Annotated in this window: 105 protein-coding genes, 3 tRNA genes, 2 pseudogenes and 1 riboswitch (2 of these 111 running past the window's edge); of the genes and pseudogenes, 57 read left to right on the forward strand and 53 right to left on the reverse strand. The window is 64.8% G+C overall.

Going from position 1 to position 112,876, the window contains the following annotated elements:
* Positions 1-39, reverse strand: the start of a protein-coding gene (locus HNE04_RS01630) for an RraA family protein (RefSeq protein WP_172216131.1). It extends 648 nt beyond the left edge of the window; the window shows 39 of its 687 coding nt (coding positions 1-39); its start codon is at positions 37-39; its stop codon lies beyond the left edge, outside the window.
* 11 nt (positions 40-50) lie between these two features.
* Positions 51-1,022 carry a Bug family tripartite tricarboxylate transporter substrate binding protein gene (locus tag HNE04_RS01635; protein WP_172216133.1) on the reverse strand — a complete coding sequence of 324 codons (972 nt, stop codon included), beginning with the start codon at positions 1,020-1,022 and terminating at the stop codon, positions 51-53.
* A 104-nt stretch (positions 1,023-1,126) separates the two neighbouring features.
* Here HNE04_RS01635 and HNE04_RS01640 point away from each other — a divergent pair, with 104 nt between their 5' ends.
* Together HNE04_RS01640 and HNE04_RS01645 are read left to right on the forward strand one after the other, a co-directional pair.
* Positions 1,127-1,903 carry an IclR family transcriptional regulator gene (locus HNE04_RS01640; RefSeq protein ID WP_172216135.1) on the forward strand — a complete coding sequence of 259 codons (777 nt, stop codon included), beginning with the start codon at positions 1,127-1,129 and terminating at the stop codon, positions 1,901-1,903.
* 120 nt (positions 1,904-2,023) lie between these two features.
* Positions 2,024-2,845, forward strand: coding sequence for a hypothetical protein (locus HNE04_RS01645; RefSeq protein WP_172216137.1), 822 nt, complete (start codon positions 2,024-2,026; stop codon positions 2,843-2,845).
* A gap of 36 nt (positions 2,846-2,881) precedes the next feature.
* Here the strand turns inward: HNE04_RS01645 and HNE04_RS01650 are convergent.
* Positions 2,882-2,958: transfer RNA gene (locus HNE04_RS01650), tRNA-Arg, on the reverse strand.
* Between the two features lie 12 nt (positions 2,959-2,970).
* Positions 2,971-3,047: transfer RNA gene (locus HNE04_RS01655), tRNA-Pro, on the reverse strand.
* A 49-nt stretch (positions 3,048-3,096) separates the two neighbouring features.
* On the opposite strand from HNE04_RS01655, the gene HNE04_RS01660 reads away from it, so the two are divergent.
* The gene (locus tag HNE04_RS01660) at positions 3,097-3,486 is read left to right on the forward strand and encodes a DUF488 domain-containing protein (protein WP_172216139.1); all 390 of its coding nucleotides are present in this window, start codon (positions 3,097-3,099) and stop codon (positions 3,484-3,486) included.
* Here the strand turns inward: HNE04_RS01660 and boxB are convergent.
* From boxB to HNE04_RS01675, 3 genes are read right to left on the reverse strand one after another with little or no spacing between them, the layout of a single operon-like run.
* Entirely contained in the window at positions 3,483-4,907 is a 1,425-nt protein-coding gene (gene boxB / locus HNE04_RS01665; protein ID WP_172216141.1) for a benzoyl-CoA 2,3-epoxidase subunit BoxB, read from the reverse strand. The two genes, HNE04_RS01660 and boxB, sit on opposite strands and share 4 nt — an antisense overlap.
* Positions 4,904-6,595, reverse strand: coding sequence for a 2,3-epoxybenzoyl-CoA dihydrolase (boxC, locus tag HNE04_RS01670; protein ID WP_172216143.1), 1,692 nt, complete (start codon positions 6,593-6,595; stop codon positions 4,904-4,906). Before boxC ends, boxB begins: the two co-directional genes overlap by 4 nt.
* The gene (locus HNE04_RS01675) at positions 6,592-7,476 is read right to left on the reverse strand and encodes a helix-turn-helix transcriptional regulator (RefSeq protein WP_172216145.1); all 885 of its coding nucleotides are present in this window, start codon (positions 7,474-7,476) and stop codon (positions 6,592-6,594) included. The genes boxC and HNE04_RS01675 overlap by 4 nt, the downstream gene beginning before the upstream one ends.
* Before the next feature lie 101 nt (positions 7,477-7,577).
* Here HNE04_RS01675 and HNE04_RS01680 point away from each other — a divergent pair, with 101 nt between their 5' ends.
* From HNE04_RS01680 to glgA, 14 genes are all read left to right on the forward strand, one after another.
* Positions 7,578-8,048: a flavodoxin domain-containing protein gene (locus HNE04_RS01680; RefSeq protein WP_172216147.1), complete on the forward strand. Its 471-nt coding sequence runs from the start codon at positions 7,578-7,580 to the stop codon at positions 8,046-8,048.
* Positions 8,049-8,055: 7 nt separating this feature from the next.
* Positions 8,056-9,624 (forward strand): benzoate-CoA ligase family protein, encoded by a 1,569-nt coding sequence (locus HNE04_RS01685; RefSeq protein WP_172216149.1) that lies wholly within the window; start codon positions 8,056-8,058, stop codon positions 9,622-9,624.
* A 90-nt stretch (positions 9,625-9,714) separates the two neighbouring features.
* Positions 9,715-10,905, forward strand: coding sequence for an ABC transporter substrate-binding protein (locus HNE04_RS01690; RefSeq protein ID WP_172216151.1), 1,191 nt, complete (start codon positions 9,715-9,717; stop codon positions 10,903-10,905).
* Between the two features lie 105 nt (positions 10,906-11,010).
* The gene (locus HNE04_RS01695; protein WP_172216153.1) at positions 11,011-11,634 is read left to right on the forward strand and encodes a LysE family translocator; all 624 of its coding nucleotides are present in this window, start codon (positions 11,011-11,013) and stop codon (positions 11,632-11,634) included.
* 10 nt (positions 11,635-11,644) lie between these two features.
* Entirely contained in the window at positions 11,645-12,508 is an 864-nt protein-coding gene (locus tag HNE04_RS01700; RefSeq protein WP_172216155.1) for a branched-chain amino acid ABC transporter permease, read from the forward strand.
* Positions 12,505-13,503: a branched-chain amino acid ABC transporter permease gene (locus tag HNE04_RS01705; RefSeq protein WP_172216157.1), complete on the forward strand. Its 999-nt coding sequence runs from the start codon at positions 12,505-12,507 to the stop codon at positions 13,501-13,503. The genes HNE04_RS01700 and HNE04_RS01705 overlap by 4 nt, the downstream gene beginning before the upstream one ends.
* Positions 13,496-14,248: an ABC transporter ATP-binding protein gene (locus HNE04_RS01710; protein ID WP_172216159.1), complete on the forward strand. Its 753-nt coding sequence runs from the start codon at positions 13,496-13,498 to the stop codon at positions 14,246-14,248. The genes HNE04_RS01705 and HNE04_RS01710 overlap by 8 nt, the downstream gene beginning before the upstream one ends.
* The gene (locus tag HNE04_RS01715) at positions 14,249-14,962 is read left to right on the forward strand and encodes an ABC transporter ATP-binding protein (protein WP_172216161.1); all 714 of its coding nucleotides are present in this window, start codon (positions 14,249-14,251) and stop codon (positions 14,960-14,962) included.
* Positions 14,963-15,115: 153 nt separating this feature from the next.
* Positions 15,116-17,053 carry a 1,4-alpha-glucan branching protein GlgB gene (gene glgB / locus HNE04_RS01720; protein WP_172216163.1) on the forward strand — a complete coding sequence of 646 codons (1,938 nt, stop codon included), beginning with the start codon at positions 15,116-15,118 and terminating at the stop codon, positions 17,051-17,053.
* Positions 17,037-18,329: a glucose-1-phosphate adenylyltransferase gene (locus tag HNE04_RS01725; protein ID WP_172216165.1), complete on the forward strand. Its 1,293-nt coding sequence runs from the start codon at positions 17,037-17,039 to the stop codon at positions 18,327-18,329. Before glgB ends, HNE04_RS01725 begins: the two co-directional genes overlap by 17 nt.
* Positions 18,326-20,509: a glycogen debranching protein GlgX gene (glgX, locus tag HNE04_RS01730; RefSeq protein WP_172216167.1), complete on the forward strand. Its 2,184-nt coding sequence runs from the start codon at positions 18,326-18,328 to the stop codon at positions 20,507-20,509. Before HNE04_RS01725 ends, glgX begins: the two co-directional genes overlap by 4 nt.
* Entirely contained in the window at positions 20,493-22,310 is a 1,818-nt protein-coding gene (gene treZ, locus HNE04_RS01735) for a malto-oligosyltrehalose trehalohydrolase (RefSeq protein ID WP_172216169.1), read from the forward strand. The genes glgX and treZ overlap by 17 nt, the downstream gene beginning before the upstream one ends.
* Entirely contained in the window at positions 22,307-27,397 is a 5,091-nt protein-coding gene (locus tag HNE04_RS01740) for a malto-oligosyltrehalose synthase (RefSeq protein WP_172216171.1), read from the forward strand. Before treZ ends, HNE04_RS01740 begins: the two co-directional genes overlap by 4 nt.
* Positions 27,394-28,857 carry a glycogen synthase GlgA gene (gene glgA, locus HNE04_RS01745; RefSeq protein ID WP_172216173.1) on the forward strand — a complete coding sequence of 488 codons (1,464 nt, stop codon included), beginning with the start codon at positions 27,394-27,396 and terminating at the stop codon, positions 28,855-28,857. Before HNE04_RS01740 ends, glgA begins: the two co-directional genes overlap by 4 nt.
* Here glgA and HNE04_RS01750 read toward each other — a convergent pair.
* Entirely contained in the window at positions 28,854-29,768 is a 915-nt protein-coding gene (locus HNE04_RS01750) for a LysR substrate-binding domain-containing protein (RefSeq protein ID WP_172216175.1), read from the reverse strand. The genes glgA and HNE04_RS01750 overlap by 4 nt on opposite strands.
* Before the next feature lie 130 nt (positions 29,769-29,898).
* Between HNE04_RS01750 and HNE04_RS01755 the strand changes: the two genes are divergently transcribed.
* Positions 29,899-30,549, forward strand: coding sequence for an FMN-dependent NADH-azoreductase (locus HNE04_RS01755; protein ID WP_172216177.1), 651 nt, complete (start codon positions 29,899-29,901; stop codon positions 30,547-30,549).
* Here the strand turns inward: HNE04_RS01755 and HNE04_RS01760 are convergent.
* From HNE04_RS01760 to HNE04_RS01800, 9 genes and pseudogenes are all read right to left on the reverse strand, one after another.
* Positions 30,522-31,235 (reverse strand): GNAT family N-acetyltransferase, encoded by a 714-nt coding sequence (locus tag HNE04_RS01760; RefSeq protein ID WP_172216179.1) that lies wholly within the window; start codon positions 31,233-31,235, stop codon positions 30,522-30,524. The two genes, HNE04_RS01755 and HNE04_RS01760, sit on opposite strands and share 28 nt — an antisense overlap.
* 15 nt (positions 31,236-31,250) lie before the next feature.
* Positions 31,251-31,466: a TOBE domain-containing protein gene (locus tag HNE04_RS01765; protein ID WP_172216181.1), complete on the reverse strand. Its 216-nt coding sequence runs from the start codon at positions 31,464-31,466 to the stop codon at positions 31,251-31,253.
* Positions 31,467-31,490: 24 nt separating this feature from the next.
* Positions 31,491-32,186, reverse strand: a pseudogene (locus HNE04_RS01770) (ATP-binding cassette domain-containing protein); the annotation flags it as partial.
* Between the two features lie 122 nt (positions 32,187-32,308).
* A complete protein-coding gene (gene ssuC / locus HNE04_RS01775) occupies positions 32,309-33,172 on the reverse strand; it encodes an aliphatic sulfonate ABC transporter permease SsuC (protein WP_172216185.1) in 864 nt (287 codons plus the stop codon).
* 7 nt (positions 33,173-33,179) lie between these two features.
* Positions 33,180-34,343, reverse strand: a complete 1,164-nt coding sequence (gene ssuD, locus HNE04_RS01780; RefSeq protein ID WP_172216187.1) for an FMNH2-dependent alkanesulfonate monooxygenase — start codon at positions 34,341-34,343, stop codon at positions 33,180-33,182.
* A 1-nt stretch (position 34,344) separates the two neighbouring features.
* Positions 34,345-35,310, reverse strand: a complete 966-nt coding sequence (locus HNE04_RS01785) for a sulfonate ABC transporter substrate-binding protein (RefSeq protein ID WP_172216189.1) — start codon at positions 35,308-35,310, stop codon at positions 34,345-34,347.
* The gene (locus HNE04_RS01790) at positions 35,307-36,263 is read right to left on the reverse strand and encodes a sulfonate ABC transporter substrate-binding protein (protein WP_172216191.1); all 957 of its coding nucleotides are present in this window, start codon (positions 36,261-36,263) and stop codon (positions 35,307-35,309) included. Before HNE04_RS01790 ends, HNE04_RS01785 begins: the two co-directional genes overlap by 4 nt.
* Positions 36,264-36,367: 104 nt before the next feature.
* Positions 36,368-36,952: an NADPH-dependent FMN reductase gene (gene ssuE, locus HNE04_RS01795; RefSeq protein ID WP_172216193.1), complete on the reverse strand. Its 585-nt coding sequence runs from the start codon at positions 36,950-36,952 to the stop codon at positions 36,368-36,370.
* Between the two features lie 124 nt (positions 36,953-37,076).
* Positions 37,077-38,102 (reverse strand): sulfate ABC transporter substrate-binding protein, encoded by a 1,026-nt coding sequence (locus tag HNE04_RS01800; protein WP_172216195.1) that lies wholly within the window; start codon positions 38,100-38,102, stop codon positions 37,077-37,079.
* 129 nt (positions 38,103-38,231) lie between these two features.
* Between HNE04_RS01800 and HNE04_RS01805 the strand changes: the two genes are divergently transcribed.
* Genes HNE04_RS01805 through HNE04_RS01815 form a run of 3 tightly spaced genes read left to right on the forward strand, consistent with a single transcriptional unit; the run spans position 38,232 to position 41,326 of the window.
* The gene (locus HNE04_RS01805; RefSeq protein ID WP_172216197.1) at positions 38,232-38,504 is read left to right on the forward strand and encodes an oxidative damage protection protein; all 273 of its coding nucleotides are present in this window, start codon (positions 38,232-38,234) and stop codon (positions 38,502-38,504) included.
* Entirely contained in the window at positions 38,501-40,105 is a 1,605-nt protein-coding gene (locus tag HNE04_RS01810; protein ID WP_172216199.1) for an FAD-dependent oxidoreductase, read from the forward strand. Before HNE04_RS01805 ends, HNE04_RS01810 begins: the two co-directional genes overlap by 4 nt.
* Before the next feature lie 18 nt (positions 40,106-40,123).
* Positions 40,124-41,326: an FAD-dependent oxidoreductase gene (locus HNE04_RS01815; protein ID WP_172216201.1), complete on the forward strand. Its 1,203-nt coding sequence runs from the start codon at positions 40,124-40,126 to the stop codon at positions 41,324-41,326.
* Positions 41,327-41,332: 6 nt separating this feature from the next.
* Here HNE04_RS01815 and HNE04_RS01820 read toward each other — a convergent pair whose 3' ends face one another.
* Positions 41,333-42,076 (reverse strand): response regulator, encoded by a 744-nt coding sequence (locus HNE04_RS01820; RefSeq protein ID WP_172216203.1) that lies wholly within the window; start codon positions 42,074-42,076, stop codon positions 41,333-41,335.
* 195 nt (positions 42,077-42,271) lie between these two features.
* Here HNE04_RS01820 and HNE04_RS01825 point away from each other — a divergent pair, with 195 nt between their 5' ends.
* From HNE04_RS01825 to HNE04_RS01875, 11 genes are all read left to right on the forward strand, one after another.
* The gene (locus HNE04_RS01825; RefSeq protein ID WP_172216205.1) at positions 42,272-43,063 is read left to right on the forward strand and encodes a sulfite exporter TauE/SafE family protein; all 792 of its coding nucleotides are present in this window, start codon (positions 42,272-42,274) and stop codon (positions 43,061-43,063) included.
* Positions 43,064-43,073: 10 nt separating this feature from the next.
* Complete coding sequence (locus HNE04_RS01830; protein WP_172216207.1) at positions 43,074-44,894, forward strand: nitrite/sulfite reductase; 1,821 nt, start codon at positions 43,074-43,076, stop codon at positions 44,892-44,894.
* On the forward strand, positions 44,895-45,281 hold the full coding sequence (locus HNE04_RS01835; protein ID WP_172216209.1) for a DUF934 domain-containing protein: 387 nt from the start codon (positions 44,895-44,897) through the stop codon (positions 45,279-45,281). It begins immediately after the preceding gene.
* Positions 45,278-46,111, forward strand: coding sequence for a phosphoadenylyl-sulfate reductase (locus tag HNE04_RS01840; protein WP_172216211.1), 834 nt, complete (start codon positions 45,278-45,280; stop codon positions 46,109-46,111). Before HNE04_RS01835 ends, HNE04_RS01840 begins: the two co-directional genes overlap by 4 nt.
* Positions 46,108-47,040, forward strand: coding sequence for a sulfate adenylyltransferase subunit CysD (gene cysD, locus HNE04_RS01845; RefSeq protein ID WP_172216213.1), 933 nt, complete (start codon positions 46,108-46,110; stop codon positions 47,038-47,040). Before HNE04_RS01840 ends, cysD begins: the two co-directional genes overlap by 4 nt.
* Positions 47,040-48,335, forward strand: coding sequence for a sulfate adenylyltransferase subunit 1 (locus HNE04_RS01850; RefSeq protein ID WP_172216215.1), 1,296 nt, complete (start codon positions 47,040-47,042; stop codon positions 48,333-48,335). The genes cysD and HNE04_RS01850 overlap by 1 nt, the downstream gene beginning before the upstream one ends.
* 58 nt (positions 48,336-48,393) lie before the next feature.
* Positions 48,394-48,723: a ferredoxin FdxA gene (gene fdxA, locus HNE04_RS01855; RefSeq protein ID WP_172216217.1), complete on the forward strand. Its 330-nt coding sequence runs from the start codon at positions 48,394-48,396 to the stop codon at positions 48,721-48,723.
* Positions 48,724-48,728: 5 nt separating this feature from the next.
* Entirely contained in the window at positions 48,729-49,829 is a 1,101-nt protein-coding gene (locus tag HNE04_RS01860) for an NAD(P)/FAD-dependent oxidoreductase (protein ID WP_172216219.1), read from the forward strand.
* 5 nt (positions 49,830-49,834) lie between these two features.
* Positions 49,835-49,933: riboswitch (TPP riboswitch) on the forward strand.
* Positions 49,934-50,001: 68 nt separating this feature from the next.
* A complete protein-coding gene (locus HNE04_RS01865) occupies positions 50,002-52,095 on the forward strand; it encodes a TonB-dependent siderophore receptor (RefSeq protein ID WP_172216221.1) in 2,094 nt (697 codons plus the stop codon).
* A 38-nt stretch (positions 52,096-52,133) separates the two neighbouring features.
* Positions 52,134-52,209 (forward strand) — tRNA-Asn (locus HNE04_RS01870).
* 308 nt (positions 52,210-52,517) lie between these two features.
* Positions 52,518-52,796, forward strand: coding sequence for a substrate-binding domain-containing protein (locus HNE04_RS01875; RefSeq protein ID WP_328700244.1), 279 nt, complete (start codon positions 52,518-52,520; stop codon positions 52,794-52,796).
* A gap of 22 nt (positions 52,797-52,818) precedes the next feature.
* On the opposite strand, the gene HNE04_RS01880 is transcribed toward HNE04_RS01875, so the two are convergent.
* Positions 52,819-53,190, reverse strand: coding sequence for a hypothetical protein (locus tag HNE04_RS01880; RefSeq protein ID WP_172216225.1), 372 nt, complete (start codon positions 53,188-53,190; stop codon positions 52,819-52,821).
* Positions 53,191-53,498: 308 nt separating this feature from the next.
* On the opposite strand from HNE04_RS01880, the gene aat reads away from it, so the two are divergent.
* Genes aat through HNE04_RS01895 form a run of 3 tightly spaced genes read left to right on the forward strand, consistent with a single transcriptional unit; the run spans position 53,499 to position 55,801 of the window.
* Entirely contained in the window at positions 53,499-54,245 is a 747-nt protein-coding gene (aat, locus tag HNE04_RS01885) for a leucyl/phenylalanyl-tRNA--protein transferase (protein WP_172216227.1), read from the forward strand.
* Positions 54,242-54,982, forward strand: a complete 741-nt coding sequence (locus HNE04_RS01890; protein ID WP_172216229.1) for an arginyltransferase — start codon at positions 54,242-54,244, stop codon at positions 54,980-54,982. Before aat ends, HNE04_RS01890 begins: the two co-directional genes overlap by 4 nt.
* Before the next feature lie 24 nt (positions 54,983-55,006).
* Complete coding sequence (locus tag HNE04_RS01895; RefSeq protein WP_172216231.1) at positions 55,007-55,801, forward strand: IclR family transcriptional regulator; 795 nt, start codon at positions 55,007-55,009, stop codon at positions 55,799-55,801.
* 4 nt (positions 55,802-55,805) lie between these two features.
* Here HNE04_RS01895 and pbpG read toward each other — a convergent pair whose 3' ends face one another.
* From pbpG to HNE04_RS01930, 7 genes are all read right to left on the reverse strand, one after another.
* Positions 55,806-56,855 carry a D-alanyl-D-alanine endopeptidase gene (gene pbpG / locus HNE04_RS01900; protein WP_407926579.1) on the reverse strand — a complete coding sequence of 350 codons (1,050 nt, stop codon included), beginning with the start codon at positions 56,853-56,855 and terminating at the stop codon, positions 55,806-55,808.
* 119 nt (positions 56,856-56,974) lie between these two features.
* Positions 56,975-58,513 (reverse strand): 2-isopropylmalate synthase, encoded by a 1,539-nt coding sequence (locus HNE04_RS01905; protein ID WP_172216233.1) that lies wholly within the window; start codon positions 58,511-58,513, stop codon positions 56,975-56,977.
* Positions 58,498-60,192, reverse strand: a complete 1,695-nt coding sequence (leuA, locus tag HNE04_RS01910; protein WP_172216234.1) for a 2-isopropylmalate synthase — start codon at positions 60,190-60,192, stop codon at positions 58,498-58,500. Before leuA ends, HNE04_RS01905 begins: the two co-directional genes overlap by 16 nt.
* Before the next feature lie 213 nt (positions 60,193-60,405).
* On the reverse strand, positions 60,406-61,224 hold the full coding sequence (gene pssA / locus HNE04_RS01915; protein WP_172216236.1) for a CDP-diacylglycerol--serine O-phosphatidyltransferase: 819 nt from the start codon (positions 61,222-61,224) through the stop codon (positions 60,406-60,408).
* A gap of 126 nt (positions 61,225-61,350) precedes the next feature.
* The gene (gene ilvC / locus HNE04_RS01920) at positions 61,351-62,367 is read right to left on the reverse strand and encodes a ketol-acid reductoisomerase (RefSeq protein WP_172216238.1); all 1,017 of its coding nucleotides are present in this window, start codon (positions 62,365-62,367) and stop codon (positions 61,351-61,353) included.
* Between the two features lie 35 nt (positions 62,368-62,402).
* Entirely contained in the window at positions 62,403-62,894 is a 492-nt protein-coding gene (ilvN, locus tag HNE04_RS01925) for an acetolactate synthase small subunit (RefSeq protein WP_172216240.1), read from the reverse strand.
* Positions 62,895-63,006: 112 nt separating this feature from the next.
* Complete coding sequence (locus tag HNE04_RS01930) at positions 63,007-64,785, reverse strand: acetolactate synthase 3 catalytic subunit (protein ID WP_172216242.1); 1,779 nt, start codon at positions 64,783-64,785, stop codon at positions 63,007-63,009.
* A gap of 281 nt (positions 64,786-65,066) precedes the next feature.
* On the opposite strand from HNE04_RS01930, the gene HNE04_RS01935 reads away from it, so the two are divergent.
* From HNE04_RS01935 to HNE04_RS01960, 6 genes are read left to right on the forward strand one after another with little or no spacing between them, the layout of a single operon-like run.
* Positions 65,067-65,633, forward strand: coding sequence for an RNA polymerase sigma factor (locus tag HNE04_RS01935; protein ID WP_172216244.1), 567 nt, complete (start codon positions 65,067-65,069; stop codon positions 65,631-65,633).
* Positions 65,630-66,052, forward strand: coding sequence for a DUF3619 family protein (locus HNE04_RS01940; RefSeq protein ID WP_172216246.1), 423 nt, complete (start codon positions 65,630-65,632; stop codon positions 66,050-66,052). Before HNE04_RS01935 ends, HNE04_RS01940 begins: the two co-directional genes overlap by 4 nt.
* 43 nt (positions 66,053-66,095) lie before the next feature.
* Entirely contained in the window at positions 66,096-66,806 is a 711-nt protein-coding gene (locus tag HNE04_RS01945; protein ID WP_172216247.1) for a DUF3106 domain-containing protein, read from the forward strand.
* An 11-nt stretch (positions 66,807-66,817) separates the two neighbouring features.
* Entirely contained in the window at positions 66,818-67,342 is a 525-nt protein-coding gene (locus HNE04_RS01950; RefSeq protein WP_172216248.1) for an RDD family protein, read from the forward strand.
* A 37-nt stretch (positions 67,343-67,379) separates the two neighbouring features.
* Entirely contained in the window at positions 67,380-67,964 is a 585-nt protein-coding gene (locus tag HNE04_RS01955; protein ID WP_172216249.1) for an LOG family protein, read from the forward strand.
* Between the two features lie 50 nt (positions 67,965-68,014).
* Positions 68,015-70,438 (forward strand): PAS domain-containing protein, encoded by a 2,424-nt coding sequence (locus HNE04_RS01960; RefSeq protein ID WP_172216250.1) that lies wholly within the window; start codon positions 68,015-68,017, stop codon positions 70,436-70,438.
* 16 nt (positions 70,439-70,454) lie between these two features.
* Here the strand turns inward: HNE04_RS01960 and HNE04_RS01965 are convergent, their stop codons facing one another.
* A complete protein-coding gene (locus HNE04_RS01965; RefSeq protein WP_172216251.1) occupies positions 70,455-70,793 on the reverse strand; it encodes a P-II family nitrogen regulator in 339 nt (112 codons plus the stop codon).
* 15 nt (positions 70,794-70,808) lie between these two features.
* Entirely contained in the window at positions 70,809-72,473 is a 1,665-nt protein-coding gene (locus HNE04_RS01970) for an NAD+ synthase (RefSeq protein WP_172216252.1), read from the reverse strand.
* 7 nt (positions 72,474-72,480) lie between these two features.
* Here HNE04_RS01970 and HNE04_RS01975 point away from each other — a divergent pair, with 7 nt between their 5' ends.
* From HNE04_RS01975 to HNE04_RS01990, 4 genes are all read left to right on the forward strand, one after another.
* Positions 72,481-73,647, forward strand: coding sequence for a GNAT family N-acetyltransferase (locus tag HNE04_RS01975; RefSeq protein ID WP_328700245.1), 1,167 nt, complete (start codon positions 72,481-72,483; stop codon positions 73,645-73,647).
* A gap of 81 nt (positions 73,648-73,728) precedes the next feature.
* On the forward strand, positions 73,729-75,264 hold the full coding sequence (locus HNE04_RS01980; protein WP_172216255.1) for a wax ester/triacylglycerol synthase family O-acyltransferase: 1,536 nt from the start codon (positions 73,729-73,731) through the stop codon (positions 75,262-75,264).
* Between the two features lie 178 nt (positions 75,265-75,442).
* Complete coding sequence (locus tag HNE04_RS01985) at positions 75,443-76,240, forward strand: alpha/beta hydrolase (protein WP_207717397.1); 798 nt, start codon at positions 75,443-75,445, stop codon at positions 76,238-76,240.
* A gap of 78 nt (positions 76,241-76,318) precedes the next feature.
* Positions 76,319-76,582 (forward strand): KTSC domain-containing protein, encoded by a 264-nt coding sequence (locus tag HNE04_RS01990; RefSeq protein WP_207717398.1) that lies wholly within the window; start codon positions 76,319-76,321, stop codon positions 76,580-76,582.
* Positions 76,583-76,589: 7 nt separating this feature from the next.
* Here the strand turns inward: HNE04_RS01990 and ppa are convergent, their stop codons facing one another.
* Positions 76,590-77,126 carry an inorganic diphosphatase gene (ppa, locus tag HNE04_RS01995; RefSeq protein WP_172216259.1) on the reverse strand — a complete coding sequence of 179 codons (537 nt, stop codon included), beginning with the start codon at positions 77,124-77,126 and terminating at the stop codon, positions 76,590-76,592.
* A gap of 230 nt (positions 77,127-77,356) precedes the next feature.
* On the opposite strand from ppa, the gene HNE04_RS02000 reads away from it, so the two are divergent.
* Positions 77,357-79,495: a sodium-translocating pyrophosphatase gene (locus HNE04_RS02000; RefSeq protein ID WP_172216261.1), complete on the forward strand. Its 2,139-nt coding sequence runs from the start codon at positions 77,357-77,359 to the stop codon at positions 79,493-79,495.
* A 55-nt stretch (positions 79,496-79,550) separates the two neighbouring features.
* Here the strand turns inward: HNE04_RS02000 and HNE04_RS02005 are convergent, their stop codons facing one another.
* On the reverse strand, positions 79,551-80,153 hold the full coding sequence (locus HNE04_RS02005; protein ID WP_172216263.1) for a TetR/AcrR family transcriptional regulator: 603 nt from the start codon (positions 80,151-80,153) through the stop codon (positions 79,551-79,553).
* A 105-nt stretch (positions 80,154-80,258) separates the two neighbouring features.
* Here HNE04_RS02005 and HNE04_RS02010 point away from each other — a divergent pair, with 105 nt between their 5' ends.
* Together HNE04_RS02010 and HNE04_RS02015 are read left to right on the forward strand one after the other, a co-directional pair.
* Positions 80,259-81,083 (forward strand): metal-dependent hydrolase, encoded by an 825-nt coding sequence (locus HNE04_RS02010; protein ID WP_172216265.1) that lies wholly within the window; start codon positions 80,259-80,261, stop codon positions 81,081-81,083.
* Positions 81,084-81,128: 45 nt separating this feature from the next.
* A complete protein-coding gene (locus tag HNE04_RS02015; protein ID WP_172216267.1) occupies positions 81,129-82,562 on the forward strand; it encodes an aldehyde dehydrogenase family protein in 1,434 nt (477 codons plus the stop codon).
* A 16-nt stretch (positions 82,563-82,578) separates the two neighbouring features.
* Here HNE04_RS02015 and HNE04_RS02020 read toward each other — a convergent pair whose 3' ends face one another.
* The 6 genes from HNE04_RS02020 to HNE04_RS02045 all read right to left on the reverse strand — a co-directional run bounded on the left by HNE04_RS02020 (position 82,579) and on the right by HNE04_RS02045 (position 87,644).
* A complete protein-coding gene (locus tag HNE04_RS02020; protein ID WP_172216269.1) occupies positions 82,579-83,175 on the reverse strand; it encodes a hypothetical protein in 597 nt (198 codons plus the stop codon).
* On the reverse strand, positions 83,172-84,299 hold the full coding sequence (locus tag HNE04_RS02025; RefSeq protein ID WP_172216271.1) for a M48 family metallopeptidase: 1,128 nt from the start codon (positions 84,297-84,299) through the stop codon (positions 83,172-83,174). Before HNE04_RS02025 ends, HNE04_RS02020 begins: the two co-directional genes overlap by 4 nt.
* A 68-nt stretch (positions 84,300-84,367) precedes the next feature.
* Positions 84,368-85,081 carry a hypothetical protein gene (locus HNE04_RS02030; RefSeq protein WP_172216273.1) on the reverse strand — a complete coding sequence of 238 codons (714 nt, stop codon included), beginning with the start codon at positions 85,079-85,081 and terminating at the stop codon, positions 84,368-84,370.
* Between the two features lie 84 nt (positions 85,082-85,165).
* Positions 85,166-85,759: a hypothetical protein gene (locus tag HNE04_RS02035; protein ID WP_172216275.1), complete on the reverse strand. Its 594-nt coding sequence runs from the start codon at positions 85,757-85,759 to the stop codon at positions 85,166-85,168.
* The gene (locus tag HNE04_RS02040) at positions 85,756-86,949 is read right to left on the reverse strand and encodes a M48 family metallopeptidase (RefSeq protein WP_172216277.1); all 1,194 of its coding nucleotides are present in this window, start codon (positions 86,947-86,949) and stop codon (positions 85,756-85,758) included. The genes HNE04_RS02035 and HNE04_RS02040 overlap by 4 nt, the downstream gene beginning before the upstream one ends.
* Positions 86,946-87,644 (reverse strand): hypothetical protein, encoded by a 699-nt coding sequence (locus tag HNE04_RS02045; RefSeq protein WP_172216279.1) that lies wholly within the window; start codon positions 87,642-87,644, stop codon positions 86,946-86,948. The genes HNE04_RS02040 and HNE04_RS02045 overlap by 4 nt, the downstream gene beginning before the upstream one ends.
* A 250-nt stretch (positions 87,645-87,894) precedes the next feature.
* Here HNE04_RS02045 and moaA point away from each other — a divergent pair, with 250 nt between their 5' ends.
* Genes moaA through HNE04_RS02070 form a run of 5 tightly spaced genes read left to right on the forward strand, consistent with a single transcriptional unit; the run spans position 87,895 to position 92,470 of the window.
* Entirely contained in the window at positions 87,895-89,010 is a 1,116-nt protein-coding gene (moaA, locus tag HNE04_RS02050) for a GTP 3',8-cyclase MoaA (RefSeq protein WP_172216281.1), read from the forward strand.
* Positions 89,011-89,622: a molybdenum cofactor guanylyltransferase MobA gene (gene mobA, locus HNE04_RS02055; RefSeq protein WP_172216283.1), complete on the forward strand. Its 612-nt coding sequence runs from the start codon at positions 89,011-89,013 to the stop codon at positions 89,620-89,622.
* A complete protein-coding gene (gene moeA, locus HNE04_RS02060; protein WP_172216285.1) occupies positions 89,619-90,887 on the forward strand; it encodes a molybdopterin molybdotransferase MoeA in 1,269 nt (422 codons plus the stop codon). Before mobA ends, moeA begins: the two co-directional genes overlap by 4 nt.
* Before the next feature lie 24 nt (positions 90,888-90,911).
* Positions 90,912-91,865, forward strand: coding sequence for an MlaD family protein (locus HNE04_RS02065; RefSeq protein ID WP_172216287.1), 954 nt, complete (start codon positions 90,912-90,914; stop codon positions 91,863-91,865).
* Positions 91,862-92,470: an ABC-type transport auxiliary lipoprotein family protein gene (locus HNE04_RS02070; RefSeq protein WP_172216289.1), complete on the forward strand. Its 609-nt coding sequence runs from the start codon at positions 91,862-91,864 to the stop codon at positions 92,468-92,470. Before HNE04_RS02065 ends, HNE04_RS02070 begins: the two co-directional genes overlap by 4 nt.
* 264 nt (positions 92,471-92,734) lie before the next feature.
* Here the strand turns inward: HNE04_RS02070 and HNE04_RS02075 are convergent, their stop codons facing one another.
* From HNE04_RS02075 to HNE04_RS02095, 5 genes are all read right to left on the reverse strand, one after another.
* Positions 92,735-93,286, reverse strand: coding sequence for a cytochrome b (locus HNE04_RS02075; protein WP_172216291.1), 552 nt, complete (start codon positions 93,284-93,286; stop codon positions 92,735-92,737).
* Positions 93,287-93,298: 12 nt separating this feature from the next.
* Complete coding sequence (locus HNE04_RS02080; RefSeq protein WP_172216293.1) at positions 93,299-96,445, reverse strand: efflux RND transporter permease subunit; 3,147 nt, start codon at positions 96,443-96,445, stop codon at positions 93,299-93,301.
* Positions 96,446-96,458: 13 nt separating this feature from the next.
* Positions 96,459-97,694 (reverse strand): efflux RND transporter periplasmic adaptor subunit, encoded by a 1,236-nt coding sequence (locus HNE04_RS02085; RefSeq protein ID WP_172216294.1) that lies wholly within the window; start codon positions 97,692-97,694, stop codon positions 96,459-96,461.
* Between the two features lie 147 nt (positions 97,695-97,841).
* Entirely contained in the window at positions 97,842-98,303 is a 462-nt protein-coding gene (gene rnhA, locus HNE04_RS02090; protein WP_172216295.1) for a ribonuclease HI, read from the reverse strand.
* Complete coding sequence (locus HNE04_RS02095; protein ID WP_235964709.1) at positions 98,300-99,088, reverse strand: class I SAM-dependent methyltransferase; 789 nt, start codon at positions 99,086-99,088, stop codon at positions 98,300-98,302. Before HNE04_RS02095 ends, rnhA begins: the two co-directional genes overlap by 4 nt.
* On the opposite strand from HNE04_RS02095, the pseudogene HNE04_RS02100 reads away from it, so the two are divergent.
* The 3 genes and pseudogenes from HNE04_RS02100 to HNE04_RS02110 form a co-directional block, all read left to right on the forward strand.
* A pseudogene (locus HNE04_RS02100) lies at positions 99,087-99,492 on the forward strand (MBL fold metallo-hydrolase); the annotation flags it as partial. The gene HNE04_RS02095 and the pseudogene HNE04_RS02100 sit on opposite strands and share 2 nt — an antisense overlap.
* 14 nt (positions 99,493-99,506) lie before the next feature.
* Positions 99,507-101,009 carry a transglycosylase SLT domain-containing protein gene (locus HNE04_RS02105; protein ID WP_172216296.1) on the forward strand — a complete coding sequence of 501 codons (1,503 nt, stop codon included), beginning with the start codon at positions 99,507-99,509 and terminating at the stop codon, positions 101,007-101,009.
* A gap of 120 nt (positions 101,010-101,129) precedes the next feature.
* On the forward strand, positions 101,130-101,645 hold the full coding sequence (locus tag HNE04_RS02110) for a YXWGXW repeat-containing protein (RefSeq protein ID WP_172216297.1): 516 nt from the start codon (positions 101,130-101,132) through the stop codon (positions 101,643-101,645).
* 41 nt (positions 101,646-101,686) lie between these two features.
* Here HNE04_RS02110 and HNE04_RS02115 read toward each other — a convergent pair whose 3' ends face one another.
* The 7 genes from HNE04_RS02115 to HNE04_RS02145 all read right to left on the reverse strand — a co-directional run bounded on the left by HNE04_RS02115 (position 101,687) and on the right by HNE04_RS02145 (position 108,359).
* Positions 101,687-102,526 carry an ABC transporter permease gene (locus tag HNE04_RS02115; RefSeq protein WP_172216298.1) on the reverse strand — a complete coding sequence of 280 codons (840 nt, stop codon included), beginning with the start codon at positions 102,524-102,526 and terminating at the stop codon, positions 101,687-101,689.
* Positions 102,526-103,341: an ABC transporter ATP-binding protein gene (locus tag HNE04_RS02120; RefSeq protein WP_172216299.1), complete on the reverse strand. Its 816-nt coding sequence runs from the start codon at positions 103,339-103,341 to the stop codon at positions 102,526-102,528. Before HNE04_RS02120 ends, HNE04_RS02115 begins: the two co-directional genes overlap by 1 nt.
* Positions 103,342-103,411: 70 nt before the next feature.
* The gene (locus HNE04_RS02125; RefSeq protein WP_172216300.1) at positions 103,412-104,425 is read right to left on the reverse strand and encodes a proline racemase family protein; all 1,014 of its coding nucleotides are present in this window, start codon (positions 104,423-104,425) and stop codon (positions 103,412-103,414) included.
* A 37-nt stretch (positions 104,426-104,462) separates the two neighbouring features.
* On the reverse strand, positions 104,463-105,251 hold the full coding sequence (locus HNE04_RS02130) for an ABC transporter permease (RefSeq protein WP_172216301.1): 789 nt from the start codon (positions 105,249-105,251) through the stop codon (positions 104,463-104,465).
* Positions 105,248-106,081: an ABC transporter permease gene (locus HNE04_RS02135; protein WP_172216303.1), complete on the reverse strand. Its 834-nt coding sequence runs from the start codon at positions 106,079-106,081 to the stop codon at positions 105,248-105,250. The genes HNE04_RS02130 and HNE04_RS02135 overlap by 4 nt, the downstream gene beginning before the upstream one ends.
* A gap of 11 nt (positions 106,082-106,092) precedes the next feature.
* The gene (locus HNE04_RS02140) at positions 106,093-107,178 is read right to left on the reverse strand and encodes an ABC transporter ATP-binding protein (RefSeq protein ID WP_172216305.1); all 1,086 of its coding nucleotides are present in this window, start codon (positions 107,176-107,178) and stop codon (positions 106,093-106,095) included.
* Positions 107,179-107,192: 14 nt separating this feature from the next.
* Complete coding sequence (locus HNE04_RS02145) at positions 107,193-108,359, reverse strand: ABC transporter substrate-binding protein (RefSeq protein WP_235964710.1); 1,167 nt, start codon at positions 108,357-108,359, stop codon at positions 107,193-107,195.
* Here HNE04_RS02145 and HNE04_RS02150 point away from each other — a divergent pair.
* A complete protein-coding gene (locus HNE04_RS02150) occupies positions 108,358-109,416 on the forward strand; it encodes a GlxA family transcriptional regulator (RefSeq protein ID WP_172216307.1) in 1,059 nt (352 codons plus the stop codon). The two genes, HNE04_RS02145 and HNE04_RS02150, sit on opposite strands and share 2 nt — an antisense overlap.
* Here the strand turns inward: HNE04_RS02150 and HNE04_RS02155 are convergent.
* The 5 genes from HNE04_RS02155 to dnaX all read right to left on the reverse strand — a co-directional run.
* On the reverse strand, positions 109,406-110,440 hold the full coding sequence (locus HNE04_RS02155) for an ABC transporter substrate-binding protein (RefSeq protein ID WP_328700251.1): 1,035 nt from the start codon (positions 110,438-110,440) through the stop codon (positions 109,406-109,408). The genes HNE04_RS02150 and HNE04_RS02155 overlap by 11 nt on opposite strands.
* 115 nt (positions 110,441-110,555) lie before the next feature.
* Complete coding sequence (locus HNE04_RS02160; protein ID WP_172216311.1) at positions 110,556-110,969, reverse strand: MAPEG family protein; 414 nt, start codon at positions 110,967-110,969, stop codon at positions 110,556-110,558.
* A 16-nt stretch (positions 110,970-110,985) separates the two neighbouring features.
* Positions 110,986-111,576: a recombination mediator RecR gene (gene recR / locus HNE04_RS02165; protein ID WP_172216313.1), complete on the reverse strand. Its 591-nt coding sequence runs from the start codon at positions 111,574-111,576 to the stop codon at positions 110,986-110,988.
* A gap of 8 nt (positions 111,577-111,584) precedes the next feature.
* Positions 111,585-111,917 (reverse strand): YbaB/EbfC family nucleoid-associated protein, encoded by a 333-nt coding sequence (locus HNE04_RS02170; RefSeq protein WP_172216315.1) that lies wholly within the window; start codon positions 111,915-111,917, stop codon positions 111,585-111,587.
* Between the two features lie 13 nt (positions 111,918-111,930).
* On the reverse strand, positions 111,931-112,876 hold the 3' portion of the coding sequence (gene dnaX, locus HNE04_RS02175; protein WP_172216317.1) for a DNA polymerase III subunit gamma/tau. 836 nt of this gene lie beyond the right edge of the window; 946 of the gene's 1,782 nt are visible here — the last part of the coding sequence; its start codon lies off the right edge, out of view; its stop codon occupies positions 111,931-111,933.

Consider the following 112,876-nt stretch of genomic DNA (forward strand, 5'->3'; position numbering starts at 1 on the left):
GCGCGGGAATTCTTGAACGATGTCGGAAGAGGTGTTCATCTGTTTGCTCCTCAATCGACCTTGGCGCCGGATTCCTTGACCACTTTGCCCCAGCGGGCAATGTCGTCATGGATCAGCTTGCCGAATTGCTCGGGCGTGCTGCCTGCAACATCGGCACCCTGGTCGCTGAGCTTCTTGAGAAGGTCGGGCGCTTGCAAGGCCTTGTTGATTTCGGCGTTCAGCTTGGCCACCACTTCCTTGGGCAGCTTGGCGGGGCCGGCGATGCCGAACCAGGTCACGGCTTCAAAGCCCTTGTAGCCGGATTCGGCCACGGTCGGCACCTGCGGCAGGTCGTCGGCTCGCTTGGCGGAGGTGACCGCGAGCGCGCGCATCTTCCCGCCCTTGATGTGGCCAATCAGCGTGGGCACCGAGGAGACATAGATCTGAACCTGGCCCCCGATCAAGTCGGTTGCGCCCTGCGCCGCGCCCTTGTAGGGGACATGCGTCAGCTTGACGTTGGCGGTGCGCTGGAACAGCTCTGTTGCCAGGTGCGCAACGGTGCCGTTGCCGGAAGTTGCATAGTTCAGCTCCAAAGGCTTGCTGCGTGCGGCAGCAACCAGGTCGGCCAACGTCTTGTACGGGGAATCGGCAGCCACGACCAACACCAGGGGAGCGCTGGCGACCATGCTCACCGGCGCCAGGTCCTTGACGGGGTCATAGGGCAGCTTGCTGTAGAGCGTGGGGTTGATCGCGAGGTTGCTGGTCTGCCCCAAGACCACGGTGTAGCCGTCCGGCGCGGACTTGGCTGCAGCGTCCACGCCCAGGTTGCCACCCGAGCCCGGCTTGTTGTCGACGATCACGGTCCACCCGGTATTGGCTGCCAGCTTCTGGCCGAGTTCGCGGCCAATGATGTCCGTACCGCCACCAGCTGGGAACGGAACGATCAACTTGATGGGCTTGGCAGGCCATGCCTGGGCAAAGGCGGCGGTAGCAAATGCGCTGACCAGGACCAGGCCAAGCGCTGCTCGACGGGGGAATTGCATGTTGTCTCCTGTGATGTGCGGACTGGAAATGCCGCCATGGACAGACTGTACTTGCGCGTTTCACGCCATACAATGGTGTTCCACACTACAGACCATGTTGCACCATGCGAAACGCATCCATTGCTCGTAACCCTGAGCCCGAAGCGGACGACCCAGGCGCGGGCGGCGTGACTGCCGTGACTCGCGCCTTGGCACTGATGGAGGCGTTCAACGTCGGAGAGCCCAGCCTGTCGCTGGCCGAGTTAAGCCGCCGTTCGCGGATGCACAAGACCACGGTGCTGCGACTTGTCCGCACCCTTGCGATGTCAGGCTACATGGTCCAGCGAGAGGATGGCGAGTGGCGACTCGGCCCCGCAACCGGGTGGCTGGGCGCGCGCTACCAGGCGGGCTTCGACGTCAACAATGTCGTGGAGCCTGTCCTGCGCCAACTAAGCAGTGCAACCGGAGAAAGCGCCTCGTTCTATGCGCGCGAAGGTGATATTCGAGCGTGCATCTCCCGCGTCGAGGGCCCGCAGGCAGTGCGTCACCACGTGCGCATCGGGGAACGGCTGCCGTTGGACAAGGGTGCGCCCGGCCGCGTTATCCTCGCCTTCATGGGCGAGAAGGGCAAGGTCTATGAGCAGATCCGCCAACGCGGCTACCACATCTCGATCGGCGAGCGCGAGCCAGAAGTGTCGAGCATCGCCGCACCCGTATTCGGCCTCAACTGGAAGCTGCTCGGGTCCATTTGCATCTCGGGCCCCAGCGCGCGGCTTTCCCTTAAGAAGCTGGAAGCCCACGCCAAGATCGTGATCAAGGCGTCGAATCAGCTTTCTTATGCGTTGGCGGGCAGCCGGTCTGCGCAGACGCCCGGGGTCGTGTCCGCCTGGCATCCGTCCTGATGGATGAGCTGGCTGGTACTAGTCCGGGACATTTATCCCGTGCAAGTTGCCGCTTTGTCCCACCCGCCGAGTGAGGTGCGAGCCTAAGCTGAATGTCACCAACAATCAGGGAGTGCATTGGTGAGCACAAAAACGGCGCATCGCATTTTTACCACCTGGATCTTCGCATCGTTGATGGCGGCCTGCGGCGGCAGTGGTCCGCCGGCTGAATGCCCTCCCAACGTACACCCAGCTTTTTGCACCGCGCGCCCTGGCGACGGCGGTGGCGGTGGGCCGGTCAACGATCCGGCGGCCTCGGCTGGCCTGTGGGAAGGCAGCACGTCCAGCGGCCGCCAGACCTTCGGCGCCGTGCTGAGCGATGGCACCTACTGGTTCTTCTACACGTTGATTGGGGACTTCTCGCGCATCGCAGGCCTGGCCCAGGGGACTGCCACGAGTGCCGGCGGCACGCTGACGTCTACCAACGGGCTGGATTTCAGCCTCGAAGGAATGGGCGCGACTACCGCGAACATCCTGGGGACCTTCGTGCCGCAGACCTCGCTCAGCGGCACGATTCGCTATCCCGACGAAAGCGTGTCGTTCACCACCAGCTTTACCACCCTCCCGTCGGCCACGCTTTCGCAGATTGCAGGCAACTACCGCGGCGAGGCGGCTGTCGTTAGCGCCCCCACGGCGGAGTCGCTCAGCGTTACCGTAAATGCCAGCGGCGTCATCGGCGGCACCACCGCGAATGGCTGCAACTTCGCAGGGACCGCCACTCCGCGCACCGACGTTGCGGCAGTGTTCGATATCACACTGACTTTCAGTAGCCGCGTCTGCGCTCTTGGGATTACCACGGTGCGTGGTATCGCGATCTATGACACGAACACGGGACAACTCTTGAGCGCGGCCGTCAATCCCGGCCGGACGGATGGCTTCCTGGCCCTTGTCACGAAGCAATAGCAGCGGGGGACGGGCGCGGTCGTGCAGGGTATTGCGTGGCCTGCCCGGAGGGAATCGAACCCCCGACAACCGGCTTAGAAGGCCGGTGCTCTATCCAACTGAGCTACGGGCAGATTCTGATTGATTGGTCGGAGCGATAGGATTCGAACCTACGACCCTCTGGTCCCAAACCAGATGCGCTACCAGACTGCGCTACGCTCCGAAGCCGCCATTCTAGCTGGCGCAGCCGTCGCTTTCCTCGGGAGATGAACATGACGATCAGAATAGTGAGACTGGGCACGGCCCGCGCCAAGGGCGAGGGACTGCGCATCGGCACCGTCCGGCGCCCCCCGCGCGGCGTGCCCAAGGCTGAGTTCGCGTCGGGCAATTGGTACGACGTCTGGTACCCCAACCTGGCGCCCAGCGCCGAAACCATGGCGTTGGGGCAATCGGCCGAATCGGACAAGGACTGGGCCGCCTTCAGCAAGAAATACCGGCACGAGATGGCCCAGCCCGACGCGGGCCGCAGCCTGGACTTGCTGGCCGCGCTGTCGCACACGGCCGATTTTTCGATGGGTTGCTACTGCGAGAACGAAGCGCGCTGCCACCGCTCGCTGTTGCGTGACCTGCTCAGCGAGCGCGGCGCGAAGATCGCGGCTTAGAGCTTCACGTACTGGTATTCGATCGCCTGGGCATTGATGCCGCGGTCGGGCGGAGCGATCCAGCCGGCCATCTTGCCTGGCTCGGTCACGCGCTGCATCAGGCTCTTGACGAAGCTGTTGTCGGCATCGCTGGGCAACCACTCTTCCTTGCGGGCGTCGAATTCTGCCTGGCTGATCGGCTGGCCCAGGGGATCCGTGGGGATACTTGCCCAGGCGCCGACTTGCCGCCGGAACCGCGTCGAGGGCAGCTTCAATTCGAAGTTCACGCCGGCGCGCTTGATGCCCATGTTCCAGCGCGTCACGCCGACATTGCAGTCCTTCACGTACTCCAGTCGCGTGATCTCGTTCATGCCATTGCGCACGGACACTGTTTCGTTCTTCATACCGCCCTGTCCGTCCGGCACCTGGATGGTCATTTCAGTGTCGGCTTCCACGTGGTCGGCGAACTTGGCCTCGTCCGGTCGGCCCTTGATGCCATTGCTGAAGTAGTTGGCGGCATTGGACGACGCCTCCGATCCGAACAGGTCCAGCGAACTGGTGAACCAGAAGTTCATGAACCGCTGCACCGTGGGCAGATCGACCACGCCGGCCTTGCGCAGGGTGGCGACATCGTCGGTGTCCAGCTCCTTCATCACTTCCAGGGTGCGCTTGATGACGCGGCCGACGCCCGTTTCGCCCACGAACATGTGGTGAGCCTCTTCGGTCAGCATGAAGCGGGTAGTGCGGGCCAGCGGGTCGAATGCCGACTCGGCGAACGACTTGAGCTGGAACTTGCCGTCCCGGTCGGTGAAGTACGTGAACATGAAGAACGACAGCCAGTTGTCCATGGGCTCGTTGAAGGTGCCCAGGATGCGCGGCTTGTTCACGTCGCCGCTGTGGCGCTCGAGCAGTTCTTCGGCCTCTTCGCGGCCGTCGCGCCCGAAGTGCGCGTGCAGCAGGTAAACCATGGCCCAAAGATGGCGGCCCTCCTCCACATTCACCTGGAACAGGTTGCGCAGGTCGTAGAGCGAAGGCGCCGTGTGGCCCAGCAGGCGTTGCTGCTCCACGGAGGCCGGCTCGGTGTCACCCTGCGTCACGATCAGGCGTCGGAAGGTGGAGCGGTATTCGCCGGGCACGTCCTGCCAGACGTCCTGGCCCATGAAATCGCCGAAGCCGATCTTGCGGCCCTCTTCCTTGTCCGCCAGGAAAATGCCCCAGCGGTAGTCGGGCATGGGGGTGTAGCCGTAGCTGGCCCAGCCCTGCGCGTCGACGCCCACGGCGGTGCGCAGATACACCTCCTTGGCCTTGAAGTCGCTCGGGCCCATTTCGTCCCACCAGCTGAGGAAAGCCGGCTGCCAATGCTCCAGCGCGCGCTGCAACTGGCGGTTCTCGCCCAGCGCGACGTTGTTGGGGATCAGGGCTTGCAGGTCGATGCTGCTCATATGCGCTTCCAATCAAACTTGGCCTTCTTGCCGGTGCCGAAGAGCTTCAAGGCGCCCTCCTCACCCACGGCGTTGGGGCGAATGAAAATCCAGTTCTGCCAGGCGGAGAGGCGGCCGAATATCCGCGTCTCCATGGTTTCCTTGCCGGGGAAGCGCAGCGATGCCTCCATGCCGGTCAAGGCGTCGGGCGACAGCGAGGCGCGCTCTTCCAGCATGATGCGGATCTCGTCGTCCCAGTCGATGTCGTCGGGGGTCAGCGTCACCAGGCCCAGGGCCAGGGCCTGGTCGGCGCGCAGCTTGCTGTCCTGCAGGCCCTGCAATTGGGCGATGGTTTCGCCGTCCTCGTTGAAGCGGGTCTGCAAGCGGGTCAGGCCGTTCACTTCGGGGTAACGCCCGAAGTTGGCTGCGTTCAGTTGCAGCGCGGGGGCGGCATCGGGCGAATCGGGCAGGTCCAGCATGTAGGTGCGGTCACAGGCCAGGGCCAGTTCGAAGAAAGTGCCGGCGAAGCAGGAGCCCTGGTCCACCAGCGCGATCAGCGAGCGGCTGGTGACATCGATGCGTGCCAGCGTGCGGCGCAGAGCGCCCAGGGTTTCGCGCACCAGCCAATGGCTCTTGTGCTGCTCCAGCACGGCGTCGGCCTGCATCACCAGGTTGGCGTCGCCGCGGGTCTTGATCACCCAGGTGCCGATCTCGAGTTCGTTGGTGCGCAGGTTGAGGATCAGGTCATCCAGCTCGCGCGCCAGCCTGAGCGGCCACCAGTTCGCGCCGGCCGCCTGGATAGCGTCGGGGCTGGATTCGATCGCGGCCTTGGGGGCATTCACCGTGATGGTCGCGATGCGGGCAGCCCGATCGATCTGCGCATGCACCGTCGTGTAGCGGTAGCCGGTCTCGTCGATGCGCGGCTCCAACGGCGTCAGCTCGATTCCCTGCGCCGCGCCAGTGCGTGTCGATTGGCCGCGCAGTGCTTCGATCTCGGCCTCGACCAGTTGCGGGAACTGCTGGGGCTTGGCATGCGCGTCGATCAGCTTCCAGTCCTTGGCACGGTCGGCGCGAACGCCCTCGCTAGTGGTGCAGAAGATATCGGCAAGGTCGCGGCGCACCTTGCGCTTGTCGGTCACGCGCGTCAGGCCGCCGGTGCCGGGCAGCACACCCAGCAGCGGCACTTCGGGCAGGCTCACCGTGCTGGCGCGATCGTCGATCATCACGATGCGATCGCAGGCCAGGGCCAGTTCATAGCCGCCGCCGGCGCACGCGCCCGTGACTGCAGCCAGGGACTTCAGGCCCTCGTTGCGGGATGAGTCCTCAAGCCCATTACGAGTCTCATTGGTGAACTTGCAGAAGTTCACCTTCCAGGCATGGGTGGACAGGCCCAGCATGTAGATGTTGGCGCCCGAGCACCAGATCTTTTCCTTGGCGCTCTCGAACACCACCACCTTCACGGCGGGATGCTCGAAGCGCACGCGGTTGATGGCGTCGTGCAACTCGATATCGACGCCCAGGTCATAGCTATTGAGCTTGAGCTTGTAGCCGGGCTTGATGCCGCCGTCCTCGTTGATGTCCAGCTTGAGGCGCGCGACGTCGCCCTCCACGGACAAAGTCCAGTGCTGGTATTTGGACGGGTGAGTGGCAAAGCTCACCAGCTCGCGGTCGCCCTGCTTGAACAAGAGCGGTTCTGTCATCGCGTTCATTCGATCTCCTTGGGAACGGCTCGTTCCAGGTCTTTGAGGGATTGCTTGACCGTCCGCGCAGCGGTATCCACCACTGCATCGGCTCGGGCGTAAAGGGCTTCGCGGCTGGCCAGGATGCGGCGGATGTCTTCCATCGCCTCTCCCGTCGCGCCACGCGTGGAGTCGAAGGGCCGCATATCGCCTTGAGCGACGACGCGGCTCATGTGCTCCTCCGGGTTGGCCTTGAGCCAGACACAGTAGAAGCGGCTCTGCAGCAAGTCGAAGGTCTCGCGCTCGCTCACGATGCTGCCGCCGGTGGTCATCACCACGCCGTCGGCATGATCCTCGGCGATGCGAAACAGGGCCCGGCGCTCGTAGCGCCGGTAGCCGGCCTGGCCGTGCAGCAGCAATATCTCGTTCATGCTGGTGCCGGCCTCGCGCTCGATCTCGCGGTCCAGTTCGACAAAAGGCACGCCGCGCTGTGTAGCCAGTTGCGCGCCCAACGTGGACTTGCCGGCGCCGCGCAAACCGATGAGGGCGATGCGCTTCTCGCGGCCCTGCTCGTCGCCCAGCCCGAACGCGCCGGCCAGCAGCGAATACGCCTGGTCGAGCTGGCTATCGTCCAGCTGCGCCAGGAGGCCATAGATGCGTGCGGTGGCTGGCCGGGGTGCGTCCTGCAGCAGCTCAAGAATTGTGATGTTCAATGCGCGGGCCGCCGCTTCCAATGAATTGATGGAAACATTGCCCTTGCCGCTTTCCACGTCGGCCAGGAAGCGCTCCGACAGTCCCGAATCGTTGGCCAACTGCTTGCGGGTCATGCCGCGCCGCGCCCGCCAGGCACGCACGCGCGCACCCAGCTCAGCCAGAGTGGCCCGGGCTTCGTTGTCGGTGATGATCTGCATGGATGGGGTGTTTTCAGAAAAGAGGGCTTGCACTGCGAATGGATTGCAGTATACTTCCTGTCAACACCATGTCAAGCAGTTTAGTGCATATGGAGAATCAGATGAAGTTGAAAATCCTTGTCGGCACCATGACCAGCACCGCCGACTATGTAGCCCAAGCCATTCAGATGGATTGCGCGGACCTTGTGGAAGAGATCGAGGTCTGCCTGATGGACGGCCTGGACATCGGCACCTTCGATGAAGATGCGCTTTATCTCATCTGCACCTCCACCTACGGATCGGGCGACGTGCCGGACAACGCACGCATGCTCTATGACTCGCTCGATGCGCAGCCCAAATACCTGGGGCATGTGCGCTATGGCGTGATCGCGCTGGGCGACCGCACCTACCTCAACACCTTCGCCTTCGGCGGCAAAAAGTTCGACGAGCGACTGCAAGGCCTGGGCGCACAGCGCATCGGCGAAGTCTGGTGCCATGACGCCAGCGCCGGCACCATGCCCGAGGAACTTGGCACCGCCTGGTGCCGCGAGTGGCTGGCGCAGGCTTTGACTCCCGTAGCTGCAGTCGCCTGAGGCAAACATGAATCTCAGCCGCGCCGACCACAGAATCAACCCGCCGCGCATCGAGATTCCCAGGGACTACAACGCCGCACACGACCTGCTGGCGCGCAATGCCGCGCGGCCGGGCAAGGCGGCGTTTATCGACGCATCGACCGGCGCGCAACTCACCTACGGCGAGTTGACGGACCAGGCTCATCGCTTCGCCAACACGCTGCGTTCGCAAGGCTTCACGCCCGAAACGCGGGTGATGATCGCCATGCTGGACACGCTGGAATGGCCGGTCGTCTTTCTGGGCTGCATCCTGGCCGGCGTCGTGCCCATCGCGGCCAACACGCTGCTGACCACCAAGGATTTCGACTTCATGCTGCGCGACTCCAGGGCGCAGGCTTTGTTCGTCTCCAAGCCTTTGCTGGCGACGTTCGAACCGCTGCTTGGCAAGATCGCGACGCTCAAGACAGTCATCGTCGCCGGCGACACCTCGGCCAACTCGGTCGCGGCAATGATCGAGTCAGGCGCCAGGGCGCCGCATGTGGCAGATACCTGTGCCGACGACGCCTGCTTCTGGCTCTATTCCAGCGGCTCCACAGGCACGCCCAAAGGCACCGTCCACCTGCACAGCCACATGATCCAGACGGCGGAACTGTATGGCCGCGCGGTGCTGGGCATCCGTGAGTCCGACGTCGTGTTCTCGGCCGCCAAGCTGTTCTTCGCTTACGGGCTGGGCAACAGCCTCACGTTTCCCATGAGCGTGGGCGCGACGGCCGTGCTGCTGCCCACGCGTCCGGCCCCTGCCGATGTGTTCGGCGCGTTGAAGAAATTCCGCCCCACGATCTTCTACGGCGTTCCCACGCTGTATGCGGCGCTGCTGGCCGACCCGGCGCGGCCGAAGCGCCAGGAGCTGAATCTGCGCGTGGCCACGAGTGCCGGCGAGGCCCTGCCGGCGGAGATCGGCAAGCGATGGACCGAAGCCTACGGCTGCGAAATCCTCGACGGCATAGGCTCGACCGAGATGCTGCACATCTTCCTGTCCAACCGGCCGGGTGAAGTGCGCTACGGCACGACCGGCAAAGCCGTTCCAGGGTACGAGCTGCGCATCGTGGGCGATGACGGGCGCGAGTGCGGCCCGGGCGAGATCGGCGAACTGCAGATCAACGGCCCCAGCGCCGCCCTCATGTACTGGAACAACCGCGCCAAGACCAAGGCAACGTTTGCCGGCGAATGGACGCGCAGCGGCGACAAGTACACACGCGACGCCGACGGCTACTACACCTATGGCGGGCGCAGCGACGACATGCTCAAGGTCGGCGGCATCTACGTTTCGCCCTTCGAGGTCGAGGCCTGCCTGATGACGCACGCCGCCGTGCTCGAGGCCGCAGTCATCGGGGTGGCCGACACCGACGAGTTGGTCAAGCCCAAGGCTTACGTCGTCCTGAAGTCCGGACAAGCCGCCACGGCCGAGGACCTGCGGCTTCATGTGAAGAGCCTGCTCGCGCCGTACAAGTACCCGCGCTGGATCGAATTCGTGCCGGAGCTCCCCAAGACAGCCACCGGCAAGATCCAGCGTTTCAAGCTCAGAAATGTCGCGTGACGCCGCGGCGAATCCGGGTAAGCCCAGGGTACGGGACCTTGCCCCATCGGGTAAAAATGCTTTAAGCTTAAATTAATAAGGAGACTACCCATGACCACTCGCCGCCTCGTCCTCACCCGCAGCGCCGCCATTGTCGGCGCCGCCTCCACCGGATTGCTGTTGCCCGAAATCGTCCGGGCGCAGGGCAATAAGGTGCGTGTGGGCCTGATGCTGCCGTACACGGGCACCTTCGCCCAACTCGGCGTTGCCATCGAAAACGGCGTGCGCATGGCCATCGACGAAAAAGGCGGCAAGCTGGGCGGCCGCGACATCGAGTGGTTCAAAGTGGACGACGAGTCCGAGCCTTCCAAGGGCGTGGAAAACGCCAGCCGCCTGGTCCAGCGCGACAAGGTCGATGTGCTCATCGGCACCGTGCACTCGGGTGTCCAGATGGGCATCCAGAAGGTCGCTCGCGACAGCGGCGTCCTCACCCTGATTCCCAACGCCGGCGTCCATGCCGCCACCCGTGCCCTTTGCGCACCCAACGTGTTCCGCGCCTCGTTCACCAACTCGCAGCCCACGCTGGCCCTGGGTAAGGCCATGGTGGACAAGGGCCACAAGAAGGCCGTGTGGATCACCTGGAAATACGCGGCCGGCGACGAGGCCTTCGAGGGCTTCAAGGAAAGCTACACCAAGGCGGGCGGCACCATCGTCAAGGAGCTGGGCCTGCCCTTCCCCAACGTCGAATTCCAGGCGCTGCTGACCGAGATCGCATCGCTGCGCCCCGATGCGGTGGCCTGCTTCTTCGCCGGCGGTGGCGCGGCCAAGTTCATCCGCGACTACGCGGCGGCGGGCCTGAAGGGCCGCATCCCGCTGTATGGCTCGGGCTTCCTGACTGAAGGCGTGCTCGACGCTGCAGGCCCGGCAGCGGACGGCATCATCACCACCATGCACTACAGCGACTCGCTGGACACGCCGCGCAACAAGCAGTTCCGCCTGGCCTACGCCAAGATGTTCCGCAGCCAGCCGGATGTCTACGCGGTCCAGGGCTATGACACCGGCCAGCTGCTGGTGCAAGGCGCCGCCGCGGTCAAGGGCGACCTGAACAACAAGCAGGCTCTGTACAAGGCCATGGAATCCGCAGTCATCGACAGCCCGCGCGGCAAGTGGACGATGAGCAAAGCGCACAACCCGGTGCAGGACATGTACCTGCGCGTCGTGGAAAACAAAGAGAACAAGGTGATCGGCGTGGCCGCCAAGGCGCTGGCCGATTCGGGCGCCGGCTGCAAGATGGCCGCCTGAAGCCTGCCACCCGATAGACTGTCATGCCGGGCCTGACCCGGCATCCATTTGTGCGCGCCACATGGATGCCGGATCGCGAGTCCGGCATGACAACTTTTACGCCCCATGACCTTGTCAACTTACCTCCTCTACGTCGCCGCCGTGGCCCTGTTGATCGTCACGCCGGGCCCGACCATGCTGATGTGCATGACCAACTCCATCAACCACGGCCCGCGCCGGGCCATGACTTCCGTCTCCGGGGCGGTGACCGCCGTGCTGTGCGTGATGGTCCTGTCCGCGATGGGGTTGGGCGCCCTGCTCGCCACATCGGAAACCGCTTTCATGGTGGCCAAAGTGGCCGGCGCCGCCTACCTGATCTGGCTGGGCATCAAGACCTTTCGCAGTGATGCCGTGCTGCCAGTAAATGGCGAAGCCACCGCTGCGCCCCGCCGCTCGTTCTATCTGCAAGGCCTGCTGGTGGGGGCCAGCAACCCCAAGGCGGTGCTGTTCTTCGCGGCCTTCTTCCCGCAGTTTCTCAACCCGGCCGAAGCCATCGCGCCGCAGTTCGCGATCCTTGCCTTGACCTTCATGGCTTTCGAATTCGCGGTGCTGACGCTGTGCGCGCTCGGCGTGGCGCGCCTGATGCCGCTGTTGCGCTCAAGCGGTCCCGTTCGCTGGATCAACCGCATCTGCGGGGGCCTGTTCACCCTGATGGGTGGCCTGCTGCTGCTCACGCGGCGCAGCGCCTGATCGCGACGACATGGATTTCGCGAACTTCCTGATCCAGCTTTTGAACAGCGTGCAGTACGGACTGCTGCTGTTCATGTTGGCGGCGGGCCTGACGCTGATCTTCGGCATCATGGGTGTGGTCAATCTCGCCCATGGCAGCTTCTACATGCTGGGCGCCTACCTCGCCTGGTCGATTTCCAGCATGACCGGCAGCTTCACGGTCGCGATCATCGGCGGGGCCGTGCTGTCGGTGCTGTTCGGCCTGGTGCTGGAGCGCCTGCTGTTTCGCCATTTCTACCAGCGCGATCATCTGGATCAGGTGCTGCTGACCTTCGGGCTCATCTACATCTTCGAGGAAATGCGCTCGATCCTGTGGGGCGACGATGTGCACGGAGTGAAGATACCCGAGCTGTTGTCGGCGTCGGTTCCCCTCACCGACAACCTCTCCTACCCGGTGTACCGGCTGTTCATGTCGGGCGTTTGCGTGGCGCTGGCGATCGGCCTCTATCTCTTGATCTCCAAGACGCGCCTGGGCATGAAGATCCGCGCGGGTGCGTTCAACCGCGACATGACCGAGGCGCTGGGCGTCAACATCAAGTTCATCCACGCCATCGTCTTTGCCATCGGCGTTGCCCTGGCAACCGTGGCGGGCATGATCGCCTCGCCGATTTCCAGCGTCTATCCCAATATGGGCTCGCAGGTCCTCATCATGTGCTTCGTGGTGGTGGTCATCGGCGGCATCGGTTCCGTGCGCGGCGCGCTGATCTCCGCCCTGCTCGTCGGCCTGGTCGATACCTTCGGCAAGGTGCTGCTGCCGCAGGTGGCGGGAATGCTGGTGTACATGCTGATGGCCGCCGTTCTGCTGTGGAAGCCCGAAGGGCTGTTCAAGCAATGAGCACTACAAGGGCCAATCTCGAAACCTTACCGCGCAGCCTGCAGCTGCTGCTCGTGCTGGGCTTCCTCGCGCTTGCGCTGTTCCCCGCCGTCGGCACCGAGTTCTACGCACAGATGGTCGCGCGCATGATGATCCTGGCGATCTTTGCCATGAGCCTGGACCTGCTGCTGGGCGTCACGGGCCTGGTCTCCCTGGGCCATGCGGCGTTCTTCGGATTGGCAGGCTACGCGCTGGCCTTCCTCACGCCGGCGGGCGAGCCGGTCAGCCTGTGGTGGACCTTGCCCGCAGCCGTTGCGGCTTCGGGCCTGGCGGCGCTGGTGATCGGCTTCTTCGTGGTCCGCACCCACGGCATCTACTTCATCATGGTCACCATGGCGTTCGCCCAGATGGTGTTCTTCCTGTTCTTCGACAACAAGGTGCTGGGCGGCTCGGACGGCATCTACGTCAACTTCAAGCCGGATGCGAAGCTCTTCGATTTGGACAACAAGCTCGTTTTCTACTATTTCACGCTGGCCTTGCTGCTGTTGGTTTATGGCTTCCTGCGCCGCCTGTTGTGGAGCCCGTTCGGCCGGGTGCTGGCGGGCATCCGCGTCAATGAGCACCGCATGCGGGCCATGGGTTACGGCACCTTCGGCTACAAGCTCGCAGCCTTCACCCTGGCCGGTGCGCTGGCCGGGCTGGCGGGCTACCTGTGGGGCGCGCAGACCGGCTACGTCAACCCGGAGCTGATGGGCTTTCACATGAGCGCGCACGCGATCATGATGGTGATCCTGGGCGGCATGGGCAACTTCGCCGGCGCCATCGTCGGCGCCTTCGCGTTCGAATACCTGCTGCACTCGTTCAAGGATCTTCCCACCCTGGGCCGCTTCCACCTGGGCAAGCACTGGCAGCTGTGGATGGGCCTGTTCATCGTACTGGTCGTCGTCGTGGCGCCGCGCGGGCTGCTGGGCCTGTTCGAGCGGGTGTCACGCCGCAAGGAGAACGCCGGTGACTAGCGCCCTCCTCTCGGCGAAGAACCTCACCAAGCGTTTCGGTGGCCTTGCAGCCGTCAACGAAGTCTCGGTGGACCTGTGGCAAGGCCGCATCCATGCCGTGATCGGGCCCAACGGCGCCGGCAAGTCCACCCTGACCAACCTGTTGTCGGGCGACCTGGAGCCCACCTCGGGCCAGGTGCTCCTGGGTGAACAAGACGTCACCGGATGGACACCGGAAAAGTTTTCCCGCGCCGGCCTCGGACGCAGCTACCAGAAGACCAACATCTTCCAGCCCTTCACCGTGTGGGAGAACGTACGCCTTGCCGCGCAATCGCGCACCCCCAACGCCGCGCGCTGGCTCAGCTCCGCCGCCGGCTTCGGGGCGAACAACGAACGGGCCGGCCGAGCGCTGGAGATGGCCGGTCTTGCGCAGCGCCGCAACGCCATCGCCGGAACCATCAGCCACGGCGAGCAACGCCAGCTCGAGATCGCGATGACGCTGGCAACCGGCCCGCGCGTCCTCCTGCTGGACGAACCGCTGGCCGGCATGGGCACAGCCGAGGCCGAGCGGATGGTGCAGTTGCTGCTCAAGCTCAAGGAAGCGCACGCCATCATGCTGGTCGAGCACGACATGGATGCCGTGTTCGCCCTGGCTGACCAGCTCACGGTGATGGTCAACGGCCAAGTGATCGCCAGCGGCACCCCGGCCCAGGTGCGGGCCGACCCAACGGTCCAGTCTGCCTACCTGGGCGAGGAGGAGCATTAGATGGCCGACCTGCTGATCGATGCGCGCGGCCTGCACACCTACTACGGCGCCAGCCACATCCTTCGCGGAATCGACTTTTCCGTGGGGCGTGGCGAAACCCTAGGGCTCATGGGCCGCAACGGCATGGGCAAGAGCACGCTCCTCAAGACGCTGATGGGCCTGGTCAAGCCGCGCGATGGCAGCGTCACCATCATGGGCCGGGAGATGGCTGGCCGCCCGCCCTATGAGATTGCGCAATTGGGCATCGCCTACGTGCCCGAGGGCCGCGGCATTTTCGGCAACCTCAGCGTTGTCGAGAACCTGAAGATGGCGGCGCGCCCGGGCTCGCGGGGGCAACGCGACTGGACCTACGAACGCGTGCTGGAGACCTTTCCACGCCTGCAAGAACGCCTGGGCCACGGCGGGCAGCAACTCTCCGGCGGCGAGCAACAGATGCTGACCATAGGCCGGGCATTGATGACCAATCCCGACGTGCTCATCCTCGATGAGGCCACCGAAGGGCTGGCGCCGTTGATCGCGCGGGAAATATGGCGCATCTGCGCCCTGATCCGCGAGAGCGGCATCTCCAGCGTGATCGTCGACAAGAACTGGAAGCACGTCACCCAGATCACGGATCGCAACGTCATCCTGGTCAAGGGCGAGGTGGTTTTTGCCGGCACTTCCGATGAGCTGCGGGCCAGTCCGCAGTTGCTGGACCAGTACCTGGGCGTCTAAGGCTGAGCTAGGGACCGTCATGTAGCGCCGGGACTACGCGGCCGTCGGTGCAGGGTCGCGTCGGACGTAGGTTTGGGACTACGCAGCTTTGACTGCGTATCCTGCAACGAGCTGATACACAGCGACACACAATTCGTCGCTAGGTCCAGCAGCATGACGCCCAACTCATCCATAGCGGCCACTACATCCGGCAACTCCGCGTCGGCAGGCTCAGCCGCACACCACTACCGCCAGTTCGAAGCGATGGGAGCGCAGCTGCATCCCGCGGGCGCGAGCTTCACCGTGTGGGCGCCGAACGCGCATGCGGTCGGGGTGGTGGGATCCTTCAACGGCTGGCACTTTCATGCCCTCAACCGCATGGAGGACGGCAGCGGCCGTTGGTCCGGCGTCATCGAAGGCCCCCGTCCGGGCGACCATTACAAGTACCGCATCAAGGACGCGCACGGCGAATGGGTGGACAAGGCCGACCCGTACGCCTTCCGCTGCGAGCATCCACCCGGGACAGCTTCGCAACTCTGGGAACTCAGCCATAGCTGGGGTGACCGCGAGTGGATGGCCCAGCGGGGCCAGCGGCAATCGCACCACGCACCCATCTCGATTTACGAAGTGCACCTCGGATCCTGGCAACGCGAGGAGGACGGTCGTTTCCTGAATTACCGTGACATCGGGATGCGCTTGGCCGCGCATTGCGAAGCCCTGGGTTTCACCCATGTCGAGCTGCTGCCTGTCGCCGAGCACCCGTTCTACGGTTCCTGGGGCTACCAGACCACGGGCTATTTCGCGCCCAGCGCCCGCTACGGAACACCCCAGGACCTGATGGTGCTGGTGGACACGCTGCATCAGCACGGCGTCGGCGTCATCCTCGACTGGGTCGGCTCCCATTTCCCTTCCGACGCGCACGCGCTGGCCCGCTTCGACGGAACCGAGCTCTACGAGCACGCCGACCCGCGCCTGGGTTTCCATCCGCAATGGAACAGCCTCATCTTCAACTACAGCCGCTACGAGGTGCGCGACTTCCTCATCAGCAACGCGATTTTCTGGTTGGAGAAGTACCACTTCGACGGCATGCGGGTCGATGCCGTGGCTTCCATGCTCTATCTGGATTTCGCGCGCGAGCCGGGCGAGTGGCTGCCCAACGCCCATGGCGGAAACCAGAACCTGGAGGCCGTGCGTTTCCTGCAAGACCTCAACAGCGTCGTGTACGCCCAGTTCCCCGATGTGCACATGATCGCCGAGGAATCCACCGCCTGGCCCGGCGTGTCGCGCCCGGTGCACAGCGGCGGCCTGGGCTTCGGCATGAAATGGAACATGGGATGGATGAACGACACGCTGCGCTACAAGTCGCGGCCGCATTTCTTTCGCCGCTGGCATGGCGACGACATCCGCTTTTCGGCGGTGTATGCCTTCCACGAGAATTTCGTGCTGCCGCTGTCGCACGACGAAGTGGTGTACGGCAAGGGCAGCCTGCTCGAAAAGCAGCCGGGCGACGAGTGGCAGCGCTTCGCCGGCCTGCGCGCTCTCTACGGCCTGATGTGGACTCATCCCGGCAAGAAGCTGCTGTTCATGGGCGGCGAATTCGCGCAACCCCAGGAATGGCACCACGACCGCACCCTGGACTGGCACCTGTGGGCCAAGCCCCTTCATTCAGGCGTGGCGCGCTGGGTGGCGGACCTCAACAGCGCCTATCGCCGCGTGCCGGCTCTGCACGTGCACGACTTCGAGAGCCAGGGCTTCCATTGGCTGCCCCTCGAAACGGATGAGCCCACCATCCTGGCCTTCGTGCGGCGCGCCGGTCCCGGCGACGCCTTGGCGATCGCCTTGTGCAACCTCACACCGGAACCGCGCTATGGCCTGCGCCTGGGCGTCCCTCACGCCGGCACCTGGCACGAACTGCTCAATAGCGACGCCGCGTTCTATGGCGGCAGCGGCCTGGGAAACCTCGGCCGTGCCGAAGCGGTGGACGCTCCTCTCGGCGGCCAGCCGGCCACCCTGGCACTGACCTTGCCCCCGCTGGCCATGCTTCTTCTGACCGACCATCCCTTCGACCTCTCCCCCTCCTCATCCGGAGCACAACATGCCCGCTCGCAATAACGTCCTGGCTTTCGTGATGGCAGGCGGTGAGGGTTCGCGCCTGCACCCGCTTACCGCCAATCGCTGCAAGCCGGCCGTTCCTTTCAACGGCAAGCATCGCATCGTGGATTTCGTGCTGTCCAATCTCGTCAACTCCGAGATCTACTCGAATTACCTGCTGGTGCAGTACAAGTCGCAATCGCTGATCGAACATGTGCGCCAGTCCTGGACCATGGCGCGATTCATCCCCCAGCACTTCGTCACCGTGGTGCCGCCCCAGATGCGGAACGGCCCCGAATGGTTCCAGGGCACGGCGGACGCGGTGTATCAGAACATCCACCTGATCGAGAGCTTCAAGCCCGACATCGTGGCCGTGTTCGGCGCCGACCACATCTATCGCATGGACGTGCGCCAGATGATCAACTTCCACATCCAGAGCGGCGCCCAGGCCAGCGTGGCGACATTGCCGGTCCGGCTGAACCAGTGCGACCAGTTCGGCATCGTCGGCATCGACGGCAACCACCGCATCACCGAGTTCAGGGAAAAGCCGGCCACGTGCCAGCCCATGCCCGGCAGCAAGACCCACGCGCTCGCCTCGATGGGCAACTACATCTTCAACGCCGACGTCCTGCTGGCCGAACTGCGCAAGATGCACGAGAGCGGCACCAGCGATTTCGGCAAGCACATCCTTCCTTCCATGGTGAAGTCGCACAAGCTGGTGGCCTACGACTTCGACACCAATGTGATCCCGGGCACGGCGCCTTACGAGGAGCATGGCTACTGGCGCGACGTGGGCACGATCGACGCGTACTTCGACGCCCATTTCGACACGCTTGGCGCCGCCCCGAAGTTCCGCATGAACAACAGCCTCTGGCCTATCTACGCCAGTCCCGACCAGGCCGAATCGGCCCAGATCGAGAACGGGGTGATCAATCGTTCCGTCGTCGGCTCCGGCAGCATCGTGGACGGGGCCGAACTGGACCACGCCATGCTGCGCCGATCGGTCGTGGTCGAGCGCGGGGCGCGGCTGGAGCATTGCATCATCATGGAGCGCTCACGCATCGGGCGGGGTGCGCAAGTGCGCCGTGTGATCATCGACCAGGACAACGACGTGCCGGCCCACGAACGTATCGGCTTCAACGCCGAAGAAGACCGCAAGCGCTTCACGGTCACCGACAGCGGCATCGTGGTGGTGCCGGCGGGCTTCTTCCCGCCGCGCACCGGCCCATCTCCCTTCCTTGCGGGCACGCCGGCTGCCCATGAGCGCGACCGTTCGCACCTGGAGGTGCTTGCATGACGGCGAAGGCCGTCGCCAGAACGTCCACCTCCCGCCGCAAGGCCCCGACCGATCCAGCGGTGCCGCGGCACTGCGACCCGGGCCGGACATGGCCGCTGGGTGCCAGTCTGGAAGCGGGAGGTGTCAACTTCGCGGTTTACTCCAGCGTGGCCGAGAAGGTGGAACTGTGCCTTTTCGATGGCACCGGCACTCGCGAAGTCCGGCGGCTGAAATTGTTTCTCAGCCGCAGCGACGCTATCTGGCACGGTTTCGTGCCGGGCTTGCAAGCCGGAGCGCGTTACGGATTGCGCGTCTACGGCCCCTATGACCCGCCATCGGGGCTGCGCTGCAATCCCCACAAGCTGCTGCTCGATCCCTACGCCCGCGCCATCGACCGCCCGCTGCGGGGAGCGGCCTGGCAGTACGCGTACAAGCTGGGCGGCCCCGAGCGCGACATGAGGATGGACACGGCCGACAATGCCGCCGGTGCGGCGAAGTGCCTGGTGGTGGACCCGGCCTTCGATTGGGAGGGCGATAAAGCGCCGTTGATCCCGTTCGAGGACAGCGTGTTCTACGAGGCCCATGTGCGCGGTTTCACCCAGCAGATGGACGAGGTGCTGCGCGGGACCTTCGCCGGACTGGCCTCACCACCGGCCATCGCCTACCTGCAGCGATTGGGCGTCACCGCCGTCGAGCTGCTGCCCGTGCAGGCGTTCAACGACGAACGGCGGCTGGTCGACCTGGGGCTGGCCAACTACTGGGGCTACAACACGATCGGCTTTTTTGCCCCCGAGCCTCGCTACTGCGCCGCGGGCGACTTCAATGATTTCCGCCGGATGGTCAAGGCGCTGCACGCCGCGGGCATCGAAGTCATCCTCGACGTGGCTTACAACCACACCTGCGAGGGCAACCATCTGGGCCCGACGCTCTGCTTCAAGGGCATCGACAATCCCGCCTACTACCGTCTGGCGGAGAACAAGCGGCATTGCGTCGACTTCACCGGGACGGGCAACACGATGGATTCCACCCATCCGGCCACCTTGCGGCTCATCATGGACAGCCTGCGTTACTGGGTCGAGGAGATGCACGTGGACGGCTTCCGCTTCGACCTGGCGCCGGCCATCAGCCGCAACGCGGCGGGCGGCTTCGAGCAGCGTTCGCCTTTCTTGAGCGCGGTGGCGCAGGACCCGGTACTGCGCCGCGTGAAGCTGATCGCCGAGCCCTGGGACATAGGCGACGGCGGCTATCAGGTCGGCGGCTTTCCGCGCGGCTGGTCCGAATGGAACGGCCGCTACCGCGACACGGTGCGCGACTTCTGGCGCGGCACCGACGGCACCCTGCCCGAATTCGTGGCCCGTCTCTGCGGCTCGGCGGATATCTATGGGCCCAGCCAGCGCCGTCCCGCGGCCAGCGTCAACATGGTCACCGTGCACGATGGCTTCACGCTGCACGACCTGGTGAGCTACAACGACAAGCACAACGAGGCCAACGCCGAGGAGAACCGCGACGGCGAGAACCACAACCGCAGCTGGAACTGCGGTGCGGAAGGGCCGACCGACGACCCCGAGATCCTGGCCTTGCGGGAGCGCCAGAAGCGCAACTTCCTCACCACCTTGTTCGTTTCGCGCGGCGTGCCCCTGCTGCTGGGCGGCGACGAGCTGAGCCGCACCCAGGGCGGCAACAACAACGCCTATTGCCAGGACAACCCCGTCAGCTGGCTCGATTGGAGTGACGAAGGTCGCGACGATGCCCTGATCGACTTCGTCGGCGCGTTGATCCGGCTGCGCCGCGAGCTGCCCGTGCTGCGCTTGAACGACTGGTTCAGCGGCGCCGAAGATCCTCAAGGTCGGCGCGATATCGCCTGGTACAGCGTCTGGGGATTGCCGATGACGCAAGAGGAATGGGATAACCCGGCCGTGCGTTGCGTGGTGGCGCTGCTCGACGGCAAGTTCGCCGGAGTTGGCGGCGGCACCAGCGTGCTGCTGCTGTTCAATGCGTCTGCTGAGGCCGTCTCTTTCACGTTGCCCGACGCCCAGGCGGCGCCCGGGGAATGGACCTTGCGGATAGACACCGGGCAGGGCCATTTCACCGCGGACACCGGTCAGCGTGCGGCGCCGGCTACGCAGTTCGAATTGCAAGCGAATGCCATGGCGCTTCTGACCCAACCGTGCCAGGATGCGACAGATGCGTTGCCGTCATGACATGCCCTTCGGTGCCTCGCTGCAGGGCGGCGGGGCGCCCTTCCGGCTCTGGGCGCCCGCCGCCCGGCAGGCTGAGCTCGCCCTGTATGCCGGCGCGACCGCCCCGCCCCGCTTCCTTCCCGCGTCTTGCGACGCGCAGGGATGGTGGGAATGCAGCGTTCCCGACGCCGGCGCGGGCACTCTCTACCAATGGCGGATCAATGGCGACCTGCTGGTGCCCGATCCCGCCTCGCGCCAGAATCCGCACGGCGTGCATCAGCCCAGCTGCGTGGTCGATCCCTTGCAGTTCGAGTGGGACGCCGGCTGGACGGGCCGGCCCTGGCCCGAGGTGGTGCTCTACGAAATGCATGTCGGAGCGTTCACGCCCGAGGGCACTTTCGCCGCGGCAGCTCAGCGGCTGGAGGCACTCGCCAGCCTGGGCATCACGGCCATCGAGTTGATGCCCGTGGCCGATTTTCCCGGCCGCTTCGGCTGGGGCTATGACGGCGTGTTGCCGTTTGCGCCGCACTCCGCCTACGGTACGCCCGATGAATTCAAGCACTTCATTCAACAGGCGCACCGGTTGGGGCTGATGGTGTTCCTGGACGTCGTCTACAACCACTTCGGGCCCGACGGCAACTACCTGGGCCACTACGCGCCGCAGTTCTTTTCGCAGACGCATGGCAGTCCGTGGGGGGCTGCCATCAACTTCGACGGCCCGGGCAGCCGCGACGTGCGCGATTTCTTCATCCACAACGCGCTGTACTGGGTGCTCGAATACCGCATCGATGGCCTGCGGCTGGACGCGGTTCACGCCATCGCCGACAGCAGCCAGCCCGACATCGTCGAGGAAATCTCCGCGGCGGTACGCAGTGCCACGCCCGGCCGCCACGTCCACCTGGTGCTGGAAAACGAAGACAACGGCTACCACCGGCTCGCCGCCACACCGCAGCCGGGCCGCTATGACGCGCAATGGAACGACGACTTCCATCACGCCTTGCACGTGACGCTGACCGGCGAGACCCAGCGCTACTACCATGACTACGGGCGCGAGCCGATGAATCTTCTGGCGCGTTGCTTCACCCACGGCATGCTGTTCGAACCGTCGGCGCGGCAGCCCGGCGGCGCCCGCAAGGAATGCCGTGAAGCGCCGCCGCAGCCGCTGGGCGCCTTGGTGAACTACGCCAACAACCACGACCAGACCGGCAACCGCCCTTTCGGCGAGCGCCTGGGCCAGCTGGCGCCGCCGGGCGCGCGCCAGCTCTCCACCCTGCTGGCCCTGCTGACACCCGCCATACCCATGCTGTTCTTCGGCGAAGAGTTCGGGGCGAGCATGCCGTTCCTTTACTTCGCCGATTGGCAAGACGAGCTTCGCGAAGCGGTGCGCGAAGGACGCAAGCGCGAATTCGGCCATGCCGGCGGTGACCTGCCCGATCCTTGCGATGCGCGAACCTTCGAGGCCAGCCGGCCTGACATGGGCCACCAGGAAACCGCGGATGGCCAGCGCTGGCTGGCGCTCATCCAGGATGCGCTGGCGGTGCGCAAGGCGCACTTCTCGCCGGGCCACCACCTGCTCGTGACGGGACAGCACACGGCCCAGCGGATAGCCGAGACAGGCATCCGGGTGTGCTGGCGTTATGGCGACGGGCAGGCCATCCTGCTGGAGCTGAACCTGGGTCCGCAGCCGCTGAAGCATGCTGACGACGGTATCGAGCTGGCGGATCGGCAGGAGCTGTTTCGCCACGCCTGGCCGGACGGAACGGCAGAAGACATCTGGCCTCCCTGGGCCGCGCGCTGGACGCGCGGCCGCTATGCGACATGAACGAATCTGAAGCCCTGTCGCCGGAGTTGACTGAGCTGGCCGAGCGTTGCGGCGTGGCCGTGCACTACAGCAGCTTCTGGGGCGAGGACAAATGGGTGTCGGAGGCCTTTCTGCGCAGGGCGATGCTGGCCATCGGCATCGACCCGGAACAGGCGGGCGCAGCAGAACACGCGCTGTCTTCCCAGCTGCCCAAGGCAAGGGTCGTGCAGCATGGCCAGCCGGCACGCATCGAGTGGCCGGCGGATGGCGCAGCCCACCCTGCATGGCTGCTCGAACCCGACGAAGTACCCAAGCCCGCGAGCGAGCGGCGCGGCAATGCCATCACCTCGCATGGCAAACACGTGATCGAGTTGCCCGCCGACCTGCAGCCGGGCTATTGGCGCCTGCAACTGGAGGGCGACGGTTCGGAATACTGCCTGGTGGTGGTGGCGCCGGAGCGCTGCTGGGTCGCGCCGCCTTTGCGCGAAGGCGAACGGTGGTGGGGCTGCACCATCCAGCTCTATGCCTTGCGATCGTCGCGCAACTGGGGCGTAGGCGACTTCGGCGATTTGCGCCGGCTGGTCGATACCGCCGCGCGGCAAGGCGCTTCCTTCATCGGCCTCAGCCCGCTGCACGCCCTCTTCCCGCACCGTCCCGAAGTTGCGAGTCCCTACAGCCCTTCCAGCCGCAATGCGCTCAACCCCATTTACATCGACGTGCAGTCCCTGCTCGACGCGAGCGACTGCGACGAGGCGCAGGCCCATGCCGGATCCGCAGCATTCCAGGAACGGCTGAACCGGCTGCGTGACACGGAGCTGGTGGACTACCCCGGCGTTGCCGCTGCCAAGGAAGAAGTGCTGGGCCTGCTCTGGCGTCACTTCGAGCGCCAGGACCTGGGCCGCAACACTTCGCGCGGCACGCATTTCGAGGCTTACATGGCGCAGCGGCACGATACGCTCGGGCGCCACGCCTTGTTCGAGGCATTGCAGGCTTACCTGTTCGCCGCAGACCCCACCGTCTGGGGCTGGCCGGCTTGGCCCAAGGCCTACCAGGACGCCGGCGGCGACAGCGTGCGGGCCTTCGAGCGCGAACATGCCTCGGCGGTTCGCTTCCGCTTCTGGCTGCAATGGCTGGCCGAGCTGCAGCTGGAATCGGTGCAGCGATTCGCCCGCACGCGCGGCATGGGCCTGGGCCTGTACTGCGACCTGGCGGTCGGCGCCAACGAGGGTGGCGCGGAAACCTGGATCCAGCCGCATCTGTACGCGCTGGGCATGCACGTCGGCGCACCACCCGATCCGCTAAGTGCCCTGGGCCAGGACTGGGGCCTGCCGCCGCTCAACCCGGTGAGCCTGGAAGCCGCGCGCTTCGCTCCCTTCATAGAGACACTGCGCGCCAACATGCGCCATTGCGGCGCGCTGCGGCTCGACCACGTGATGAGCCTGATGCGCCTGTTCTGGACCAGCGACCAGGGCGGCACCTACGTGCGCTACCCGCTCGATGCGATGCTCGGCATCCTGGCGCTGGAAAGCCACAGGCATGAGTGCATGGTGATCGGCGAGGACCTGGGCAATGTGGCGCCGCGAATGCGCGAGGCCATGAGCGAACGCAGCCTGTTGTCGTACCGGCCGCTACTCTTCGAACGCATGCAGGACGGTGCATTTCGCCCGCCGGCGCAATGGCAGCCCCAAGCGCTGGCGGTGGTCAGCACGCACGACCTGCCGACCTTGCGCGGCTTCTGGCGTGGCGAAGACATCGAGCTCGTGGCCCGGTTGGGGCTGTACCCCGACGAAGCTGCGCGTGAGCAGCAGGTTCTCGACCGCGCGCAGGACCGGGCCAGGCTGCTGCTGGCGCTCCAGCACGAGTCGCTGCTGCCGGAAGGGGCGAGCGCGCAACCTACTTCGGTCCCGGACGCAACGCCGGACTTCGTGGACGCCGTCTATGCCTATCTGGCCCGCACGCCCTGTTGGCTGGTGGGCGTGCAACTCGAAGACGTGACGGGCCAGCTGTTGCAGGTCAATGTGCCGGGCACGACAGAGGACGTTTTCCCCAACTGGCGGCGCAAGCTAGCCGTGGCGGTGGACGACTTGGCGACGGACTCCCGCTTCAACTCGTTGGCCGCGGTGCTGCGCGCCGAACGCAGCGGCCCGAGCCCGGTGGACGAGACGGCCGGGACGCTCGCGCCGCTGTCTTCGGCCGACATTCCCGGCGCCACCTACCGCGTGCAGTTCCACAAGGGCTGCACGTTCGAAGAGGTCACGCGCGCGGTGCCCTACCTGTACGCGCTGGGCATCAGCCACCTCTACAGCTCGCCCTATCTGCGTGCCCGTCCGGGCAGTACCCACGGATACGACATCGTGGACCACAACGCACTCAACCCCGAGGTCGGCGACGGCGAAGCGTACCGCGCTTTGTGCGATGCCTTGCGCCGGCGCGGCATGGGCCAGATCCTGGATGTGGTACCCAACCACATGGGTGTGCTCGAGGCGGACAACGCCTGGTGGCTGGACGTTCTGGAGAACGGCCCGGCCTCGGCCCATGCCGCCGCGTTCGACATCGAGTGGAAGCCACCTGCGGTCGAGATGGCGTCGCGGGTCTTGCTGCCTGTGCTGGGCGACCACTATGGCCGCGTGCTCGAAAACGGCGCGATCCAGCTGAACTTCGAGCCTGAGACGGGCGAGTTCGGCCTTCGCTACTACGCCCACAGGTTCCCGATCGATCCCGGCCACTATCCCGATATCTTCCAGGCCCTCCCCGCCCCGGCCGCCGGCGAGGATGGCCACGGCGACAGCCACGCGCTGGTCGCCTCGCTGCTGGACGCCTTCGCCAACCTGCCGGGGCGCGACACCCAGGAAGAAGGCTTGCGCCGCGCCCGCTCGCGCGACAGCGCGGTGCACAAGCAGACCCTGGCGCGCCTGGCGCGCGAGCATGAATGGCTGGCTCACTGGATAGCCCAATGCCTCAAGCGCCTGAATGGCCAGGTGGGCGACCCCGCCAGCTTCGACGCCCTGGACCGGCTGATCGCGCGGCAGGCCTACCGGCTAGCGAACTGGCGCGTGGCCAGCGACGACGTGAACTACCGCCGCTTCTTCGATGTGAATACACTCGCCGCGCTGCGCATGGAACAACCCAGCGTCTTCGAGGCCACGCATCGCCTGGTATTGCGATGGCTGCAAGGCGGGCAGTTGTCCGGGCTGCGTATCGATCACCCCGACGGCCTGAGCGACCCGAAGCAGTACTTCGAGCGGCTCCAGGCGCACTATGCGCGGCATATCGAAGTGGCCGGGGATGAACCGCGCGCCTTGTACCTGGTGGTCGAGAAGATCCTGGCCGAGCACGAAGCATTGCCCGATGGCTGGCCCGTGCACGGCGACACCGGCTATCGCTTCGGCAGCCTGGTCAACGGGCTGTTCGTCGATGGCGCGCGCGAAGAGGCTGTCGATCGCCTCTACCACGCCTTCACGGGCCAGGCGGAGAGCTTCGATGAGATTGCCTACCGCTGCAAGAAAACCATCATCTACAGCGCACTGTTCAGCGAACTGCGCTGGCTGGCCGACGCGGTCTACCAGATCACCCGCCTCAATCGCCGAACCTGCGATTTCACCCGGCCGCGGCTGCGCGTCGCACTGGCCGAGGTGGCCGCAGCCTTCCCGGTGTACCGCACCTACCTTCGCGTCGGAGAGTCTCCAAGCGCCAGTGACCGGCAACATATCGATTGGGCCGTGGCGGCGGCCAAGCGCCGGCTGGGCGGGGCCGAGGCGGCGGTGCTGGATCAATTGCGCGACGTCCTGCTGGGCGAAGGCGAGGCTGCAGGGGCGCCATCTGCGCAGCGCTCGCGCATCATTGCCCGCTGGCAGCAGTTCACCGCGCCGGTCATGGCCAAGGGCGTGGAGGACACGGCGTTCTATCGCTATTTGCGCCTGGCATCGCTGAACGAGGTCGGCGGCGACCCCCGGCGCTTCGGCACCTCCCCCGCCGCCTTCCATGCGGCCAATCAGTCGCGTGCTCGCTTTCGGCCGCATTCGATGCTGGCGACTTCGACCCACGACAGCAAGCGCGCGGAAGACCTGCGCGCCAGGATCAACGTCCTGGCCGAAGACCCGGTGCTGTGGGACGAAACGCTGCAGCGCTTCAGCGGCCTGGCCGAACGCTACATGAGCCAGACCGACGCCGGGCCCGCGCCCAGCCGCAACGACATCTGGCTGCTGTTCCAGACATTGGCGGGGATGTGGCCGGCCAAGCCGCCCGATGATGAAGAGCGGGAGAGCCTGCGCCAGCGGGTTCAGACTTACATGCTCAAGGCAGCCCGCGAAGCCAAGAAGAACACCAACTGGACCTCCCCGGTGCCCGCTTACGAGGATGCGCTCGCCCGCTACATCGATGCCTTGCTGAGGCCGGGGCAGCCCAATCCCTTCGTCGATGAACTCGACAGGCTATCGGCCCGCATCGCTCCCTTCGGTTTTCGCAACAGCCTCAGCCAACTCGCGCTGAAACTCACCGTTCCCGGTGTGCCGGATATCTACCAGGGCTGCGAGCAGTGGAACTTCAGCCTGGTGGACCCGGACAACCGGCGTCCCGTGGATTTCGAGGAACTGGCTGTCAGGCAGGAGGGAATTGCGGCGCTGTATGCCGGCGGCGCCCCGTCGCAGGCGCAATGGAAGAACCTGCATCGCGACATGCCGGATGGTCGGCTCAAGCACCTTGTCACCTGGCGATTACTGCAGCTGCGGCGCACCTGGCCCGAGCTGTTCCGGGAAGGCGCCTACCTGCCCTTGCCGATCGCCGGACCAGCGGCCGACCACGCCGTTGCCTACGCACGCCATCGCGGCGGCCAGGCCATCCTCGTCATCGCCGCGCGCCTGACCTACACCCTGTGCGGCGGCGACGACAGCCGCTGGGCAGCGGGCCTGTGGCAGGGCACCAGCGTGAGCCTCGAGAGCGACCAGGCAGTGATGAACGACACTCGCCGCTGGCGCAACTGGTTGACCGGGCGGGAAGTGGAAGCGACGGGCGAAGATGCCGCTGCACTGGACTTGACGCAAGCTTTCGCCGGCACGTTCGCTCTCCCGTTTGCCGTGCTGGTGCCCGCGGATGGAGGCTCCCCGCCATGAAGATCCTCTTCGTCACACCCGAATGCGCGCCCTATATCAAGACGGGCGGGCTGGGCGACGTCAGCGGGGCGTTGCCCGCAACCCTGGCAGCACTGGGCCACGAGGTGCGGCTGCTGATGCCCGCCTACAGCGGAATGAAAGTCAGCGGCGAAGTGGGCGATACGGTGGAGATACCCGCCCAAGGTCCATGGCCGGCTGCGCAGCTGCTGCCGGTGAAGGCCGAAAACGGCGTGACCTTGCTCCTGCTCGCCTGCCCCAGCCTCTACCAGCGCGCCGGCGGCCCCTATGTGGACGCGACCGGCCAGGACCACAATGACAACGCCCTGCGCTTCGGCTTCCTCAGCCGCGTTGCCGCGGCCCTGGGTACGGCGGCCAGCCCCTGCGGCGACTGGAAAGCGGACGTGGTGCATGCCAACGACTGGCCATGCGGCCTGGTTCCGCTCTACCTGGCGCAGGCGCGGGCTCTCGCCCCGCATGAGCCCGCCGCTGCCAGCGTCATGACGATCCACAACCTCGCCTTCCAGGGCGTCTTTCCGATGGCTTTGGCCGATACGCTGGGCATACCCGTCCATTGGCGCGGCATCGACGGCGTGGAGTTCTGGGGCCAGCTGTCCATGCTCAAGGGCGGCCTGCAGTTCGCCGACGCGATCACCACCGTGAGCCCGACCTATGCGCGCGAAATCCAGACCGATGAATTCGGTGTCGGGCTGCAAGGCGTGTTGCAGGCCCGTGCTGACCGCTTGACGGGCATCCTCAACGGCATCGACACACGGTTGTGGGATCCGGCCAAGGACCCTCTCATTCCCCACCGCTACAGCGCAGCCGATCTCGCAGGCAAAGCATTGAACAAGGCGGCGCTGCAGAAGCGCTGCGGCCTGTCCGTGGACCGGGATGCCATGCTCTTCGGGATCGTCAGCCGCCTGACTTCGCAGAAAGGGATTGACCTGGTGCTGGGCGTGCTCGATTCGATGCTCGCTGCCGGCGGCCAACTGGTGGTGCTAGGCCAGGGGGAACCCGCGCTGCAGGACGCACTGCTCACGGCGGCGCACGCCCACCCGGCTTCCGTGTCGGTCGCTTCGAGTTTCGATGAAGGGCTGGCCCACCAGATCGAGGCCGGGGCTGACTGCTTCCTGATGCCATCCCGCTTCGAGCCTTGCGGCCTGAACCAGATGTACAGCCAGGCCTACGGCACGCCACCCATCGTCAGCGCGACGGGCGGACTGGTGGACTCCGTCATCGACGCCACCCAGAACCCGCTTACCGGCACCGGCTTCGAGATGCGTTCGCCGGATCTTGCAGGGCTGGAAGAAGCCTTGGACCGCGCCATGAGTACTTGGCGCAATGCGCCAGCGTGGGCGCAGATCCAGCGAAACGGCATGGGGCAATCGTTCGGGTGGACCGAAAGCGCGGCGCGCTACCTCGAGGTCTACCAGCGCGCCATCGATTCCTCGCGGGCCTAGTCGGGACAGCTGAGGCCTTCACCGGTGACGTGTTCACCCAGAAAGTCCAGGAAGCGCCGCACGGCTGGCACCAGGCCGCGCCGCGACGGAAAGACGGCATGGATCACGCCCGTCTGCGGCGCCCACCCCGGCAGCACCTCCTCCAGCAGCCCCTTGCGAATGTCGCGGCGGCACATGTAATCGGGCAGCACCATCATTCCCACGCCCTTCAGTACTGCATACCGGAGCGTCAGCAAGTCGTCGGCCGTGTAGCAGGGCCGATGCTGGAAATCGTAGTGGCGCCCGCCCGGCCCGAGCAGCCGCCAGGTCGCACGGCCGTCCGCCGCTGACATCGCCACAGTTGCAAGCTGCTGAAGATCCTCGACCGAATGAGGCCGCCCCTGCCGCTCCAGCTGCCCGGGGCTGGCGACCAGCAGCCCCTGCGTGTTGCCCAGGTTCTTCACGATCAGGCTGCCGCTGTCGTCCAGCGTGGGGCGTACCCGCAAAGCGACATCGATGCCATCCTGCACCAGGTCCACCACGCGGTTGCTCACCTGCATGTCAACGCGCACCTGGGGATGGCGCTCCAGGAACAAGGGCAGTAGCGGGCCCACGGTGGAGTGAGCCAGAGTCACGGGACAGGTCACTCGAATGGTGCCGCGCGGTTCGGTCAGCACCACGGCCACGGCCTCTTCCGCCGCCTCGGCGTCTTCGCGCATCGCGACACAATGGCGGTGGTACAGCTCGCCCGCCTCTGTGAGCGAGAGCTTGCGCGTCGTGCGCTGCAAGAGCCGTACGCCCAGTCTCGCTTCCAGCTCGGCAATGCGGCGCGACAGCTTCGACTTGGGCAGTCCGAGCGACCGCCCCGCCGCCGCAAAGCCGCCCCTGTCCACCACTTCGGCGAAGTACAGCATATCGTTGAGGTCTTGCATGGTTTTCTCGGGATTGTCCTGTTGTCAGGACAATCTATCGCGAAACTGCCGTCTTATCAATCGATCGACCTGTCTCCACAATTAGTCCAAGGCCAAACACCGGCCGAACGCTCAACAGGAGAACAGGTCCATGAAACTGCTTCACATCGATTCCAGCCCGCTTGCCGGCAATTCCGTTTCGCGCCAGCTCACCGAGCGGCTCGTTGCCCAGTGGCGTGCCACCCACCCCGGCACTGTGGTCGAGTACCTCGACCTAGCAGTCGATGCCCCCAATCACCTGAACGGCGATTCGCTGGGCTTTCGCGCCGGCCCCAATGCCGGCGGCTTGAGCGACGTGCAGCGTCGCGAGAACGAGATCTCGGAGCGGCTGGTCAGCCAGTTCCTGGCTGCCGACGTGATCGTGGTGGGCGCGCCCATGTACAACTTCTCGGTCCCGACCCAACTCAAGGCCTGGATCGATCGCATTGCGCAAGCCGGACGCACCTTCACCTATACCGAAAAGGGCCCGCAAGGCCTGGCCGGCGGCAAGACCGTGATCATCGCGTCCAGCCGCGGCGGTGTGTATTCCAGCAACCCGGCAATGGCGGGACTGGACTACCAGGAGAGCTACCTCAAGACGGTGTTCGGCTTCGTGGGCATCACCGATATCCAGATCGTGCGCGCCGAAGGTGTGGCGATGGGCGAAGCCGCCAAGACGCAAGCCTTGGGCGCCGCCGATGTGGCAATCAAGACGCTGGTCGCCGAGGCGGCGAATCAGCCGAAGGCCGCGCTCGTCGCCTGATCGCCTGAGTCCACCTCGATACGTTTGGACTGCAAACGTATCTTGAGGCTGGTCATGTGCGGTATTGCACTGGACCTGGCTGTTGCTAGGTCCAGTTCCATGCATTGCGCCAAGGTGCGGCAGCCCGGACCATCGTGAAAGATCAAGGGCCGGCCGCACTCGCGGAATCCCAATAAGTGCAGAAAACCGCGGACATGCAGGAATGGCTCGACCGCCGCGATGGCGACCGTCGCCGTCTTGCCGGCGTGCAGAACCGTGGCACACATGAGTAGTTGATAAATCCCCAGCCCGCGCCAGCGGCGCGCGACCACGCCGCGCGTGAACTCGATGACGCCGGGACCCTGGGGCAGCGCGGACTGGCCGGGATCCGGCAACCAGCCGCGCAACGCGCCCGGTGGTTGCGTCATGCGCACAGTGCCTACCAGCTCATCGCCGACACGGGCGAGCATGTAGCTGCTGCATTCGTCGAATGCATCGCGCACACGGGTAGTGCCGGCGGCCAGTTCGAAGTCGGACCGGCGCAGTGCCTCGATCTCCGGGTCGAACCGGTCCTGGGTGTACAAATGAAGCGTGCGGGCACGCTCCGCCTGCGGACGCTGTATGTCCATGCTTTCACTCCCTGAAAACTCGTTTTTAGTGCAGGGAAGATAGCCGGGTTTCAGGCGGCGGGCAAGTACCTCGGGCACCCGCCGACACCATGCTCAGAGCTTGGCGATCGAGACTTCGGTGGATTTCACCAAAGCCACGACGTCTGAGCCTACCCTCAGCGCCAGGTCGTCGACCGAGCGGGTCGTGATGACCGAGGTGACGACCCCCCAGGGCGTTTCGACATCGACTTCGGAAACGACGTCTCCGCGGATGATCTCCTTGACCTTGCCTTTGAACTGGTTGCGGACGTTGATGGCTTGAATGGACATGTTTTCTCCTTGTTGAAAATGGGTTCAGATGGCCCAGCGCAGCCCGTGCGCGGGGGTGCCGGGCCAGTTACGGTCGGCAACGGAAATATCACGGTCGGGCTTTTGCAGCACCCGGTCCAGGATGCGTCTTTCCAGGCCGGCGAATGCCGCGTCATGCACGCGCGGGCGCGCCAGCGGGATGCGTTCGTCCAGGGCAATGCGGCCTTCCTCGATCAGGATCACGCGATCGGCCAGGGCCACGGCCTCCTGCACGTCGTGCGTGACCAGGAGCGCGGTGAAGCCGTTGCGACGCCACAGCCCTTCGATCAGCTGGTGCATCTCGATGCGCGTCAGCGCATCCAATGCGCCCAGCGGCTCGTCCAGCAGCAAGAGGCGCGGGTTGTGCACCAGAGCCCGGGCGAGCGACACACGCTGGCGTTGTCCGCCCGAAAGCCGGGCCGGCCAGTCGCCGCCGCGATCGCCCAGGCCCACCTGCTCCAGCACCTTGGCGGCGCGTGGCCGCAGCGCTGTTGGCAGGCCTAGCGTGACGTTGTCCCAGACTCGGCGCCACGGCAAAAGGCGCGAGTCCTGGAACATGATGCGCGTGTCCTCCGAGAGGCCCACGATGTCCTGGCCCTCGACACGTAGCGTGCCGGCGCTGGGCTCTTCCAGCCCGGCAACCAGGCGCAGCAGCGTGCTCTTGCCGCAGCCGCTACGCCCGACGATGGCGACGAACTCGCCCGGCTCGATCACGAGTTCGGTATTGCGCAGCACTTCGCGCTGGCCGTAGCTTTTGGCCAGGCCGCTCAACTCAAGGCGCACACCGCCGGATTGGGAAATTGTTTCGCTCATGAATGTTCTCCTCAAGCAGCGTTCTGGTAGCCGGGGTGCCAGCGCAGCCAATAGCGCTCCAGTCCGCGGGCAAATACGTCGGCCAGCTTGCCCAGCGATGCGTACAGCAGGATGCCCACCAGCACCACGTCGGTCTGCAGGAACTCGCGGGCATTCATGGTCAGGTAGCCGATACCGGCCTGCGCCGAGATCGTCTCGGCCACGATCAGGATCACCCACATCAGCCCCAGCGAGAAGCGCAGGCCCACCAGGATGGACGAGAGCGCGCCGGGCAGGACGACCTGGGTGTACAGCTGCCAGCGGTTGAGACCGTAGGTGCGGCCCATCTCTATCAGCCCCGGATCGACGTTGCGAATGCCGTGGAAGGTGTTCAGGTAGATCGGGAAGAACACCGACACCGAGATCAGAAACAGCTTGGCCGTCTCATCGATCCCGAACCACAGGATCACCAGCGGGATCAGCGCCAGCGCCGGGATGTTGCGCAGCATCTGGAAGCTGGAGTCCAACAGCGTTTCAGCCAGGCGCAGCGAGCCGGTGAGCAGGCCGAATGCCAGGCCCAGGCTGCCTCCGACGGACAGGCCCAATAGCGCGCGGCCGGCGCTGACCTTGACGTGGGTCCAAAGCTCGCCGGAGGCGGCGAGTGCCCAGGCGGCCTTGATCACCTCGACGGGGGCCGGCAGCACGCGTGTGGAGAGCCAGCCGGAAGTCGAAGCGATTTGCCAGAGGGCGATGAGCATGATGGGGACCAGCCAGGGGAGAAGGCGCTCGCCGACAGCGCCCAGGACGCGCCGCCATGGATACCGCGGTCTGTCATTGCGGACTTGATCCGCAATCCATGCCTCGTTCGCCAGCAGCTCAGGTACTTGTGTCGTCATGGCGTCCTCAGCTTTGCGAGACACGCGGCACGTAACTGTTGGCCACTACCTCGCCAAACGGTCCGGTGCCGATGCGCCCGGGCAGCTTGCCGCGCAGCTTGCGCGGCAGCAAAGGAAACACCAGTTCGGCGAAGCGGTAAGCCTCTTCCAGGTGCGGATAGCCCGAGAGGATGAAGTTGTCCAGCCCCAGCGCGGCATATTCCTCGATGCGCGCTGCGACCGTCTTCGCATCGCCCACCAGAGCCGTGCCGGCGCCCCCGCGCACGAGGCCCACACCGGCCCACAGATTGGGGCTGATCTCGAGTTCGGCTCGCGTGCGCTTCTTGCCGCTGCCATGCAAGGCCGCCATGCGCTTTTGCCCCTCTGAATCCATCCGTGCAAAGGCCGCCTGGGCGCGGATGACGGTGTCGTCATCGAGCCTGCTGATCAGTTCTTCCGCCGCTTTCCATGCAGCGTCGTCCGTCTCACGCACGATGACGTGCAGCCGGATGCCGAACTTGACTTCGCGGCCGTTGCGCGCGGCCCGCTCGCGCACATCCGCCACCTTCTTCGCCACCTCCGCGGGCGGCTCGCCCCAGGTCAGGTAGGTATCGACCTGCTCGCCTGCCAGCTCGTGCGCGGCCGCCGACGAGCCACCGAACCACACCGGCGGATGCGGCTGCTGCACGGGAGGAAACAGCAGCTTGGCCCCTTTCACGCTCAAGTGATCACCGTTGCAATCGAAGCTGCCGCCGTCATGGCTGCGCGAGAGGATTTCGCGCCAGATGCGAATGAACTCCGCCGACTGCTTGTAGCGCGAGCCATGGTCCAGGAACACGCCGTCGCCCTCCAGCTCGGTCTGGTCGCCGCCCGTCACCAGGTTGATCAGCAGGCGACCGCCCGAGAGACGGTCGAAGCTGGCCGCCATGCGCGCAGCCAGGCTGGGTTGATGCAGCCCCGGCCGCACCGCCACCAGGAACTTGAGGTTGCGCGTCACCGGCAACAGGCTGGAGGCGACGACCCACGGGTCCTCGCAGGAGCGGCCGGTCGGGATCAATGCGCCCTCGTAACCCAATTGATCGGCGGCCTGCGCGATCTGCTTGAGGTAGTCGTGATTGAGCTCGCGTGCGCCCTCGCTGGTGCCGAGATAGCGGCTGTCGCCATGGGTGGGAATGAACCAGAACACTTGCATGTCAGCTCCTCGCTTCCGGGCGCCAGACGATGTCGACCACTCGCACCGGCTTGGGAATCAGCCCCAATTTGTGGAAGGCATCGGCCACCTTCTGTTGGTCGGCCACGGTTTGAGGTGTGATCAATCCCACCGGGGAGATGGGCCGGCGCTGGATGAACAGGTTCACCACGCCGGCGTCCAGCCCTCCGAAGTCCGAGATGAGCTTGATCACCGCCGGCCGGTTCTCCTGTGCTAGCCGATCGGCCCGCGTCAGTTCATCGAACAGCGCGGCAATCGCCTGCGAATGCTGCGTCGCGAACGGCCGCGAGGCCAGGTAGAACGAGTTATTACTGGAAAGCCCTCGCCCGGTTGTCAGCACCCGCGGCTTGAGCGCGAGTTCGACCGCGGCATAGAACGGATCCCAGATCGCCCAGGCATCCACGGCCTTGCGCTCGAAGGCGGCACGCGCATCGGCGGGTGCCAGGTAAGCCGGCTGGATGTCGCTCCATTGCAATCCGGCTTTCTCCACGGCACGCACCAGCAGGTAGTGCGCACTCGATCCCTTTTGTAAGGCGATCTTCTTGCCTTTGAGATCTGCCAGCGTCTTGATGGGTGAATCGTTCAGGACCACGATGGCCGAGCTATCGGGCTTGGCCGGCTCGGCTCCAACATACAGCAGGTCCTTGCCGGCCGCTTGGGCGAATACGGGCGGTGAATCCCCCGTGAGGCCGAACTCCAGGCTGCCGACCGACAGCGCCTCCAGCAGTTGCGGGCCGGCGGGAAATTCGATCCATTGCACCTTCGCGTTCGGGAAGCGTTTCTCCAGTGCGGCCTGTTGCTTCAGGACGACGAGGTTGACCGCGGCTTTCTGGTAGCCGATCCGCAATTCCTTCAACGCCTCGTAAGGCCTGGCGGCCTGCGCCCGGGCGTTCAAGCCCCACAGCGATGCGGTTGTGGCGAGCACCTTGAGCAAGTTGCGGCGATTCATTGCGCTGCCCTCCACGATGCTTCCTTGACCGAAATGGCTTTGGGGATCAGCTTGAGCTCATGAAAGGTGTCGGCGATCTTTTGCTGCTGCGCGATCACCTCGTCCGTCAAGGGCTTGACGTTGAACTCGTGGCGCTTGAGGCTCAGCTCCAGCACGTCCACCGGCAGGCCCTGCAGCGGCGCGATCAGCTCCGCTGCCTGGCGCAGGTTGGCCTTGAGCCACTTGCCCTTTTCCACGGAGTCTTCGAACACCGCGCGAATCACCTGTGGGTTCTTTTCGACGAAGCTGCGTTCGCCCAGGTAGAAGGGGTAGTTGTTGGCCACGCCACCGCTGCCGTCGGCCAGCACGCGGACACCGATCTGCTTTTCCGCGGCGGCGGTGAACGGATCCCAGATCACCCAGGCATCGACGTTCTTGCTCTCGAAGGCGGCGCGGGCATCGGCGGGCGCTAGGTACACGGGCGTCACGTCGGAAAGCTTCAGTCCGTTCTTTTCCAGCAGGCGCACCAGCAGGTAGTGCACGTTGCTGCCCTTGTTGAGCGCGACTTTCTTGCCCTTGAGGTCCGCCGCCGATCTGATCGGCGAATCCTTGGGCACGACGATGGCCTCGGCCTTGGGTGCGGCCGGGTCATGGCCGATGTAATAGAACTTCGCGCCGGCGGCCTGGGCGAAGATGGGCGGTGCCTCCCCGACGAAACCCAGGTCCACGGAGCCCACGTTCAGGCCTTCGAGCAACTGCGGGCCGGCCGGGAACTCGACCCATTTCACGCCGAAGCCCAGGGGTGCCAGTTTCTTTTCCAGGCTGCCCTGGGACTTTTGCAGCACCAGCAGGCTGGCGCTCTTCTGGTAGCCAATGCGAAGCTCTCCCTTGTTTTGGGCCTGGGCGGCCGGCAGCATCAGTGCGGTGGAGAACAGGAGCGCCGCAAGCCAGCGCAGGGAACGTATCGGGGTCATGAGAATTCCTTTCTTGTTTCTTGATTTGCAGGCAAGGCTTCGCCCTGCCTCTCACAGGCGATTGATCGATGGAACGTGGGAAACGGTGGAGACGCGCGGCGGCGTCAGACGCTACATCGCACCCGGGAGAAGGCGATGGGCTCGAACCCGGCGTTGGCCGGCGTTCGCGCAACTTCACTGAACAAGGTCGCGACTGCTTCGTCCAGCCGTGCCGAGACCTCGGCGCCGATATGGTGGGCGCCCTCGGGCATCAGCGTCACCTGGGAGTCGGTGGCATAGACGCCGGGCAGGATGTGGCGGGCCGAGAGCGACTGCAGCACGGGCCGCAGTGCATAGTCCAGCGCCAGCATGTGGTTGGGGCTGCCGCCCGTAGCCAATGGCAGCACGGTCTTGTTCTTCAGCGCGGTCTGCGGCAGCAGGTCCAGAAAGACCTTGAGTACGCCGCTGTAGGCCGCCTTGTAGACCGGCGTGGCGACTACGATGGCCCGGGCTCGGGCCACCTGGTCGATCGCGGCTGCGATGGTTCGGTGCGCCGTGTCGGCCAGCAGCAGCGACTGCGGAGACAGATCGCGGATGTGCAGCCGCTCGATGGTCGCGCCGCGCAGCAGCAGCCGCTGGCTCACCGAGTCCAGCAGCGCCGCCGAACGCGAGCGCTCAGACGGGCTGCCTGCGATCAGCAGTACAGACATGAAATTACCCTCTTGTGTGACAGCGTTTTTTCTTTAGCGGATCCACGGCTCTTTGGCCATTCGTCATCCGGCGTGGCATGGATTGCAGGTCAGGCCGGTCAGGCCCGCAATGACAGCCCGGTTCTTATTTGCGCGTGTAGATCTGATCGAAGCTGCCCCCGTCGGCGAAGTGCTCCTTGTCGGCGCGGGCCCAGCCACCGAAAGCCTGGTCGATCTTGAACAGGTTGATCTTCGCGAACTGCTTGGCGTACTTCGCCTGGGCCTTCTGTGAAACGGCCGGGCGGTAGAAGTTCTTGCCGGCAATGTCCTGTCCTTCCTCGGAATACAGGTATTTGAGGTATTCCTCGGCCGCCGCGCGAGTGCCCTTCTTGTCCACGTTCCTGTCCACCACGGCCACCGCCGGCTCGGCCAGGATGCTCAGGGACGGCGCGACCACATCGAACTTGGCGCCGAACTCCTTGTCCAGCAGATAGGCTTCGTTCTCCCAGGCGATCAGCACGTCGCCCTGGGCGCGCTGGGCGAATGTGATGGTGGAGCCCCGCGCACCGGTGTCCAGCACTGGTACGTTGCCGTAGAGCTTGGCAACGAATTCCTTGGCCTTGGCCTCGCTGCCGTACTTGCGCTTCGCGAACTCCCAAGCCGCCAGGTAGTTCCAGCGGGCGCCGCCCGAGGTCTTGGGATTGGGTGTTATGACGCTCACGCCGGGCTTGATGAGGTCATCCCAATCCTTGATGCCCTTGGGATTGCCCTGCCGCACCACCAGCACGATCGTGGACGTGTAGGGCGATGAATTGTGCGGCAGGCGCTTTTGCCAGTCGGCAGCCAGCCAGCCGCCGTTCTTGACCAGGGCATCGGTGTCGCCTGCCAGGGCCAGCGTCACGACATCCGCATCCAGGCCATCGATGACCGAACGGGCCTGCTTGCCCGAGCCGCCGTGTGACTGCTTGATGCTCACGTCCTGGCCGGTCTTGGCCTTCCAGTGCTTGGCAAAGGCCTGGTTGAACTCGACGTACAGTTCCCGCGTCGGGTCGTACGACACGTTCAGCAGCGTGACCGATTGTTGGCCCCAAGACGGCAGAGCCGCCAGGGTCAGGGCACCCGCCAGGGCGGCTGCCAGGGGAATCTTGATAAAGTCGCGGCGAAGGTTCATAAGTTTCTTTCGGGGTTCTTGGAAATCGACAGGCCGATTCTGGAAGCCCCGCTTTGAAACTGGAACGACTTAATACTCACTTGTTTATTCGAACAAGCTTATTGCTATATCACTCTAAGAGGCGTCCCCATGGCTCGTACCGTCCAATGCATCAAGCTCGGCAAAGAAGCCGAAGGGCTCGACTTTCCTCCCTATCCGGGCGAACTCGGCAAGCGCATCTATGAAAACGTCAGCAAGGAAGCCTGGGCCCAGTGGCTCAAGCAGCAAACCATGCTGGTCAATGAGAATCGCCTGAATCTGGCCGACGCACGCGCCCGCCAGTACCTGGCGCGCCAGATGGAGAACCACTTCTTCGGCCAGGGCGCCGATGTGGCCCAGGGTTACGTGCCACCCAGCGAATGAACGCTCGCGGGCTTGAAGAGGCCCGCCATGTCTTCCTGCGCGGCTGCGGCTTGCCGAGCGCCTGGACGGTCCAGCCGCAGTGGCGCATTCTCGACACCGGCTTCGGGCCCGGGCTGAACTTCCTGGCGGCGTGGCAAGCCTGGAAGCAAGACCCCCAGCGCCCTCGCCTGCTGCACTACGTCGCCATCGAGGCTTCACCGGCGACGGCTGAAGACCTGTTGCGCAGTGTCGCGAACTATCCGGAACTCGTCCCGCTTGCGCAGGCCTTGGCCGCGCAATGGGCTGGGCTGCTGCCGGGGGTCCATCGCCTGGTGCTCGAGGAGGGACACGTCCTGCTGACGCTGCACGTGCGGGACGTGCGCCACGTGCTTCGCCAGGAGCCGTTCACCGTCGATTCGGTATTTCTGGGCGAACAGCCGTGGGACCTGCACACGCTCAAGGCCCTGGGCCGGCATTGCCGGCGAGGCACCGGCATCGCCGCCACCTCTCTTGCGGACGAAATGCGAAGGGACCTGGCGCAGTGCGGTTTTTCTCTCCAGCAGGCCGAGGGTGTCTTTTCGCCCGCCTGGGAGCCCAAGGCCCGCCGAATAGAGAGCGTTGTTGCACCGAGCCATTGCGCGGTGATCGGCTCGGGGCTGGCGGGCGCTTCGGTGGCTGCCAGCCTGGCGCGGCGAGGCTGGCAAGTGACGGTTCTCGACGCAGCGGACACTCCCGCCGCAGCCGCTTCCGGCTTGCCGGCCGGACTGCTGGCGCCGCACCACTCGCCCGATGACAACCAGCTCTCCCGGCTCTCGCGCTGCGGTGTGCGCATGACCTTGCAGCAGGCCGAGGCCTTATTGCACGAAGGCGATTGGCAACTCAGCGGCGCGATGGAAAGGCGCGACGGCGTCGATCTCTGGCATGGGCAGGCCGCGTGGATCAAGCCCGCCACGCTGGTCAAGGCCTGGCTGGCCCAGTCCGGCATCGAATGGCGCGGAACTACCCACGTTGCGCGTCTTGCAAGGCTCGAAGAAGGCTGGCAGCTGCGGGATGCGCAAGACCGGGAAGTGACACGCGCCCAGCTCGTCGTCGTGGCGGCAGCGCACGCCAGCAGCGTCTTGCTGGGAGGTGGCACTGCGCTGAGTCCGGTGCGGGGACAGGTTTCATGGGCGTTCCACGATGCCACGCTGGCTCTGCCCGCCCATCCCCTCAAGGGCAACGGCCACTTCATTCCTGTCGTTCCATTGCAGGGTCGAACCGCGTGGCTCACGGGTTCTACCTATGACCGCGACGACACCGGCCTCGAGGCGCGCGCCGCGGATCACTCGGCCAACCTGGAGCGCCTGCGGGCCCTGGCGCCCGAGGTGGCCCTGCAGCTGGCGCCGCAGTTCGAATCGGGCGCCGTCCAAGCATGGACGGGCGTGCGCTGCACCACCACCGACCGCCGGCCGCTGCTCGCCGAAGTGGCTCGGGGCCTGTGGGTCAGCACCGGCATGGGCTCGCGCGGCCTGACCTTTGCACCGTTGTGCGCCGAGCTTTTGGCCGCGCGGCTGCATGGCGAGCCGCTGCCGCTGGAGAGCCGACTGGCGCAAGCGCTGGATGCCAGAAAGCGAATCAGCTGAAGTTGTTAGCATTGGCTGATGAGCTCCACCCAGCCAACCCTCAGCGTGGCCGTGGTCGGCGCCGGCTTTGCCGGCCTCGCCACCGCGTGCATGCTCGCGCGCTGCGGCCACCAGGTCACCGTCTTCGAGAAGTTCGGAAAGCCCGAATCGCTGGGTGCCGGCATCCTGATCCAACCCAGCGGCCTCGCGGCGATGCGGGCGCTTGGCATCCATGACGAAGTCGTAGCGCATGGCGCGAAGGTGGATCACCTCCTGGGCGTTACCGCGCGCCAGCGGCCGGTCGTCAACGTGCGCTACCAGCGTTGGCAGCCCGGCTCCTTCGGCTTGGGGCTGCACCGCGGCGTGCTGTTCAACGCCCTCTGGCGCCAGGCCCAGGCCTGCGGCGTCAAGCTGGTTACCGGCGAGGAGGTACGCGACCTCGCAACGCTGCAAGCCCACGACCTGGTCGTCATCGCGGATGGCACCCGCTCGTCGTTGCGCGGCCAGACCGGCCTGGCCTGCAGTGACCGCCTCTACCCCTGGGGGGCGGTGTGGGCAGTGCTGCGTGATCCGCAGCAGCAGTACGGCTCGACCCTGTGGCAGTGGTACCGCGGCGCCCGCCAGATGCTGGGCATCATGCCCACTGGACACGCACCAGGCGGCCAGGGGCCGGTCGTCAGCCTGTTCTGGAGCCTGCGGGCCGACCAGTACCGCGTGTGGCTCGACGCCGGGCTGGAAGCCTTCAAACGCGAAGTGCTGGCCCTGCACCCCGGCTGCGACGGCTTGCTGGACCAGATCAACTCGCTGGACGACCTCACCTGGGCGCGCTACCACGACGTGGTGATGCCGGCCTATCACACCGACCGCTGCGTGGTGGTGGGCGATGCCGCCCATGCCACCAGCCCGCAGCTGGGCCAGGGGACCAACCTCGCCCTGCTCGACGCGGTGGTGCTGTGCGATTGCCTGAAGCAGGGCCTGCCTGTGGCGCAGGCCCTGGAGCGCTACACACAGCTGCGGCGCGGTCACCTGCATTTCTACGGCCAGGCCAGCCGCTGGCTGACCCCGCTGTTCCAGTCCGATCTGTGGTTGCTGCCCTGGTTGCGCGACCTGTTCATGAACCTCGGCTCCGGCTTGCCGGTCGTGGGTTCGCTGACGCGCCAAACCCTGGTCGGGGTGCGGCAAGGGTGGCTTTCGCGCGAGACGCTCGAGCTGGCGAAACTGCAGGCGCAGGACGCCGCCTGAGCGTTGCTACACTTTGTGTAGCAGATCCTGCAGCTTGCCCGGATGGGGCGGCTTGTCGAAGAAGCCTTTGGCGCCCGCAAACCAGCCACGGGCCCGCTCGCCCCAGGAAGCCCGGGCCTTGGTCACGATCACATGCTCGATCGCCGGCCTGGCTTCGGTCAGCTCCTTGAGAAAGGCCCAACCGTTGACATCGGGCAAAGCGAAGTCCACCAGGGCAACGGCGTAATGATGGGCGCGAACCAATTCCAGCGCCTGGGCCCCGGTTTCCGCCTCGTCGGCCTGCGTCAGGTCGGCCAGGGCCAGCTTGGCGCGAAGGTAGAGCCGCTCGTCGCGATCCGCACTGGCGATCAGGGCGCGCTTGGGAATCGCATCGCTCGGAGGCCATGTTTCCATAGCGCTTTCGTCGAATCCCAGGTCGAAGTCGACCGGTTCGGGCAGGGAAAATAACTCGTCCATGGACTTGACCACGTCCGGCCACGACAGGGGGCGGTCAAAGATGCGCCAGGCGTGGGCCGGCGCCACGGCCCCCACCCAGATGAGCTTAAGGAGGGAATTCCTCGGCGACTCGAGCTCCAGCCGCGCCTCATAACTTTGTCCGTCGATCAGGGCCAGCCTGGGCGGCTCGGGAGCACCCGACTCCCAAAGGGAATAGATAGTGCCCCGCTGCTCGGAGAGCCGGAATATCGTGTTGAGCGCATGGCGCTCGACATCGGTGAACCCCATGACCTTGACGAAGATCCGCTGAGCCATTTGGTGGACGTAATGACGTTGGTATTACGGCGCGAATTATGAGGCTACGCCACCGTGCCCCTAAAACCGCCTTATCCAGCATGAGCTTCTAACGGCCTGCAAAGGCGCGCCAATACTCGCTCATAAGCTTATCCGCATAAGGCGTGAACGAAAAAATAGTTTGCCTTCATATGCTCCCCTTTTAAAGTCGCGCCCATGCACGATTTCGCCTTTGTCTTCGCCGGGTTCTTCGTCGGCCTGGTGGTTGGCCTCACGGGCGTCGGCGGCGGCTCCTTGATGACGCCAATCCTGATCTTCGGCTTCGGCGTCAAGCCCTACCTGGCCATCGGCACCGACCTGCTGTTCGCCGCGGCCACCAAGTTTGGCGGCTCGCTCGGGCTGGCCCGTTCCCGCTCCATCGATTGGCCGATCGTGGCCCTGCTGTCGGCCGGCAGCATCCCGGCTGCCCTGGTGACCATTTTCATCTTGCACCAAGTGGGGCCCGCCGACCCTGCCGTGCAAGCGGTGATGACCACGACCTTGGGCGCGGCCTTGCTCCTCACGGCCGCAGCCACCCTGTACAAGGCGATCAAGGGTAAGAACGCCCCGCGCCACCTGGAAGCCGCCGCTCTCGCCAAGGCGACACGGCCGCGCCATTGGAGCCAGCCGGTGCTGTTCGGCGCCGCCATCGGCGCTTTGGTGTCCCTGACCTCGGTAGGCGCCGGCGCCATTGGCGTCACGGTCCTCATGCTGTTGTACCCCGCGCTGCCGCTGCCTCGCATCATTGCCGCCGACATTGCCTACGCCGTCCCGCTGACGCTGGTGGCCGGCCTCGGCCACGCCTCCATCGGTTCGGTTGACTGGACGCTGCTGGGCTCCCTGCTGGCGGGCTCCCTGCCCGGCATCTGGCTGGGTTCGCGCCTGGTGCGCCACGCGCCCGACCGACTGATCCGTTCCCTTTTGTCCGTGCTGCTGGCCTATGCCGGCGCCAGGCTGATCACCCTGTAAAGCCAAGAACATGTACCAGTACACAGAATTCGACAAGCAATTCGTCAAGAACCGGGCCGCGCAATACCGCGACCAGCTCGAGCGCAACCTCGCCGGCAAGCTGAGCGACGACGATTTTCGGCCGTTGCGGCTGCAGAACGGCTGGTACATCCAGCGCTACGCGCCCATGCTGCGCATCGCAGTGCCCTACGGCGAAATCTCCAGCGCCCAGCTGCGGGTGCTGGGCCAGATCGCCCGCGAATACGACCAGCCCACCGCCGAGATCTTCAAGGACGCCCAGGAAAAGCAGGACGCCCTGGGCCCGGTGCCGCTGCCCGGCGGCGGCTCGGTGCGTTCGCACCTGAAGGTCGGCTACGGCCACTTCACCACCCGCCAGAACGTGCAGTTCAACTGGATTCCTCTGGTCAAGAGCGCCGACGTGATGGAATTGCTCGCCAGCGTCGACATGCATGGCATCCAGACCAGCGGCAATTGCATCCGCAACATCACCAGCGACGAGCGCGCCGGCATCGCCGTGGACGAAATTGCCGATCCGCGCCCCTTCTGCGAAATCATGCGCCAATGGAGCACGCTGCACCCCGAGTTCGCGTTTCTGCCGCGCAAGTTCAAGATCGCCGTTTCCGGCGCCGTTGAGGACCGCGCCGCCACCTTCTGGCATGACGTGGGCCTGCACGTGGTCAAGAACGAAGCCGGCGAGCTGGGTTTCCGGGTGCTGGTGGGCGGCGGCATGGGCCGCACCCCGGTCATCGCCACCGTGATCCGCGAGTTCCTGCCCTGGGCCGAGATCCTCAACTTCCTCGAAGCCGTTGTGCGCGTGTACAACCGCTGGGGCCGCCGTGACAACATGTACAAGGCCCGCATCAAGATCCTGGTGAAGGCCGAAGGCCAGCGCTACATCGACGAGGTGGAAGCCGAGTACAAGCAGATCATCGAAGTGGACGGCGCTCCCCACACCATCACCCAGGCCGAACTGGACCGCGTCGCGGCTTCCTTCGTGCCGCCCGCGCTCCAGCGCAGGCGCGCAGGCCCCGAGGCCAAGGTGCACGAGATCGTTCGCGCCGGCGCCGAGGCCGACCCGGAATACGACCGCTGGCTGCAGCAGAACGTGGCCGGGCACAAGAACCCGCAGCTGCGCGCCGTGACCTTGTCGTTCAAGCGCCTGGGCCAGGCGCCCGGCGACGCCACCGGCGTCCAGCTGGACGAGGCCGCCGAACTGGCCGACCGCTTCTCGGCCGGCGAAGCCCGCGTCACGCACGACCAGAACCTGCTCTTGCCCTGGGTGCACCAGGACGACCTGCCCGAACTGTGGCACGCCGCCCGCAAAGCCGGCCTGGCCAAGGCCAACATCCGCCTGCTGACGGACATGATCGCCTGCCCCGGCGGCGACTTCTGCTCGCTGGCCAATGCCCGCTCGTTGCCCATTGCCGAAGCCATCACGCAGCGCTACCAGGACCTGGACGAGCTGCACGACATCGGCGAGGTCGACCTGCACATCTCCGGCTGCATCAACTCCTGCGGCCACCACCACAGCGGCCATATCGGCATCCTGGGCGTCGACAAGGACGGCAAGGAGTGGTACCAGGTCACGCTGGGCGGCTCCGACGGCTCCGCGCTGTCCGGCGCCCCGGCACCGGGCAAGGTGGTCGGCCCGTCGTTCTCCGCGGCCGAAGTGCCCGAAGTGATCGAGGCCGTGCTGGATACCTATCGCCAGCAGCGCGTTGCCGTTGACGGCAAGGCCGAGACTTTCATCGCCACGCTGAGGCGCGTGGGTATCGAACCGTTCAAGGCCGCCGCCAATGCGGCGCGTTTCGCAGAAAAGCAGGTGGCCTGAATGACTATGAATCTGCAACTGATCGCACCGCAAGACCACCAGGCCGAAGGCGCGGGCGTGCTCGCCCTGGCCAACGACGCCGATCCGCGCGAGGTTTCGCTGGAGGGTGTCCACCGCATCGACCTGCACTTTCCCAAGTTCGCCGATGGCCGCGCTTTCAGCCAGGCCTTCCTGCTGCGCCGCCGCCTGGGCTTCACCGGCGAGATCCGCGCCACGGGCGAAGTCCTCGTCGACCAGCTGGTCCAGATGGAGCGCACGGGCTTTTCCAGCGCCGTGCTGCGCGCCGACCAGGACCTGGCAGCCGCCCAGCGCCAGTTCGCGCGCTATGCCGCCTTCTACCAAGGCGACGCGGTGAACGTCCACCCGTTCTTCAAGAGGGCCGCATGAGCGCCGCCGGGCCGTCCCAAGGCGCGAAGGCCCCCTCGGGGGGCAGCGCAGTACACGCAGTGTCAAGCGTGGGGGCTCAACGCTCTAGCGCCATCGACCTGCACGCCCGCGCATCCGCCACGTTCGAGGCCAAGCTGGCTGAGACGAAGGCGCTGCTGCAGAGCGCCGCCGCCGACTTCGCGCCCATCACCCAGGCCTCCAGCCTGGGCGCCGAGGACGTGGTCATCACGCACCTGATCAACAGCCTGGAGCTGGACATCCCCGTCTTCGTGCTGGAAACCGGCATGCTGCACCAACAGACGCTGGACCTGCTGGAGCGCACCCGGGCCACTTCGCGCGCGCCGGTCAACGTGTACCGGCCGGTGAACGAAGCGGTGATCCAGTTCGTCGCCCGTGAAGGCAACGAGCCAATGTACAAGAGCATCGAGCTGCGCAAGGCCTGCTGCCATATCCGCAAGGTCGAGCCGCTGGAGCGGGCCCTGGCCGGCAAGCGCGCCTGGATCACGGGCCTGCGCCGCGAGCAGTCCAATGCCCGCGCCGAGGTGCCGCTGACCGACACCAGCGACGAAGCCAAGACCGGCCGCATCAAGTTCAACCCCCTGGCCAACTGGACCTGGGGCGACGTCTGGCACTACATCAGCGTCAACAAGGTCGACTACAACCCGTTGCACGACGAGTTCTATCCCAGCATCGGCTGCGCGCCCTGCACCCGGGCCATCAGCCTGGGCGAGGACTTCCGCGCCGGCCGCTGGTGGTGGGAAGACGAGGCCGCCAAGGAATGCGGCCTGCATGTGAAAAACGACGAAACCAAGGAAAAGGCCTCCGCATGAACGCCCGCGCCGAACCCCAACTGCTCGGCCAGCTGAGCAACAAGCATCTGGACGCGCTGGAAGAAGAGACCATCTTCATCCTGCGCGAGGTCGCCGCCACCTTCGAGCGGCCCACCCTGCTGTTTTCCGGCGGCAAGGATTCGCTGGTGCTGCTCAAGTGCGCCGAGAAAGCCTTTGGCGTGGGACGCATCCCCTACCCGCTGCTGATGATCGACACCGGCCACAACTTCCAGGAAGTGACCGATTTCCGCGACTTCCGTGCCAAGGAGCTGGGCGCCGAGCTGATCGTGCGCGATGTGGAAGACTCCATGAAGCGCGGCACGGTTCGCCTCGCCCATCCCGGCGAATCGCGCAACGTGCACCAGTCCGTGACGCTGCTCGAAGCGATCGAGGAATTCCGCTTCGACGCCCTGATCGGCGGTGCCCGCCGCGACGAAGAGAAGGCCCGCGCCAAGGAGCGCATCTTCTCGCACCGCGACAGCTTCGGCCAGTGGCAGCCCAAGGCCCAGCGGCCCGAGCTCTGGACCCTGTTCAACACCCGCCTGGCGCCCGGCGAGCACTTCCGCGTGTTCCCCATCTCCAACTGGACCGAGCTGGACGTGTGGCAATACATCGAGCGCGAGAGCATCGCCCTGCCCTCGATCTACTACGCGCACGAGCGGCAGGTCATCGAGCGCAAGGGCCTGCTCGTGCCCGTGACCGAGCTGACACCGCCGCGCGACGGCGAAGAAGTCGTCACTCGCACCGTGCGCTTTCGCACCGTGGGCGACATCACCTGCACCTGCCCGGTGGAAAGCCCGGCGGCCAACGCGGGTGAAGTAGTGGTGGAAACGCTGACGGTGGAAGTCAGCGAGCGCGGCGCGACGCGCATGGACGACAAGACCTCCGACGCCTCGATGGAAAAGCGCAAAAAGGACGGGTACTTCTGATGAGCGCCATTAAAGCCGCCCCGGCCATCGCGGCCGAACACGACCACGTGTCCGCACTGAAATTCATCACCTGCGGCAGCGTGGACGACGGCAAGAGCACGCTGATCGGCCGCCTGCTGGTGGACAGCAAGGCCGTGCTGCAGGACCAGCTGGCCGGCGTTCAGCGCTCGGGCGAAACCGACTTGGCGCTGCTGACCGACGGCCTGTCGGCGGAGCGCGAGCAGGGCATTACCATCGACGTGGCCTACCGCTACTTCGCCACGCCCGGCCGCAAGTTCATCATCGGCGACGCACCGGGCCACGAGCAGTACACGCGCAACATGGTCACGGCCGCTTCGAGCGCCGATGCCGCCGTGGTGCTGGTCGATGCGACCAAGCTGCAATGGCAGGACCGGAAACTGGAACTGCTGTCGCAGACCCGCCGCCACTCCCTGTTGGTGAACCTGCTGCGCGTGCCCTCCATCGTGTTCGCGGTCAACAAGCTCGACGCCGTGGAAGACCCCACGCTCGCCTTCAACAACATCAGCGCGGCGCTCGACGCGTTCACTTCGGCGGCCGGCATCGCGGTGCAGGCCATCGTTCCCATTTCCGCCCTGAAGGGCCACAACGTGGTCGAGCCCCAGCCTGGCTGGTGCGGCTACCAGGGCCTGTCGCTGCTGCAATTGCTGGAGCGGCTGGACGTCACCGCGGCGGAAACCACCGAAGCGTTCGCCTTCCCGGTGCAGTGGGTCGAGAAGTTTTCCTCCTCGTCCAACACCAGCCAGGGCCGGCGCGTGTTCTGGGGCCGGGTCGCCACCGGCGGCATCGAGCCTGGCCAGCAAGTCAAGGTGCTCCCCAGCGGCCAGACCGCGACGGTGGCCCAGGTGCTGAACCACGTGCGCCAACCCAAGAAAGTGCCTGCCGGCCACAGCGCGGGCATTGTCCTGGATCGCGAAGTGGATGTTTCACGCGGCGACTGGCTGCTGGCGCCGGGTGCGCCCGAGCCCTCGCGCGATATTTCCGCGACCATCGCCTGGATGGACGATGAACCGCTGGTGGCGGGCCGCGTCTATTGGGCCTTGCACGGCCACCGCTGGGTCAAGGCCAAGGTCAAGCGCATCGTCCACAAGCTGGACATCAATACACTGGCCGAAGCCGACGCCGACCACCTGGAGCCCAATTCCATCGGCCACGTCGATCTGGCCCTGCAGGAACCCCTGGTCACCCTGCCCTACCAGCGCTCGCGTATCCTGGGTTCGCTGGTGCTGGTGGACACCGCCAGCCACAAGACCTCAGGGGCTGTGCTGGTTAGATGACAGCCGGATTTGCAAAAGCCAATAAAATCAAGAGTTTCCCCCTGTCCGAACGAAGAACATGACCCACGTTGTCACCGAATCCTGTATCAAGTGCAAGTACACCGACTGCGTGGACGTCTGCCCCGTGGACTGCTTCCGCGAAGGGCCGAACATGCTGGTGATCGACCCCGATGAGTGCATCGACTGTGCGGTCTGCATTCCGGAGTGCCCGGTCAACGCAATCTATGCCGAGGAAGATGTGCCGGCGGACCAGATCGCGTTCATCAAGCTGAACGTCGAGCTGTCCCAGCAGGCGGGCTGGAAGAGCATCACCAAACGCAAGCCTGCGCCGGAAGACGCGGACGAATGGAAAGACAAGACCGGCAAGCTCGCCTTGCTGGTGCGCTAAGGACAATGGAACCGCAACTCAATCAAGAAGTGATCAAAACCGCAGCGGCACATGATGGCCCCATCGAAACCGATGCGGTCGTCGTGGGCGCCGGCCCGGTGGGCCTGTTCCAGGTGTTCGAACTCGGCCTGCTGGAGATCAAGGCCCATGTGATCGATTCGCTCGGTTACCCCGGCGGCCAGTGCGTTGAGCTCTACCCCGACAAGCCGATCTACGACATCCCGGCGGTCCCGGTGTGCACCGGTCAGGAACTCACGGACAACCTGCTCAAGCAGATTGAGCCTTTCGGCGCCACTTTCCACTTCGGCCAGGAAGTCACGACGGTGGAGAAGCGGGACGACGGCCGCTTCTTCGTCGAGACCTCCAAGGGCACGCGTTTCCTCACCAAGACCATCTTCATCGCTGCCGGCGTCGGCGCGTTCCAGCCACGCACGCTCAAGGTGGACGGCCTGGACAAGTTCGATGGCACGCAGCTCCAGTACCGCGTCAAGAACCCGGCCGACTTCACGGGCAAGAACCTGGTGATCGTCGGTGGCGGCGACTCCGCGCTCGATTGGGCGCTCCATTTTGCGCAGCGAGGACCGAACAAGGCTGAAAGCGTGATCCTCATCCATCGCCGCGATGGCTTCAAGGCGGCGCCGGCCTCCGTGGCCAAGATGCGCGAGCTGTGCGATGCCTACGAGATGCAGTTCATCGTCGGCCAGATCACCGGCTACGAGGAAAAGGACGGCCGCCTCAGCGGCGCCAAGGTCACCGGCTCCGACGGCGTCACCCGCGTCGTGCCGCTGGACATGCTGCTGGTCTTCTTCGGCCTGTCGCCCAAGCTCGGCCCCATCGCCGAATGGGGCCTGGACATCGAGCGCAAGCAGCTGAAGGTGGACACCGAGAAGTTCGCCACCAACACGCCGGGCATCTTCGCCGTGGGCGACATCAATACCTACCCGGGCAAGAAGAAGCTGATCCTGTCGGGTTTCCACGAGTGCGCGCTGGCTGCCTTCGGTGCGGCGCCCTACATCTTCCCGGACAAGAAGATCCACCTGCAGTACACGACGACTTCGCCGAAGCTGCACAAGGTGCTGGGCGTCGAATCTCCGGTCTTCGACTAAAATTCCGCTTTCGCTAGGGGTGTTGCCGTGCAAGCGGCGACTGAGAAAGTCCCTTTGAACCTGACTGAGGTAATCCTCGCGCAGGGAAGCAAGCTCTCCAGCGGCGCCGGGCTCTCTCCGGGCGCAACGCCGCCAAAGCAAGCCGACCTGCCACATACGTTGAAGGAACGTCGTGGCACATCACAGATATCCGCTCGCCGGCACCCTTGGTGCTCTCCTGCTGGCCACCGGCGCCCATGCGCAGGAAGCGTCACTCAAACCCGTCACCATCACTGAGCGCACGGCAGCGCCTCAGGCGGACGTCACAGGCTTTGGCGACGTCCCGCTGAAGGAACTGCCGATCTCGGCCACCGTGATCGACGGGCGGCAGATCGAGGCCAGCGGCGCGCGGCGACTCGCAGACCTCACCCAGTTTGACGCATCCGTCAGCGACGCCTACAACGCGCCGGGCTACTGGGACTTCCTGTCGATTCGCGGCTTCACGCTCGACAACCGGTTCAACTACCGGCGCGAAGGCCTGCCGATCAGCGCGGAAACCACGATCCCGCTGGACAACAAGGAACGCATCGAAATCCTCAAGGGGACCAGCGGCATCCAGGCCGGCACGAGCGCGCCGGGGGGATTGGTCAACTATGTGGTCAAGCGGCCCACCGAGCAGAATCTGCGCGCGATCAGGCTGGAGGCCAGCAGCCGCTCGAGCTTGCTGGCCGCGGCCGACCTGGGCGGACGCTTCGGCGCGGACAAGGCATTCGGCTATCGGCTGAACGTGGCCCAGGAGCGCCTGCGCCCCCTGGTTCGCAACCTCGACGGCGAGCGCAGCCTCGTCGCGCTGGCCACCGACTGGCGCATCAGCCGCGACTCGGTGCTTGAAGGCGAATTCGAGTGGAGCCACAAGTCGCAGGCCAGCCAGGTTGGCTTCAGCCTGCTGGGTAACGCGCTGCCGGGCCCTGTGGATTCCCGCCTCAATCTCAACAACCAGCCCTGGTCGCGAGCCTCGGTCTTTGACGCCATCACGGGCACGCTGCGTTTCACGCAGGCGTTGGGCGCCGATTGGCGCTGGTCGGCGCAACTAGGGACGCAGCGGCTGAAGAGCGACGACTTCACCGCATTTCCGTTTGGCTGCAGCGCGGAAGGCAACTTCGATCGCTTTTGCTCGGACGGAACATTCGACTTCTACGATTTTCGCAGCGAAAACGAGCGGCGCCGGCAGGACGCCGCCTCGCTCAATCTCAAGGGCAAAGTCGCAACCGGGAGCGTCACCCACGATCTGTCGCTGGGCTTGATGGCCGGCAAACTGCGCCATCGCTTCCAGCCGCAGGCTTTCAACTTCGTGGGCACGGGCAATGTGGAGGGCACGGCCATCGTTCCAGAAGACCCGACCATGGCAACTATCGTGTCCGACCGCGACGAGCGCTCCGTCGAGCTCTCCGCCAGCGACGCCATCCGGTGGAACGAGCGCCTGACCACCTGGCTGGGTTTGCGTCACACGCGGCTGGATCGCGGCTACCACCAAGCCGTCACCACGCCTTGGCTGGCCGCGAGCTACAAACTGGACTCCAACGTGACGGCCTACGCGAGCTACGGAGAGGCTGTCGAGTCACAGCAGGTGCCCAACAACCCCCTGGTGTATTCGAACCCAGGCGAGGTATTGCCGGCACTCAAGTCCAAGCAGGTCGAACTCGGGGTCAAGGGTGGGACTGAGAGCCTGGGCTGGCAGCTGGCCCTGTTCCAGATCAAGCGGCCCATGACCAATATCGATTTCTGCACACGCACGTTCTCAACGTGCGTTGGGCAATCCGATGGGCAAGCGCTGCACCGGGGACTGGAATCGAGTGCGATCTGGGCGCAGGGCCCATGGCGACTGGGCGGCAGCCTGATGCTGCTGGACACACAGCGGCAGGACAGCGTGCTGGAGCCGGGCAACAACGGCAAGCGGCCGCCGAACGTTCCCAACGTTGTTGCGCGGGCTCATGCCGCATGGAAGTTTGCGTCAGTACCGGGTCTGGAACTCCAAGGCCGGCTCTCGCATGAGGGCCGCCGCGCCGTCCTGGCGGATGAGTCGGTCATGCTGCCCTCATGGACCCGCTTCGATGCCGCGCTGCGTTACGAAACCAAGCTCGGCGGTGCCGCTGCGGCCTGGACCGTGGGCATCGACAACATCGCCAACAAGCGCCATTGGAAGGAGTCCCCCTTCCAGTTCGGCCATGTCTACCTCTACCCCGGCGCGCCGCGGACCTTCCGGATATCGCTTACTGCCGCGCTCTGAAGAGCGGTCTAAAAATGACGCTATAATTTAAGGCTTGTTCCTCGATAGCTCAGTCGGTAGAGCGCCGGACTGTTAATCCGTAGGTCCCTGGTTCGAGCCCAGGTCGAGGAGCCAAATAAAATCAAGGGGCTACGTGCAAACGTAGCCCCTTTTCATTGGGTTGAGTCGCGGCGGATCAGCTGGGCCGGCCGAATGATCGCCGTTCGTGAGTCGCACACAGGAATGGCACTTAGTGGGCACGCCGATTGCCCTTGGCAGGACGCGCTGCGCGCTTTGTCCATTCCTCTTCAGGCTGGTGGCGCTGATCGTCCCCAACCTGCGCAATGCGCTCTACGCCGAAACCATTCAGGGTATCTCGGACGTACTGAAGCAACACAGGCTGCACCTGATGATTTCCGACAGCGGCTACTCGCTGGAAAACGGTGCAGGCCGTGTTCTTCGCCGGCGATGTGCTCGCGGCGGGTGTCGTCTTCGAAGCCCAGCGGCTCGGCATTCGCGTGCCTGCGCAGCTGGCGATTGCGGCTTCAGACGACAACGACCTGATGCAACACCTGATCCCCCCGCTCACCACGGTGAGGTTCCCTCGCTACCGCATCGGGCAGCGAAGTGCGGAGCTGATCGTCGGTCGACTGGCAGGCGAAGTCACCGGCTCTGCCCACGAGGACCTCGGCTTCGAGATAGTGCAACGCGGCAGCACCTGAAACTTGCGGGCCGCCGCGAAGATCAGCGAGCGGAACCTCCCATCGTCGCGGTGGGATTCGAGCGGCTCGCCGTTCTGTTCAGATAGGCGGCCCCGCCGTCTTCGCTGTTCAGCGCACTGACTTCCTGCCGGGATGACAGGTACTCAGCCCTCGCCTGCTCCCTCGTCAAGGTGCTGCCCTTGGGCGCAGCCTGCTTGTACGACGACGACCACGGATAGCCGCCCGGATAGGGCTTCTTCAGATCGGCGCGGACATCGTTCCGGCTGGTCGCACTCGAGAATGGGCTGGTGTCCATTGTGATGTCGTCGGCATAGGCATGCTGGGAAACGGCTGTCAAACCGGCGGCGATGCCGACGGTCGCAGCGATGAGGATGGATGCTGTCTTGCGATTCACGATTCACTCCTCGAGCGGGTGGTTAAATGGAAACCTGGCGCGTCCGCTCACACGCACTGGCCCAGTCCGGTGAGCCGCTCGTCGGCGGAGGCTCATAACGGATACACAATCGAAAAAAGCAGGAAGAAATTGATAGCAGTGCGTCGCATCATTGCAAGCTCAAACCGGTGGTTAGCGATGAAGGGCACGGTCGCGCGGCGAAGCCGCACCCAGCCTTCAGTCCGCTGTTCACGCCCTCGCGAGGTATACACACGTTCTCGCGCCAGTTTCCGATTGCGACAAACGGCCGCGTGCATTAGTTTGCCCAGATGAACCTGCCCTGGCTCGATCCCGGCGATTCGTTTCCCGATCCTTCGCAGGCCTGGGATGTCTCGCAGCCCGCCCCCGGCTTGCTCGCGGCGGGCGGCGCCCTGGACATCGACAGCCTGCATCGGGCGTATTCGTCCGGCATTTTTCCCTGGTTCAGCGAGGGCCAGCCTATCCTGTGGTGGAGCACCAATCCGCGAATGGTGCTGTTCACGGACGAGTTCAAGCTGCACCGGTCGCTGCGCAAGACCTTGGCCCGCTTCGTCGCCGATCCGCGCTTCGAGCTGAAGATGGACAGCGCTTTCAACGAAGTCATTCGGGCCTGTTCGATCAGCGAGCGGCCCGGGCAGACGGGCACCTGGATCCTGCCGCAGATGGTTGCCGCCTACGAGGCATTCCATCGGGCGGGTTTCGCGCACAGCGTCGAAGTCTGGATCGACGGCCGGCTGGCAGGCGGCCTCTACTGCGTGGCAATCGGCCAGGCGGTCTTCGGTGAATCGATGTTCACGCGCGTACCTGACGCATCCAAGATCGCGTTGGCCGGCCTCACCGCGTTTTGTCGCCACCATGGCATCGCCGTGATCGACTGCCAGCAAAACACCCAGCACCTGGCCTCGCTCGGCGCGCGCGAAATCGATCGAACCGATTTTGTGGCGCAAGTCGCACAAAACACAAAAAAACCATCGCCGCGCTGGCGGTTCGACCCCGTATACTGGAACGAACTTCTGCCGCCGAAGCCCACAGCGTGACACACCTCAAGGATCTCCCGCTACAGACTCTGCAGTTCTACGCAACGGCGCCTTATCCGTGCAGCTATCTGCCGGGCAAGCAGGCGCGCTCGCAGGTGGCAACCCCCAGCCATCTGATCCACAACGACGCATACTCCGACCTGGTCACCAGCGGCTTCCGCCGCAGCGGCATGTTCACGTACCGGCCCTACTGCGACGGCTGCCGTGCCTGCGTGCCATTGCGGGTGCTCAGCGACCAGTTCAAGCCCGATCGCAGCCAGCGCCGGGCCTGGGCCCGCCACCAGGGGCTGCAAGCCCGGGTCCTCAAACTGTGCTTCGTGCCGGAGCACTACCACCTGTACCTGCGCTATCAGACCGGGCGCCATGCCGGCGGCGGGATGGATCACGACAGCATCGACCAATACACCCAGTTCCTGCTGCAAAGCCGGGTCAACTCGCGGCTGGTGGAGTTTCGCGACACACAGGCCGATGGAACGCCGGGTGCCCTGCGCATGGTGTCCATCCTCGATGTCCTCAACGACGGTATCTCGGCGGTCTATACCTTCTACGAGCCCGATGCATCGGCAAGCTACGGCACCTACAGCGTGTTGTGGCAGATCGACCAGGCTCGCCGCCTTCGCCTGCCCCATGTCTATCTGGGTTACTGGATCGGCCAGAGCCCCAAGATGAACTACAAGGCCCGCTTCACGCCGCATGAAGTGCTGACAGACGGCCAGTGGGTTCCCGGGCCCGTCTGAAATTTCACATGATAAAATTGGGTCATGAGAAAAACAGACCCGGGCGCGCCGGTGACTCCCACGATCCAAGTGATCGAACGCATGTTCTCGCTGATCGACGTACTGGCTTCACGCGAGGAAGCCGTGTCGCTCAAAGAGATCAGCGAAAAGACCGGCCTGCACCCTTCCACCACCCATCGCATCCTGAACGACCTGGCCACCGGCCGGTTCGTTGATCGGCCCGAGGCGGGCAGCTACCGCCTGGGCATGCGCCTGCTGGAACTGGGCAACTTGGTCAAGGGCCGGTTGAACGTGCGCGATGCAGCGCTGACACCCATGCGCGAGCTGCACAAGCTGATCCAGCAGCCCGTCAACCTGAGTATGCGCCAGGGGGACGAGATCGTCTACATCGAGCGCGCCTACAGCGAGCGTTCGGGCATGCAGGTGGTCCGGGCCATCGGAGGACGGGCGCCTTTGCACCTGACTTCCACCGGCAAGCTGTTCCTGGCTGCCGACGATCCGCAGCGGGTGCGAGCCTACGCCACGCGCACCGGGCTGGCGGGACACACCAAGAACAGCATCACCCAGCTGCCTGTGCTGGAGCGCGAACTGGCCAAGGCGCGCCAGTACGGCATTGCACGCGATAACGAGGAGTTGGAATTGGGCGTGCGCTGCATGGCCGCCGGAATCTATGACGACCAGAGCAAGCTGATCGCGGGCTTGTCGATTTCAGCGCCGGCCGACCGGCTGGACGAAGGTTGGTTGAACAAGCTTCAAGCCACGGCCAACGAGATCTCGTCGGCGCTGGGGCACAAGGCCCCGAGCGTCAGAGCCGCGTAACGGCCTAGCTGTTGACCTGGCGCACCACCGTCGTGCCCGAGGGGCCGACGTTGGGATTGGCTTCCATCCATTTGCGCACGCGCTCGGCATCGCCAAGGCGGCTGAGCTTGCCGGCGGAATCGAGGAACACCATGATGAGCTTGCGCCCGGCGACCTTGGCCTGCATCACCAGGCATTGGCCGGCTTCCGAGATATAGCCCGTTTTCTGCAGGCCGATGTCCCAGCCGGGGTTCTTCACGAGCCGGTTGGTGTTGTTGTATTGCAGCGTTTGTTTGCCCACCGCGACCTGGTGGCCGGGCGAGGTGGAGAACTCACGCAGCATCGGATCGTTGTACGCGGTATTGACCAGCAGGGCCAGATCGTGAGCGCTCGACTGGTTGCGGCTGGACAGGCCCGTCGGTTCGACGTAGCGGGTATCCTTCATGCCCAGTATCTTGGCCTTGGCGTTCATCAGCGACACGAAAGCGTCCATGCCACCCGGGTAGGTGCGACCCAGCGCGTTGGCAGCGCGGTTTTCGCTGGACATCAGGGCAAGGTGCAGCAACTCGCCGCGGGTCAGCATCGCGCCAACTCTCAGGCGCGAACGGCTGCCCTTTTCGGTATCGACGTCGTCCTGGGTGATGGTGATCATCTCGTCCATCGACAGCTTGGCTTCGCTGACGAGCAGGCCGGTCATGAGCTTGGTGAGCGAGGCAATCGGCAGTACGGCCGAGTCGTTCTTGCTGAACAGCACTTCACGGGTGTCCTGGTCGATCACCAGGGCCACGCTGGACTTGAGGTCCAGCTGGTCCTGTACCGAATGCAGGCCGGCAAGCTGGCCATAAGACGGACGGGCCGGGACAGCGGCCACGTGGACCACGGACCGGCGCTTGCCCGCGGCAAAAGACCGGACCACGCGCTTGTGCTCGACTGCGGATTTCTTGGCCACGGTGCTCTTGCGGGGAGCGGCATCGGCAGCCGAAGGCGCCAGCCCTATGACCAGGGCGGCCAGGGCACAGGATTTCAGGAAGCCATTGAAGGTGAGGCTCATCGCAGACGAGGCTTTCAGATACATCAAGTACTCCCAATAACGCAACTACAACGCCCGAAGTTTACCTCAAGACGAAAAAGTTACGCAAGATCAATGACTTATGTAACTTTCCTAATTCAGCAGGTAAATTATAGGGAAACCCCTCAACCTTGTGCGGCCACTCGGTCAGCTTTACTTTGTAACTTGTTGAGAGCGCTGAGGTATGCCTTGGCGGAAGCCACCACGATGTCGGGGTCCGCGCCCACCCCATTCACCACCCTGCCCGAGTTCTGAAGGCGCACGGTGACCTCTCCCTGGCTCTCGGTCGATCCGCTGATGGCGTTGACCGAGTACAGCACCATTTCGGCCCCGCTCTTGACGTGCGATTCGATGGCCTTCAGGGATGCGTCCACCGGCCCGTTGCCGTCGGACTCGCCGCGCACCTCCTTGCCGTCGACCGTGAAAACGACCGCCGCGTGCGGCCGTTCGCCGGTTTCGCTGTGCTGCGACAACGAGACGAAGTGGTACTGCTCGTTGTCGTGGGAGACGCTTTCGTCGCTCACCAGGGCCAGGATGTCCTCGTCGAAGATGTCGCTCTTGCGGTCCGCCAGCTCCTTGAAGCGGGCGAAAGCCGTGTTGACATCGGCCTCGCTGTCGAGCGCAACGCCCAGGTCCTGCAGGCGCTGCTTGAAGGCGTTGCGGCCCGACAGCTTGCCCAGCACGATCTTGTTGGCGCTCCAGCCCACGTCCTCGGCACGCATGATCTCGTAGGTATCGCGGGCCTTGAGCACGCCGTCCTGGTGAATGCCGCTGGCATGCGCGAACGCGTTGGCGCCGACCACGGCCTTGTTGGGCTGAACGACGAAGCCGGTGGTCTGGCTCACCATGCGGCTGGCCGCGACGATGTGCTTGGTGTCGATGCCCATTTCCAGGCCGAAGTAGTCCTTGCGGGTCTTCACGGCCATCACGACTTCTTCCAGTGAGCAGTTGCCGGCCCGCTCGCCCAGGCCGTTGATGGTGCATTCGACCTGGCGCGCCCCGCCGATCTTCACCCCCGCCAGCGAGTTGGCCACCGCCATGCCCAGGTCGTTATGGCAGTGCACCGACCAGATCGCCTTGTCGGAGTTGGGGATGCGCTCGCGCAGCGTCTTGATGAAGATGCCGTAGAGCTCCGGCACGGCGTAGCCCACGGTGTCGGGCACGTTGATGGTGGTGGCGCCTTCGGCGATCACGGTCTCCAGCACCTTGCAGAGAAAGTCCATCTCGCTGCGGTAGCCGTCCTCGGGCGAGAACTCGATGTCCGCGCACAGGTTGCGGGCGAAGCGCACCGATTGCTTGGCCTGCTCCAGCACCTGATCGGGCGTCATCCGCAGCTTCTTTTCCATGTGGAGCGGCGACGTCGCGATGAACGTGTGGATGCGCGCCCGCTCCGCGCCCTTGAGCGCCTCCGCGGCGCGGGAGATGTCCCGGTCATTGGCGCGCGACAGCGAGCAGATGGTGGATTCCCTGATCGCGGCGGCGATCGCCTTCACGGCTTCGAAATCGCCGTTGGAACTGGCGGCGAAGCCCGCCTCGATGACGTCGACCTTCAGGCGCTCGAGCTGGCGGGCGATGCGCAGCTTCTCGTCCTTGGTCATGGAGGCGCCGGGCGACTGCTCGCCGTCCCGCAAGGTCGTGTCGAAAATGATCAGTTTGTCTGCCATGTGATTTCCTTCCTGCTTCCGGCCTGGGCCCGCTGCAGGCCCGAAACGATGGCCTTGAGCGAGGCTGAGACGATATTCGAATCCATCCCGACCCCGAACAGCGTCCGCTCGCCGATGCGCAATTCGAGATAGGCAACGGCCTGGGCGTTCGCGCCGGAGCCGATCGCATGCTCATGGTAGTCGAGCACGCGGATGGTTTCACCCGAAGCCGCGGCCAGCGCCTCGACGAAGGCGTCGATGGGGCCGTTGCCGGCGCCCTGCACCTTCAGGCGGCGCCCCGACACCTCAACATCGGCGGCCAGACTGACGAGCTTGCCGCCCGTGCCCTGCGCCTCCTCCAGCACCTGGTGCTGCGGCGCCGGAATGCTTTTCACGCCGTATTCGCGCTCGAACAGGTCGAACAGGTCCTGTGCCGTGAGCTCCTTGCCGGTGGCGTCCATCACGGTCTGCACGACCTGGCTGAACTCGATCTGCAGGCGGCGCGGCAGTTCCAGCCCGTACTCGCTCTCCAGCAGGTAGGAGATCCCGCCCTTGCCCGACTGGCTGTTGACGCGGATCACCGCTTCGTAGCTGCGGCCCAGGTCCTTGGGATCGAGCGGCAAGTACGGCATGTCCCAGATGTCGTCTTCCTTGCGCGCGGAAAACGCCTTCTTGATCGCGTCCTGGTGCGAGCCCGAGAACGAGGTATAGACCAGGTCGCCCGCGTAGGGATGGCGCGGATGTACCGGCAGTTGGTTGCAGTGCTCCACCGTGCGGCGGATCTCGTCGATGTCCGAGAAGTCGAGGCCGGGGTCCACGCCCTGCGAATAGAGATTCAAGGCGACGTTGACCAGGTCCAGGTTGCCGGTGCGCTCGCCGTTGCCGAACAGGCAGCCTTCCAGGCGGTCAGCGCCTGCCATGACGGCAAATTCGCCGGCGGCGGTGCCGGTACCCCGATCATTGTGCGGATGCACGGAAAGCACGATGGAGTCGCGCCGCGCCAGGTTGCGGTGCATCCACTCGATCATGTCAGCGAAGATATTCGGCGTCGAATGCTCGACCGTCGAAGGCAGGTTGACGACACACTTGTTCTGGGGCGTGGGTTGCCAGACCTCGGTCACGGCGTCCACCACGCGCTTGGCAAACGGCAATTCCGTGCCCGAGAACATCTCCGGCGAGTACTGGAAGGTCCAGCGTGTCTGCGGCTGCTGCGCGGCCAGCTCCTTGAACAGGCGGGCCTGGCTGGTCGCGAGTTCCACGATGCCGTCCTCATCCAGGCCCAGCACCACCTTGCGCATCACCGGGGCGGTCGCGTTGTAGAGGTGGACGATCACGCGCTTGGCGCCCTGGAGCGACTCGAAGGTGCGGCGGATCAGCGGCTCGCGGGCCTGGGTCAGGACCTGGATGGTCACGTCGTCGGGCACCAGGTCTTCGTCGATGAGCTTTCGAATGAAGTCGAATTCCGTCTGCGACGCCGAGGGGAAGCCCACCTCGATTTCCTTGAAGCCGATCTCCACCAGCGTCTTGAACATCCGCAGCTTGCGCGGAATGTCCATGGGCTCGATCAGCGCCTGGTTGCCGTCGCGCAGGTCGACGCTGCACCAGATCGGGGGGCGGCTCAACACCGTATCGGGCCAGGTGCGATCCGTGAGGCGCACCGGTGCGAAGGGGCGGTATTTGCTGGCGGGATTCTTCAACATGGGTTTCTCTCTTAGGGTTCAGGTGAACCAGCAGCCCCAAAACAAAACGGCCCGCTGCTGGTGCAAACGGGCCGTTGTCTGGTGATGCGCGTGCGCTACCGTCTCCGCCCGTGGGTGGATAGCAGTAGCGCCAGCGAAATTCTGTTCATGACTTGCAATGTAGCACAGTCGGCACGAGAGTGCCGTCCCGGCGCAGGCCGGGATCCAGGATTTCTATTTATGCAGGCCGCGCTCGTCCGGCTCATCCGTGGAAGTGCTGATGACGCTGGTAGGGTGGCCCTTGAACCTGCGCCACCCGTATACCGCGTAGCCGCTCAAGCCATAGACCACGAACAGGGCGAACAGCACGATGGGCGGGTCGATGTTGATGACGGCGATGCCCAGGGCGATCAGCACGATCACCGCGAAGGGCACGCTTTTCTTCATCTGCACGTCCTTGAAGCTGTAGAACGGCACGTTCGTCACCATGGTCAGGCCGGCATAGAGGGCGACGGCGAACGTGGCCCAGGAGACATCTTCGCCGGTGACGCCCATGTCGTTCATCACCCAGATGAAGCCGGCGACCAGGGCGGCGGCGGCCGGCGAAGGCAGCCCCTGGAAGTAGCGCTTGTCCACCACGGCCGTGTTGACGTTGAAGCGCGCCAACCGCAGCGCAGCGCAGGCGCAATAGACGAAAGCCGCGATCCAGCCCCAGCGTCCCAGCCCCTTCAAGCCCCACACGTAAGCGATCAGCGCGGGCGCCGCGCCGAAGGAAACCATGTCGGACAGCGAATCCATCTGTTCGCCGAAGGCGCTTTGCGTGTTGGTCATGCGCGCCACCCGGCCGTCCAGGCTGTCCAGGACCATGGCGCAGAACACGCCCACGGCCGCCTGGTCGAAGCGGCCGTTCATGGCCATCACCACGGCATAGAAGCCGCCGAACAGCGCCGCCAGCGTGAACAGGTTGGGCAGGATGTAGATGCCCTTGCGGCGCTTGCGCACAACGATGCCCTCGGTGGGCGTTTGGTTTTGTGATTCGGTGCCGTCGTGCATGCGAGGAGTTTAGGGCAAAACAAAGGCCGCTCGAGAGCGGCCTTGTTGCTTGTCATCCCGGACTCCATCCGGGATCCATGACTGCGGAAGTCCTGGATTACAGGTCAAGCCCGCAATGACAACATCTCAATTCCTCGTCTGGTCGACCAGCTTGTTCTTCTTGATCCAGGGCATCATCGCGCGCAGCGTTTCGCCCACGGTCTCGATCTGGTGCTCCGCCATCAGGCGGCGGCGCGACAGCAGCGTGGGGGCGCCGGCGCGGTTTTCCAGGATGAAGTTCTTGGCGTATTCGCCGGTCTGGATGTCCTTCAGGCACTGCTTCATGGCCTGCTTGGTGGCATCGGTCACGATCTTCGGGCCCGTCACGTACTCGCCGTATTCGGCGTTGTTGGAGATCGAGTAGTTCATGTTGGCGATGCCGCCTTCATAGATCATGTCCACGATCAACTTCAGTTCGTGCAGGCATTCGAAGTAGGCCATCTCGGGCGCGTAGCCGGCTTCCACCAGCGTCTCGAAGCCGGCCTTGATCAGTTCCACGGTGCCGCCGCACAGCACGGCCTGCTCGCCGAACAGGTCGGTTTCGGTTTCTTCGCGGAAGTTGGTCTCGATGATGCCGGCCTTGCCGCCGCCGTTGGCCATCGCGTACGACAGGGCCAGGTCACGCGCCTTGCCGCTCTTGTCCTGCTGCACGGCAACCAGGTGGGGCACGCCACCACCCTGGGTGTAGGTGCCGCGAACGGTGTGGCCGGGGGCCTTGGGAGCGACCATCCAGACGTCGAGGTCGGCGCGCGGGGTCACGAAGCCGTAGTGCACGTTGAAGCCGTGCGCGAACACCAGCGAGGCGCCCTGCTTGATATGCGGCTCGATGTCGTTTTTGTAGACGGCAGCGATCTGCTCGTCGGGCAACAGGATCATGACCACGTCGGCGGAACGCACGGCGTCGGCCACTTCGGCGACCTTCAGGCCGGCCTTTTCGACCTTGGGCCAGGAAGCCCCGCCCTTGCGCAGGCCGACCACGACCTTGACGCCGCTGTCGTTCAGGTTCTGGGCATGTGCGTGGCCTTGCGAGCCGTAACCGATGATGGCAACCGTCTTGCCCTTGATGAGGCTCAGGTCACAGTCCTTGTCGTAATAAACCTTCATGGTCTTTCTCTCCGGGTTGAAATTTGAAAAAATGGTTAGACGCGCAGGATCCGCTCGCCGCGCCCGATGCCGCTGGCACCGGTGCGAACCGTCTCCAGGATGGCGCTGCGATCGATGGCTTCCAGGAAGGCGTCGTTCTTGCCCTGGTCGCCGGTGAGTTCGATGGTGTAGCTCTTCTCGGTCACGTCGATGATGCGGCCGCGGAAGATGTCGGCCATGCGCTTCATCTCCTCGCGCTCCTTGCCGACGGCGCGCACCTTCACCATCATGAGTTCGCGCTCGGTGTAGGCGCCCTCGGTGAGGTCAACGACCTTCACGACCTCGATCAGCCGGTTCAGGTGCTTGGTGATCTGCTCGATGACGTCGTCCGAGCCCGTGGTCTGCAGCGTCATGCGCGACAGCGAAGGGTCTTCGGTTGGCGCCACGGTGAGCGATTCGATGTTGTAGCCGCGGGCCGAGAACAGGCCCACGACGCGGGAGAGAGCGCCGGGCTCGTTCTCCATCAGGACGGCAATGATGTGTTTCATGTGATGTGATTCCTCTTTTCGGTGCCCTCCCCGTCCGGCGGTAACCGGGCAGCTTGGCAGCCAATAGATTCGTCTTAGGGATTGTCTGCCGGACTTGATCCGGCATCCACGTTTACAAGTCTTCGGACCCCAGCAGCATTTCAGTAATGCCCTTGCCCGCCTTCACCATGGGGAAGACGTTCTCGGTCGGGTCGGTGCGGAAGTCCATGAAGACGGTGCGGTCCTTGAGCTTGCGCGCCTCGCGCAGCGCCGGTTCCACATCCTTCGGGTGCTCGATCAGCATGCCCACGTGGCCATAGGCCTCGGCCAGCTTCACGAAGTTGGGCAGCGCGTCCATGTAGCTGTGGCTGTAGCGGCCCTCGTAGTCGATTTCCTGCCACTGCCGCACCATTCCGAGGTAGCGGTTGTTCAGCGAAACGATCTTGATCGGCGTGTTGTACTGCAGGCAGGTGGAGAGTTCCTGGATGCACATCTGCACCGAGCCTTCGCCGGTGATGCAGAACACTTCGCTGTCGGGCTTGGCCAGCTTGATGCCCATGGCGTAGGGAATGCCCACGCCCATGGTGCCGAGGCCCCCCGAGTTGATCCAGCGGCGCGGCTCGTCGAAGCGGTAGTACTGCGCGGCCCACATCTGGTGCTGGCCCACATCGGACGTGACATAGGTGTCCACGTCCTTGGTCATGTTCCACAGCGTCTCGACCACGTACTGCGGCTTGATCACTTCCGTGTTCTTGCGGTCGTACTTCAGGCAATCCTTCTTGCGCCAGCCGTCGATGGTCTCCCACCAGGCGCCGAGGGCGTCCGCGTCGGGCCGGGTGGTCGACTCCTTGATCATGGCGATCAGTTCCGACAGCACGTCCTTGACGTCGCCCACGATCGGGATATCGACCTTCACGCGCTTGGAGATGCTGGAAGGGTCGATGTCGATGTGGATGATCTTGCGTTCGTTCTGGGCGAAGTGCTTGGGGTTGCCGATCACCCGGTCGTCGAAGCGCGCGCCCACGGCCAGCAGCACGTCGCAGTTCTGCATGGCGTTGTTGGCTTCGATGGTGCCGTGCATGCCGAGCATGCCCAGGAACTTGCGGTCGCTCGCCGGATAGGCGCCCAGGCCCATCAGCGTATTGGTGCAGGGGTAGCCCAGCATGTCGACCAGGGTGCGCAGTTCCTGGGTCGCGTTGCCCAGAATCACGCCGCCGCCGGTGTAGATGTAGGGGCGCTTGGCTGCCATGAGCAGTTGCAGCGCCTTGCGGATCTGGCCGCCATGGCCCTTGCGCACCGGGTTATAGGAGCGCATTTCCACCTTGTCGGGGTAGCCGGTGTAGGCGGTCTTGTTGAAAGACACGTCCTTCGGGATGTCCACCACCACCGGGCCGGGCCGGCCGCTGCGGGCGATGTGGAAGGCCTTCTTCATGACATCGGCCAGGTTTCGCACATCCTTGACCAGGAAGTTGTGCTTGACGATGGGCCGGGTGATACCGACGGTGTCGCATTCCTGGAAGGCATCCAGGCCGATGGCGGCCACGGGCACCTGGCCGGTGATGATGACCATCGGGATGCTGTCCATGTAGGCCGTGGCGATGCCGGTCACCGCATTGGTGACGCCGGGGCCCGAGGTGACGAGCGCGACGCCTACGTCGCCGGTGGCACGGGCATAGCCGTCGGCCGCGTGCACGGCGGCCTGCTCGTGACGCACCAGCACGTGCTGGATGGTGTCCTGCTTGTAGAACGCGTCGTAGATGTGCAACACCGCGCCGCCCGGATAGCCCCAGACGAACTTGACGTTCTCGGCCTGCAGGGTCTTGACGAGGATTTCCGCGCCGCGGAGTTCTTGCGATGAATTGGTGGCCGATGCGGCCGCTGCCGAAGCGATTTCGGCTTTGGAGATTTCCATGATGAACCTTTGCGATTTTCTCTAACGAAAAACCTAGGGTGCCCCTTCGCCCGCTCTTGTGAAGCTGCGTCGGGACTTAGAACCCAAAACCATGGGCGGGCCTATCGCACCGCCGGATCAGGGCTCGTTTGCCTTTTGACTTGCAGCCGCATTATCGCACTGCAACATGGCCAATCAATCAAAAAGATCACTTCACGATGCGATAATTTGAGGCTGTCAGTACCAAAAGCCGCGCAGCCGCGCCATAAAAGACATACCTAGGCCACCTGGGCCCAGACTCCTTGGCAACCGAACGAGAACTCTCCGACTTCCTCAAAAGCGTCGAAAAACGGGCTTTCAAGCGCTCGATCTATCACGTGCGCGACGAGGAGGCCGCCCTGGACATCGTGCAGGACAGCATGATGAAGCTGGCCGAGCACTACGGGGACAAGCCGCCCAACGAGCTGCCGATGCTCTTCCAGCGCATCCTGTCGAATTGCACCCTCGACTGGTTCCGGCGGCAGAAGACCCGAAACGCACTGTTTTCGAACATGAGCGACTTCGAATCCTCCAACGACGACGGGGATTTCGACCTGCTTGAAACTTTTTCCTTCGCCGAGGGCTCTCAGCAGGCGGAGAGCGCCGAAGACACGACGCGGCGGGCGCAGATCCTGCGGGAAATAGAGTCACAGGTCCAGGAGCTGCCAGCCCGTCAACGCGAAGCCTTCCTGATGCGTTACTGGGAGGACATGGACGTGGCCGAAACGGCGGCGGCTATGGGCTGCTCGGAAGGCAGTGTCAAGACACATTGTTCGCGTGCAGTCCAGGCCCTCAGCAAGGCGCTGAGGGCAAAGGGAATACAACTATGAGCACTACGCAACTTATCCAGTCGCAGCTAGAAGACCGGTTTGGCCGGCAGGTGGCGGCACGCCTGGCGGCCGGCACGGCCGAGATCCCCTACAACGTCACGGAGCGCCTGCGGGCTGCCCGGGTTCAGGCGGTCGCCCGCCGCAAGCAGACGCAATTGCGCACCGCCTCTTCCGTGATCTCATCCGGTGGCGCTGCCGCGCTGACCTTCGGCGACGGCGGGCAGAGCCTGTGGAACCGCATCGCTTCCGCCCTGCCGCTGATCGCCCTGGCGGCCGGCCTGATCCTGATCCACACCATCGAGAACGACCGCCGCGCCAGCGAAGTGGCCGAGGTCGATGCCGCGCTTCTCACCGATGACCTCCCGCCATCGGCCTATGCGGATCCGGGCTTTGTCCAGTTCCTGAAATCCGGGGATTGATCCGCTGGCGCCGCAAGCGATGTCTCCCTCCGCTCCCCTTTCGATGCCGTCCAGGAAAGCCGGCGCGGCCCTCGGCGTCTTGTTCGGTGCGGGCGTGTTGTGGGTCGGGCTGTTCTGCGCCCCTTGCCTGGCCACGGCCCAAGCTCAGTCACAGGCCCAGCCGTCTCCAGCCGGCTCCGTGCTGGCAAGCCCGGCCCCTGTCGCCAGGGTTGCGGCCTCGAATGCCAAACCCAACGCAAAAGCGATCACCAAACCGCTGTGGAGCGAGCTGACGCCAGCCCAGCAACAGGCACTCACCCCTTTGTCGGCCAAATGGGACACGGTCAGTGAAGCCCAGAAGCGCAAGTGGCTGGCCCTGTCCCAGAACTTTCCCAAGATGTCCGGGGCCGAGCAAGCCAAGCTGCACAGCCGCATGACCGAGTGGGTGGCACTCAGCCCCCAGCAAAGGACCCAGGCGCGCCTGAGCTTCGGCGAGACCAAGCAGTTGTCGCCCGACGACAAGAAGGCCAAGTGGGAGGCCTACCAGGCACTGACGCCGGAACAAAAAAGCAAACTCGCCGCCGGGGCCGCCAAGCCACCCCAAACGGCAGCGGCTGTGAAGCCCGTGGCCCCCGACAAGCTGGCAACCCTGCCGAAGGCCAAACCAAGGCAGGAAAGCAAGACGCCCCGCATCGCCGCGGCGCCCAACCAGGTGGACCACAACACCTTGCTGCCCCAGCAGGCGCCGGTTCCCCCGTTTGCCCCGGTGAACTGAAATCTGTAGCCATGGCGGATGAACTTCCGGGCATTGCCGCGCCCGACCCCCTGATCGCACCCAGCCTGCCGCGCCGCATGGCTTGCTGGCTCTACGAGGGCATGCTGTTGTTCGCAGTGGTATTCGTCGCCGGCTGGCTGTTCAGCACGCTCGGCCAGATGCGCGATTCCATGGATGCCCGTCGCCCCCTGCTCCAGGCTTTTCTGGTCATTGTCTTCGCTGTCTATTTCGCCTGGTTCTGGTCCAAGGGCCAGACACTGGCCATGAAGACCTGGAACATCCGTGTGGTGGACCGCGCGGGCCGGCCCCTGAGCCAGGGACGCGCCCTGCTGCGCTACGCTTTCAGCTGGCTATGGTTCCTGCCGCCGCTGGCAGCGGTGGCGCCCTTCAAACTGGGCGGCGCCCAGATCGCGGTCGTGGTGCTGGGCTGGGTTGCCGTGTGGGCCGTGCTGAGCCGGTTCCACCCGCAGCGCCAGTTCTGGCACGACGCACTCGCCGGCACGCGCCTCATACCTTCAGCGCCCCTCAGCCGCTGACGGCGGCTTCGTCATTTTGGTGGGCGACAATCCGCTCATGCCCTCTTTTTCCCTTTGTGTCTATTGTGGCTCCCGCCTGGGTACGACGCCGGGCTTCACTGCCGTGGCAGCCGACGTGGGCCGCTGGATCGGCGAGCACGGCGGCCAGCTGGTGTACGGCGGCGGCAATGCGGGCCTGATGGGCGTGGTGGCCACTGCCACGCTCGCGGCGGGCGGCCGGGTGGTGGGCGTCATTCCCCATGCCCTGGTCGAAAAGGAATTGGCCAAACTTGACTGCACCGAGCTGCACGTGGTGGACAACATGCACGAGCGCAAGCGCATGATGGCCGAGCGGGCCGATGCCTTCTTGGCCCTGCCGGGCGGGATCGGCACGTTCGAGGAGTTGTTCGAGGTCTGGACCTGGCGCCAGCTGGGTTACCACGACAAGCCGATCGGGTTGCTGAACGTGGACGGCTACTACGACCCGTTGCTGGCCTTCCTGGCATCGAGCGTGCGCCACAGCTTCATGAGCGACTGGCAGATGGACCTGATCCGCGTTGGCGACGACGCGCCGGCCCTGCTGAACCGGCTGATAGAGGCCGCCGCCGTCGCTTCCCCACGCACCAGCCTGTCCCAGATCTGACGGCGCACGCCTATACTGGGCGGAAAAGAAAAAGCGAGAGCGATCCCCCAATGCTGGCGGCGGAAAAGATCAGACGTCTGAACCGCCTCTATGCCGTTTCCAGCGGCATCAATGAGGCGATCGTCCGCGTGCCCGACGAGCGGCAACTGTATGTGGAGGCCTGCCGGATCGCTGTCGAGCGCGGTGGCTTCATGATGGCCTGGGTCGGCCGCGACACTACCGCCCTGGGCCGGCTAGAGCCGGTGGCGCGCTGGGGCAAGGATGACGGCTACGTCGATTCGATCCGCATCAGTACCGATCCACAGCGCCGCGAGGGCCTGGGGCCGGGCGGCACCGCCTTTCGCACGGGCCAGCCCGCCGTTTGCAACGACATCGAGGCCGACCACGAATTCTTCGCCTTCCGTAAGGAAGCGCTGGCCCGGGGCTATCGCAGCTGCGCGGCTTTCCCGCTCAAGCTCGAAGGCAGTCCGGTCGCTGTTTTCCTGGTTTACGCGGCCGAGCCGCTGTACTTCGACGACGCCGAACTGGCACTACTCGCTTCGCTGGCCGACAATTTCTCCTTTGCCATCGAGGCGCGGGAAAAGGACCGGCAGCGGGCGCGGATGGAGGCCGCACTGCGGGCGAGCGAGGCACGGCTGCGAGCGGTGGTGGACAACGAGCCCGAGTGTGTCAAGACCGTCTCGCTCAAGTGCGAATTGCTCGACATCAACCCAGCCGGCCTGAAGATGATCCAGGCGCCCTCGCTCGAGGCCGTGCTGGGCAAGAACGTGCTGGATTTCATTCATCCGGAGGACCGCGACGCATACCTGGCGCTGCACCAGCGCGTCTGCGCGGGCGAAACCGGGCAGCTGCAGGTCCGTGCGATGGGGATGCAGGGAAGCATGGTCTGGATGGATACCCATGCCGTCCCGTTGCGCGACGAGGACGGCACCATCTCCAAAGTTCTGTACGTGACGCGCGATGTCACCCAGCAACGTGCGTCGCTGGAGCGCCTGCAGCACAACCAGGCGCTCTTGAGCATGGCCAGCCGGCTGGGCCGTATGGGAGCCTGGGAGGTGGATCTGTCCACGATGGCAGTCACCTGGTCGGACGAACTGAGTGTCATCCTCGAAATGCCTGCGGGCTATCCGCTGTCGTTCCCCGAAGCGATCGAGTTTTACGCGCCCGAGCATCGTGCTGCCGTGACCGAGGCTTTCTGGGCTTGCGCAGAGAAGGGCACCCCCTTCGACCTGGAGCTGGAGATCGTGACCGGCAGCGGGCGCAAGCTGGGCGTGAGGTCCATGGGGGAGGCGGTGCGCGACTCGTCCGGCGCCATTTGCCGGGTGCAAGGGGCGTTCCAGGACATCACCGACCGCAAGGTCGCTGAAGAAGAGATCCACCAGCTCGCCGAACAGTTGACCACGACGCTGGAAAGCATCACCGACGCCCTCGTGACCGTCGACCGCGACTGGCGCTTCACCTACATCAACCATGAAGCCGAGCGCGTGCTGCGCCGCTCGCGTGCGGAACTGCTGGGCACGGCCATGTGGGATCAGTTTCCGGAAGGCCGCGGCACGCCGTTCGACGAGGCCTACCAGAAGGCGCTGAGCGAAGGCCGGACAGTCGAGTTGGAGGCCTTCTACCCGCCGCTGGATACCTGGCTGGAGATTCGCGCGTACCCGTCGCCGCAGCGCGGCCTCACCATCTATTTCCGGGATATCGGCGAACGGCGCGCAGCCCAGGACGAGATCATGCGGCTCAATGCCGAACTGGAGCAGCGCGTGCGCCAGCGTACTGCCCAGCTCGAACTGGCCAACCAGGAGCTGCAGGCGTTTTCATATTCCGTGGCGCACGATCTTCGGGCGCCGCTGGCGGCGATCGGCGGCTTCGGCCACGCACTCGAACAGGAATTGGGCAGCGCTCCCAGCGAGCGGGCCTTGCACTACCTCAGCCGCATGCGCCAGGGCGCGGTACGCACCTCCGACATGATCGACGCATTGCTGTCCCTGGCACAGCTCACCCGCACAGAGCTGCGCTGGGAAGCGGTCGATCTCTCGGCCCTGGCCGAGTCCGCGGCTCAATCCTGCCACGAGCAGGCGCCCGGCCAGAAGGCCGCGTACGCGGTCCAGCCCGGCCTGCGGGTACACGGCGACCCCAGGCTGCTCGCACTGGTGATGGACAACCTGCTGGGCAACGCCTGGAAGTTCACGGCCGGGCAGCCGCGGCCCCGGATCGAGGTGGGCAGCCAGCTGGGCCCGGAAGGCGAGACCATCTATTTCGTGCGGGACAACGGCGTGGGGTTCGACATGGCCTATGCCAACAACCTGTTCGGCGCGTTCCAGCGCCTGCATTCGCAATCGGAGTTTGTCGGCTCGGGGATCGGGCTGGCCAACGTGCGCCGGATCATCTCCAGGCACACGGGCCGCATCTGGGCTCATTCGCAGCCCGGCCGCGGCGCCACCTTCTACTTCACGCTGGGCAGCGAGCCCGCCTGAGGCTATTCACCCCGGCTCAGACTGCCGACTCGTCCGTCTCGCCGGTGCGGATGCGAACGACGCGCTCGACGCTGGTGATGAAGATCTTGCCGTCGCCGATCTTGCCCGTGCGCGCGGCCTTCACGATGGCATCGACGCAGCGCTCGACGTCATCATCTTTCACGACCACTTCCACCTTCACCTTGGGCAGGAAGTCCACCACGTACTCGGCACCGCGGTACAACTCGGTATGGCCCTTCTGGCGGCCGAAGCCCTTGACCTCGGTGACGGTGAGACCGGTCACACCGCAATCGGCGAGGGCCTCGCGAACCTCCTCGAGCTTGAACGGTTTGACGACGGCGGTGATCTGTTTCATGACGGGCCCATCTTTCTATGCACGGAATTTACCGGTAATAGGATAACGCCAATCCTTGCCAAAGCTGCGATGGGTGACCCGGATGCCCACCGGAGCCTGCCGGCGCTTGTATTCATTGACCCGGATCAGGCGGGCCACGCGCTCCACCACGGCGCGCTCGAACCCCGCCGCGATGATCTCCTCCACCCCCTGGTCGTTCTCCATGTAGCGCTCCAGGATCGCGTCCAGCACTTCGTAAGGCGGCAGGCTGTCCTGGTCCACCTGGTCGGGCCGCAGCTCGGCACTGGGTGGGCGCGTGATGATGCGATCGGGGATGGGGCTGATCCCGGCGCCATAAGGATCGTGAATGTTGCGCCAGCGGGCGAGCCGGAACACCGTCGTCTTGAGCAGATCCTTGATCACGGCGAAACCGCCGGCCATGTCGCCGTACAGAGTGCAATAGCCGGTGGCCATTTCGCTCTTGTTGCCGGTCGTGAGCACGATGCTGCCGAACTTGTTGGACAGCGCCATGAGGAACACGCCCCGGATGCGGGCCTGGATGTTCTCCTCGGTGGTGTCCTCGGGCAGGCCCTTGAATTCCTGCGCCAGCGACGCCTTGAAGGCCTCGAACTCGGGAATGATGGATATCTCGTCGTAGCGCACGCCCAGCCGCGCCGCCATGTCGCGCGCGTCTATCCATGAGATGTCCGCCGTGTAGGGCGAAGGCATCATCACCGCGCGCACCTTGTCGCGTCCCAGGGCATCCACCGCAACGGCCAGGACCAGGGCCGAATCGATGCCGCCCGACAGGCCCAGCAACACGCCGGGAAAGCCGTTCTTGCCTATGTAGTCGCGCACGCCCAGCACCAGTGCGTCCCACAGGTCGGCTTCGGGGCTGCGCTCGTGCATCAGATGGGCGCCGAGCGTGAGGCGCCCGCCTACCCGCTCGGTTTGCACATGAAAGAGGTCTTCCTGGAAGCCCGGGGCGCGGCCGGCCAGCGAACCGTCGGCGTTCACGGCGAAGGATGCGCCATCGAACACCACCTCGTCCTGGCCACCCACGAGGTGCGCATAGACCACCGGCAGATCCAGCGCGCGAGCCCGCTCGGCCATGCGCGCCACGCGCTCGCCGCCCTTGCCCACGTGGAACGGCGATGCGTTGATGACGGCCAGCAGTTCGGCGCCCGCTTCCTTGGCGAGCAAGCCAGGCTCGTCGAACCAGGCGTCCTCGCAGATCAGCAGGCCTACGTTGACACCCTCGACCTGGAACACGCACGTGCCCTGGCCGGGCGTGAAATAGCGTCGCTCGTCGAAAACCTGGTAGTTGGGCAGTTCGCGCTTGGCGTAGGTCTCCAGCACCCGGCCCTCGCTGAGCACGCTGGCCGCGTTGAAGCGGCGCTGCACGGCCACCGACTTGCTGCGGATATCGCTCCCCGTGGGATGGCCGACCACCACATGCAGGCCTTTTAACCCGGCGAGCTCGCGGGCCACGGTTTTCACGGCATCATCGCAAGAAGCGATGAACGCCGGCCGCAGGAACAGGTCCTCGGCCGCGTAGCCGCAAATGGACAGCTCGGGCGTGAGCACGAGGCGTGCGCCCTGGGCGTAGGCCGATCGCGCCGCGGTGATGATCTTTTGCGCGTTGCCGGCCATGTCGCCCACCACGAAATTCAGCTGGGCAATACAAAGTTTTAGAGTCATAGCAGCAGTGAAAAACAGCTCGAACGATTATGTCATCCAGGTGCTGGGTTCGCCGGCCGACCTGGACTCCGGGGAATGGAACGCCTTGCTTGCCCGGCAAGAAGCGCCGAGCCCGTTCATGCGCCTGGAGTACCTCGCCGCGATGGAACAAAGCAAGAGCGCCACGCCGGCGACGGGGTGGACGCCACGCTTTTTCACCTTGCGGCGCGAGGGACAGCTGGTCGCGGGCTGCGCGCTCTACCTCAAGGACCACTCCTACGGCGAATACGTGTTCGATTGGGCCTGGGCCAACGCCTACGAGCAGCATGGGCTGGCTTACTACCCCAAGGCGGTGATAGCGACGCCCTTCACGCCCGTGCCCGGCGCGCGCCTGCTCGCCGTGGACGCGCACGCCCGGCAGGCGCTGATCGATGCCGTCGTCCAGTGGTGCCGCAAGCAGAAACTCTCTTCGCTGCACCTGCTTTTCGCGGGCGAGGAGGACACTGCGGCCTGCGCGGCCGCCGGCCTGATGCTGCGCCACACGGTGCAGTTCCACTGGACCAACACCGGCTGGACGGATTTCGACGCTTTCCTGGCCAGCCTGGCACATGACAAGCGCAAGAAGATTCGCCAGGAGCGGCGCAAGGTGGCGCAGGCGGGCGTGGCTTTCCGCTGGGCCAGGGGCGCCGACATCGCGCCGGCCGACTGGGACTTCTTCTACCGCTGCTACGAGCGCACCTACTACGAGCACGGCAACTTGCCCTACCTCAAGCGCGACTTCTTCCGGCGCATGGCCCGCGAGATGCCCGAAAACTGGCTGCTGTTTGTTGCCGAGCAGGCGGGCAAGCCGATTGCCAGCAGCCTGATCGCACTGGAGACTACGCAGTCCGGCGAAAAGGTGGCGTATGGGCGCTATTGGGGAGCATTGGCGCGGGTGGACTGCCTGCATTTCGAGGCCTGCTACTACCAGCCGCTGCAGTGGTGCATCGCCAACGGCTGGGACCGCTTCGAGGGCGGCGCCCAGGGGGAACACAAGATGGCGCGCGCACTGATGCCGGTGAAAACCACCAGTGCCCACTGGCTGGCGCAGCCCGCTTTCGCCGACGCGGTGGAACGCTTCCTCGAGCGCGAGGGCGAGGGTATCGCCAACTACCTGGAACACCTCGAGCAGCGCAGCCCGTTCCGGCAGGGCTAAGGCCGAGCTCCTGAAGAGCCCGCTCTGCTTGCCGTCCCTCCGGCGACCATTCCGGAAGCCCGCCGCTGGCACACTGGCAGGATGAAATCGCTCAGCGGCCTCGATGCCACCTTCCTGTACCTGGAAACGCCCGAAACCCCCATGCACGTGGGTTCGCTCAACCTGTACGAGCTGCCCAAGGGCTTCAAGGGGAGCTTTCACAAGGCGGTGCAGCAGCACATTGCGAAGCGCATGCACCTGGCGCCCATCTTCAGCCGACGCCTGGCCTTCATGCCGTTCGACCTGGGCCACCCGATCTGGGTCGAGGCCGACGAGGTGGATCTGGACTTCCATATCCGCAAGGTCCCGGGCAAGCAGCTCAGCGTCAGGCAGGCCGAGGCGATGGCCGCCAAGCTGCACGGCCAGCTGATAGACCGCGAGCACCCGCTGTGGGAGTTCCATGTGTTCGACGACATCAAGGCGCCGGCGGCGATGGGGATCGAAGGCAAGCTGGTGGGGTTCTATTCCAAGATCCACCATGCCGCGCTCGACGGCAAGGGCGGCACGGTACTCGCCAACGCGGTGCTGGACCTGAGCGCCGTCCCCCGTGAGGTGGCGCCGGCCGACGGTCCGCGCAAGGGCCGCACGGCGGGCGACCTGAAGATCGGCGAGATGATAGGCGCGGTGTTCTCCAATTCTCTGGCGCAGTACGCCAAGCTCGCCCGGTCCTTGCCGGCGGCGGCCACCTCGCTCGGCGGCGCCGTGGCCCGGCAATCGGTGACCGGCGGGGAGAAGGGCCTCACCAGCCTGCGGCCCAAGTCGCCGATCAGCCTGGCGCCCAAGACAGTCTTCAACGTCGGCATCACGCGCCACCGGGTGTTCGCCACGGCCAGTGTCCCGTTCGCGGAGTCCAAGGCCATGGCCAAGGTGGTGGGCGGCACTTTCAACGACATCGTGCTGTGGATCTGTTCGACGGCGCTGCGCAGCTACCTGGCCAAGCACGCCACCCTGCCGAAGAAGCCGCTGATCGCAGCCATGCCGGTCAGCCTGCGCGAGGAAAGCAACAAGGAGCTGAACAACCAGGCCTCGATCTCCGTGGTGGACCTGGGCACGCATCTGGCTCATCCGATGAAGCGGATGAACGCCATCATGGCGTCGACCGCGAAAGTCAAGGAAGCCCTGCTCAACCTGAAGTCCGTGCTGCCGACCGACTACCCTTCCCTCCTCTCACCCTGGGTGATGGGCGGCGCAGCCAAGGCCCTGTTCAAGACCTACGGCAAGAGCGGCATCGCCGGCAAGCTGCCCACGGTGGCAAATCTCGCGATCAGCAACGTGCCCGGACCCCAGGTGCCGCTGTACCTCGCGGGCGCACGCATGGTCACCTTCCATCCCTTGTCCATCGTGCTGCACGGCCTGGCGCTGAACATCACGATCCAGACCTACGCGGGCAGGGTCGATTTCGGCGTCATCGCCGACAAGAAAGCCGTTCCGCACGTGCAGGACCTTGCGGACGCGCTCGAGGCGGCGTTCGAAGAGGCCAAAACACTGTTCGTGCCCGAGCCTGTTGCCACGCCCGCCGCGAAGCCAGTCGCGAAGCGCAAGGCCACGGTCGCGCCGCGGCGCCGAGCGACAGCCTGAAAACTGGTAGTTACCCCCGCACGTCGCGTCGCGCACGCGACGAAATTGAAGACGGCCCACTCTAAAGCGGTGCCGGCGTCAGCGGTGGCGCATGCAAACGCTGCTACGGTGCATCTGGGCCGCCCGCAGGATTTTCAGAGGCGCAGCGGCCTGAACACTACAAGGAAAGCAGCATCCAATGCTTATGGCAACTTCAAGACGGACTCTCAACCAGGACCTCCCTCCTCCCAACCTGGCCCTGCTTGCGCTCGAATGCAGGGCGCCGCTCGAATTCGGGGCGCTGCTGCCGGCCTGGCCGGCGCTGCAGCGAGCACCGCGTGGCGATGGCCACAGCGTGCTCGTGTTTCCCGGCCTGTCGGCCAGCGACGCGACCACTTATCCCCTGCGCGGCTACCTCACTTCGCTCGGCTACGCCTGCGAGGGCTGGAGCCAGGGCTTCAACTTCGGCCCGCGTGCCGGCGTGCTAGAGGCTGCCCGGCGCGGACTGGAGCGGGCATGCGACGCCAGCGGCTGCAAAGTCAGCCTGATCGGCTGGAGCCTCGGCGGCGTTTATGCGCGCGAGCTGGCCAAGACAGCGCCCCACCTCGTGCGCGACGTGATCACGATGGGCTCCCCGTTCGCGGGTCCGCCCAAGTCGACCAACGCCTGGCGCATCTATGAGCTGACCAGCGGGCGCAGCATCGAGCACGAGCATGAGCAGTTCGACCTGCCCACGGCGCCGCCCGTGCCCACCACCAGCGTCTATTCGCGCAGCGACGGCATCGTGGCATGGCAGGGCAGCGTGCAGCAGCCCGACCATGGCCAGACCGAGAACATCGAGGTCGTTGCCAGCCATATCGGCCTGGGCCTGAACCCCAGCGCCTGGTGGGCGGTGGCCGACCGCCTGGCCCAGCCCGAAGGGCAGTGGCGGCCGTTCGACCGGACTGGGCTCTACGGATTGAAGAGCTTCATCTATCCGGATCCGAATCGGGGCTGATCCGCGCCGGAACGGGCCGACACCGGTACGACCGCCACACTGACACCGACGTCGGCGCACCCAGGGCTGAATGGCGCCATGAAAGCGCCTTTCATGCCCAACAGGAAGCTGATCCGCCGCGAGCACGTCGACTCCACAGCGCTGCGCAGCGTGGGCTATGACGCCCAGCGCGCGGTGCTACAGGTCGAGTTGTTGGAAGGCGCGATATACGACTACCTGGGCGTTCCGGCAGAAGAATACGCAGCGTTCATGAAAGCCGGTTCCAAAGGCCGGTACTACAGTCGCGTCTTCAAGCCGAAGGGCTACCAGCCGTATCTGGTCCGCGAGCGAGCCACGGCCTGATCCGGCTTCAACCGTGCTGCTTCCTGTAGTTCTCGATGCCGTCGAGGACTTCTTTGCGCGCCGATTCAGGGCCTTCCCAGCCGAGGATCTTGACCCACTTGCCCGGCTCCAGGTCCTTGTAGTGCTCGAAGAAGTGCGCAATGGTCTTCAGGCGCAGCGGGTTCATGTCTTCCGGCTTTTGCCAGTGCGTGTAGATCGAGAGGATCTTGTCGGTGGGCACGGCCAGCACCTTGCCATCCTGGCCGGCTTCGTCTTCCATCTTCAGGATGCCGATCGGCCGGCACGTGACGACCACGCCGGGAATCAATGGCACGGGCGTGATCACCAGCACGTCCACCGGGTCGCCGTCACCGCTGATGGTCTTGGGCACGTAGCCGTAGTTGGTGGGGTAGTGCATGGCCGTGCTCATGAAACGGTCCACGAAGATGGCGCCCGATTCCTTGTCCACTTCGTATTTCACGGGATCCGCGTTCATCGGTATCTCGATGATCACGTTGAAAGAGTCGGGAACGTTTTTGCCAGGGGATACTTTGTCGAGAGACATGGTTCTTTTGGGTGATAAGAATGAGACGACAGGCCTAGGATTAACCCTGATTTTACTTTCGCCAGCCTTGCTTTCCTGCGGATGACGCGAATCCGTCACAAGTTTGCCCGTATATTTCGCCGGTTGGCCAATCGTCTCCGCCCGTTGGGGAGCAACGAGGAAGCAACGCAGCGGGGGCACCGCTTGCGTTAGCCCCCTCCAAGCGAAACAACGTTCAGGAGAAGCAATAAATGACTGGCAACTCGGCGCTGATATTGGCGCTCGTCTGCGGCTTTGCGGCCGTGGCATATGGATTCTGGGCCCGTGGCTGGATCCTTTCCCAGGACGCGGGTAACGCCCGCATGCAGGAAATCGCGGCGGCCATCCAGGCCGGCGCGGCGGCCTACCTGGCCCGGCAATACAAGACCATCGCCATCGTCGGCGTCGTGCTGGCGATCCTCATCGCCATCTTCCTCGATGCGCAGACGGCAATAGGCTTCGTCATCGGCGCCGTTCTCTCCGGCGCCTGCGGCTTCATCGGCATGAACGTTTCGGTTCGCGCCAACGTGCGCACCGCGCAAGCGGCCACGCGTGGCATCGGCCCCGCGCTCGACGTCGCCTTCCGCGGCGGCGCCATCACCGGCATGCTGGTGGTGGGCCTGGGCCTTCTGGGCGTGACGGCGTTCTACTGGTTCCTGGTCGGCAACGGCAACCTGACGCCTGACAAGAACCTGGCTGCGCTGCTGAATCCGCTGATCGGCCTGGCCTTTGGCGCCTCCCTGATCTCGATCTTCGCGCGTCTGGGCGGCGGCATCTTCACCAAGGGCGCCGACGTGGGCGCCGACCTGGTGGGCAAGGTGGAAGCCGGCATCCCCGAGGACGACCCGCGCAACCCGGCGGTGATCGCCGACAACGTCGGCGACAACGTCGGCGACTGCGCCGGCATGGCGGCCGACCTGTTCGAGACCTACGCCGTGACCTTGATCGCGACCATGGTGCTGGGCGCGCTGCTCATCACCAATGCCGGCACCAGCGCGGTGATCTACCCGCTGGCGCTGGGCGCCGTGTCCATCCTCGCATCGATCGTCGGCTGCTTCTTCGTCAAGGCCTCGCCGGGCATGAAGAACGTCATGCCCGCCCTGTACAAGGGGCTGGCGATCGCCGGTGGGCTGTCGCTGATCGCGTTCTACTTCGTCACCGTCTGGCTGATGCCCGACAACGCCATCACGGCCAGCGGTACGCAGATACGCCTGTTCGGCGCTTGCGCCATCGGCCTCGCCCTCACCGGCGCGCTGGTCTGGATCACCGAGTTCTACACCGGCACCCAGTTCTCCCCGGTGCGGCATATCGCGCAGGCCTCGACCACCGGCCACGGCACCAACATCATTGCCGGCCTGGGCGTGTCCATGCGCTCTACCGCCGGGCCGGTGATCTGCGTGTGTATCGCGATCCTGGCTTCCTACCAGCTGGCCGGGCTCTACGGCATCGCCATCGCCGCGACCTCCATGTTGAGCATGGCCGGCATCGTGGTGGCCCTGGACGCTTACGGCCCCATCACCGACAACGCCGGCGGCATCGCCGAAATGGCGGATCTGCCCTCGAGCGTGCGCGACATCACGGACCCGCTGGACGCCGTGGGCAACACGACCAAGGCCGTGACCAAGGGCTACGCCATCGGATCGGCCGGCCTGGCCGCGCTGGTGCTGTTCGCCGACTACACGCACAAGCTGGAAAGCTACGGGCAATCGATCAGCTTCGACCTGTCGGACCCGATGGTCATCGTGGGCCTGTTCATCGGCGGCCTGATCCCTTACCTGTTCGGCGCGATGGCGATGGAGGCCGTGGGCCGCGCCGCCGGCGCCGTGGTGGTGGAAGTGCGCCGCCAGTTCCGCGACATCAAGGGCATCATGGAGGGCACGGCCAAGCCCGAATACGGCGTTGCCGTGGACATGCTGACCAAGGCGGCGATCAAGGAAATGATGATCCCCTCGCTGCTGCCCGTCGTCGTGCCCATCGTGGTGGGCCTCGTGCTCGGCCCGAAGGCCCTGGGCGGCTTGCTGATGGGAACCATCGTCACCGGGCTGTTCGTCGCCATTTCCATGTGCACCGGCGGCGGCGCGTGGGACAACGCCAAGAAGTACATCGAGGACGGCAACCATGGCGGCAAGGGCTCGGAAGCGCACAAGGCAGCCGTGACCGGCGATACCGTGGGCGACCCCTACAAGGACACTGCCGGCCCCGCCGTCAACCCGCTGATCAAGATCATCAACATCGTGGCGCTTCTCATCGTGCCGCTGGTGGTGAAGTTCCACAGCCCCGAAGCGCCGGCCAGCAAGACTGTGGCGCCCGCTGCGGTCACGGCGCCCGCCAACCCGGCTTCCGCCAAGTAAGGCTCTCGCCTCTCAAGAAGAAAGGCCCGCATCGCGGGCCTTTCTTCATGGGGCGTCAGGCGCCGGCTTCGGTGACTGCCCGCAACAGCTGGCTGGAGGGCTCCACCAGTTCGAGCAACTGGCCCACACGGTCCTGCTCGATATATTCCAGGATGAGCTCGTTGATGCCGCCCACCACCGCCATCGCCATACCGGGGGAAAGCGGCACGGCGCGCTTGCGGCCCGCTTCGCCGCCATTGACGACGGTCAGCATGAAGTCGGCGATCTCGCGGTTCACGCGGCGTCGCGACGCCAGGCCTTCGGTGCCCAGCCCGAGGATCTCGATGAACAAGGTCCGCATCAGCACCGGGTTCTGCTGCATGCACCCCAGGTACGCCGACAGCGCATGCTCCACCTGGGTCTGCCATTCGTGCTGCGGGTCGATCGAGTCGCGCAGCACTTTCAGGGCGGTGCGGCTCGATGCCTCGTACAGCGCGATCAGGCACTCCGCCTTCGTGGAGAAATGCTCGTAGAAAGTCCTGCGCGAGACGCTGGCTTCACGCACGATGTCGGCGATCGTCGTGTCTGCATAGCCCTTGGCCGCGACCGCGTGAGCCATGCCTTCGAACAGGCGATGCCTGTGCTCGTGAACCTCTGTTTGCGTTTCCATTTCGACCATGCGCCGATTTTCAGGCTGTTGCGGCTAGGTACTTGACAGTACCCCATAGTGAGCCCATGATATGTACGGTACTTATCGGTACCAGCACTGCCCGGAGTCTTGGGAATGACCGATCTCGTTGTCCGCCGCCTGCTGATCGACATGGAGGCGCCGATCGCGCGCCACTGGTGTGGCGGCGATGCTTTTCGCTCCGCGTTGTTCAACGCCCTGTCCATGAGTTTTCCCGTGGGCGAGCAATTCTTCATCGATTCCGTGCGCAATGGCTTCAAGGCCTTGCCCGCGGACCGGCAGGAGCGCTTTCGCGCGGAGGTGCAGGGCTTCGTCGGCCAGGAGGCGACCCACAGGCGCTTGCATGCCCTGTTCAATGGGCACCTGGAGAAGTTGGGCCTGGTCAACGACTGGGCGCCCCGCGCGGCCCAGCGCCTGAAGCTGCTCGATGGCGCCGACCCGCGCCACGCATTGGCCATCACCGCGGCCAACGAGCATTTCACGGCGATCATGGCCGACTGGATGCTGCGTAACGCCGATCTTCTTGGCAGCGACGACAAGCGGCTGACGACCTTGTGGCTGTGGCACAGCGCCGAAGAGTCGGAGCACAAGAGCACGGCGTTCGACCTTTACCAGGCGCTGGACGGCAGCCACGAATGGCGCATCACCTGGTTCCGCCGGGTCACCACCATCTTCCTGGGCGATACCCTGCGGCAGACCGTGAACAACCTCCGGCACGATGGCACGCTCTGGAAGTGGAGCACCTGGAAGAGCGCGGCCTCCTACCTGTTCGGCAAGCGCGGCCTGATTCGCCTGACCTACAAGCCCTGGCGCGAGTACCTCCGCCGCGACTTCCACCCCAGCCACCAGGACAGCAGCCCGTCACAGCACTGGCTGGCCGAGCACAGCGACCGGTACACCCCGGTTGGCGCCGGCGCATAGCCCAACCCCCAAGCCGGGGCTACGGCTTTCGCGCAGAATGGCGGCATGCAATTTCACTACGTCGCCAACGCCACCCTCGCCTCTTCTTCCGGCCGCACGATTCCCGTGATCGACCCCTCGGACGGCCAGCCGTTCGATGAACTGCAACGCGGCACCGCCGACGACATAGCGGTCGCCGTGCGGGCGGCTCGCCATTGCTACGACTCGGTATGGAGCAAACTCAGCGCGGCAGAGCGCGGCCGCTTGCTGATGCGCCTGTCGAACAAGGTCGCTGAACACGCCGATGAGTTGGCGGCGCTGGAACAGCGCGACTGCGGCAAGCCCACCAAGCAGGCCCGCGCCGACGCCTTGGCCCTGGTGCGCTACTTCGAGTTCTACGCCGGCGCCTGCGACAAGCTGCATGGCCACACCATTCCCTATCTGGACGGCTACAGCGTGTTCACCTGGCGCGAGCCGCATGGCGTCACCGGGCACATCATTCCCTGGAACTACCCGATGCAGATCTTCGGGCGCAGCGTGGGCGGTGCGTTGGCCGCGGGCAATGTCTGCGTGGTCAAGCCGTCGGAAGACGCCTGCCTGTCGCTGATCCGGGTGGCCCAGCTCGCGGCGGAAGTCGGATTCCCGGCCGGCGCCATCAACATCATCACGGGCTTCGGCCACGAAGTGGGCGATGCGCTCGCGCGCAACGAGGGCATCGATCACATCAGCTTCACCGGCAGCCCCAGCGTCGGGACCCTCATCCAGCAAGTGGCCGCGCAGCGCCACTGCCCGGTCACGCTGGAGCTTGGCGGCAAGAGCCCGCAGATCATCTTCGCCGACGCCGACCTCGACGCCGCACTGCCAATGGTCATCAACGCCATCGTCCAGAACGCGGGCCAGACCTGCTCTGCCGGATCGCGCCTGCTCGTCGAGCAATCCATCTACGAGCCCCTGCTGGAGCGCCTGGGCAGCGCCTTCGAGAACCTGCGCGTGGGCCCGGCGCTGATGGACCTGGACGTCGGTCCGCTGATCCGCGCGAGCCAGCAGCAGCGGGTCTGGGATTTCCTGTCGGACGCCCACGTGGCAGGCATTGCCACCGTGGCCCAGGGGCAAGTGGTCGAGGAGGCGCCCGAGACCGGCTACTACCAGGCGCCCACGCTGCTGCGCGACGTTCCGGTCGGCCACCGTTTGGCGCAAGAGGAAGTTTTCGGGCCCGTTCTCGCTTCCATGAGCTTCAAGGACGAAGACCAGGCGGTCGAACTGGCCAATGCCACACAGTTCGGCCTGGTGGCCGGCATCTGGACGCGTGACGGCGGCAGGCAGCTGCGAATGGCCAAGCGCGTCAGGAGCGGCCAGGTCTTCATCAACAACTACGGCGCAGCCGGCGGCGTGGAACTGCCCTTCGGCGGCGTCAAGTCCTCAGGCTACGGCCGCGAGAAGGGCTTTGAAGCGCTGTACGGCTTCACCACGCTCAAGACCGTGGCGATCCGGCACGGGTGAGTACGGCAGCTGTAGATCAGCCCTTGATCTGCGCCGTCTTCACGAGCGCCTCCGCCTTCGGCAGGAGGCGCGGGAAGAAGGCCAGACGAGGTGCGACGAATGTCGCGGCGAACATCTCGTCCTTGCGGACACAGACCCAGCCGACACCATGCAGCTGCACGTCATCCGACTTGCGGGCGACGGCGAACTCGAAGCGCACACCCTTTTCCCCGGCAAAGACCGAGGGCTCGACCTTGGTGACCTTCACCACCGAACCATCCACGGAATACAGCACCTCGAACAATTTCACCAACTGATCCGCCGGCATTCCCGCCGCAAAGGTCGGGACGCGCGCTTCTTTCTGCCCTGCGGGAACGTAGCCGCCTGGTTTGGCCATTAGCGCCTGACCCGGCTTGATGGCGGCCCAGAGCCGGAGGTGGTCGAGCGTCGTACCCTCCTGGGTCCACATCTCGTAGGGCTCCGCGGTGTTGCCGTTCGGATATTTCATCTTGTTCCACGCGTCGGTTACCTTGACCGCCAGGCGCTGGTTGACCACATGGTCGCCTTCCACCTTGGTGATGGTGCTGCAGGCCGCGAGCGAGAGAGCCAGCAACAGAACAAGTATTTTTTTCATGGTTTCAACTCGGAAATGAAGGTTTTGATCAGGCCGGAATCGGGTGCGTCGGGCCACAAGGCGAGATATTTGTCGAATGCTTGCACGGCGCTCGCGGCGTCGGAACGTTGCCTGTGTACCAGCCCCAGGGCACGGAATGCCTCTGCCGGCGCGGGCTGCAGGGCGGTAGCTTGCAGCAGATCGCCAAGCGAGCGCTCCAGATCATTCTTGCCCGCCCGCAGCCGCAGCACTTCGCCGCGGGCATAAAGTACTTGGGCATCCTGCGGTTGGGACGCCAGCATCCGATCGAAAAGGACCAGGCTTTCCTCGTACTGGCCGCGGCGCATCTCGTCCTCCAGCCAGCCAAGGCGATGCGGCGTAATGACGGCCCGGAACTCCCCGGCAGCCAACACGCCCGGCACCTCTCCCGCCAGTTTAAGCAGATCGTCTCTGCGATTTTCAGTGGGAGGGTGCGTCGCCATCATCAGGCTGCGTTTGCCCGCATCCTCGCCCCCCTTGATCTTCAATTCGCCGAGCAGGTTGTCCCAGATCTGTGCAGCCTGCCGGCCGTCGTAGCCGGCCCGCTGCATGAGTTGCATCCCCAGCTGATCGGCGCGCGATTCCTGTTCGCGCGAAAAACTGAACAAGCCGGCCAGCACGCCAAGTTGGCCAATCACGCCCACCAGACCGAAGAGACCAAGGAACTGCGCAACCGCAGCACGGTCCTTGGTGCTGCGAAGCCGCTCGAGCGTATGGCGTTCGAGGTAGTGGGCCATCTCATGGGCCACTACGGCGGCCAGCTGCGCTTCGTTCTCGACTCGCAGCAGCAAACCGCTCCAGACCTGCATCATTCCATTGGGTGCCATCGACGCATTGAACAAGGGCGTGCGCACCGCATGCACGCGCACGTCCACGCAGTGATCGCCCGCCAAGCGGCAGGTCAGGTTCGACAGGTACTTGGCCAGAGCGGGATCTCGAATCACGGAAGAACTGCGCCGCAAGCGAGTCTCCTCCCGGTCCATCAGGGTCCAGAGGCCGCCTTCATCGGTTTCCAGACCCGGACGCGCAAAGCGCGCGGGCAGCAGGCTGGCCGGCGGCGCCGCTGCAGCCGGCTGGGCAAATGCCGGGACCTGCGGCAGCAGCAAGGCTCCGAGCCCAAGGCAATGCTTGCAGGTAGATTCCAGGAAGCCCCGCCGGTTTTGCGGCGACGCAGTCATCGAGCGGCGGGAAAGCTCTTGAGCAGCGCGTCCAGCGTCTCGCCAGCGGGACCGGCTTCCCGCAGGTCACCCGCAGCACGACGCAAATCGTTGAACCAGACCACTCGGCCCGTGTTCAGGTCCACTAGCGACGCGTAGCCAATTTGCGCGCCGCCTGCTATACCTACGCCCAGCACAGCCATCACAAGCATGGCAGCCTTGCGCTCGTTGCTGGCGTAGCTGTCGCGGATCCAGGTGAACAGCGCATAGTCGGCGCCAGTTTTTGCTTTCAGGGGGTTCACAGCCTCGCCCATCGACCAGTCGAGCCTGTCGTTCTTGGTCGGCAGGCTATTGATGCCGCCCATCATGTGGTGCAAGAAAATGGATTGGGCTACAGCCCCATGGAGATTGTTGATTTCCGCGAGTTCGTCCAGATCTCGCTCGGTAAGCTGGACCACGTTAGCGCCCATTTGCTCGCGACGAGAAATCAGCCCCGCCAGGAAATGCCGCTGCGCGGCTTCGGTCCAGTCTGCCCGGGGCTCCGATACACCGCCGGCGCTGATGGAGAAGAGCTCCATATCGGCCGGAACAATGACAAGCTTGGAGCCTGCGGGGCGATTGCTGAAGCCCGGCGCGAGATTGCGCGAACTCTGGGCCTGGACGCCGGCGGCTGACAGCGCCGCAACCAAGATCACCGCGCGCAACGCGGAATGAGTAAATGACTTCTTCATATGCCCCCGTCCTCCGTGTAACGGATTGTAGGAGCCAATCACCCTGCTCAGCCGTGGTGTTGCGCAAATACAGCGGATGTCTTGTCAGCCCCTTATTCGCGCGGTCTTGACCACGGCCTCGGCCATCGGCAGAAGCTTCTGGAAAAACGCCAGCCGCGGCGCGGCGAAGGTGGCCGCGAACAGTTCGTCCTTGTGTACTGCGGCCCAGCCAACACCCTTGAGCGTGACGTCGTCGGCCCGGCGCGCAAGGGTGAACTCGAAGCGCACGCCCTTCTCTCCCGCGAAGACGGTGGGCTCCACGCGCGTGATGGTCACCGCGCCTTCGTTCGCGTAAAGGGCTTCGAACAGGCTCACCAGCTTGTCGGGCGGCAGTCCCGCCGTGAAGGTGGGATAGCGCGGATCCTTCTCGCCGGGCGAGCGGAACAGCACCGTGGGCTTGGCGACCAGGGCCTTGCCCGACTTCACGCCGCCCCACAGGCGCAGGTGGTCCAGCGGAATCCCTTCCTGGGTCCAGATGTCGTAGGGCCCTTTTTCCCAGGGATCGGTCACCTTGTTCCAGGCGTCAGGGACGGTGACAACCAGCTTGTTGTTGACGACCTGGTCACCTTCCACCTTGGCGATCGACGTGCAAGCCGAAATCAACAGGACGAGCACCAGCGTGACCAGCGTCTTCATCATGGCTTGAGTTCCGAAAGATAGGCTTTGACCATGCCGCCGTCGGGCGCATCCGGCGACAGCGCCAGGTATTTCTCGAAAGCCGCTACCGCGGCCGGCGCATTGGCACGCTGCTTTTCGGCCAGGCCGAGCGAGCGATAGGCCTCCACTGGCGCTTTGGGCGCCGCGGTGGCGCGCGCCAAGTCCGCTACCGAACGGTCGAGGTCCTGCGCGTCGGCCCGCAGGCGATAAACCTCACCTCGCGCGTACAGCACCTCGGGATCCTCCGCGTTACGGCTCAGCAGGCGATCGAAAAGGACCAGGCTTTCCTCGTACTGACCGCGCTTGACCTCGTCCTGCAGCCAACCGAAGCGCAGCGGCGCGATCACCCGCTGATACTCGGCCGCGCCGGTCTTGCCGCCCGCTTCGCCGGCGAGCTTCAGCAGGTCATCGCGGCGATTGCCCGCCGGCGGATGGGTTGCGAACATCGCGCTGCGCTCGCCCACTTTTTCCCCACCGGTGATCTTGAGTTCGCCCAGCAGGTTGTCCCACACATTCGCCGCTTGCCGGCCGTCATAGCCGGCCTGCTTCATCAGGCGCATGCCGGCACGGTCCGCCCGTGTTTCCTGATCCCGGGAAAAGGCGAACATGGTGGCGAGAATGCCGACCTTGCCCACTGCACCGGCAATGCCGCCGATCAGCCCGACGAGTTGGGCCAGCATCGCCTTGTTTTTGGCATCGCGCAGCTGCTCGAGCTGGTGGCGCTCCAGGTAGTGGCCCATCTCGTGGCCCATCACGGCGACCAGTTGCGCCTCGTTCTCCACGCGCAGCAACAAGCCGCTCCAGACCTGCATCATCCCGTTGGGCGCCATGCTGGCGTTGAACATGGGTGTGCGCATCACGTGAATGCGGATGTCGGGGCAATGACCTTCGGCCAGCCCGCAGGTGAGATCGCCCAGGTACTTGCCGAGGGCGGGATCACGAATCGCCAGCGGGCTGCGGCGCAGCCGCGACTCCTCGCGATCCATCAGGCTCCACAGGCCACCCTCCTCCGTATCCACGGCGGGGCGGCTGAACCGGCCCGGAATCTGGAAGCCGGCGCCGGAACCGGAATCCTGCGACAACGAAGGCAGGCCCGACAGCAGCGCGCCCAACCCCAGGCAATGCTTGCAGGCGGATTGGAGAAAGCCCCGGCGGGAGCCGTGCGCGCTCATTGGAGGGCCGGGAAACCCTTGAACAGGGTCTCGACCGTTTCCATGGCCGAAGCTTCCTGGCGCAAGTCGCCCGACATGCGCTGCAGGTCGTTGAACCACACCACGCGCCCGGTGTTCAGGTCGATCAGGGAGGCGTAGCCGGTTTGCGAGCCGCCGGTGCTGATCGCGCCGATCAGGGCCAGGGCGATCATGGTCGCCTTGCGCTCGTTGCTGGCATAGGTGTCGCGAATCCAGGTGAACAGCGCGTAGTCGGCGCCGGTCTTGGCCCTCAGTGGCTTCACTGCATCGCCCAAGGACCAGTCCAGCCGCTCGTTCTTGGTCGGCAGTTTCATGCCCATGCCCGCATGGTGAATGAAGACGGCTTCGGCCACGGCGTGCTGCAGCGCGTTCAGCTCGGCGAACTCATCCAGCTCGGCTTCCTGGAGCTCGACAGAATTCGGGCCCAGCTGGTGCCGCCGTGCGGCCAGCGCGGCCTTGAAATTTCGTTGCGCCGCTTCCGTCCAGTCGGCCTTGGGCTCGACCACACCGCCGGCGCTGATGGAAAACAGTTCCATGTCGGCAGGCACGATCAACAGCTTGGAGCCGGCGGGCCTGGAGGTGAAACCGGGGGCGAGGTGGCGCGGATCGGACTCCTGCGCATGGATGGCTCCGGCGAACAGCACGCAAGCCAATACGAGACTGCTTCGGTACAACATGGGCCGTGATACTCCTGCCTCGAGGCGGTGATTCTGGACCGGGTGTTGCCCGGGGGGACCCGGCGAAACCCTATCTCCTGGAATCAGCAACAATGGATGGCTAAATATTCACGCGACCGTGCTGCCCGACCAACTCAGCATTCACAGGAGTCATCGATGCGCGTCCAGGACAAGTCGAAGCCGCTTTCATTTCAGGGGTTTGCATCAAAGTGGGTGGCGGCCGCTGCGTCTGAGGCCCGACAATAGGGATATGGCCGAACGCGTGATTCCCCTGATCGACCAGCGCGTTGCCGCGCTGGCCGCGCGCGTGCCTGCCCAAGCCATTCCCACCAGTGGTTTGCTGTCCGATACGCTGGGACGGCCGCTGCGCGACCTGCGCATCAGCGTGACCGACCGCTGCAACTTCCGATGCAGCTATTGCATGCCCAAGGAAGTCTTCAACAAGGACTACCCCTACCTGCCCCACTCCGCCCTGCTCACCTTCGAGGAGATCACGCGGGTGGCCCGGCAATTCGTGGCCCATGGCGTGCACAAGATACGACTGACGGGCGGGGAGCCGTTGCTGCGCAAGAACCTCGAGGTGCTGATCGAGCAGCTCGCCGCGCTGCGCACGCCCGAGGGCGACCCGCTGGACATCACGCTCACCACCAACGGCTCGCTGCTGGAGCGCAAGGCCAAGTCGTTGAAAGCAGCGGGGCTGCAACGCGTGACGGTCAGCCTGGACGGCCTGGACGACGCCGTGTTCCGCCAGATGAACGACGTGGATTTCCCGGTTGCCGAAGTGCTCAAGGGCATAGACGCGGCGCGCGACGCCGGCCTGGGGCCCATCAAGGTGAACATGGTGGTCAAGCGCGGCACCAACGAACATGAAATCCTGCCGATGGCCCGCCACTTCCGGGGCACGGGCATCGTGCTGCGATTCATCGAGTACATGGACGTGGGCGCTACCAACGGCTGGCGCATGGACGAAGTGCTGCCCTCGGCGGAGGTCGTGAAGCTCATCGCCGCGCAACTGCCCCTGATTCAGCTGGAGCCTAGCGCTCCCGGCGAGACCGCCGAGCGTTGGGGCTACGCCGACGGCAGCGGAGAGATAGGCGTGATCAGCAGCGTCACGCAGGCGTTCTGCGGAGACTGCAATCGCGCGCGGCTCTCGACCGAAGGCCAGCTGTACCTGTGCCTGTTCGCTACGCAAGGGCATGACCTGCGCTCCCTGGTACGGGGCGGCGCCAGCGACGAAGAACTGGCCTCGGCGATCGCGCAGATCTGGCACGGCCGCGGCGACCGCTATTCGCAGCTGCGCAGCAGCATGCCGCCCGACTCGTCCACGGGCAAGCGGCGAGTCGAAATGAGCTACATCGGAGGTTAGGTGATTCATACCGGCGACATCACGGGCGTCATCCTCGCCGGCGGCCGCGGCTCGCGAATGGGCGGCGTCGACAAGGGCCTGCAAAATTTCAACGGCATGCCCATGGCTTTGCATACGCTGATGCGGCTGCAGCCGCAGGTGGGCGAGGTGATGGTCAATGCCAACCGCAACCTCGGCGCCTACGAGGCGTTCGGCGTCCCGGTCTGGCCGGACGTCCTGGCGGACTATCCGGGGCCGCTGGCGGGCTTCCTCACTGCATTGGAGCGCTGCGAAACGCCTTGGCTGGTGACGGTGCCCTGCGATACACCGCTATTCCCGCCTGACCTCGTGGGCCGCCTTGCCCATGCCGCGCAGGAACAGGACGCCGAGATTGCCATGGCCGCTGCGCGCGAAGAAGACGGCCAGATCCGCACCCAGCCCGTTTTCTGCCTGATGCGCATCGAACTGATGGAAAGCCTGGTCCGCTTCACCCAAGGCGGCGGGCGCAAGATCGACGCCTGGACCGCGCTGCACAAGACCGTCGTCGTGCCCTTCGATTCCCCGGCCGACGATCCCAAAGCCTTCTTCAACGCCAATACGCTGGCCGAACTGCACCAGCTCGAGCGTCCATGAAGTCCATCGCTCAGATCGCGGCGCAGCTGCAGGGCTACGATCCGCAAGCCCTGAGCGCGGATGCCGTCAATGATTTCCTGGCGCGGCTGGTCGCTCCCGTGGCCGAGACCGAACAGGTCGGGATATTCGATGCCCTGGACCGTGTGCTGGCTCGCGATATCGTCTCGCCTGTCAGCGTGCCGCCCCATGACAACTCCGCGATGGACGGGTATGCCTTCGATGGTGCGCAACTCAAGCCCAGCGAGTTGCTGACCCTGGACGTTGTCGGAACCGCCCTGGCCGGCAAGGCTTGGCAAGGTTCGGTGGGCCCAGGTCAGTGCGTGAAGATCATGACGGGCGCGATCATGCCTGCCGGCACCGACACCGTAGTGCCGCAGGAGTTCATCCAGCCATGCGGCGAGGGCCGCATGGCCGTGCCGCCCAAGCTGCTGCAGCCCGGCGACAACCGCCGGCTGAAAGGCGAAGACTTGCGCGAGGGGCAACCGGCGCTCGCGAAGGGCGCACGGCTCACGCCTGCCGCCTGCGGACTCATAGCCAGCCTCGGGCTTGAATCGGTGGAGGTCCATCGCCGGTTGCGCGTGGCCTACTTTTCGACGGGCGACGAAATCCTGAGCCTGGGCGAGCCGCCGCGCGAAGGCGCCGTGTACGACAGCAACCGCTACACCGTGTTCGGCCTGCTCAAGCGCCTGGGTTGTGAAGTCATCGACATGGGCGTGGTGCGCGACGATCCGGCGCTGCTGGAGGCCGCCTTTTCCGACGCAGCCGCAAAAGCCGACGCCATCATCACCAGCGGCGGCGTCAGCGTCGGCGAGGCCGACTACACCAAGGCCATGATGAAGAAACTGGGCGACGTGGCGTTCTGGAAGATCGCCATGCGGCCCGGCCGGCCCATGGCCGTAGGCCGCATCGGCAACGCCATCCTTTTCGGGCTGCCGGGCAACCCCGTCGCGGTGATGGTGACCTTCCTCGCGTTCGTGCGCCCTGCCCTGCTGCGCATGATGGGCAGCACCGAAACGCAACCGCCGTTGCTGAAGGCGCGCAGCGCGGAGCCGATCCGCAAGAAAGCCGGCCGCACCGAATACCAGCGGGGCCTGGTCACGACCGCCGCGGATGGCTCGCTGCAAGCGCGAACCACCGGCAACCAGGGTTCAGGCGTCCTCAGCTCCATGGTGCAGTCCAACGGCCTGATCGTGCTGCATCACGCGCAGGGCAATATCGCAGTGGGCGACGAGGTCGATGTAATGATGTTCGACGGCGCGATCTAGCCTTCAATTCGCAGGAGCTGCGCAATGAAAATGGACATCGACATGAAGGCAAGGCTCCTGTTCATCGCATTCTTGCTCCTCCTGGGCATTGGGGCGCTGATCTGGTATTTCCTTGCGGCCACCCGCTACGCGACCTATCAGATCTATACGAAGGATCCCGTCTCGGGTCTCATGGTTGATGCGCCGATCGAGTTTCACGGCGTCGAAGTAGGCAAGGTGAAAAGCGTCAAGCTGCTCGAGCCGCAGCTGGTGAGCGTCGTCTTGAACGTCGAGAAAGACGCGCCGGTCAGCTCGTCCACCGTGGCTACGATCATTTCGCGCGGCGTCGCGGCGCGCGGGTTTACGGGCTACGTCTACGTTTCGCTCGAAGACGCCGGCACGAGCGCGTCGCCACTGACGGCACAGCCGGGGGAGTCTCATCCGGTGATCCGGAGCGCGCCGCCAAAGGTGGTGACGCTCGATACGGCGGTCAATCAGGTCAACGCCAATGTCCAGGCCGCCACCGATCTGATGCGCTCGCTGCTGGACAAGAAGACCGTCACGGCGCTTCGGCAATCCATCGACAACCTTCAGCAAGTCAGCAAGACGTTGGCGGACAATTCGGCGAAGTTGAATTCGATCGTCGCTACCGCCGAGCGTGCCAGTCGCCGCATCGAGCCGCTGCTGGAGTCGAGCCAGAATGCGGTGAACACCGCGCAGGACATCGGCCGCCAGGTGGGCCCTTTGCTTGAAGCGGGCCAGAACACCGCACGGGCGCTGCAAAACGCCAGCGGCCGTCTCGGGCCACTCCTGGAATCGAGCCAGGGGACGGTGGACACGATCCAGACGCAAATCCTGCCGCAGATGACGAAAACGCTGGCCGACCTCGAGATCCTGTCCAACTCATTCGGCGACCTGGCGAACAAGATCAACCGGGACCCTTCGATCCTGATCCGCGGCAGTGCGCCGGCGCGGCCCGGCCCGGGAGAGGGGCAATGAGGCTGGCACGGGCCCGGTCGCTTGCCGTCGTGCTGTGTGCGGCGCTGTCCACGGGCTGTGCCTTGCTCACGCCGGTAAAGACCGATACGACAACCTACGTCTTGAACGGGATTCCCGGCGATCTGCCCAGGCAGGCCGCTCACCCCGAGACCATGCTGGTCTTGCTGCCGGAAGCCGCCCCTCTTTACGCGACCCGGCGAATGGCCTATTCGACTCAGGCTTTTCAGATCGGCTATTTCAACGAGAGCGAATGGGCGCTCGCGCCGGCGCAGATGATCCAGCCTCTGCTCGTCGAGACACTGCGCAGTACCGGGTATTTCAGCGAAATCGCATCGTCTCCCCAGCCGGGCCGCCACTCGCTCACCTTGCGAACCGAAATCCTGGAACTGAAACAGGACTTCAGCTCCGAGCCTGCCGCGTTCCGGGTCGCCATGCGTTTCTCGCTGCACCGTGGGCCCACCCGCCAACTTGTTGGAACCAAGGAAGTGTCGGTCAGCGAAACCATGCGGGGAAAAACGGCATACGCCGGTGTCATCGCGGCCAACCTTGCCATGGAAAAGCTGCTGCGTGCATTCGCCGTCTTTGCCATCGGCAACGCGAATTAGGGCCTGTTCACACTATTTTTGCAAGTGCGAACGGGGTTAAAACAGCGTCAATCTAGGCGCGCGACGACGCCCAGGCTGGCCGCCTGGGCTAGGAGTGCAACAACGAGTGGCGCTGTTTTAACCCCGTTCCCTTCGGGTTGCGGCCAAAAAGGCCATGCGCCGCGTTGCGAAGCCTTGCCGGACATTGAGTCCGGCCGCGTTTCGCGCCTTGCGCATGACCTTTTTGATCCGCAACGCATCTTGCAAAAATAGTGTGAACAGGCCCTAGGGCAGCATCTTGCGCAACGTGTCGTCGCGGTACACGAAGTGGTGCCGGAGGGCGGCGGCCGCGTGGACGACGATCAGAACCAGTAGCGCGTAACTCAACCACTTGTGGATTTCGATGAGCTGCATGAACAGATGGTCATTGCGGCCGATCAGGTCCGGCAACGTGAAAGTTCTGAGGAAGAACACGGGAATGCCCGCCGCGGAAGACATGAGCCAGCCCGTTATCGGCAAGGCGAACATGAGCGCGTAAAAGCAGAGATGGACAAACCGCGCGGCGACTTTTTGCCAGTCAGGCAGATGCCCCACCAGATGCGGGAGGATGCTGGTAACACGCCAGGCCAGCCGCACCACGAAGAGCGCCAGTGCCACCATGCCCAATTCCTTGTGGTAGAGGATCAGCGTGATCTTCCTGGTGTCGAAACCGACGTCCGGGAGCGCCACCATATAGAGACCGAGAAAGGCGAGACCGATCAGCAGGGCGGCCATCACCCAGTGCAAGGCAATCGCAACGGCCCCGTAACTCGCTTCAGTGTTGCCCATCGGGGGCATGGACGATCGCCTCTATTTCGCCACCAGCTCGTCGTGATGCGGCACTGCTTCCTGCTTGGCCTCGGCCTTGTTCGCGCCCGGGACCTTGCCGCGGGCGAACAGCATGTACATGGTCGGCACCACGAAGATCGTCAGCAGCGTGCCCAGCGACATGCCCCCCACGATCACCCAGCCGATCTGCACGCGGCTCTCGGCGCCCGCGCCCGTGGCCATCGCCAGCGGCATGGCGCCGAGCACCATCGCGCCGGTAGTCATCAGGATGGGGCGAAGACGCTGCGAGGCTGCCTTCACGACTGCGTCCACGATCTCCAGCCCTTGTTCGCGCAGCTTGTTGGTGAATTCCACGATCAGGATGCCGTGCTTGGTGATAAGGCCCACCAGCGTGATGAGCCCGATCTGCGAATACACATTGAGTGAGCCCCCAGACCACTTGAGCGCCAGCAGCGCCCCGATCATCGACAGCGGCACCGACAGCATGATGACCAGCGGATCGACAAAGCTTTCGAACTGCGCGGCTAGCACCAGGAAAATGAACAACAGGGCCAGCACGAACACGATCGCCAGGGCGCCCTGCGAGCTGCGGAATTCGCGCGACGTCCCATTGAGTTCCGTCGTATAGCCGGGCTTGAGGACCTTGGTGGCGGTCTCGTTCATGAAGTCCAGCGCTTGCCCCAGCGAATAGTCGGGCGCCAGGCTGCCCGTGATCGAAACGGAGCGGCGTTGGCCGAAGTGGTTGAGTTCGCGGGGGCTGACGTTTTCGCGCACTTTGACCAGCGCCGAGAGCGGGATCATGGTGTCGCCGCGGCCGCGCACGTTGATGCTGTCGATGTCCTCCGGCGTTGTCCGGCCGCGCGGCTCGGTCTGCACGATTACGTCGTACTGTTCAGCGTCGCGCTTGTAGCGGGTGACGTTGCGCCCGCCCAGCATGGTTTCCAGCGCCTTGGCCACCACCTCCACGCTCACACCCATGTCGGCGGCTTTCTCGCGATCCACCTCGATCCGCAGCTCGGGCTTGTTCAGGCGCAGATCGACTTGGGGCGAAACGATTCCCGGGTTTTTTGCCATTTCGTCCAGCATCTGGCCAGCCACCCGGCTCAGGTTTTCGTAGCTGTCCGAGGTCTGGATCACGAAGTTCAGCGGAAGTTCGCGAAAGCCCTGGCCCAGCGAAGGCGGCGTGATGATGAACGCATTGACCCCCGGCAGCGAGTTCGTCTTGGGTCCCAGCTCGCGCGCCAGGTCCAGCGTGGTGCGCTTGCGATCCTCCCAATCGATAGTGCGGTACACCACGCTCGCCTGCGACACCGTGGGGTTGCCGACGTTGGCGAAGATCCGGTCGAATTCCTTGTAGGGCTGGCCAAGCTTTTCCAAAGCCTGGGCGTAGCGGTCCGTGTAGTCCAGCGTGGAGCCGTCGGGAGCATTGACGCTAGCCAGAATGGTTCCGCGGTCCTCCAGCGGCGACAGCTCCTTGCGCATGGTTGGCCAGACGGCCGCGATTGCCAGGCCGCTGATCACCATCACGCCGATCACCAGCCAGCGGGCTTGCAGCAGCTTGCCCACGAAGCGACCCGAGCCGGGCCGTGGTTGCCAGCGCGTCAGCAGCACCCAGCGCAACGCCCGCGCATAGCGGTCTGATAGCGCCGTGAGCCAGCGCTCCATGTGGCTGTCGAACCAGGTCGGGCGGGGGTTGTGCTTGAGCAGCTTGGAACACATCATGGGCGTCAAGGTCAACGCCACGAAACCCGACACCACCACGGCACCGGCCAGCGCCAGGGCGAACTCCACGAACAGTCGCCCGGTACGTCCCGGGGTGAAGGCCAGCGGCGCGTACACCGCCACCAGGGTGAGCGTCATCGTGATGACCGCAAAGCCGATTTCGCGCGCGCCCTTGATCGCTGCCGAGAACGGGTCCAGCCCCTCTTCGATGTGCCGGTAGATGTTCTCCAGCATCACGATCGCATCGTCCACCACCAGGCCGATGGCCAGCACCAGGGCCAGCAAGGTCAGCGTGTTGATGGTGAAGCCGGCCAGCGCCATCATGGCGAAGGCACCGATCAGGCTGACCGGGATGGTCACTATGGGGATGATCGAAGCGCGCACCGTGCGCAGGAACACGAAGATCACCAGCGCCACCAGCAGGATGGCCTCGGTGATGGTGCGGTAGACGCTCTTGACGGAGCGGTCGATGAATAAGGAATTGTCGTTGGCGATATCGATCGTCACGTCGGCCGGCAAGTCAGCCTTGAGCTTGGGCAGCATCTCTCGCACGCCGGCGGACAGCTCCAAGGGGTTGGCGGTAGCCTGTCGGATCACCCCGGCCGAGATCGCCGTGCGGCCATTCAGGCGTACCCGGCTGCGTTCGTCCGCCGCCGCCTCCTGCACGCGAGCCACGTCGCGCACCTTGACGGGAAAGCCGTTGACGCTCTTGATGACGATCTCGCCGAACTGGGCTGGCTTGACCAGATCGGTCTGCGACGTGACGCTGAATTCGCGCTGCTGCGACTCGATGCGCCCGGCCGGCAACTCCAGGTTGCTGCGGCGGATCGCATCCTCCACGTCCTGCGTGGTCAGGCGGTAGCCGGCCAGCTTGTCCGGGTCAAGCCACACCCGCATGGCGTACTTGCGCTCGCCGTAGATGCGCACGTCGGCCACGCCGGTGACCGTCTGCAGCCGGGACTTCACGATGCGGTTGACCAGGTCGTTGATCTGCAGCGGACTGAGCGTGTCGCTGGTGAAGGCCAACCAGATGACGGGGAAAGCGTCGGCCTCCACCTTGGCAATGACCGGTTCGTCGATGGACTGGGGCAGCCGGTTGCGCACCCGCGAAGTGCGATCGCGCACCTCGGCGGCGGCGGCGTCGGCGTCTTTTTCCAGGCGGAACTTCACCGAGATCTGGCTCTGCTCGGCCCGGCTGATCGAGGTGATGACGTCCACCGCGTCGATGCCGGCGATGGAATCCTCCAGGGGCTTGGTCACCTGCGTCTCGATCACCTCGGCCGAAGCGCCGGGGTAGCGCACGCTCACCGTGACGACCGGTTCGTCGATCTTGGGGTATTCGCGCACTGAGAGCCGGTTGTAGCTCACCAGGCCGATCAGGACCACGAGCAGCGACAGCACCGTGGCAAACACCGGCCGGCGGATCGATACTTCTGGCAGTTGCACGTCGGTGTCCTCGTCAGGTGCGCGAAGCGCCGCAGGGGTTGGCGCCGTTGGTCTTTGGAGCGGGGGGTGCGGCGGAAATTCCTTGCGCAGCCGATGCGCCCTGCCGAGCCGGCGTAGCGCCCGGACGGCTGAGTTCGACCACCCGCACCGGCATGCCGTCTTTCTGTATCCGCTGCTGGCCCGCCGTCACGACGATCTCGCCGGGTTGCAGGCCCTCGGTGATCTCCACACGGCCGGGCTGGCGGACGCCGACCTTCACTTCCACCCGCTGGGCGATCTTGGTGTCCTGGTCGGGCCCGTCCACCAGCCGGATGACGAACTGGCGCCCGCCCTGCGGAACGATGGCCTCCTCGGGAATGACGCGCGCGTTCTCGCGCTGGCCAAACACCGCGGTGATGCGGGCGAACATGCCGGGGCGCAGTTCCATGTTCCGGTTGTCGATGCACCCGCGGATGCCGATCGAGCGGCCATTGGCATCCACCAGGGGATCGATGGCCTGGACCACGGCCTCGTACTTGCGCCCGGGCAACGCGTCGATCTCCACCAGCGCCGTCTGGCCGCGCTGGGCCTTGGTCTGGAAGCGCTCGGGCAGCCTGAAGTCCACCAGGACCGCGTCGATATCTTCGATGTTCACGATTTCGGCGCCGTCCTTCAGGTAGTCGCCTACGTTGACGGTGCGAATGCCTGCGATGCCGTCGAACGGTGCGGTGATGCGAAGCCGCGCCGCGGTGGCCCTGGCCAGCGACAGCTTGGCTTGCGCCACCTGCAGGTTGGCGGCGCTTTCGTCCACCGAACGCTTGCTGATGAAGTTCTGCGCCACCAGCTCCTGGTTGCGCTTGTGGTTGGCCTGGGCAATGGACAGTTCGGCCTGTGCCTGCTGCAGCTGCGCCAGGGGCAGCTGGTCGTCCAGCTGAACCAGCAGTTGGCCGCGCCGCACCTTCTCGCCGTCGCGGAAGTTCAGCCGGGTCACACGGCCGCTGACTTCCGGCTTCAGCACCACGCTTTGCCGCGATCGCAGGCTCCCCACGGCCTGCGCTTCGTCAGTGATCCTGATGGATTCCACCCGCGCCACTTCGACCGAGGGCGGCCGCGCGGGCCCTGAAGCCGCACCAGCCTGCGGCGCGCCAGCCGCCGGGGCCGCGCCCTCGGCTGCAGGCTTGCTGGGCTTGTTCTGGTACCACCAGGCCGCTCCGGAGGCAGCTGCGATGCCTACGACGGCGATGACGGTGTAAATTGCTTTCGATGCCATGAAAGATCAGAGCCTGCAATGGGCAAAGTTGGTTATTGTTGGAAAACCAACCCACCAATGTATCAGGAGCATGCTAACCGGGCATTTGCGGTCGCCCTAAGTCCGAGGGGCCGGCCCCGCGGCTCGCGCCCGGTTTTTACCCCGTCTTTACATTGGCGCGGGCAATCGGCCCAAAGCCACTTCGACGCCGCGATTGGCCAGCACATCGGCGCGTTCGTTGCCGGGATTGCCGTCGTGGCCCCGCACCCAGCGCCAGTCGATGGCGTGGCCGCTCTTGTTCACCAGTTCGTCCAGGGCCTGCCAAAGCTCCACGTTCTTGACGGGCTGCTTGGTCGAGGTGCGCCAACCCTTGGCTTTCCAGCCCGGCAGCCATTCGGTCATGCCCTTGAGCACATACTGGCTGTCCACGTAGAGGGTCACGGCGCAGGGGCGCTTGAGGGCCTGCAGCGCCTGGATGACGGCCATCAGCTCCATGCGGTTGTTGGTGGTCAGGCGTTCGCCGCCGAACAGTTCTTTTTCGGTGGCGCCGGATTTCATCAGCACACCCCAGCCGCCCGGGCCGGGGTTTCCCTTGCAGGCGCCGTCCGTGTAGATATCGACAGAATTCACAAATGCTCTTCCATGTAGGTGGGACGACGGCGCCGGTTCGCTAGCGGAACGGGCGCGGTCGCTATTGCTTTCTTTGACTTCCAGGCCGGGCCCATCAGCTTGATGCCGCGCACGCGCTTCACCGCCACCAGGAAATAGACCGCGCCGAAGATCGGCCACCAGCGCTCGCCCGCGTGGTCCAGCCAGTCGTAGCGGTCCAGCCATTTCTCGCTGTTCATGGCGGGCCGGTAGCAGCCGAAGTTACCGGACTCGACCTCGAAGCTCAGGAGCCTGAGCCAGTCGCGCAGCCGCCAATAGCCGATGAAATCGCCCGCGTCGGGCAGGAACAGTTCACCGAACCCGAGGCGGCGGTACAGATGGGCACGCCGTTGGCGCAGGCCCCACAGGCTGGCCGGGTTCAGGCAGCAGATCACCACCTTGCCCTCGGGCACCAGGACGCGCTCGACTTCGCGCAAAGTCGCGTGCGGATCGGTATTCAGTTCCAGAGAATGGGGCAGCACCACCAGGTCCAGGCTGTTCGCCTCGAACGGCAGGGCCGCGAAATCCGTGATCAGGGCCGGCCGCAGTTGCGCCGAGTCGGCCGGCGCCGGCTCGCGCAAGGCCAGCCACTTGTGCGTCATGCGGTTGGCTTGCAATGTGTCGAGTTCAGGAAGGCCGAGCTGCAGCGCGTGATAGCCGAAGATGTCCCCTACAGCCCGGTCGAACTCGGCACGCTCCCACGCCAGAAGGTAACGACCGGGCGGGGTCTCGAACCACTGCCGCATTCCTATAATCTGGTCGCTCATGAAGTTAATACCGCTGCCGGCCTTCCAAGATAATTACCTCTGGCTGTTGCATGACGGGCAACGGGCATAGCCCGCAATGGCCTTCTTGCAGCGCGACGACCTGCAACTAGATGCGATTCTAGTCACGCACCGTCACGCGGACCATATGGGCGCGGTCGGTCACACTTCCGGGGATATTGCCTATTACGGCGAAGAATTCGATGGCGTACCATTACTGTTTTTGCGGCGCCCCGTTGTTTTCTAACGGATGTGGGCGGCTTTTCGAGGGAACGCCCGCCCAAATGCTGGCATCGCTCGATAAATTTGCGCGGGCTGTGGAACCTCATAATGCTGAGCTGATCCACTATACCCCGTGCCGTCGCTCCGTTGGACGACATGGACATGCTTGCCGCCCTTCGGCAATGGAAAAAAGAACCTAATGAGACTGCTTCACATCGCGGGCCTTTCCCTCCTGTTGGCACTGGCCGGTTGTGCCACACCGCCCGCCTCGGAGCCGCAAGCCCCCGCCCCCGTCACTTCGGCAAAGCGCGATGCGCCGGCCGTCATCCCGGGCGGACCCCTGCAACCCATTACCGCAGCCGAAGCGGCATCGCGCGGTGTCGCCCAACTGCAACCCCCGGCGGACCTGTGGGAGCGCATCCGCCGCGGCTTCAAGATGTCCAACCTGGACAGCGACCTGGTGCGCCAGCAGGAACAGTGGTACTCCACCCGCCCCGACTACATCCAGCGAATGACCGAGCGTTCGCGCAAGTACCTGTTCCATATCGTGGAGGAACTGGAGCGCCGCAACATGCCTACGGAACTGGCCCTGCTGCCGTTCGTGGAGAGCGCGTTCAATCCGCAGGCGGTGTCCAGTGCGCGTGCCGCCGGCATGTGGCAGTTCATGCCGGCCACCGGCCAATACTTCGAACTCAAGCAGAACGTGTTCCGCGACGACCGGCGCGACGTCCTGGCTTCCACGCGAGCGGCCCTGGACTACCTGCAGAAACTGCATGGCATGTTCGGCGACTGGCACCTGGCGCTGGCAGCCTACAACTGGGGTGAAGGCAGCGTCGGCCGGGCCATCGCGCGCAACCAGAAAAGCGGGTTGGGCACGACCTATGTCGACCTGAACATGCCCAACGAAACGCGCTACTACGTTCCCAAGCTGCAGGCCGTCAAGAACATCGTGGCCGGCCCGGAAAATTTCCGCACCGAACTGCCGCTGATCGAAAACCATCCCTATTTCCAAAGCGTCGTTGTCTCACGCGACATCGACGTCGAACTGGCGGCACGGCTGGCCGACATCTCCGTCGAAGACTTCAAGGCATTGAACCCGTCGATGCACCGGCCGGTCATCCTGGCGGCGGGCACACCGCAAATCCTGCTGCCCTGGGACAACGCCAAGGTCTTCCAGCGCAACTTCGAGGCCTACACGGCGGGCCAGTACGCAAGCTGGACCGCGTGGAGCGCGCCCTCTACGATGAGCGTGGGCGAGGCCGCGCGCCGTGTCGGCATGAGCGAGGCCGACCTGCGCAGCGTCAATGCCATCCCGCCCCGCATGCTGATCAAGGCAGGCTCGGTACTGATCGTGCCGCGCACGGCCAAGATGCAGGATGACGTGACCAGCCATGTCGCCGATAACGGCCAGTTGAACCTGGCACCTGAAAACGTGACTCGCCGCACCGCCGTCAAGGCCGGCAAGCACGATACCGTCGCCAGCATCGCCAAGCGGTACAAGCTCAACGCGGCGCAGGTTGCCGAATGGAATGACGTGGGTGCCTCGGCCGCCTTCAAGGTGGGCCAGCAGGTGGTCCTCTTCTTGCCCGTGCGGGCCGCAACCCGCAGCCCGGTTCGCGCCGGCGCCAAATCCAGCGGTCGTGCCGGGGCCGCGTCGCGCGCTGTTCCGAAGCGCCCGACCAAGGCAGTGAAGCGCCGCTGAGCTACAACTCGTAACTGCTCTCGCGCAGGACAGGTCCCACGGAAGTTCGCTATCCGGTCCGATGCGGCCTGCGCTCGCGCTGAGGCAGAGTCAACTTATTGCTACTGCAAGGAGTTGACTATGTTCAAGAAATCTCTTTTGGGCGCCATCGTTGCCGCCGGCTCGCTGATCGGTCTCGCCCCGACGGCGGCCAACGCGCAGTACACCGCCATCGTGTCGACGGCCCCGCCTGCGCCGGTGCAGGAAGTGACGCCCCCGCCGCGCCGCGGCCATGTATGGGCACCTGGCCATCATGAATGGCGCGGCAACCAGTACGTCTGGGTGTCCGGCCATTGGGTGCAGGCCCGAGAAGGCTACGACTATCGCGAGCCGCGCTGGGTGCAACGCGGCGACGGCAGCTGGTACCTGGTGGGCAACACCTGGGAACGGCGCGGCCCCTATGGCGACCGCGACCGTGACGGCATCGCCAACCGCGACGATCCGGACAGCCCGCGCAACCAGCGCCAAGCGCGCCGCTTCGGTCCGCATGGTGACTTGGACCGCGACGGCATCATGAACAAGGACGACCGCGACCGCGACGGCGACGGCGTCAATAATCGCCGCGACCGCTATCCGGACGACCCGCGCCGCAGCTAATCGCTGACGTGAAAAAACCCGGTTTTCGCCGGGCTTTTTTTTCAGAGTTTCTCGGTTTCGCCTTGGCGCGGCTGCCACTTCATCAGCCGCTTCTCGATCCGGCCCACCAAGCCGTCGAGAACGAGTGCAAACGAGGTCAGCACCACGATGCCCGCGAACACGGTGTTGACGTCGAAGGTGCCTTCGGCCTGCAGGATCAGGTAACCGACGCCGCGCGCCGAACCCAGGTACTCGCCCACCACCGCGCCCACGAAGGCCAGGCCCACCGAAGTGTGCAGGCTGGAGAACACCCAGCTGGTCGCGCTGGGCAGATACACCGTGCGCAGCAGTTGCTTCTGGTTGGCGCCGAGCATGCGGGCATTGGCCAGCACCACCGGGCTGACCTCCTTCACGCCCTGGTAGACGTTGAAGAACACGATGAAGAACACCAGCGTCACGGCCAGCGCCACCTTGCTCCAGATGCCCAGGCCGAACCACATGCCGAAAATCGGCGCGAGGATCACGCGGGGCATGGAGTTGGCCGCCTTGATGTAGGGATCCAGGATCGCACTGGCCGTGGGCGCCAGCGCCAGCCACAGGCCGAAAACGAGGCCCAGCACCGTACCCAATCCGAAGGCCAGCACGGTCTCCAGCAGCGTCACGCCCAGGTGCTGGTAGATGTCCGCGCGTCCCGGCAAGCCGTCGGGAAACAGGTCCGTGGGCTCGAAGCCGAAAGGCATGAACCACGACCAGATGCGGCCCGCCACCTTGATCGGCTCGCCCAGGAAAAAGGCATATTGCTGGTTGCGCGAGATCAGCTGCCAGAAGACCAGTACCGCGATCAGAAGGCCCACCTGCCAGTAGCGCAGGTTCTTGCCGGAAGGCTTCATCGCGTCGAACATCAGGCCGCCTTTTTCAGTTGCTGGGCGTAGCCCTTAAGAACCTCGTCGCGCAGCACATCCCATATCTGCTTGTGCAATTCGACGAAGCGCGGCTGGGTGCGCACTTCGGCGACGTCGCGCGGGCGCGGCAGGTCGATGTCGAACTCTCCGATCGGCCGGGTCGCCGGCCCCGCCGACAAGACCACCACGCGATCGCTCATCGCGATGGCCTCGTCCAGATCGTGCGTGATGAAGAGCACGGCCTTCTTTTTGGCGGCCCACAGGTCCAGCACTTCGTTTTCCATCAGCTGGCGGGTCTGGATGTCCAGCGCGCTGAAGGGCTCGTCCATGAGGATGATGTCCGGGTCGAGCGCCAGCACCTGGGCCAGCGCCGTGCGCTTGCGCATGCCGCCGGAGAGCTGATGCGGGTAACGATCGCCGAATTCACCGAGGCCCACGCGTTCCAGCCAGGCCTGCGCCTGCTTTCTGGCATCGGCATCGGGTACGCCCCGATACTGCAAACCCACCATCACGTTGTCGATGGCGCTGCGCCAGGGCATCAATGCCTCGGTCTGGAACATGTAGCCGGCGCGCCGATTGATGCCCTGCAGGGACTGGCCGAACACCTTGATGTCGCCGGAAGACGCCTGGAGCAGGCCCGCCCCGATATTCAGCAGCGTCGATTTGCCGCAACCCGTGGGCCCGACCACCGACACGAACTCGCCCGCGCGGATGCGCAGCGTGGTGTCGGCCACGGCCGTATATCGCTGCGCCGGTTCGTCCGGCGAATGGAAGGTGACGGTGATGCGATTGAGTTCGAGCGCGAATTCAGGCATGCGCGCGAGCGTACCTGAAATTCCGCATCGATCAAACGCCGCGTCGGGCCTTCTCGGCCCGTCGCTCCCTTCAACGAATCAGAAATCCTGCACCAACGGGGTCCTTGCGATCGATCACCCAGCGCGCGGTCCCCACAATGCTGGCTGTTCCCTTTACGGTTGGGCGCACCGCGCGCGTGCCGTTCAGGTCGACCACGCCCAGCAGGCATCCTTCGAAGGTTCCGCTGCCCAGCAAACCTTCCGAGCGAATCGGCTGGTTGAGCCCCATCTTCCCACGCGCCTCGAACATCGCCATCATCGCGCTGGTTCCGGTGCCACCGGGCGAGCGATCGAGTTGCCCTGCGCTGAACACGTGGACGTTCTTGTAAAACGCACCTTCTATTGTCGGCTCATGCCAGAAGGTCACGAAGTTGAGGTTATTCACGTGAGCCTGCGTCGGGTGCTGCAGACGCTTTTGCGCATTGATCTGATCGCGCGCCAGAACACCCAGCCGCGCCAGCTCCGTGCCGTTGTTCGGCGAAATCCGCAGCTTGGTTGTCGATAGATCTATGATGCCGAAATAGTTGCCGCCCCACACGATGTCGGCAGCGACCTTGCCGTAGCCGGGCAGGTCGACGGGGACATCCCTTTCTGCGACATAGGCGGGAACATTCTCGAAGCGCGTCCAGAGGACCTCATTGCCTTCGCTGGCAACTTCGGACACAACCAGCCCCGCGGTCGTTTCGAAACGAATCTTCGTCATGCCGTTTTCCCCGCGCGGCACCAAGCCGAGGGCCACCATGGCCATGCTGACCGCAATCGTGCCGTGGCCGCACATGTGGGAATACTCGGTGCCGTCGATGTAAATAAGGCCCGCGTCGAACCCTGGTCCCGAGGGCGGCGTCAGGAAGACGCCGAACATGTCCTTGTGGCCCCGCGGTTCACGCATCAGCGCGAGGCGCAGCCAGTCGTATCGTTCTTCCAGAAAAGCGCGCTTTTCCAGGATGCTGCTGCCGGGCGGATATGGAATGCCGCTGTGAATGATGCACAGTGGTTCGCCCTCGGTATGGGTATAGATGACGTCGAACGTGTCCTGTTTTTGCATGGCTGGTGGTCCTAGATGAGGAAGACGGAGGGAGGGTTTATCTGCGCTCGGACAGCATGTCCAGGCCGAGCGTCAAGTCGAGAATGACGATGACAACCGCCGCGAACGCGATGGTCGCACCCGACACGGCCGCGATCGTCGGGTCTATCGTGTATTGCACATAGTTGAAAAGCTTCACGGGTATGGTGTTGAGCTCCGACGTCGTGTTGAAGATTGACAACTCAACGTTAATGAACGAGGAAATAAAGGCGAAGATCGATCCGGCTACTACGCCCGGTCGGATCTGGGGCAGCACGACCAGGAAGAACGTCGTCAAGCCATTTGCCCCGAGATCGGCGGACGCTTCCTCAAGCGCGCGTTGCTCAAGCGTGAGAAGCGACAGCGTGCTACGAAGCACGAATGGCGCCACGATCACGGTGTGACCGATTGCCAAAGCCAGGAAGCTTCGCGTCAAGCCGAAGTAAGCGCCGAATTGCAGCAGCGCTGCACCCAGCACGATGTGAGGCAGAACCAGCGGCGAGAGCAGCATCGCCGACACCAGGCGCTTTCCCGGAAATTCATGGCGCGCCAGGGCCAGCGCGGCAGGCACGGTCATCACGACGGCCGCCACGGTCGCCGCCAGCGCCAGCAGGATGCTGGTGGTGAAGGCGGCTACGTAACTGGGGTCGCCCAGCATTTTGCGGTACCAGTCCAGGGTCAGCCCTTGTGGGGGAAAGGCCAGAAACTGGGACGCCGTCAGAGAGGCGCCAACGATCACGGCGAGCGGCAACACGAGGAAGCCGAGGACCGCCCACGATAACGCCCGAATTGCCAACCTTGCGCTCATCGCGCCCTCCCAGGTGTTTCGCCGATGCGCGCGGCAATGCCGACCATGACCAGTGTGAACACAAGCAACACGACGCTCAGCGCCCCGCCGTAGTGAACATCGAAGACCGAGCTGTACTGCTGGAAGATCAACATCGACAAGACGGTGATGCGGCCACCCGACAGGAGGGCCGGCGTGACGTAGGCGCTGACCGCGAGCGTGAAAACCATGATGGCGGCGGACATCACGCCAGGCAGCGTCAAGGGGAGCGTGACATGCCAGAAGGTCGCGCGGGGACTCGCGCCCAGGTCGGCCGAAGCACGTTCGAGGTCGGCGTCCACCCGGGCCAATGCGTTTCCCACTCCGAGCACGACGAAGGGCAACAACACATAGACCATCCCGATCAGGATGCCGGTCTCGGTACCCAGGAAACGAATGGGCTGGTCCGTCAGGCCCGTTGCCACCAGTCCCTGGTTCACCAGTCCGGTGCGTCCCAGCAGCACCATCCAGCCGAATGATCGAACAATGTTGCTCGTAAACAGTGGCACGACCAGGAGAATCAAGCAGGCACGCCGCCAGGCGCGCCATTTTGCTATGCGCACCAGGTACCAGGCGAGCGGATACCCCAGAACGAGGCAGACCAGTGTCGTTGCAAGCGCGATGCGGAACGTGACGACAATGACGTCCCAATGGTAGCGATCGGCCAGTACATGGATGTAGTGCCTGAGAGTAATGGTGCCGTCGCCTGGCCCTTGGGTGAAGCTTGCCAACACAACGACCGCCAGCGGCGCCAGGAAGAACGCGCCAAAGAAGGCCAGCGCAGCAGCAAGCAGCAACGCCGGAGCAGTCATGCCGCCGCGTGTCACTCCCGATCCTCCAGTTGGTGCAAATTGGCAGCCAGGAATTCCAGCCGCGCGGGCCGCCCCGGTTGCATGGACTCATCGGGCAGCCCCGACGCGCGTGCCACCAGAATGCGACCTTCGACGTCGACGTGGATGAAAGTGTGACTGCCTACGCTGACCACGTCCTTGACCGTTCCGCCAAGAACGCAGCGACCGGCTGCCGCTGCAGCGGCGGGAGGTTCCCCCGCCCCACCTTCCGCCACGAGCAGTAAGTGTTCGGGCCGCAACACGGCCACGCCCCGGTCCGCACGAGCCCGCAGGTGCGGGATTTCCAACTGCTGCGTCGCCAGGTGCACGAAGCCGCTGGAGCCCGCAACGAAATCGATGAAGTTGGCCTCACCGATGAATTCGGCGACAAAGCGGTTCGCGGGCGCACGATAAATACCGGTGCCGGTTCCCACCTGCTCCACTCGCCCCGCATTCATGACGACGATCCGGTCGGCCATGCTCATCGCCTCCTCCTGGTCGTGCGTCACGAACAGAAACGCTATGCCGAGCTTTTCCTGTAGGTGCTTGAGCTCCAGCTGCATGCGCTTGCGGAGCTTCATGTCCAGCGCCGACAAGGGTTCGTCGAGCAGCAGCAGCTTGGGCCGATTGACCACCGCCCGGGCCAGGGCGACCCGTTGCTGCTGGCCGCCGGATAGTTCGGCGGGGTAGCGCGAGCCCAAGCTTGCCAGTCCCACCAGTTCAAGCGCGTCTTTCGAGCGCTCTTCGGCTTCGGCTCGGGCGATGCCTTGGCGGCGCGGGCCATACGCCACGTTCTCCTGCACGCTCATGTGCGGAAACAGGGCGTAATTCTGGAAGACCGTATTGAGCGGGCGACGATGCGGCGGCCAACCACTGACGTCCTGGCCGTCGATGACGATGCGGCCCGCGTCCGGTTCCACGAACCCCGCGATGGTCCGCAGTAGCGTCGTCTTCCCACAGCCGCTGGGCCCGAGCAGGGCAATGAATTCGCCCTGCTCGACCGTCAGCTGAATAACGTCCAGCACGGGGTGCTCGCCGAAGCGCTTGCGAACGCCGTCGATAGTGACAATGGCAGACATCGGGTGGGCAATGCTTAGCGTTTACGGGCGACCTGGCGGTTCCATGCGTCGGTCACCTCCGCGCGCCGCTGGTTGATCACGTTCCAGTCCAGGAGATTCAGGTTCGCAACCGAGCCGTCCGTGCCCCAAGGCAGTTTGCGCGCAACCTCAGTGGGGACGCTCACGTTCTTGACTGACGGCCCAAGGTAGAGTTTTGTCGCCAGACATGCCGATGCCTCGCGAGAAAGCGCAGTGTTGACGAACTGTTCGGCTGCGGCCTTATTGCGTGTTCCCTTGACGATGTGCAGACGGGCGTCGGTTGCCCACACGCCTTCCTTTGGCACCGCAAAGCCAATGGGCACGCCCTTGTCGATCAAGTCCCAGGCTCCAACATTGAAATGCGCGCCAATAACGGCGTCCCCGCTCTGATACGCGTTAGTCGCCGCGCCGGAGCTGTCGAAAAATAGCGCGGTGTTGAGCGAGCGGATTCTGTCGTACAGCGGGTCGAGACGGGCGGCATCGACGCCCCACACCTTGGCCAGGAAGAAAACGATCGGCACGCCCGCGGAGTTCGATGGCGAGGGCAGCGCTACTGTTCCGGCGTACTCGGGCTTCCACAGGTCTTTCCAGCTGGTGGGTGGTTGTTTGACCTCCTTGGTGCTGTAAACCAGGCCCATCGAATAGTAGCCGGTACCCACTGCGAACGTGTTCTTGCCGCTGCGATAGACCGCCTGGTCGAGCACGTTGGCCATGTTGGGGATAGCCCGGACATTCAGGTCTTCCAGTACGCCCGCCTGCTGCGCGAGTTCGCTGATTCCGCCGTCCATCCATGCGACGTCAATCGTCGTTGCCGCCTTCTGCTGCTGCAGTTTGGCCAGCGTCGTCGTCGAAGTGCCGATTTCCGGGACCACCTTAATGCCAGTAGCCTTGGTGAAGGGCTCGGCCACACACGCGTTGAAGGCTTCCCCCCAGTTGCCGCCGTACCATGCGACCGTGAGCTTGCCCTGCTGAGCCAGGGCCGCCTGCGACAGAGCGGCTGCGCCTGCAAAAAACAATACGGACGCGAGGGTAGTGCAATTGCGCGTTGTCATGAAAGTTCCTCTTGGTGAGTTGCCATGAATGGTGATGGGCAGACGCATCTTCTCCCTGCGCCGATTAGTTCGCTTGAAGTCGCGGGCCGCAAAGTTGAATAATTGCGTCATGCCTTCCTCGCGACCCCCGACTGACTGCACTCCTTTGCCCGACGGCGCCCCGGACGACGACGTCGGGTGGGGAAAACCCGAACTGAGGATCGGGTTCGTGCTGTTGGAGCAGTTCACTCTGACCGCATTTGCCGGCCTGGTCGACGTGCTTCGCCTCGCGGCCGACCATGGAGGGCGAAGCCGGAAAATCCATGCCAGCTGGCGAGTAATGAGTTGGGACGGAAAGCCCCGCACGTCGAGCGCCGGACTCACTCTGGACGTCGAAGGCGCGTTGGCGGACGACGTCACGGCCTTCGACTACATCGCCGTCTGCGGGGGCAATGACTATCCGAACAACTACGTGCCGCCGCAGCTGCGCGATTGGTTGCGTACCGCCGCCGCCGCGCGCGTTCGCTTGCTCGGAATCTGCACCGGAACATTCGCACTGGCGCACGCCGACCTGATCGGCGCGCGCACAGTTTGCGTGCACTGGAACGTGCTCGATTCGTTTCGCGCCAGCTTTCCGGCAACCCGTGCAGTGGTCGACCGACTTTTCGTTGATGAGGGTGACCTGATCACTTGTGCGGGCTCGACAGCTGCCATAGATTTGGGCCTGTACTTGGTCACCCGCCATTGCGGCCGCGACAAGTCGCAACAGGCGGTCAGGCATATGATGCTGCAGGGAATGCGGCCGTCGCGCCTGCCTCAAGCTCATTTCTACGCCGACCTCTCGGGCATTCAGGACGTGCGCGTCCGGCGCGCAGCCCACTATCTGGAGCAGCGGGTGGACGATCCACCAACGCTGGACGCCACCGCCCGCTACGTAGGCGTCGGCCGGCGCCAGCTCGAACGCGCGTTCAGCCAGGCGTTGGGCATGTCACCCACGGCATTCCAGCGCGGCCTGCGGCTCGAGTACGCTAGCTGGCTGCTGCTGAACAACCCGCGCAGTATCACCGAGACTGCGCTGGATTGCGGATTCTCAGACGGCGCGCATTTTTCGCGCGAATTTCGCGCGAGGTTCGGCTTGTCGCCCAAGCAGTTCCAGCAACGCGGGACGGGCGCAAAGACTACGCCTTGAACCGGTCCTTGGCGCGGCGCGCAAACTCGTTGGTGTAGGTCTTGCCCAACTCGATCTTTTCGGGCTTGATGGCCGGATCGAAGCTGGCCAGCGCCTTCAGTGCGGTGCGTGTGCCCTCTTCGGCGATGAGGCCGTCGAGCGAGATGGCTTCGCGCACCTTGTTGAAGGATGCGAGGTACAGCGCGCGGTCACCCAGCAGATAGCCTTCCGGCACGGTCTTGATGATGTCGCTGGGCCCGGCCGTCTGCAGCCACTTGAGGCCGCGAACGATGGCGTTGGCCAGGCCCTGGCAGGTGTTGGGGTTCTTCAGCACGAAGTCGGTGTGCGAGTAGAAGCAGGCTGCGGGCATGGGGCCACCGAAGACATCGATGGTGCCCTTGAGCGTGCGCGTGTCGCTGATGATCTTCACGTCGCCCTTTTGCTCCAGCATGGTCATCACCGGATCGGTGTTGCTCATGGCGTCGATCTGGCCCGAACGCAGCGCCGCCAGCGCGCCCGCTGCCGTTCCCACGCCCACGAAGCTGACTTCGCTGGCCTTGATGCCGGCACGCGAGAGCACCAGGTTCGCAACCATGTTGGTGGACGACCCGGGCGCCGAAACGCCGATCTTCTTGCCCTTGAGGTCGGTCAGCGTCTTGTAGTTCGGCATGGCCTTGGTCGAGACGCCCACGGCGATCTGCGGCGCACGGCCCTGCAGCACGAAAGCCTGGATGTACTGGTTCTTGCTCTGCATGTTGATGGTGTGCTCGTAGGCACCGCTCACCACATCGGAGGAGCCGCCCACCAACGCCTGCAGCGCACGCGCGCCGCCGGCAAAGTCGGAAATCTCGACGTCCAGGCCTTCGGCCTTGAAGTAACCCAGTTGCTCGGAAATCGTCAGCGGCAGGTAGTAAAACGCGGCCTTGCCCCCCACGGCGATGGAAACCTTGCTTTTTTCGAGCTTGACCTGCGCTCGCAGCGCCGGCGCGGCAATGGCGGCAGCCGTCAAAGCCGCGGCCGAGGTGAACGTACGGCGGGAGATGATCATGTTTTTCCTGGATAGGCCTTGCTTGCTTGTTTGCGAGGTTAGCCAGGGCAATGCTGCACCGCATCGGGAACATCCCGTGCGGGTTTCCACGTAAGTTGGGAAGCCGCTGCGATCAGCGATACCCAGTGAACAAAATAGCTATGTTCACCAGGAGCGCCAGCGCCCAGATGGCCGACCGGATCGTGGGCAATCCGGCCACGTACATCGCGATGTAGATGACCCTGAGCGTGACGAACACCAGGGCCAGGATGTCCAGCCTCGTCTGTGGCGCCCCAAGCTGGTGGGCGATGATCACGGCGCCGATGAAAAACGGCAGGGCTTCGAAACTATTGGCCTGCGCGGCATTGGCGCGCGCTTGCCAGTCGGTCTGGCGCGCCAGCCAGCCGCGCGGGTCGCGGTTGTCGAAACCACCCTGCTTGCGGGGCTTGCCGAACCCGCTGGACTTGGCCAGCCAGGCGCAGCCTAAGGGCAGCAATGCGGCGATTAGCACGCACCAGTAAGCCACCGTGAAACGGGCAAATTGCATCCTCATCCCCTCTTTTTTATCTTCTGTCCACCAGCGCGTGCGCGATTGTCCCCAAATCCACGTACTCCAGCTCACTGCCCGCCGGCACCCCGCGCGCCAGCCGTGTGACCTTCAGGCCGCGCGCCTTGAGCGCCTCCCCGATCACATGCGCCGTGGCTTCACCCTCCGCGGTGAAGTTGGTCGCCAAAATCACTTCCTGCACCACGCCGTTGGTGGCCCGGTCGAAGAGCTTCGCCAGGCCGATGTCCTTGGGCCCGATCCCGTCGAGCGGGCTCAGCTTGCCCATCAGCACGAAATAAAGCCCCTTGAATGCGGCAGTGCGCTCCACGGCCGCCTGGTCCGCGGGTGTTTCCACCACGCACAGCTTGCTGGCATCGCGCCGCGGATCCCGGCAGGTGGCGCAGACCTCGTTCTCCGTGAAGGTATGGCACAGGCTGCAATGCTTGATCTGTGTTGCCGCTTGCTGCAGGGCTTGAGCCAGCAGCTGGGCCCCGGCCCGGTCGTGCTGCAACAGGTGAAACGCCATTCGCGAAGCCGACTTGACCCCCACACCCGGCAGGCGGCGAAGCCCCTCGATCAGTGCGTTGAGTGCGTTGTTGTCGGCCATCAGCTGGCTTAGAACGGGAGCTTCATCCCGCCCGGCAGCCCCGGCATGCCGGCCGAGAGCTTGCCGATCTTCTCCTGCGAGGTTTCCTCTGCCTTGCGCACGGCGGCGTTGAAGGCGGCGGCGACCAGGTCTTCCAGCATGTCCTTGTCGTCTGCCAGCAGGCTCGGGTCGATCGTGATGCGCTTGACGTCGTGCTTGCAGGTCATCGTGACCTTCACCAGGCCGGCCCCGGATTCGCCGGTCACCTCGATGTGCGCCAGTTCCTCCTGGGCCTTCTTCAGGTTGTCCTGCATGGCCTGGGCCTGTTTCATGAGGCCGGCGAGTTGTCCTTTGTTGAACATGGGGTTCCTTTGCTTAATTAGTGGTCACTGGCTTGATGCTTCCAGGGACGATTTTCGCGCCAAAGTCGCGCATCATGTCCTGGACAAAAGGGTCGCCGAGGATGATCTCCTCGGCAGCACGCTGTTTTTCCGCCGCGGCGGCGGCGTTGCGGCGCGCCGGGCTGTCCGTCACCATGCCCACCTCGACGCTCAGGTTGACCGCGTGCCCCGCGCCTTGCAAGGCGGCCTTCAGGCGCTCACGGGCGGCGGGCTGATTCAACGACTCGCGCTCCACGCGCAGCATCCAGTGTTCCTGGTCGCGGGCCACCAGCTGGGATTGCAGGGCCAGCTCGCGCACCAACGCCGTGATCGCCTCGCGCGCCACGAGCTGAGCCACCGTGGCATGCCAGAAATCACCCTCTTCCGTGGGAATGACGGTCGTTGTGGCCGGGCCTTGAGCGTCGCGCGGCGACTCGGGTTGAACCCGCACGGGCACGCCCACCACCTCGGCGGCAGGCCGGCCGGTGACCGGGACAGCGGGAGCAGCGGCGGGCGCGCCGCCGGCCGGCCGCTGCGGCGGCCTCACCTCGCGCGACTCCATGACCGGGAGGACCCGGCCTGGTGGCGCGCCCACCGCGGGCACGGCGGTGCGGGCCGGGGCCGGCGCCTGCAGCGGCCGCTCCTGGGCCGGTTCAGTCAGAGTTTTTTTTTCCGCTGCGGGCGCTTTAAAGGCCAGCAGTCGCAGCAGCACCATGGTCAATGCCGCGTATTCGTCCGGGGCCAAGCCCAGCTCGCCGCGGCCATGCAGGCACATGCTGTACAGCAATTGCGTTTCGTCCGCCGGCATCAACTGGGCCAGGCGGGCAATCTCAGCCGCGTCGGGATCCGTGTCGTCGGCGGCAGACGGCACGGCCTGGATCACGGCCATGCGTTGCAGCACCGCGCTCATTTCTTCCAGGGTGGACGCGGCGCTCAGGCCC

The sequence above is a fragment of the Caenimonas soli genome, assembly GCF_013155545.1.
Taxonomy (GTDB): Bacteria; Pseudomonadota; Gammaproteobacteria; order Burkholderiales; family Burkholderiaceae_C; genus Ramlibacter; species Ramlibacter soli.

Excerpts from the sequence above, each read along its gene's own strand:
- HNE04_RS01635 (WP_172216133.1), bottom strand. The coding sequence starts at position 1,022 with ATGCAATTCCCCCGTCGAGCAGCGCTTGGCCTGGTCCTGGTCAGCGCA.
- HNE04_RS01640 (WP_172216135.1), top strand. The coding sequence starts at position 1,127 with ATGCGAAACGCATCCATTGCTCGTAACCCTGAGCCCGAAGCGGACGAC.
- HNE04_RS01660 (WP_172216139.1), top strand. The coding sequence starts at position 3,097 with ATGACGATCAGAATAGTGAGACTGGGCACGGCCCGCGCCAAGGGCGAG.
- boxB (WP_172216141.1), bottom strand. The coding sequence starts at position 4,907 with ATGAGCAGCATCGACCTGCAAGCCCTGATCCCCAACAACGTCGCGCTG.
- boxC (WP_172216143.1), bottom strand. The coding sequence starts at position 6,595 with ATGAACGCGATGACAGAACCGCTCTTGTTCAAGCAGGGCGACCGCGAG.
- HNE04_RS01675 (WP_172216145.1), bottom strand. The coding sequence starts at position 7,476 with ATGCAGATCATCACCGACAACGAAGCCCGGGCCACTCTGGCTGAGCTG.
- HNE04_RS01680 (WP_172216147.1), top strand. The coding sequence starts at position 7,578 with ATGAAGTTGAAAATCCTTGTCGGCACCATGACCAGCACCGCCGACTAT.
- HNE04_RS01685 (WP_172216149.1), top strand. The coding sequence starts at position 8,056 with ATGAATCTCAGCCGCGCCGACCACAGAATCAACCCGCCGCGCATCGAG.
- HNE04_RS01690 (WP_172216151.1), top strand. The coding sequence starts at position 9,715 with ATGACCACTCGCCGCCTCGTCCTCACCCGCAGCGCCGCCATTGTCGGC.
- HNE04_RS01695 (WP_172216153.1), top strand. The coding sequence starts at position 11,011 with ATGACCTTGTCAACTTACCTCCTCTACGTCGCCGCCGTGGCCCTGTTG.
- HNE04_RS01700 (WP_172216155.1), top strand. The coding sequence starts at position 11,645 with ATGGATTTCGCGAACTTCCTGATCCAGCTTTTGAACAGCGTGCAGTAC.
- HNE04_RS01705 (WP_172216157.1), top strand. The coding sequence starts at position 12,505 with ATGAGCACTACAAGGGCCAATCTCGAAACCTTACCGCGCAGCCTGCAG.
- HNE04_RS01715 (WP_172216161.1), top strand. The coding sequence starts at position 14,249 with ATGGCCGACCTGCTGATCGATGCGCGCGGCCTGCACACCTACTACGGC.
- glgB (WP_172216163.1), top strand. The coding sequence starts at position 15,116 with ATGACGCCCAACTCATCCATAGCGGCCACTACATCCGGCAACTCCGCG.
- HNE04_RS01725 (WP_172216165.1), top strand. The coding sequence starts at position 17,037 with ATGCCCGCTCGCAATAACGTCCTGGCTTTCGTGATGGCAGGCGGTGAG.
- glgX (WP_172216167.1), top strand. The coding sequence starts at position 18,326 with ATGACGGCGAAGGCCGTCGCCAGAACGTCCACCTCCCGCCGCAAGGCC.
- treZ (WP_172216169.1), top strand. The coding sequence starts at position 20,493 with ATGCGTTGCCGTCATGACATGCCCTTCGGTGCCTCGCTGCAGGGCGGC.
- HNE04_RS01740 (WP_172216171.1), top strand. The coding sequence starts at position 22,307 with ATGAACGAATCTGAAGCCCTGTCGCCGGAGTTGACTGAGCTGGCCGAG.
- glgA (WP_172216173.1), top strand. The coding sequence starts at position 27,394 with ATGAAGATCCTCTTCGTCACACCCGAATGCGCGCCCTATATCAAGACG.
- HNE04_RS01750 (WP_172216175.1), bottom strand. The coding sequence starts at position 29,768 with ATGCAAGACCTCAACGATATGCTGTACTTCGCCGAAGTGGTGGACAGG.
- HNE04_RS01755 (WP_172216177.1), top strand. The coding sequence starts at position 29,899 with ATGAAACTGCTTCACATCGATTCCAGCCCGCTTGCCGGCAATTCCGTT.
- HNE04_RS01765 (WP_172216181.1), bottom strand. The coding sequence starts at position 31,466 with ATGTCCATTCAAGCCATCAACGTCCGCAACCAGTTCAAAGGCAAGGTC.
- ssuC (WP_172216185.1), bottom strand. The coding sequence starts at position 33,172 with ATGACGACACAAGTACCTGAGCTGCTGGCGAACGAGGCATGGATTGCG.
- ssuD (WP_172216187.1), bottom strand. The coding sequence starts at position 34,343 with ATGCAAGTGTTCTGGTTCATTCCCACCCATGGCGACAGCCGCTATCTC.
- HNE04_RS01785 (WP_172216189.1), bottom strand. The coding sequence starts at position 35,310 with ATGAATCGCCGCAACTTGCTCAAGGTGCTCGCCACAACCGCATCGCTG.
- HNE04_RS01790 (WP_172216191.1), bottom strand. The coding sequence starts at position 36,263 with ATGACCCCGATACGTTCCCTGCGCTGGCTTGCGGCGCTCCTGTTCTCC.
- ssuE (WP_172216193.1), bottom strand. The coding sequence starts at position 36,952 with ATGTCTGTACTGCTGATCGCAGGCAGCCCGTCTGAGCGCTCGCGTTCG.
- HNE04_RS01800 (WP_172216195.1), bottom strand. The coding sequence starts at position 38,102 with ATGAACCTTCGCCGCGACTTTATCAAGATTCCCCTGGCAGCCGCCCTG.
- HNE04_RS01805 (WP_172216197.1), top strand. The coding sequence starts at position 38,232 with ATGGCTCGTACCGTCCAATGCATCAAGCTCGGCAAAGAAGCCGAAGGG.
- HNE04_RS01810 (WP_172216199.1), top strand. The coding sequence starts at position 38,501 with ATGAACGCTCGCGGGCTTGAAGAGGCCCGCCATGTCTTCCTGCGCGGC.
- HNE04_RS01815 (WP_172216201.1), top strand. The coding sequence starts at position 40,124 with ATGAGCTCCACCCAGCCAACCCTCAGCGTGGCCGTGGTCGGCGCCGGC.
- HNE04_RS01820 (WP_172216203.1), bottom strand. The coding sequence starts at position 42,076 with ATGGCTCAGCGGATCTTCGTCAAGGTCATGGGGTTCACCGATGTCGAG.
- HNE04_RS01825 (WP_172216205.1), top strand. The coding sequence starts at position 42,272 with ATGCACGATTTCGCCTTTGTCTTCGCCGGGTTCTTCGTCGGCCTGGTG.
- HNE04_RS01830 (WP_172216207.1), top strand. The coding sequence starts at position 43,074 with ATGTACCAGTACACAGAATTCGACAAGCAATTCGTCAAGAACCGGGCC.
- HNE04_RS01835 (WP_172216209.1), top strand. The coding sequence starts at position 44,895 with ATGACTATGAATCTGCAACTGATCGCACCGCAAGACCACCAGGCCGAA.
- HNE04_RS01840 (WP_172216211.1), top strand. The coding sequence starts at position 45,278 with ATGAGCGCCGCCGGGCCGTCCCAAGGCGCGAAGGCCCCCTCGGGGGGC.
- cysD (WP_172216213.1), top strand. The coding sequence starts at position 46,108 with ATGAACGCCCGCGCCGAACCCCAACTGCTCGGCCAGCTGAGCAACAAG.
- HNE04_RS01850 (WP_172216215.1), top strand. The coding sequence starts at position 47,040 with ATGAGCGCCATTAAAGCCGCCCCGGCCATCGCGGCCGAACACGACCAC.
- fdxA (WP_172216217.1), top strand. The coding sequence starts at position 48,394 with ATGACCCACGTTGTCACCGAATCCTGTATCAAGTGCAAGTACACCGAC.
- HNE04_RS01860 (WP_172216219.1), top strand. The coding sequence starts at position 48,729 with ATGGAACCGCAACTCAATCAAGAAGTGATCAAAACCGCAGCGGCACAT.
- aat (WP_172216227.1), top strand. The coding sequence starts at position 53,499 with ATGAACCTGCCCTGGCTCGATCCCGGCGATTCGTTTCCCGATCCTTCG.
- HNE04_RS01895 (WP_172216231.1), top strand. The coding sequence starts at position 55,007 with ATGAGAAAAACAGACCCGGGCGCGCCGGTGACTCCCACGATCCAAGTG.
- pbpG (WP_407926579.1), bottom strand. The coding sequence starts at position 56,855 with ATGTATCTGAAAGCCTCGTCTGCGATGAGCCTCACCTTCAATGGCTTC.
- HNE04_RS01905 (WP_172216233.1), bottom strand. The coding sequence starts at position 58,513 with ATGGCAGACAAACTGATCATTTTCGACACGACCTTGCGGGACGGCGAG.
- leuA (WP_172216234.1), bottom strand. The coding sequence starts at position 60,192 with ATGTTGAAGAATCCCGCCAGCAAATACCGCCCCTTCGCACCGGTGCGC.
- pssA (WP_172216236.1), bottom strand. The coding sequence starts at position 61,224 with ATGCACGACGGCACCGAATCACAAAACCAAACGCCCACCGAGGGCATC.
- ilvC (WP_172216238.1), bottom strand. The coding sequence starts at position 62,367 with ATGAAGGTTTATTACGACAAGGACTGTGACCTGAGCCTCATCAAGGGC.
- ilvN (WP_172216240.1), bottom strand. The coding sequence starts at position 62,894 with ATGAAACACATCATTGCCGTCCTGATGGAGAACGAGCCCGGCGCTCTC.
- HNE04_RS01930 (WP_172216242.1), bottom strand. The coding sequence starts at position 64,785 with ATGGAAATCTCCAAAGCCGAAATCGCTTCGGCAGCGGCCGCATCGGCC.
- HNE04_RS01940 (WP_172216246.1), top strand. The coding sequence starts at position 65,630 with ATGAGCACTACGCAACTTATCCAGTCGCAGCTAGAAGACCGGTTTGGC.
- HNE04_RS01945 (WP_172216247.1), top strand. The coding sequence starts at position 66,096 with ATGCCGTCCAGGAAAGCCGGCGCGGCCCTCGGCGTCTTGTTCGGTGCG.
- HNE04_RS01950 (WP_172216248.1), top strand. The coding sequence starts at position 66,818 with ATGGCGGATGAACTTCCGGGCATTGCCGCGCCCGACCCCCTGATCGCA.
- HNE04_RS01955 (WP_172216249.1), top strand. The coding sequence starts at position 67,380 with ATGCCCTCTTTTTCCCTTTGTGTCTATTGTGGCTCCCGCCTGGGTACG.
- HNE04_RS01960 (WP_172216250.1), top strand. The coding sequence starts at position 68,015 with ATGCTGGCGGCGGAAAAGATCAGACGTCTGAACCGCCTCTATGCCGTT.
- HNE04_RS01965 (WP_172216251.1), bottom strand. The coding sequence starts at position 70,793 with ATGAAACAGATCACCGCCGTCGTCAAACCGTTCAAGCTCGAGGAGGTT.
- HNE04_RS01970 (WP_172216252.1), bottom strand. The coding sequence starts at position 72,473 with ATGACTCTAAAACTTTGTATTGCCCAGCTGAATTTCGTGGTGGGCGAC.
- HNE04_RS01980 (WP_172216255.1), top strand. The coding sequence starts at position 73,729 with ATGAAATCGCTCAGCGGCCTCGATGCCACCTTCCTGTACCTGGAAACG.
- HNE04_RS01985 (WP_207717397.1), top strand. The coding sequence starts at position 75,443 with ATGCTTATGGCAACTTCAAGACGGACTCTCAACCAGGACCTCCCTCCT.
- HNE04_RS01990 (WP_207717398.1), top strand. The coding sequence starts at position 76,319 with ATGAAAGCGCCTTTCATGCCCAACAGGAAGCTGATCCGCCGCGAGCAC.
- ppa (WP_172216259.1), bottom strand. The coding sequence starts at position 77,126 with ATGTCTCTCGACAAAGTATCCCCTGGCAAAAACGTTCCCGACTCTTTC.
- HNE04_RS02000 (WP_172216261.1), top strand. The coding sequence starts at position 77,357 with ATGACTGGCAACTCGGCGCTGATATTGGCGCTCGTCTGCGGCTTTGCG.
- HNE04_RS02005 (WP_172216263.1), bottom strand. The coding sequence starts at position 80,153 with ATGGTCGAAATGGAAACGCAAACAGAGGTTCACGAGCACAGGCATCGC.
- HNE04_RS02010 (WP_172216265.1), top strand. The coding sequence starts at position 80,259 with ATGACCGATCTCGTTGTCCGCCGCCTGCTGATCGACATGGAGGCGCCG.
- HNE04_RS02015 (WP_172216267.1), top strand. The coding sequence starts at position 81,129 with ATGCAATTTCACTACGTCGCCAACGCCACCCTCGCCTCTTCTTCCGGC.
- HNE04_RS02020 (WP_172216269.1), bottom strand. The coding sequence starts at position 83,175 with ATGAAAAAAATACTTGTTCTGTTGCTGGCTCTCTCGCTCGCGGCCTGC.
- HNE04_RS02030 (WP_172216273.1), bottom strand. The coding sequence starts at position 85,081 with ATGAAGAAGTCATTTACTCATTCCGCGTTGCGCGCGGTGATCTTGGTT.
- HNE04_RS02035 (WP_172216275.1), bottom strand. The coding sequence starts at position 85,759 with ATGATGAAGACGCTGGTCACGCTGGTGCTCGTCCTGTTGATTTCGGCT.
- HNE04_RS02040 (WP_172216277.1), bottom strand. The coding sequence starts at position 86,949 with ATGAGCGCGCACGGCTCCCGCCGGGGCTTTCTCCAATCCGCCTGCAAG.
- HNE04_RS02045 (WP_172216279.1), bottom strand. The coding sequence starts at position 87,644 with ATGTTGTACCGAAGCAGTCTCGTATTGGCTTGCGTGCTGTTCGCCGGA.
- moaA (WP_172216281.1), top strand. The coding sequence starts at position 87,895 with ATGGCCGAACGCGTGATTCCCCTGATCGACCAGCGCGTTGCCGCGCTG.
- moeA (WP_172216285.1), top strand. The coding sequence starts at position 89,619 with ATGAAGTCCATCGCTCAGATCGCGGCGCAGCTGCAGGGCTACGATCCG.
- HNE04_RS02065 (WP_172216287.1), top strand. The coding sequence starts at position 90,912 with ATGAAAATGGACATCGACATGAAGGCAAGGCTCCTGTTCATCGCATTC.
- HNE04_RS02070 (WP_172216289.1), top strand. The coding sequence starts at position 91,862 with ATGAGGCTGGCACGGGCCCGGTCGCTTGCCGTCGTGCTGTGTGCGGCG.
- HNE04_RS02075 (WP_172216291.1), bottom strand. The coding sequence starts at position 93,286 with ATGCCCCCGATGGGCAACACTGAAGCGAGTTACGGGGCCGTTGCGATT.
- HNE04_RS02085 (WP_172216294.1), bottom strand. The coding sequence starts at position 97,694 with ATGGCATCGAAAGCAATTTACACCGTCATCGCCGTCGTAGGCATCGCA.
- HNE04_RS02095 (WP_235964709.1), bottom strand. The coding sequence starts at position 99,088 with ATGAGCGACCAGATTATAGGAATGCGGCAGTGGTTCGAGACCCCGCCC.
- HNE04_RS02105 (WP_172216296.1), top strand. The coding sequence starts at position 99,507 with ATGAGACTGCTTCACATCGCGGGCCTTTCCCTCCTGTTGGCACTGGCC.
- HNE04_RS02110 (WP_172216297.1), top strand. The coding sequence starts at position 101,130 with ATGTTCAAGAAATCTCTTTTGGGCGCCATCGTTGCCGCCGGCTCGCTG.
- HNE04_RS02115 (WP_172216298.1), bottom strand. The coding sequence starts at position 102,526 with ATGTTCGACGCGATGAAGCCTTCCGGCAAGAACCTGCGCTACTGGCAG.
- HNE04_RS02120 (WP_172216299.1), bottom strand. The coding sequence starts at position 103,341 with ATGCCTGAATTCGCGCTCGAACTCAATCGCATCACCGTCACCTTCCAT.
- HNE04_RS02125 (WP_172216300.1), bottom strand. The coding sequence starts at position 104,425 with ATGCAAAAACAGGACACGTTCGACGTCATCTATACCCATACCGAGGGC.
- HNE04_RS02130 (WP_172216301.1), bottom strand. The coding sequence starts at position 105,251 with ATGAGCGCAAGGTTGGCAATTCGGGCGTTATCGTGGGCGGTCCTCGGC.
- HNE04_RS02135 (WP_172216303.1), bottom strand. The coding sequence starts at position 106,081 with ATGACTGCTCCGGCGTTGCTGCTTGCTGCTGCGCTGGCCTTCTTTGGC.
- HNE04_RS02140 (WP_172216305.1), bottom strand. The coding sequence starts at position 107,178 with ATGTCTGCCATTGTCACTATCGACGGCGTTCGCAAGCGCTTCGGCGAG.
- HNE04_RS02150 (WP_172216307.1), top strand. The coding sequence starts at position 108,358 with ATGCCTTCCTCGCGACCCCCGACTGACTGCACTCCTTTGCCCGACGGC.
- HNE04_RS02145 (WP_235964710.1), bottom strand. The coding sequence starts at position 108,359 with ATGACGCAATTATTCAACTTTGCGGCCCGCGACTTCAAGCGAACTAAT.
- HNE04_RS02160 (WP_172216311.1), bottom strand. The coding sequence starts at position 110,969 with ATGCAATTTGCCCGTTTCACGGTGGCTTACTGGTGCGTGCTAATCGCC.
- recR (WP_172216313.1), bottom strand. The coding sequence starts at position 111,576 with ATGGCCGACAACAACGCACTCAACGCACTGATCGAGGGGCTTCGCCGC.
- HNE04_RS02170 (WP_172216315.1), bottom strand. The coding sequence starts at position 111,917 with ATGTTCAACAAAGGACAACTCGCCGGCCTCATGAAACAGGCCCAGGCC.